At 55.5% G+C, this 115,343-nt stretch carries 106 protein-coding genes, 1 tRNA gene and 1 riboswitch (2 of these 108 cut by a window edge); of the genes, 44 read left to right on the forward strand and 63 right to left on the reverse strand.

Features of this window, described 5'->3' with window-relative positions; genetic code table 11:
* Positions 1-374 carry the final stretch of a sugar porter family MFS transporter gene (locus HZZ01_RS15640; RefSeq protein WP_179898507.1) on the forward strand. It extends 1,024 nt beyond the left edge of the window, so 374 of the gene's 1,398 nt are visible here — the last part of the coding sequence; its start codon lies off the left edge, out of view; the stop codon is at positions 372-374.
* Positions 375-444: 70 nt separating this feature from the next.
* Here HZZ01_RS15640 and HZZ01_RS15645 read toward each other — a convergent pair whose 3' ends face one another.
* Together HZZ01_RS15645 and HZZ01_RS15650 are read right to left on the reverse strand one after the other, a co-directional pair.
* Positions 445-1,680, reverse strand: a complete 1,236-nt coding sequence (locus HZZ01_RS15645; RefSeq protein ID WP_179898508.1) for an O-antigen ligase — start codon at positions 1,678-1,680, stop codon at positions 445-447.
* A gap of 25 nt (positions 1,681-1,705) precedes the next feature.
* Positions 1,706-2,854, reverse strand: a complete 1,149-nt coding sequence (locus HZZ01_RS15650) for a glycosyltransferase (RefSeq protein WP_179898509.1) — start codon at positions 2,852-2,854, stop codon at positions 1,706-1,708.
* A 141-nt stretch (positions 2,855-2,995) separates the two neighbouring features.
* Between HZZ01_RS15650 and HZZ01_RS15655 the strand changes: the two genes are divergently transcribed.
* From HZZ01_RS15655 to ruvX, 6 genes are all read left to right on the forward strand, one after another.
* Positions 2,996-3,508 carry a SprT family zinc-dependent metalloprotease gene (locus tag HZZ01_RS15655; RefSeq protein WP_179898510.1) on the forward strand — a complete coding sequence of 171 codons (513 nt, stop codon included), beginning with the start codon at positions 2,996-2,998 and terminating at the stop codon, positions 3,506-3,508.
* A 75-nt stretch (positions 3,509-3,583) separates the two neighbouring features.
* Positions 3,584-4,288, forward strand: coding sequence for a deoxyribonuclease I (gene endA, locus HZZ01_RS15660; protein WP_179898511.1), 705 nt, complete (start codon positions 3,584-3,586; stop codon positions 4,286-4,288).
* 67 nt (positions 4,289-4,355) lie between these two features.
* The gene (gene rsmE, locus HZZ01_RS15665; protein WP_179898512.1) at positions 4,356-5,087 is read left to right on the forward strand and encodes a 16S rRNA (uracil(1498)-N(3))-methyltransferase; all 732 of its coding nucleotides are present in this window, start codon (positions 4,356-4,358) and stop codon (positions 5,085-5,087) included.
* A gap of 106 nt (positions 5,088-5,193) precedes the next feature.
* On the forward strand, positions 5,194-6,138 hold the full coding sequence (gene gshB / locus HZZ01_RS15670) for a glutathione synthase (RefSeq protein WP_179898513.1): 945 nt from the start codon (positions 5,194-5,196) through the stop codon (positions 6,136-6,138).
* 87 nt (positions 6,139-6,225) lie between these two features.
* Positions 6,226-6,789: a YqgE/AlgH family protein gene (locus HZZ01_RS15675; RefSeq protein WP_179898514.1), complete on the forward strand. Its 564-nt coding sequence runs from the start codon at positions 6,226-6,228 to the stop codon at positions 6,787-6,789.
* Complete coding sequence (ruvX, locus tag HZZ01_RS15680) at positions 6,789-7,208, forward strand: Holliday junction resolvase RuvX (RefSeq protein WP_179898515.1); 420 nt, start codon at positions 6,789-6,791, stop codon at positions 7,206-7,208. The genes HZZ01_RS15675 and ruvX overlap by 1 nt, the downstream gene beginning before the upstream one ends.
* Positions 7,209-7,213: 5 nt before the next feature.
* On the opposite strand, the gene HZZ01_RS15685 is transcribed toward ruvX, so the two are convergent.
* Positions 7,214-8,209: a type IV pilus twitching motility protein PilT gene (locus HZZ01_RS15685; RefSeq protein ID WP_179898516.1), complete on the reverse strand. Its 996-nt coding sequence runs from the start codon at positions 8,207-8,209 to the stop codon at positions 7,214-7,216.
* A 14-nt stretch (positions 8,210-8,223) separates the two neighbouring features.
* Between HZZ01_RS15685 and HZZ01_RS15690 the strand changes: the two genes are divergently transcribed.
* From HZZ01_RS15690 to hemW, 4 genes are read left to right on the forward strand one after another with little or no spacing between them, the layout of a single operon-like run.
* Positions 8,224-8,931 carry a YggS family pyridoxal phosphate-dependent enzyme gene (locus HZZ01_RS15690; protein WP_179898517.1) on the forward strand — a complete coding sequence of 236 codons (708 nt, stop codon included), beginning with the start codon at positions 8,224-8,226 and terminating at the stop codon, positions 8,929-8,931.
* Between the two features lie 12 nt (positions 8,932-8,943).
* Positions 8,944-9,498: a YggT family protein gene (locus HZZ01_RS15695; protein ID WP_013358979.1), complete on the forward strand. Its 555-nt coding sequence runs from the start codon at positions 8,944-8,946 to the stop codon at positions 9,496-9,498.
* 21 nt (positions 9,499-9,519) lie between these two features.
* Complete coding sequence (locus HZZ01_RS15700; RefSeq protein ID WP_179898518.1) at positions 9,520-10,113, forward strand: XTP/dITP diphosphatase; 594 nt, start codon at positions 9,520-9,522, stop codon at positions 10,111-10,113.
* The gene (hemW, locus tag HZZ01_RS15705) at positions 10,106-11,245 is read left to right on the forward strand and encodes a radical SAM family heme chaperone HemW (RefSeq protein WP_179898519.1); all 1,140 of its coding nucleotides are present in this window, start codon (positions 10,106-10,108) and stop codon (positions 11,243-11,245) included. Before HZZ01_RS15700 ends, hemW begins: the two co-directional genes overlap by 8 nt.
* A 50-nt stretch (positions 11,246-11,295) precedes the next feature.
* On the opposite strand, the gene HZZ01_RS15710 is transcribed toward hemW, so the two are convergent.
* The 3 genes from HZZ01_RS15710 to trmB form a co-directional block, all read right to left on the reverse strand.
* Positions 11,296-12,012, reverse strand: coding sequence for a DUF2884 domain-containing protein (locus HZZ01_RS15710; RefSeq protein ID WP_179898520.1), 717 nt, complete (start codon positions 12,010-12,012; stop codon positions 11,296-11,298).
* Between the two features lie 65 nt (positions 12,013-12,077).
* Positions 12,078-12,404, reverse strand: coding sequence for a YggL family protein (locus tag HZZ01_RS15715; RefSeq protein WP_003853403.1), 327 nt, complete (start codon positions 12,402-12,404; stop codon positions 12,078-12,080).
* A complete protein-coding gene (gene trmB / locus HZZ01_RS15720) occupies positions 12,404-13,123 on the reverse strand; it encodes a tRNA (guanosine(46)-N7)-methyltransferase TrmB (protein ID WP_179898521.1) in 720 nt (239 codons plus the stop codon). The genes HZZ01_RS15715 and trmB overlap by 1 nt, the downstream gene beginning before the upstream one ends.
* Positions 13,124-13,277: 154 nt before the next feature.
* On the opposite strand from trmB, the gene mutY reads away from it, so the two are divergent.
* Genes mutY through mltC form a run of 3 tightly spaced genes read left to right on the forward strand, consistent with a single transcriptional unit; the run spans position 13,278 to position 15,769 of the window.
* A complete protein-coding gene (mutY, locus tag HZZ01_RS15725; RefSeq protein WP_179898522.1) occupies positions 13,278-14,363 on the forward strand; it encodes an A/G-specific adenine glycosylase in 1,086 nt (361 codons plus the stop codon).
* A complete protein-coding gene (locus HZZ01_RS15730; RefSeq protein WP_090965909.1) occupies positions 14,363-14,635 on the forward strand; it encodes an oxidative damage protection protein in 273 nt (90 codons plus the stop codon). The genes mutY and HZZ01_RS15730 overlap by 1 nt, the downstream gene beginning before the upstream one ends.
* A 54-nt stretch (positions 14,636-14,689) precedes the next feature.
* Positions 14,690-15,769, forward strand: a complete 1,080-nt coding sequence (gene mltC / locus HZZ01_RS15735; protein ID WP_179898523.1) for a membrane-bound lytic murein transglycosylase MltC — start codon at positions 14,690-14,692, stop codon at positions 15,767-15,769.
* An 801-nt stretch (positions 15,770-16,570) separates the two neighbouring features.
* Here the strand turns inward: mltC and HZZ01_RS15740 are convergent.
* Positions 16,571-18,724 carry an ornithine decarboxylase gene (locus HZZ01_RS15740; protein ID WP_179898524.1) on the reverse strand — a complete coding sequence of 718 codons (2,154 nt, stop codon included), beginning with the start codon at positions 18,722-18,724 and terminating at the stop codon, positions 16,571-16,573.
* A 554-nt stretch (positions 18,725-19,278) separates the two neighbouring features.
* On the opposite strand from HZZ01_RS15740, the gene HZZ01_RS15745 reads away from it, so the two are divergent.
* Positions 19,279-20,262 carry an MDR family oxidoreductase gene (locus HZZ01_RS15745; protein ID WP_179898525.1) on the forward strand — a complete coding sequence of 328 codons (984 nt, stop codon included), beginning with the start codon at positions 19,279-19,281 and terminating at the stop codon, positions 20,260-20,262.
* A gap of 30 nt (positions 20,263-20,292) precedes the next feature.
* Here the strand turns inward: HZZ01_RS15745 and HZZ01_RS15750 are convergent, their stop codons facing one another.
* A complete protein-coding gene (locus HZZ01_RS15750) occupies positions 20,293-20,790 on the reverse strand; it encodes a CinA family protein (protein WP_179898526.1) in 498 nt (165 codons plus the stop codon).
* Between the two features lie 492 nt (positions 20,791-21,282).
* Here HZZ01_RS15750 and HZZ01_RS15755 point away from each other — a divergent pair, with 492 nt between their 5' ends.
* The gene (locus tag HZZ01_RS15755) at positions 21,283-21,579 is read left to right on the forward strand and encodes a SelT/SelW/SelH family protein (RefSeq protein WP_179898527.1); all 297 of its coding nucleotides are present in this window, start codon (positions 21,283-21,285) and stop codon (positions 21,577-21,579) included.
* Here the strand turns inward: HZZ01_RS15755 and HZZ01_RS15760 are convergent, their stop codons facing one another.
* The 8 genes from HZZ01_RS15760 to HZZ01_RS15795 form a co-directional block, all read right to left on the reverse strand.
* Positions 21,580-22,119: a PadR family transcriptional regulator gene (locus HZZ01_RS15760; protein WP_179898528.1), complete on the reverse strand. Its 540-nt coding sequence runs from the start codon at positions 22,117-22,119 to the stop codon at positions 21,580-21,582.
* Between the two features lie 72 nt (positions 22,120-22,191).
* Positions 22,192-22,974 (reverse strand): siderophore-interacting protein, encoded by a 783-nt coding sequence (locus tag HZZ01_RS15765; protein ID WP_179898529.1) that lies wholly within the window; start codon positions 22,972-22,974, stop codon positions 22,192-22,194.
* Between the two features lie 331 nt (positions 22,975-23,305).
* Positions 23,306-23,500: a hypothetical protein gene (locus HZZ01_RS15770; RefSeq protein WP_179898530.1), complete on the reverse strand. Its 195-nt coding sequence runs from the start codon at positions 23,498-23,500 to the stop codon at positions 23,306-23,308.
* Positions 23,501-23,708: 208 nt separating this feature from the next.
* Positions 23,709-24,578 carry a helix-turn-helix domain-containing protein gene (locus HZZ01_RS15775; RefSeq protein ID WP_179898531.1) on the reverse strand — a complete coding sequence of 290 codons (870 nt, stop codon included), beginning with the start codon at positions 24,576-24,578 and terminating at the stop codon, positions 23,709-23,711.
* 217 nt (positions 24,579-24,795) lie between these two features.
* Positions 24,796-24,969 carry a DUF2474 domain-containing protein gene (locus tag HZZ01_RS15780; protein WP_136196607.1) on the reverse strand — a complete coding sequence of 58 codons (174 nt, stop codon included), beginning with the start codon at positions 24,967-24,969 and terminating at the stop codon, positions 24,796-24,798.
* 1 nt (position 24,970) lies between these two features.
* A complete protein-coding gene (gene cydB / locus HZZ01_RS15785; protein WP_090965936.1) occupies positions 24,971-25,975 on the reverse strand; it encodes a cytochrome d ubiquinol oxidase subunit II in 1,005 nt (334 codons plus the stop codon).
* 1 nt (position 25,976) lies between these two features.
* Positions 25,977-27,389 carry a cytochrome ubiquinol oxidase subunit I gene (locus HZZ01_RS15790; RefSeq protein ID WP_090965940.1) on the reverse strand — a complete coding sequence of 471 codons (1,413 nt, stop codon included), beginning with the start codon at positions 27,387-27,389 and terminating at the stop codon, positions 25,977-25,979.
* Positions 27,390-28,138: 749 nt separating this feature from the next.
* Complete coding sequence (locus tag HZZ01_RS15795) at positions 28,139-28,549, reverse strand: helix-turn-helix domain-containing protein (protein WP_179898532.1); 411 nt, start codon at positions 28,547-28,549, stop codon at positions 28,139-28,141.
* A 98-nt stretch (positions 28,550-28,647) separates the two neighbouring features.
* Here HZZ01_RS15795 and HZZ01_RS15800 point away from each other — a divergent pair, with 98 nt between their 5' ends.
* A complete protein-coding gene (locus HZZ01_RS15800) occupies positions 28,648-29,505 on the forward strand; it encodes an SDR family oxidoreductase (protein WP_179898533.1) in 858 nt (285 codons plus the stop codon).
* A gap of 349 nt (positions 29,506-29,854) precedes the next feature.
* Positions 29,855-31,513, forward strand: a complete 1,659-nt coding sequence (gene treF / locus HZZ01_RS15805) for an alpha,alpha-trehalase TreF (RefSeq protein ID WP_179898693.1) — start codon at positions 29,855-29,857, stop codon at positions 31,511-31,513.
* A gap of 73 nt (positions 31,514-31,586) precedes the next feature.
* Here treF and HZZ01_RS15810 read toward each other — a convergent pair whose 3' ends face one another.
* The 5 genes from HZZ01_RS15810 to HZZ01_RS15830 form a co-directional block, all read right to left on the reverse strand.
* Positions 31,587-32,093: a ferritin-like domain-containing protein gene (locus tag HZZ01_RS15810; RefSeq protein ID WP_179898534.1), complete on the reverse strand. Its 507-nt coding sequence runs from the start codon at positions 32,091-32,093 to the stop codon at positions 31,587-31,589.
* 10 nt (positions 32,094-32,103) lie between these two features.
* Entirely contained in the window at positions 32,104-32,586 is a 483-nt protein-coding gene (locus tag HZZ01_RS15815; protein ID WP_179898535.1) for a ferritin-like domain-containing protein, read from the reverse strand.
* A 502-nt stretch (positions 32,587-33,088) separates the two neighbouring features.
* Positions 33,089-33,253, reverse strand: a complete 165-nt coding sequence (locus tag HZZ01_RS15820) for a general stress protein (RefSeq protein WP_004571242.1) — start codon at positions 33,251-33,253, stop codon at positions 33,089-33,091.
* 749 nt (positions 33,254-34,002) lie between these two features.
* Positions 34,003-34,968: a sensor domain-containing diguanylate cyclase gene (locus HZZ01_RS15825; protein ID WP_179898536.1), complete on the reverse strand. Its 966-nt coding sequence runs from the start codon at positions 34,966-34,968 to the stop codon at positions 34,003-34,005.
* Positions 34,969-35,281: 313 nt separating this feature from the next.
* A tRNA-Phe gene (locus HZZ01_RS15830) sits at positions 35,282-35,357 on the reverse strand.
* Positions 35,358-35,579: 222 nt separating this feature from the next.
* On the opposite strand from HZZ01_RS15830, the gene HZZ01_RS15835 reads away from it, so the two are divergent.
* On the forward strand, positions 35,580-36,899 hold the full coding sequence (locus HZZ01_RS15835) for a PAS domain-containing methyl-accepting chemotaxis protein (protein WP_179898537.1): 1,320 nt from the start codon (positions 35,580-35,582) through the stop codon (positions 36,897-36,899).
* Positions 36,900-36,927: 28 nt separating this feature from the next.
* Here HZZ01_RS15835 and mrdA read toward each other — a convergent pair whose 3' ends face one another.
* The 13 genes from mrdA to HZZ01_RS15900 form a co-directional block, all read right to left on the reverse strand.
* A complete protein-coding gene (mrdA, locus tag HZZ01_RS15840; protein ID WP_179898538.1) occupies positions 36,928-38,799 on the reverse strand; it encodes a penicillin-binding protein 2 in 1,872 nt (623 codons plus the stop codon).
* Positions 38,800-39,020: 221 nt separating this feature from the next.
* Complete coding sequence (gene deoD / locus HZZ01_RS15845; protein WP_179898539.1) at positions 39,021-39,734, reverse strand: purine-nucleoside phosphorylase; 714 nt, start codon at positions 39,732-39,734, stop codon at positions 39,021-39,023.
* Positions 39,735-39,760: 26 nt separating this feature from the next.
* Positions 39,761-40,984, reverse strand: coding sequence for a phosphopentomutase (gene deoB / locus HZZ01_RS15850; protein WP_179898540.1), 1,224 nt, complete (start codon positions 40,982-40,984; stop codon positions 39,761-39,763).
* 95 nt (positions 40,985-41,079) lie between these two features.
* Positions 41,080-42,408, reverse strand: coding sequence for a thymidine phosphorylase (gene deoA / locus HZZ01_RS15855; RefSeq protein ID WP_179898541.1), 1,329 nt, complete (start codon positions 42,406-42,408; stop codon positions 41,080-41,082).
* 62 nt (positions 42,409-42,470) lie between these two features.
* Entirely contained in the window at positions 42,471-43,250 is a 780-nt protein-coding gene (gene deoC, locus HZZ01_RS15860) for a deoxyribose-phosphate aldolase (RefSeq protein ID WP_179898542.1), read from the reverse strand.
* A 248-nt stretch (positions 43,251-43,498) separates the two neighbouring features.
* Positions 43,499-44,296, reverse strand: a complete 798-nt coding sequence (locus HZZ01_RS15865; RefSeq protein ID WP_179898543.1) for a TatD family hydrolase — start codon at positions 44,294-44,296, stop codon at positions 43,499-43,501.
* Positions 44,293-45,345: a patatin family protein gene (locus HZZ01_RS15870; protein WP_179898544.1), complete on the reverse strand. Its 1,053-nt coding sequence runs from the start codon at positions 45,343-45,345 to the stop codon at positions 44,293-44,295. Before HZZ01_RS15870 ends, HZZ01_RS15865 begins: the two co-directional genes overlap by 4 nt.
* A 220-nt stretch (positions 45,346-45,565) precedes the next feature.
* Complete coding sequence (locus HZZ01_RS15875) at positions 45,566-45,727, reverse strand: DUF1328 domain-containing protein (protein ID WP_003848537.1); 162 nt, start codon at positions 45,725-45,727, stop codon at positions 45,566-45,568.
* 96 nt (positions 45,728-45,823) lie between these two features.
* Positions 45,824-46,438 carry a molecular chaperone OsmY gene (osmY, locus tag HZZ01_RS15880; RefSeq protein ID WP_179898545.1) on the reverse strand — a complete coding sequence of 205 codons (615 nt, stop codon included), beginning with the start codon at positions 46,436-46,438 and terminating at the stop codon, positions 45,824-45,826.
* A 259-nt stretch (positions 46,439-46,697) separates the two neighbouring features.
* Positions 46,698-48,284, reverse strand: a complete 1,587-nt coding sequence (gene prfC, locus HZZ01_RS15885) for a peptide chain release factor 3 (protein ID WP_179898546.1) — start codon at positions 48,282-48,284, stop codon at positions 46,698-46,700.
* A gap of 293 nt (positions 48,285-48,577) precedes the next feature.
* The gene (locus tag HZZ01_RS15890; RefSeq protein WP_179898547.1) at positions 48,578-49,681 is read right to left on the reverse strand and encodes an amidohydrolase; all 1,104 of its coding nucleotides are present in this window, start codon (positions 49,679-49,681) and stop codon (positions 48,578-48,580) included.
* Positions 49,682-49,685: 4 nt separating this feature from the next.
* Entirely contained in the window at positions 49,686-50,159 is a 474-nt protein-coding gene (locus HZZ01_RS15895) for a YjiG family protein (protein ID WP_010248980.1), read from the reverse strand.
* Positions 50,149-50,817: a nucleoside recognition domain-containing protein gene (locus tag HZZ01_RS15900; RefSeq protein WP_179898548.1), complete on the reverse strand. Its 669-nt coding sequence runs from the start codon at positions 50,815-50,817 to the stop codon at positions 50,149-50,151. Before HZZ01_RS15900 ends, HZZ01_RS15895 begins: the two co-directional genes overlap by 11 nt.
* A 489-nt stretch (positions 50,818-51,306) precedes the next feature.
* Here HZZ01_RS15900 and ftnA point away from each other — a divergent pair, with 489 nt between their 5' ends.
* Positions 51,307-51,813: a non-heme ferritin gene (ftnA, locus tag HZZ01_RS15905; RefSeq protein ID WP_179898549.1), complete on the forward strand. Its 507-nt coding sequence runs from the start codon at positions 51,307-51,309 to the stop codon at positions 51,811-51,813.
* A 60-nt stretch (positions 51,814-51,873) separates the two neighbouring features.
* On the opposite strand, the gene HZZ01_RS15910 is transcribed toward ftnA, so the two are convergent.
* Positions 51,874-54,237, reverse strand: a complete 2,364-nt coding sequence (locus HZZ01_RS15910; protein WP_179898550.1) for a TIM-barrel domain-containing protein — start codon at positions 54,235-54,237, stop codon at positions 51,874-51,876.
* Between the two features lie 10 nt (positions 54,238-54,247).
* On the reverse strand, positions 54,248-55,558 hold the full coding sequence (locus tag HZZ01_RS15915) for an MFS transporter (protein WP_179898551.1): 1,311 nt from the start codon (positions 55,556-55,558) through the stop codon (positions 54,248-54,250).
* Between the two features lie 223 nt (positions 55,559-55,781).
* Between HZZ01_RS15915 and HZZ01_RS15920 the strand changes: the two genes are divergently transcribed.
* Entirely contained in the window at positions 55,782-56,846 is a 1,065-nt protein-coding gene (locus tag HZZ01_RS15920) for a LacI family DNA-binding transcriptional regulator (RefSeq protein ID WP_179898552.1), read from the forward strand.
* Positions 56,847-56,856: 10 nt separating this feature from the next.
* Here the strand turns inward: HZZ01_RS15920 and HZZ01_RS15925 are convergent, their stop codons facing one another.
* Positions 56,857-59,706: a bifunctional diguanylate cyclase/phosphodiesterase gene (locus HZZ01_RS15925; protein WP_179898553.1), complete on the reverse strand. Its 2,850-nt coding sequence runs from the start codon at positions 59,704-59,706 to the stop codon at positions 56,857-56,859.
* Positions 59,707-59,979: 273 nt separating this feature from the next.
* Positions 59,980-60,591 carry a cupin domain-containing protein gene (locus HZZ01_RS15930; protein WP_179898554.1) on the reverse strand — a complete coding sequence of 204 codons (612 nt, stop codon included), beginning with the start codon at positions 60,589-60,591 and terminating at the stop codon, positions 59,980-59,982.
* 328 nt (positions 60,592-60,919) lie between these two features.
* On the opposite strand from HZZ01_RS15930, the gene HZZ01_RS15935 reads away from it, so the two are divergent.
* Entirely contained in the window at positions 60,920-61,402 is a 483-nt protein-coding gene (locus HZZ01_RS15935) for a YlaC family protein (RefSeq protein ID WP_136197976.1), read from the forward strand.
* Here HZZ01_RS15935 and HZZ01_RS15940 read toward each other — a convergent pair.
* The 3 genes from HZZ01_RS15940 to HZZ01_RS15950 form a co-directional block, all read right to left on the reverse strand.
* A complete protein-coding gene (locus HZZ01_RS15940; RefSeq protein WP_179898555.1) occupies positions 61,399-62,802 on the reverse strand; it encodes a PLP-dependent aminotransferase family protein in 1,404 nt (467 codons plus the stop codon). The genes HZZ01_RS15935 and HZZ01_RS15940 overlap by 4 nt on opposite strands.
* A gap of 141 nt (positions 62,803-62,943) precedes the next feature.
* Positions 62,944-65,091 (reverse strand): bifunctional diguanylate cyclase/phosphodiesterase, encoded by a 2,148-nt coding sequence (locus tag HZZ01_RS15945; RefSeq protein ID WP_179898556.1) that lies wholly within the window; start codon positions 65,089-65,091, stop codon positions 62,944-62,946.
* A gap of 147 nt (positions 65,092-65,238) precedes the next feature.
* The gene (locus HZZ01_RS15950; protein ID WP_179898557.1) at positions 65,239-67,323 is read right to left on the reverse strand and encodes a bifunctional diguanylate cyclase/phosphodiesterase; all 2,085 of its coding nucleotides are present in this window, start codon (positions 67,321-67,323) and stop codon (positions 65,239-65,241) included.
* 543 nt (positions 67,324-67,866) lie between these two features.
* On the opposite strand from HZZ01_RS15950, the gene HZZ01_RS15955 reads away from it, so the two are divergent.
* Genes HZZ01_RS15955 through HZZ01_RS15975 form a run of 5 tightly spaced genes read left to right on the forward strand, consistent with a single transcriptional unit; the run spans position 67,867 to position 73,124 of the window.
* A complete protein-coding gene (locus tag HZZ01_RS15955) occupies positions 67,867-68,436 on the forward strand; it encodes a spore coat protein U domain-containing protein (protein ID WP_179898558.1) in 570 nt (189 codons plus the stop codon).
* A gap of 46 nt (positions 68,437-68,482) precedes the next feature.
* A complete protein-coding gene (locus HZZ01_RS15960) occupies positions 68,483-68,974 on the forward strand; it encodes a spore coat U domain-containing protein (protein WP_179898559.1) in 492 nt (163 codons plus the stop codon).
* Positions 68,975-68,999: 25 nt separating this feature from the next.
* Entirely contained in the window at positions 69,000-69,695 is a 696-nt protein-coding gene (locus tag HZZ01_RS15965) for a molecular chaperone (RefSeq protein WP_179898560.1), read from the forward strand.
* 7 nt (positions 69,696-69,702) lie between these two features.
* The gene (locus tag HZZ01_RS15970) at positions 69,703-72,150 is read left to right on the forward strand and encodes a fimbria/pilus outer membrane usher protein (protein WP_179898561.1); all 2,448 of its coding nucleotides are present in this window, start codon (positions 69,703-69,705) and stop codon (positions 72,148-72,150) included.
* Positions 72,147-73,124 (forward strand): spore coat U domain-containing protein, encoded by a 978-nt coding sequence (locus HZZ01_RS15975; RefSeq protein WP_179898562.1) that lies wholly within the window; start codon positions 72,147-72,149, stop codon positions 73,122-73,124. Before HZZ01_RS15970 ends, HZZ01_RS15975 begins: the two co-directional genes overlap by 4 nt.
* Here HZZ01_RS15975 and HZZ01_RS15980 read toward each other — a convergent pair.
* The 3 genes from HZZ01_RS15980 to exbB all read right to left on the reverse strand — a co-directional run bounded on the left by HZZ01_RS15980 (position 73,121) and on the right by exbB (position 75,834).
* A complete protein-coding gene (locus tag HZZ01_RS15980) occupies positions 73,121-74,446 on the reverse strand; it encodes an MFS transporter (RefSeq protein ID WP_179898563.1) in 1,326 nt (441 codons plus the stop codon). The two genes, HZZ01_RS15975 and HZZ01_RS15980, sit on opposite strands and share 4 nt — an antisense overlap.
* Before the next feature lie 236 nt (positions 74,447-74,682).
* A complete protein-coding gene (exbD, locus tag HZZ01_RS15985; protein WP_013359036.1) occupies positions 74,683-75,105 on the reverse strand; it encodes a TonB system transport protein ExbD in 423 nt (140 codons plus the stop codon).
* Positions 75,106-75,111: 6 nt separating this feature from the next.
* Positions 75,112-75,834 (reverse strand): tol-pal system-associated acyl-CoA thioesterase, encoded by a 723-nt coding sequence (gene exbB, locus HZZ01_RS15990; RefSeq protein ID WP_179898564.1) that lies wholly within the window; start codon positions 75,832-75,834, stop codon positions 75,112-75,114.
* A gap of 349 nt (positions 75,835-76,183) precedes the next feature.
* Here exbB and HZZ01_RS15995 point away from each other — a divergent pair, with 349 nt between their 5' ends.
* The 5 genes from HZZ01_RS15995 to HZZ01_RS16015 all read left to right on the forward strand — a co-directional run bounded on the left by HZZ01_RS15995 (position 76,184) and on the right by HZZ01_RS16015 (position 81,168).
* On the forward strand, positions 76,184-77,155 hold the full coding sequence (locus HZZ01_RS15995; RefSeq protein ID WP_179898565.1) for a TRAP transporter substrate-binding protein: 972 nt from the start codon (positions 76,184-76,186) through the stop codon (positions 77,153-77,155).
* Positions 77,156-77,201: 46 nt separating this feature from the next.
* Positions 77,202-77,708, forward strand: coding sequence for a TRAP transporter small permease (locus tag HZZ01_RS16000; RefSeq protein WP_136197353.1), 507 nt, complete (start codon positions 77,202-77,204; stop codon positions 77,706-77,708).
* 13 nt (positions 77,709-77,721) lie between these two features.
* A complete protein-coding gene (locus tag HZZ01_RS16005; protein WP_179898566.1) occupies positions 77,722-79,008 on the forward strand; it encodes a TRAP transporter large permease in 1,287 nt (428 codons plus the stop codon).
* A gap of 131 nt (positions 79,009-79,139) precedes the next feature.
* Complete coding sequence (metC, locus tag HZZ01_RS16010; protein WP_179898567.1) at positions 79,140-80,330, forward strand: cystathionine beta-lyase; 1,191 nt, start codon at positions 79,140-79,142, stop codon at positions 80,328-80,330.
* Between the two features lie 175 nt (positions 80,331-80,505).
* Positions 80,506-81,168, forward strand: a complete 663-nt coding sequence (locus tag HZZ01_RS16015; RefSeq protein WP_179898568.1) for a DedA family protein — start codon at positions 80,506-80,508, stop codon at positions 81,166-81,168.
* A gap of 28 nt (positions 81,169-81,196) precedes the next feature.
* Here the strand turns inward: HZZ01_RS16015 and HZZ01_RS16020 are convergent, their stop codons facing one another.
* On the reverse strand, positions 81,197-82,105 hold the full coding sequence (locus tag HZZ01_RS16020; RefSeq protein WP_136197350.1) for an AraC family transcriptional regulator: 909 nt from the start codon (positions 82,103-82,105) through the stop codon (positions 81,197-81,199).
* Positions 82,106-82,309: 204 nt separating this feature from the next.
* On the opposite strand from HZZ01_RS16020, the gene dkgA reads away from it, so the two are divergent.
* Positions 82,310-83,134 (forward strand): 2,5-didehydrogluconate reductase DkgA, encoded by an 825-nt coding sequence (gene dkgA, locus HZZ01_RS16025; RefSeq protein ID WP_179898569.1) that lies wholly within the window; start codon positions 82,310-82,312, stop codon positions 83,132-83,134.
* 91 nt (positions 83,135-83,225) lie between these two features.
* Here dkgA and ftsP read toward each other — a convergent pair whose 3' ends face one another.
* The 4 genes from ftsP to HZZ01_RS16045 form a co-directional block, all read right to left on the reverse strand.
* On the reverse strand, positions 83,226-84,656 hold the full coding sequence (gene ftsP, locus HZZ01_RS16030; protein WP_179898570.1) for a cell division protein FtsP: 1,431 nt from the start codon (positions 84,654-84,656) through the stop codon (positions 83,226-83,228).
* Between the two features lie 141 nt (positions 84,657-84,797).
* Positions 84,798-85,535: a 1-acylglycerol-3-phosphate O-acyltransferase gene (locus tag HZZ01_RS16035; protein ID WP_136196741.1), complete on the reverse strand. Its 738-nt coding sequence runs from the start codon at positions 85,533-85,535 to the stop codon at positions 84,798-84,800.
* A 45-nt stretch (positions 85,536-85,580) separates the two neighbouring features.
* Positions 85,581-87,854, reverse strand: a complete 2,274-nt coding sequence (gene parC, locus HZZ01_RS16040) for a DNA topoisomerase IV subunit A (RefSeq protein ID WP_179898571.1) — start codon at positions 87,852-87,854, stop codon at positions 85,581-85,583.
* A 192-nt stretch (positions 87,855-88,046) separates the two neighbouring features.
* A complete protein-coding gene (locus tag HZZ01_RS16045; RefSeq protein WP_255434279.1) occupies positions 88,047-88,811 on the reverse strand; it encodes a transporter substrate-binding domain-containing protein in 765 nt (254 codons plus the stop codon).
* A gap of 168 nt (positions 88,812-88,979) precedes the next feature.
* Between HZZ01_RS16045 and HZZ01_RS16050 the strand changes: the two genes are divergently transcribed.
* Both HZZ01_RS16050 and HZZ01_RS16055 read left to right on the forward strand, forming a co-directional pair.
* Positions 88,980-89,561, forward strand: a complete 582-nt coding sequence (locus HZZ01_RS16050) for an NAD(P)H-dependent oxidoreductase (protein ID WP_179898572.1) — start codon at positions 88,980-88,982, stop codon at positions 89,559-89,561.
* 50 nt (positions 89,562-89,611) lie between these two features.
* Positions 89,612-89,920: a putative quinol monooxygenase gene (locus tag HZZ01_RS16055; RefSeq protein WP_031590861.1), complete on the forward strand. Its 309-nt coding sequence runs from the start codon at positions 89,612-89,614 to the stop codon at positions 89,918-89,920.
* A 299-nt stretch (positions 89,921-90,219) separates the two neighbouring features.
* On the opposite strand, the gene HZZ01_RS16060 is transcribed toward HZZ01_RS16055, so the two are convergent.
* The 6 genes from HZZ01_RS16060 to nudF form a co-directional block, all read right to left on the reverse strand.
* Complete coding sequence (locus HZZ01_RS16060; protein WP_179898573.1) at positions 90,220-91,119, reverse strand: LysR substrate-binding domain-containing protein; 900 nt, start codon at positions 91,117-91,119, stop codon at positions 90,220-90,222.
* Positions 91,120-91,212: 93 nt separating this feature from the next.
* Positions 91,213-93,108 (reverse strand): DNA topoisomerase IV subunit B, encoded by a 1,896-nt coding sequence (parE, locus tag HZZ01_RS16065; RefSeq protein WP_179898574.1) that lies wholly within the window; start codon positions 93,106-93,108, stop codon positions 91,213-91,215.
* Positions 93,109-93,157: 49 nt separating this feature from the next.
* Positions 93,158-93,739: an esterase YqiA gene (gene yqiA / locus HZZ01_RS16070; protein WP_179898575.1), complete on the reverse strand. Its 582-nt coding sequence runs from the start codon at positions 93,737-93,739 to the stop codon at positions 93,158-93,160.
* A gap of 3 nt (positions 93,740-93,742) precedes the next feature.
* A complete protein-coding gene (gene cpdA, locus HZZ01_RS16075) occupies positions 93,743-94,570 on the reverse strand; it encodes a 3',5'-cyclic-AMP phosphodiesterase (protein WP_179898576.1) in 828 nt (275 codons plus the stop codon).
* Between the two features lie 42 nt (positions 94,571-94,612).
* Positions 94,613-95,038: a DUF1249 family protein gene (locus HZZ01_RS16080; protein WP_008925735.1), complete on the reverse strand. Its 426-nt coding sequence runs from the start codon at positions 95,036-95,038 to the stop codon at positions 94,613-94,615.
* The gene (gene nudF / locus HZZ01_RS16085; RefSeq protein WP_179898695.1) at positions 95,035-95,670 is read right to left on the reverse strand and encodes an ADP-ribose diphosphatase; all 636 of its coding nucleotides are present in this window, start codon (positions 95,668-95,670) and stop codon (positions 95,035-95,037) included. Before nudF ends, HZZ01_RS16080 begins: the two co-directional genes overlap by 4 nt.
* A gap of 214 nt (positions 95,671-95,884) precedes the next feature.
* Between nudF and tolC the strand changes: the two genes are divergently transcribed.
* The 3 genes from tolC (at position 95,885) to HZZ01_RS16100 (ending at position 99,333) form a co-directional block, all read left to right on the forward strand.
* Positions 95,885-97,351 (forward strand): outer membrane channel protein TolC, encoded by a 1,467-nt coding sequence (gene tolC, locus HZZ01_RS16090; RefSeq protein ID WP_179898577.1) that lies wholly within the window; start codon positions 95,885-95,887, stop codon positions 97,349-97,351.
* Positions 97,352-97,493: 142 nt separating this feature from the next.
* Entirely contained in the window at positions 97,494-98,165 is a 672-nt protein-coding gene (locus HZZ01_RS16095; protein WP_179898578.1) for a DUF1190 family protein, read from the forward strand.
* A 7-nt stretch (positions 98,166-98,172) separates the two neighbouring features.
* Positions 98,173-99,333, forward strand: a complete 1,161-nt coding sequence (locus HZZ01_RS16100) for a glutathionylspermidine synthase family protein (protein WP_179898579.1) — start codon at positions 98,173-98,175, stop codon at positions 99,331-99,333.
* Between the two features lie 52 nt (positions 99,334-99,385).
* Here HZZ01_RS16100 and ygiD read toward each other — a convergent pair whose 3' ends face one another.
* Together ygiD and ribB are read right to left on the reverse strand one after the other, a co-directional pair.
* Positions 99,386-100,171, reverse strand: coding sequence for a 4,5-DOPA dioxygenase extradiol (gene ygiD, locus HZZ01_RS16105; protein WP_179898580.1), 786 nt, complete (start codon positions 100,169-100,171; stop codon positions 99,386-99,388).
* Between the two features lie 227 nt (positions 100,172-100,398).
* Positions 100,399-101,055 (reverse strand): 3,4-dihydroxy-2-butanone-4-phosphate synthase, encoded by a 657-nt coding sequence (ribB, locus tag HZZ01_RS16110; protein ID WP_179898581.1) that lies wholly within the window; start codon positions 101,053-101,055, stop codon positions 100,399-100,401.
* 110 nt (positions 101,056-101,165) lie between these two features.
* Positions 101,166-101,323, reverse strand: a riboswitch (FMN riboswitch).
* Positions 101,324-101,494: 171 nt separating this feature from the next.
* On the opposite strand from ribB, the gene HZZ01_RS16115 reads away from it, so the two are divergent.
* Positions 101,495-101,884 (forward strand): accessory factor UbiK family protein, encoded by a 390-nt coding sequence (locus tag HZZ01_RS16115; RefSeq protein ID WP_179898582.1) that lies wholly within the window; start codon positions 101,495-101,497, stop codon positions 101,882-101,884.
* A 38-nt stretch (positions 101,885-101,922) separates the two neighbouring features.
* Here HZZ01_RS16115 and hldE read toward each other — a convergent pair whose 3' ends face one another.
* The 3 genes from hldE to HZZ01_RS16130 form a co-directional block, all read right to left on the reverse strand.
* Entirely contained in the window at positions 101,923-103,347 is a 1,425-nt protein-coding gene (gene hldE, locus HZZ01_RS16120; RefSeq protein ID WP_179898583.1) for a bifunctional D-glycero-beta-D-manno-heptose-7-phosphate kinase/D-glycero-beta-D-manno-heptose 1-phosphate adenylyltransferase HldE, read from the reverse strand.
* Between the two features lie 70 nt (positions 103,348-103,417).
* Entirely contained in the window at positions 103,418-106,270 is a 2,853-nt protein-coding gene (gene glnE, locus HZZ01_RS16125) for a bifunctional [glutamate--ammonia ligase]-adenylyl-L-tyrosine phosphorylase/[glutamate--ammonia-ligase] adenylyltransferase (protein WP_179898584.1), read from the reverse strand.
* Positions 106,271-106,303: 33 nt separating this feature from the next.
* Positions 106,304-107,614, reverse strand: a complete 1,311-nt coding sequence (locus HZZ01_RS16130; protein WP_179898585.1) for an inorganic triphosphatase — start codon at positions 107,612-107,614, stop codon at positions 106,304-106,306.
* A 272-nt stretch (positions 107,615-107,886) separates the two neighbouring features.
* On the opposite strand from HZZ01_RS16130, the gene HZZ01_RS16135 reads away from it, so the two are divergent.
* Entirely contained in the window at positions 107,887-108,507 is a 621-nt protein-coding gene (locus tag HZZ01_RS16135; RefSeq protein ID WP_179898586.1) for a TIGR04211 family SH3 domain-containing protein, read from the forward strand.
* Positions 108,508-108,665: 158 nt separating this feature from the next.
* The gene (locus tag HZZ01_RS16140) at positions 108,666-109,898 is read left to right on the forward strand and encodes a multifunctional CCA addition/repair protein (RefSeq protein ID WP_179898587.1); all 1,233 of its coding nucleotides are present in this window, start codon (positions 108,666-108,668) and stop codon (positions 109,896-109,898) included.
* Positions 109,899-109,913: 15 nt separating this feature from the next.
* Here HZZ01_RS16140 and bacA read toward each other — a convergent pair whose 3' ends face one another.
* Together bacA and folB are read right to left on the reverse strand one after the other, a co-directional pair.
* Complete coding sequence (gene bacA / locus HZZ01_RS16145; RefSeq protein WP_179898588.1) at positions 109,914-110,732, reverse strand: undecaprenyl-diphosphate phosphatase; 819 nt, start codon at positions 110,730-110,732, stop codon at positions 109,914-109,916.
* A 192-nt stretch (positions 110,733-110,924) separates the two neighbouring features.
* On the reverse strand, positions 110,925-111,284 hold the full coding sequence (gene folB, locus HZZ01_RS16150; RefSeq protein WP_179898589.1) for a bifunctional dihydroneopterin aldolase/7,8-dihydroneopterin epimerase: 360 nt from the start codon (positions 111,282-111,284) through the stop codon (positions 110,925-110,927).
* A 108-nt stretch (positions 111,285-111,392) separates the two neighbouring features.
* On the opposite strand from folB, the gene plsY reads away from it, so the two are divergent.
* On the forward strand, positions 111,393-111,998 hold the full coding sequence (gene plsY, locus HZZ01_RS16155) for a glycerol-3-phosphate 1-O-acyltransferase PlsY (protein WP_179898590.1): 606 nt from the start codon (positions 111,393-111,395) through the stop codon (positions 111,996-111,998).
* Positions 111,999-112,027: 29 nt separating this feature from the next.
* Here the strand turns inward: plsY and tsaD are convergent, their stop codons facing one another.
* The gene (gene tsaD, locus HZZ01_RS16160; protein ID WP_179898591.1) at positions 112,028-113,041 is read right to left on the reverse strand and encodes a tRNA (adenosine(37)-N6)-threonylcarbamoyltransferase complex transferase subunit TsaD; all 1,014 of its coding nucleotides are present in this window, start codon (positions 113,039-113,041) and stop codon (positions 112,028-112,030) included.
* A gap of 277 nt (positions 113,042-113,318) precedes the next feature.
* On the opposite strand from tsaD, the gene rpsU reads away from it, so the two are divergent.
* Complete coding sequence (gene rpsU / locus HZZ01_RS16165) at positions 113,319-113,534, forward strand: 30S ribosomal protein S21 (protein WP_001144069.1); 216 nt, start codon at positions 113,319-113,321, stop codon at positions 113,532-113,534.
* Positions 113,535-113,652: 118 nt separating this feature from the next.
* On the forward strand, positions 113,653-115,343 hold the 5' portion of the coding sequence (dnaG, locus tag HZZ01_RS16170; protein WP_179898592.1) for a DNA primase. The gene runs 55 nt beyond the window's last position; 1,691 of the gene's 1,746 nt are visible here — the first part of the coding sequence; it begins with the start codon at positions 113,653-113,655; its stop codon lies beyond the right edge, outside the window.

Consider the following 115,343-nt stretch of genomic DNA (forward strand, 5'->3'; position numbering starts at 1 on the left):
GCATTCACTCAGCGGGTGCACAGTACTTCGCGGTCGGTATGCTGCTGATGTTCATCGTCGGTTTTGCCATGTCAGCCGGTCCGTTGATCTGGGTACTCTGTTCCGAAATTCAGCCGCTGAAAGGCCGCGATTTCGGTATCACTGTCTCCACGACCACCAACTGGATCGCGAACATGATCGTGGGTGCGACCTTCCTGACCATGCTGAATACGCTGGGCAACGCGAACACCTTCTGGGTCTACGGACTGCTTAACCTGTTCTTCATCCTGCTGACTGTGATGCTGATTCCTGAGACCAAAAACGTCTCGCTGGAACACATCGAACGTAACCTGATGGCAGGTAAGAAACTGCGCGACATCGGTTCACGCGACTAACATTACGCGGTAAAAAAAAACGGCGGGGTTTCTCTGGAAACCCCGCCGTTTTTATTGGTTCAGACCAACACTATGCAGACGTCACCCGCGTCACCGGCAGCGGCCGCCGTATGCAGCAGAGCGCCAGCGCCATCATGAAGATGGTCGCAGTCTGATTATAAGGCAGCACTGAATCGGTCAATCCGGCGATAAACAGCCCTAGCATCGGCAGCGCTACGCCGCGCAGATCGCACTTCTTCAGCACGCCTGTCAGCACCGTCAGATAGATCAGCGCCAGCGACAGCGTGCCCAGCCAGCCCTGCAGCGTGGTCACTTCCAGAAACTCGTTATGCATGTTGTATTTGACGTTGGTGTAGCCTTCAACGTTGAGGGGATAGTGCGCCATGATGAACTGACGCGCCTCGGTGGTGCGTGCATCCGGTGTCGCAAAGCCGCCGCCATGATGCTCAATAAAGTTAACCGCCCCGCCCCAGATAGCCACACGTGCGCCCAGCGAGGTCGAGCTGTTTGAGCCGTAGTTCTCAATATCCTGCATCCCTTCCACCCAGCGGTTGCTGGTCATCAGAATCAGCACCGCCAGCACGCCCACCAGCAGAGCGCTGATCCGCCAGTTAGTCAGCAGCGACAGCCGATAAGTCTGCACCAGGAACAGCAGCCCCACAACAATCATCGCAATCAGGGTCACGCGGGTACCGCAGAGGTAAAGCAAGGCAAAGGTCACGGCCAGCACAACGACATCGGCCACCTTCCAGTATGCATGTGTCTCAAAGCGGCTCAGCCACAGCCAGGCACAGTAGATAAACAGAATCATATACGAGGACATCGAGGCCGCTTCGGTGGTGAGTTTGATGCGGATATTCTCGGTGTAGAGATGCTCGTGGATACCAAAGCCCAGCGTAATCAGCAGTCCGACAAGGATTAACCCTCTTCCGATGCGGAGCGTGGTTGTGGAGACCCGATGCCCATAAATTGCCAGACTGAGCAGCACAAAAGCTCCGAGTAGCAGCCGCTTCGCCCCCAACAGATAATTGCCGATATTGGTCATGGCATCGGTTGAGGGCGCAGTGTCGATTCCTTTCACATGTATCGCCCAGAAGAGACGGATCAGGGCGAAAATAATCAGCACAGCAAACAGGGCGAGATAAAAACCATTTTCTTTAAAGTCACCTCGCCTGCGCGCTACGCCATACAGGATGGATGCGACGGAGAGATAAGAGACCAGATAGAATATTTTTTGCGGCAGGCCGGTGACAAACATATTCAGTGACAGCGCCAGACAGAGCGCAATGACTGAAAAATTAACCATTAACGTTAATCCATTGCGACTGATTTTATTCGTCATGCTTAACCTCAGTAAGGCGGTTAAACACACTCATCAGGTGCTTCATATAATTTTCCTCATAAAAACCGGTGATGCTCGCTTTAATAACCTGATGGTCGGGGAAGTGAAAATCCCCGCTCATGGCATTGAGAATAGCGGCCAGCGCCATGCTGTCATTGGTGGGATAGAGCTGACCATTGATTCCGTTCTGAATAATTTCTGACGGGCCGCTGATGCAGTCGGATGACACGCAATAAACGCCACGCGACATCGCCTCCAGCAGGATCAGCGGGAAGCCTTCAAAGTTGGAGGTCATAAGCAGACAGGTAACCTGTTTAATATGGTGGCGGACATACTCCCAGGCGTTCTCCTGCCAGCCATGCCAGGTAATGCGCTCCTGAATCCCAAGTTGCGCCACGTAGTGCTGACACTGCTTCAGGTCTTCCCCGTCACCCACAATCTCCAGCGTCCACGGCGCATCCAGATGCTTTAACGCATCAAAAAGATCTTTAAGCTGTTTCTGCCGCTGAAAATGGACGCGACCGATATAGAGAAACTTCAGCCCCTGCGGTCTGCCGATAACGACATCATTGCGCCTGATGGGGTTGTAGATGACGTCAACGTCATTGGCGCGTGCGCCTAACTCCACCAGTTGCTCTTTGATCTGATTACTGATGGCAAAATGGTGCTCGGCCCGCAGCAGATAATGGGGGCGATACCGTTCACGCGGCGGCAGGTGCATCCAGCTCGACAGGACGATTTTACGCCCTGAAAGCGTAATGGCCCGGCGCGTCATCAGACAGGGAATGGTGTTAAGCGTCAGGACATGATCGGGCTGATAGCGACGAAAGAAGGCGGCCATTCTCAGCGTGTGAATAAGATTTTTTATCTTCTTATTCCGCAGCGTGCAGAGGCTCTCTGCCAGAACGGCATTGGCGGTCCAGGCGCGGGACTGGCTCTCCTCTCCGCTGTTAATAATAAACAGCCCCGCTTCGGTGCCGGGCTCCGCATTCAGAGCCGTGATCAATTGACCGGTGACATTTTCCATTCCCCCCCGACCGGCCATCAGATCCGTCACCAGCACAATCCGTTGTTTCCTGACGTTATCATTATTTTTCATTGCCTTATCCCTGCTCTGTGCCGTTCGCTTCTCATTCATCCACTCTGCGGTGAATATTATCAATAGGATATTCTAAAAAACGCCATAACCATATTTAAACCAGAATTTTCCTCCCCGCCAGAACCGCGCCGGAGGTTGCCAGCGTTGAGTTCCTGCACGGCGGCGATTATTCTGAGCACCATGAAAACTTCTCGTCTCCCCATTGCTCTGCAGCAGGCTGTGATGCGTTCACTGCGCCAGTCGCTTGAGCGTGCAAATCAGGCACTGAAAACTGCCTACCCGGAACCGAAACTGCTCTACCAGCAGCGTGGGACGGCGGCAGGTACCGCCTGGCTGGCGTCCTGGGAGATCCGCATCAATCCGGTGCTGCTGCTGGAAAACCAGCAGGCATTTATCGATGAAGTAGTGCCGCACGAGCTGGCGCATCTGCTGGTCTGGAAGCAGTTCGGTCGCGTCGCCCCCCACGGTAAAGAGTGGAAGTGGATGATGGAGACTGTGCTGGGTGTTCCGGCACGACGCACCCATCAGTTTGAGATAGCCTCCGTGCGCAGCAAGACCTTTGCTTACCGCTGTCAGTGTCAGCAACATCAGCTGACGGTGCGCCGCCACAATCGGGTGCTGCGCAAAGAGAGTGAATATCGCTGTGTGCACTGTGGCAGCCTGCTGATCGCAGGGGAGTTTATCGCCTCCTGAGAACACTCCCCATTCCGCACTATTCCACATTCTGTTAACCTGCCGCCCTTTTTCATATTAGGTAGAAGCTGGAATATGTCTCGCATAATAAGTCTGGCGGTTGCGCTGCTGTTCGCACCCGCCGCTGACGCCCTGAACCTGAATAACTATCATCAAAATAATTTTCAGCAGGCAAAAACCTTTGCTGCGGCGATTAACGCCGATGCGCCGGGTTCGTTCTACTGTGGCTGTAAGATTCAGTGGCAGGGGAAAAAAGGCATTCCCGATCTCAACAGCTGTGGCTATCAGCCGCGTAAAAACGCGAATCGCGCCGCACGCATTGAGTGGGAACATGTGATGCCGGCCTGGGAGTTTGGTCATCAGCGCCAGTGCTGGCAGGACGGTGGCCGCAAAAACTGCAGCAAAGATCCCGACTATCGCCGCATCGAAAGTGACCTGCACAATCTGGAACCGGCGGTGGGTGAAGTGAATGGCGACCGTGGGAACTTCGCCTACAGTCAATGGAACGGCAGCGAGAAGCAGTATGGCCAGTGTGAGATGAAGATCGACTTTAAACTCAAACAGGCAGAGCCACCTGCACGGGCGCGTGGCGCCATTGCCCGCACCTATTTCTATATGCGCGACCAGTATAATCTGCGTATTTCGCGCCAGCAGACGCAGCTATTTACCGCCTGGGACAAGCTCTATCCCGTCACCCAATGGGAGTGTGAACGCGATCAGCGCATTGCAAAGGTTCAGGGCAATCACAATCCTTATGTGCAGCAGGCTTGCCAGCGCTAAAATCCCTGCCCTACACTAGCTCTTTTTCCCATGACGCCGCTGCGCGGCGTCCGGTCTCAGGAACCTTATGCGCATACCTCGCATCTATCACGCCGGGCCATTAGACATCGGCAGTGAAATTACCCTGGATGAAGATGCATCCAATCATGTGGGCCGGGTACTCCGGATGACGGCAGGTCAGCGTCTGGAACTCTTTGATGGCACTAATCTGACTTTTGCAGCAGAGATCACGCATGTTGATAAAAAGCGTGTAAAAGTATCGGTCACAGAGAGCCAGCCGGACGATCGCGAGTCGCCTTTACATCTGCATTTAGGTCAGGTGATGTCGCGCGGTGAAAAAATGGAATTCACTATCCAGAAATCGATCGAACTGGGCGTAAATGTCATTACACCCTTGTTTTCCGAGCGCTGTGGCGTAAAGCTTGATGCTGAGCGTCTGGCGAAAAAGATCCAGCAGTGGCAGAAAATTGCTATTGCCGCCTGCGAGCAGTGCGGCCGTAATCGCGTGCCGGAGATTCGTGAAGCGATGACGCTGGAAGCGTGGTGTGCAGAAGCGGATAGCGGTCTGAAGCTCAACCTGCATCCGCGTGCCAGCCACAGCATCAACACGCTGCCACAGCCTGTTGAGCGTGTAAGACTGCTGATTGGCCCTGAAGGCGGTTTGTCTGCGGACGAAATTGCGATGACGGCGCAGCACGATTTTACTGACATTCTGCTTGGCCCACGGGTATTACGCACCGAAACTACCGCACTGACCGCCATTACGGCACTTCAGGTGAGGTTTGGCGACCTGGGTTAAGCGATACTTTCAGCGGACAGAGAGCAGGCATGATGTCCTGACCGATCGGCCCACTGCAGACAGAACCAGACGAGACGGTAAATACCGCCTCACCGAGGAGATAATAATGATTAAACTTGGCATCGTGATGGACCCTATTTCGTCCATCAATATTAAAAAAGACTCCAGCTTCGCTATGCTGCTGGAAGCACAGCACCGTGGTTATGAAATTCACTACATGGAGATGCACGATCTCTCCCTGCGCGGTGGCGTGGCGTCTGCCCGCACCCGCCTGCTGACCGTTGAGCAGAACCCTGAGAACTGGTACCAGTTCGGCAGCGAGCAGGTGATCCCGCTGGCTGATCTGAACGTGGTGCTGATGCGTAAAGATCCGCCATTCGATACCGAGTTCATCTATGCGACTTACATTCTGGAGCGCGCTGAAGAGCTGGGTACGCTGATCGTGAATAAACCGCAGAGCCTGCGTGACTGTAACGAAAAACTCTATACCGCCTGGTTTGCGGAATTTACGCCTGACACCCTGGTAACCCGCAGCAAAGCACAGCTGCGTGACTTCTGGCAGGAGCATGGTGACATCATCATGAAGCCGCTGGATGGCATGGGTGGCGCGTCGATTTTCCGCGTGAAGAAAGATGATCCTAACTTTGGCGTGATTACCGAAACCCTGACCGAGCATGAGAGCCGTTTCTGCATGGCGCAGAACTACATCGCGGCGATCACCGAGGGTGACAAACGCGTGCTGGTCGTGGATGGTGAGCCGGTGCCTTACTGCCTGGCACGTATCCCGCAGGGCGGTGAAACGCGCGGCAACCTTGCCGCCGGTGGTCGTGGTGAAGCACGTCCGCTGAGCGAAAGCGATTGGGAAATTGCGCGCCGTGTTGGCCCGACACTAAAAGCAAAAGGGCTGATTTTTGTCGGTCTGGACATCATCGGTGATAAACTGACTGAAGTTAACGTAACCAGCCCAACCTGCATTCGTGAAATTGAGGCTGCGTTCCCCATCTCCATCACCGGCATGTTGATGGATGCCATTGAGAAGCGCCTGGGCTGAGCATGACGCCGGGGCGTGGCTCCGTGATCAACCCAATACCGGTGCGGCAGTCGCGTGCCGGTTATTTTTTTGGTACATCGTGTGAGAATGAATTTACAACATCACTTTTTGATTGCCATGCCTTCATTGCAGGATCCTTTCTTCAAACGTTCCGTAGTTTATCTCTGCGAACATAACGAAGAGGGTGCAATGGGACTGATCATCAATAAACCCATGGAAAACCTGACGGTTGAAGGCATTCTGAAGAAGCTGAAAATATCTGCTGACGATCGCGATCCGTCGATCAAGCTGGATAAACCGGTGTTTACCGGCGGCCCGCTGGCAGAGGATCGTGGCTTTATCCTGCACTCAGCACAACGTACCTTTACCTCCAGTATTCGTGTCTCCGATAACACGATTATCACCACGTCCCGTGATGTGCTGGAGTCAATCGGCACCGCCACTCAGCCCACCAATGTCCTGGTGGCACTGGGTTACTGCGCCTGGGAAAAAGATCAGCTGGAAAATGAGCTGATGGAAAATGCCTGGCTGACTACGCCCGCTAACAGCAACATCCTGTTCCAGACGCCGATTTCAGAGCGCTGGCGCGAAGCGGCGCGCAGTATTGGCGTCGATATTCACAACATGGCCAGCGACGCAGGACACGCCTGATGTCAACTCAGACTCTTTTAGGTTTCGATTTCGGCACCAAAAGCATTGGTGTCGCCGTAGGTCAGGAGCTTACTGGCAGCGCCCGTCCGTTGACCGCGATCAAAGCGCAGGATGGCATCCCGGACTGGCAGGTGATTGAAAAACTGCTGAAAGAATGGCAGCCCGATTTCGTGGTCGTCGGCCTGCCGCTGAATATGGATGGCACCGAGCAGCCACTGACTGAGCGCGCGCGTAAATTTGCCAACCGTCTGCACGGTCGCTTCGGCATCCGGGTAGAGTTGCAGGATGAACGGCTCAGCACGGTAGAAGCGCGTGCTGGCCTGTTTGAGCGCGGCGGCTATCGCGCGCTTAATAAAGGGTCGGTTGATTCACAGTCTGCCGCCATCATTTTGCAGGACTGGTTCGAAAACCATTACTGATCTACTTATTCTAATAGTCCGGCCGCCTGGCGTGCCAGCCGGCTCTGCTCAAACGTCTGCATACCGGCCTGCGCGCCGGTCTGCAGCAGCGCGGGGATCTGGTGCATCTTGCCTTCCCGGATCAGATTCGTGATGCCGGGTGTGGCGATCAGTACTTCAAACAGTCCGATGCGCGATCCAGCAACAGAGGGTACCAGCCGCTGCGCAATCACGGCTTTCAGGCTGCCCGCCAGCTGAGTACGCACCAGCTGCTTCTCCTCCGCCGGAAAGACATCCACCAGCCGATCTACCGCCTGCGCCGCGCCACGCGTGTGCAGCGTTGCCAGCACCAGATGGCCGGTTTCTGCCGCCGTGAGCGCCTGACGGATGGTATCGCTGTCGCGCAGTTCACCCAGCAGAATGACGTCAGGATCTTCACGCAGTGCCCCCTTTATCCCTAGCGAGAACGAACCGCAGTGCAGGCCGATTTCGCGCTGCTGAATCAGCGACTGCTGGCTGTGATGAATAAATTCAATCGGGTCTTCCAGCGTGATGATATGACGCGCCTGCTGGCGGTTCAGCGCATCGACCAGCGCCGCCAGCGTGGTCGATTTCCCGCTGCCGGTCGCCCCCGTCACCAGAATCAGCCCATCCTGCTGTTCCAGCAGCGTCGGCACAATCGCGGGCAGTTGCAGACTCTCCATCGTCGGGCACGTCGTGGCGATAATGCGCAAGGCCAGAGACAGGCCGTTACGCTGCATAAACAGATTCGCCCTCAGACGCTGGCCGCTGGCCAGGCTCAGGGCGAAATCAAGCTGCCCTGCGCGCTCCAGCGCCTGCCGTTGCGGGTCACTCAGCCAGCGGGCCATAAACTGCTCCATCCAGGCGGCAGAGAGCCTGGCCTGCTGCGGAATCACTTCCAGCTTTCCCTCCCGCCGCCAGTAGGGCAAATGTCCGCTGCAAAGGTGCAGATCGGCGGCATTATGCTTTACACTAAGCCCCACCATTTCATCCAGATTCATAATTTCTCCTGACTATGACCTCAATCCAGCAGAACCTACAGCAAGTGCGGCAGCGAATCGCCGCCGCTGCCGCGCGTTGCGGCCGCGCACCAGAAGAAATTACCCTGCTTGCAGTCAGTAAAACCAAACCTGCGAGCGCGGTCGAAGAAGCCTTTGCCGCTGGCCAGATGACCTTCGGTGAAAATTACGTTCAGGAAGGGGTTGAAAAGGTTCAGGCACTGGCCTCACATCCTGAGCTGGAGTGGCACTTCATCGGCCCGTTACAGTCCAATAAAAGCCGTCTGGTGGCAGAAAATTTCGCCTGGTGTCACACCATTGACCGCCAGCGTATTGCGCAGCGGCTCAACGATCAGCGGCCCGCGTCGCTGCCACCGCTGAATGTGTTAATTCAGGTAAATATCAGTGACGAAAACAGCAAATCTGGCATCATGCTGGAGGCTGTTTCCGGGCTGGCGGAGCAGATCGCTGCCCTGCCGCAACTGCGGCTGCGGGGATTGATGGCCATTCCGGCAGCGGAAAGTGATTACCCGCGGCAGCTGGCGGTATGTCAGCAGATGGCGGAAGCCTTCAGGCAACTGCAACAGCAGTATGCTGACATTGACACGCTTTCACTGGGAATGAGCGATGACATGGAGGCGGCTATCGCCGCAGGCAGTACGATGGTGCGTATCGGCACCGCCATTTTTGGCGCACGAGATTATGCGCACAACTCACAACAATAATAGAGGAACTTCATGTTAACACTGACGTTTTTAGTAAAAACGCTGATCGATCTCTACGTCATGGTGCTGCTGTTACGCATCTGGATGCAGTGGTCCCGCTGCGATTTTTACAATCCAGTGGCACAGTTTGTCGTTAAAGTTACCCAGCCAATTGTTAAGCCGCTGCGCCGCATACTCCCGGCTCTGGGGCCGATTGATACTGCCTCGCTGCTGCTGGCCTTTGTGCTGACCACGCTGAAATACCCGATTTTATTGCTGATCCAGGTAGGTGTATTCTCAGTCGATCCGACTAATCTGCTGGTCGGCCTGTTGTCGCTGGTCAAATCCGCTGGCTACCTGGTCTTCTGGGTCATCATCGTACGCTCTCTGATGAGCTGGATCAGCCAGGGACGTGGCCCGGTTGATTATCTGCTGGTTCAGTTAACCGAGCCGATGATGGCACCGATTCGCCGTATTCTGCCTGCGATGGGCGGCATCGATTTCTCAGCGATGATCGTTATCCTGGTGCTGTATGCCCTGAACTTTCTCGGCATGGACCTGTTCCCGGGTCTCTGGTATTTGCTGTAAATGAATCAAACTGGAACTGTTATGCAAAAAGTTGTCCTCGCAACCGGCAATCCCGGCAAAGTGCGTGAGCTGGCGGAGTTACTCTCCGCCTTTGGTCTGGATATCGTCGCACAGACTGACCTTGGGGTTGAATCGGCGGAAGAGACCGGCCTGACCTTTATTGAGAACGCGATTCTCAAGGCGCGTCACGCGGCACAGATTACCGGATTACCGGCCATTGCCGATGACTCCGGTCTGGCTGTAGATGCACTGGGCGGCGCGCCTGGCATCTACTCAGCCCGCTACGCCGGTGAAGATGCCAGTGATCAACAGAATCTGGAGAAGCTGCTGCAGGCGCTGGAAAACGTGCCTGACGGTCAGCGTCAGGCGCAGTTTCACTGTGTGCTGGTCTATCTGCGTCATGCGGAAGACCCCACTCCACTGGTGTTCCACGGCAGCTGGGAGGGTGAGATCACCCGCTCCGCCTCTGGCACCGGTGGCTTTGGTTACGACCCGATTTTCTTTGTCCCGGCGCTGGGAAAAACAGCCGCCGAGCTGAGTAAAGCGGAAAAAGGTGCAGTTTCTCACCGGGGTAAAGCATTGACGCTGTTGCTGGAAGCGATGCGTAATGCCTAATCTGCCGCCGTTAAGTCTCTACATCCACATTCCGTGGTGCGTACAGAAATGTCCCTACTGTGATTTCAACTCCCACGCGCTGAAAGATGAGGTGCCGCACGTTGAATACGTGCAGCACCTCCTGCGCGACCTGGAGATCGACTTACCCCTGATCGGGGACCGGGAAGTGCGCACTATCTTCATTGGTGGCGGCACGCCCAGCCTGCTGAGCAGCAGTGCGATGCAGATGCTGATGGATGGGGTTCGGGCGCGTCTGACGCTCTCTCCTGATGCTGAAGTAACCATGGAAGCTAATCCAGGCACCGTGGAAGCGGACCGGTTCAGCGCCTATCAGCGCGCCGGTATCAACCGTATTTCGATTGGTGTGCAAAGTTTCAGTCCGCAAAAGCTGCAGCGTCTTGGCCGCATTCATGGCCCGGAAGAGGCCGTCCGTGCCGCTGAACTGGCGGAGTCGTTGTCGCTGCGCAGCTTTAACCTCGACCTGATGCATGGCCTGCCCGATCAGTCGCTGGAAGAGGCGCTCGACGATCTTCGTCAGGCGATTGCGCTAAATCCGCCGCATCTCTCCTGGTATCAGCTCACTATCGAACCCAACACTCTGTTTGGCTCACGCCCGCCGGTGCTGCCGGATGATGATGCGCTGTGGGATATTTTCGAACAGGGCGATCAGCTGCTGCAGGCTGCCGGTTATCAGCAGTATGAGACCTCCGCCTACGCGAAGCCGGGATATCGCTGTGAACACAATCTCAACTACTGGCGCTTCGGCGACTATCTGGGGATTGGGTGTGGCGCGCACGGCAAGCTGACGCAGCCGGATGGCCGCATTGTCCGCACGGTGAAAACCCGTCATCCGCGTGGATTCATGCAGGGAAACTACCGCGAAAAGCAGTATGACGTTGCCGATAGCGACAAGCCGTTCGAATATTTCATGAACCGCTTTCGCCTGCTGGAAGCCGCACCACGCGATGAGTTCAGCCGCTACACTGGTTTATCAGAGCAGGTGATCCGTCCGCAGATGGATGCCGCGATTGCCGCCGGTTACGTGAATGAAACCCCGCAGCAGTGGCAGATTACGGAAAAAGGAAAGTTGTTCCTGAATTCACTGCTGGAGCTATTTTTAGCGGAAGAGTAAAAAGCGGAAGAGAAAAAAAGCGCCTCAGCCCGGCAGGCTGAGGCGCTTTTTTATTTTTTCAGTGCGCCGGTAAGCTGTTTACGCTGATCTTCCAGCGAAATAACGCGATTACACACCTCATGACCGAAGTTCTGGAAATCCTGCTCCTGCTTGCTCCACTCAGCCTGAATTGACTGCTGCAGACCGCCCAGATTTCCCATAATCGCCTGCAGCGGATTACTGCCGCCGCTGCCCTGCTTACTGCCCATTTCATTCAGGCTATCCTGCATCACGCCGCCCAGCGTTGACTGCACCAGTCTTTCGCCTTCGGCGCGCACCTGATCGATCGCCTGGTGGTGGAACGTCAGCCCATCTTCACGGTGTTCAATGATGCGGTTCATCTGCTGTTTCAGCTGGCCATTCAGCGTGGTCAGGCGGTTACGTACGTTGCTGTCGGTGCCCAGTTTCTCAACGATGACCCGATCCAGCGCCGCGCGCCCCTTCTCCAGACGTGACGTCGCCCCGCTGTCGATCCACGGCAGATCGCGACGGAGCGCGTTCTGATAGTCGATCGCTTTCTGACGTTCAGCGTTATCCAGCGTGACCTTCTGTCCATTGAACTGCACGTCACCCTGCGGCGAGATTTCCATATTACCGTTAGCACCGACCACCTGCACACTCTGCGGCCTGATGACCACATCGTCCTGTGGCTTAACGCTGCATTCATAGGCTGCCTGAGCCTGAGTTGCTGCTACCAGCAGCACAGCAAGAAGCGCTTTACGCATCATATCTACTCCCTAAGATCGGATCTGAAACCCTCTGATCGGGCATGGGCCCGATACGTTGTGACGGCTTAGTCCCACCAGACGTCAAAGAGTTCAGTCATCTGCACGTCCTGCAGTTTGCGGTCTTCCAGCCATTTGCGGACCAGCGCACGATGCTCATCGGTACATTTGCCGGTTTTCTGCAGGCAAACCAGACCTTCCCACACCAGGTAACCGCTGCCATCGAAAGCCAGACCGTTAGGATCGATCGCTTCATTGATGAACTGGTTCAGCGTCTCATCAATTTCGCTTTCGCTGGTGCCTTCCGGGAAGCGCCAGGCAACCGAGAAGCCCAGTTCCTGAAACTCGTCGATGTGCAGTTTTTTACGTAAACGGCGGCTGCGTTGTGTGGCCATTATTTCACCCTCTCAAACATTAAATCCCATACGCCGTGGCCTAAACGCTGCCCGCGCTGCTCAAACTTGGTCAGTGGACGCGTCTCAGGACGCGGCACGTAATTCTGTTGTTCTGACTGGTTGCGGTAGCCATCAATGCTGTTCATCACTTCAAGCATATGCTCCGCGTAGGCTTCCCAGTCGGTCGCCATGTGGAAAACGCCGCCCAGTTTCAGTTTACGCATCACCAGCTCAGCGAAGGGTACCTGAACGATACGGCGTTTGTTGTGGCGTGCTTTATGCCACGGATCGGGGAAGAAGAGCTGTACCATGCGCAGCGAGTTATCCGGAATCATCTTCTCCAGCACTTCCACGGCATCGTGACACATCACCCGCAGGTTCTGTAAATCGGCTTCTTTGGCGGCGGCGAGACAGGCACCCACGCCCGGTGCGTGCACTTCAATACCCAGGAAGTCCTGATGCGGCGTGTTCTGCGCCATGGTCACCAGCGATGCGCCCATGCCAAAGCCAATCTCCAGCGTCACCGGGGCTTCACGGCCAAATAGCGCGGGCAGATCGACAGGCGTCGGCTGATATTCCACCCCCATGACCGGCCACAGGGTATCCAGCGCCTGCTGCTGGCCTTTCGTTAAGCGACCCTGGCGGCGCACAAAACTGCGGATCCGGCGCAATGGCCGCCCGTTCTCATCAAATTCTGGGGTGATGACGTCATTAATCATGTAAAAGCCTGCTGGTTAGCCTGTTCCGGGAAACGGGCATTATGCAAAGTTCATAAGCAGAAGCAAGCCTTTGCAATCTTCCGGTTTACACCCAGGTGCGCATGTGCTGGAATTCCTGCCTGAGTGTAGAGTAAACACGGAAAATTTCCTTCTTATGATGCAAGCGCCGCAGTTCGCGCAACAGGTGCTGGACTGGTATCAGCGCTTTGGTCGCAAAACCCTGCCGTGGCAGCTGGAGAAAACGCCTTATAAGGTGTGGCTCTCCGAAGTGATGCTACAGCAAACCCAGGTTGCCACGGTAATCCCCTATTTTGAACGCTTTATGGCGCGCTTCCCCACGGTCACCGATCTGGCTGCGGCTCCGCTGGATGAGGTGCTGCATCTCTGGACCGGCCTTGGCTATTACGCCCGTGCGCGTAATCTGCATAAAGCCGCAAAGCAGATTGTCGAGGTGCATGAGGGCACGTTCCCGCGTAATTTCGACGATGTCTCTGCTCTGCCCGGTGTCGGCCGCTCAACGGCGGGCGCGATTCTGTCGCTGTCGCTGGGGCAGCATTTCCCCATTCTGGATGGCAACGTTAAGCGCGTGCTGGCTCGCTGCTATGCCGTCAGCGGCTGGCCGGGTAAGAAAGAGGTTGAAAAGCGGCTCTGGCAGATTAGCGAGGAGGTCACGCCTGCCGAGGGCGTCAGCCAGTTTAATCAGGCGATGATGGATCTGGGGGCTATCGTCTGTACCCGTTCGAAGCCGAAGTGCGAAATCTGTCCGCTGAACAGCGGGTGTGAGGCCTATGCCACCAGCAGCTGGGCGAGCTATCCCGGTAAGAAGCCTAAGCAGGTGCTGCCAGAGCGCAGCGGCTGGTTCCTGATGATGCAGGATGGTGATGATGTCTGGCTGGAGCAGCGGCCGCCTGTGGGCCTGTGGGGCGGTCTGTTCTGCTTCCCGCAGTTTACTACGGAAGCGGCGCTGACCGACTGGCTGGCGACGCGCGGCATCCATGCAAAACCTCAGCAGCTCACCGCATTTCGTCACACCTTCAGCCATTTCCATCTTGATATCGTACCCATGTGGCTGGCATGGCCTGTTGCCGGGTCGGCGATGGATGAAGCAGGCGGTCTCTGGTATAACTTAGCGCTGCCACCATCTGTGGGACTAGCCGCACCCGTTGAGCGCCTGTTAAACGAGCTACGCCATCCCCGACAACTGGCTTTAAGCCGTTGTGAGATCAATGAGGAAGAATAATGAGCCGCACCATTTTTTGTACTTTTTTACAGCGCGACGCCGAAGGACAGGATTTTCAGCTCTATCCAGGCGATCTGGGTAAGCGCATTTACAATGATATTTCTAAAGAAGCCTGGCAGAAGTGGATGGCGAAACAAACCATGTTGATTAACGAGAAGAAGCTCAACATGATGAATCCCGACGATCGTAAAGTGCTGGAGAAGGAGATGATCAATTTCCTGTTCGAAGGTAAAGACGTTCATATCGAAGGCTATACACCGCCAGAAGCGTAAACATTCCGGGCCTCATCGCTGAGGCCGGTTATCCAGGTCAGGCTTGCACTCCCAATGAATAAAAAATTAATCGCCCTGCTGGTGATAGCACCACTTTTGGTTTCCTGCTCCGGGTCAAAGAAGCCGCAGTCCCACGAGGAGTGGGTAAAAGATACTAACGCCTTTGATATTCTGATGGGGCAGTTTGCTCACAATATTGAGAATATCTGGGGTATCAACGAGGTCCTGATCGCCGGACCTAAAGATTACGTCAAATATAGCGACAACTATTACACCCGCAGCCACATCAACTTTGAAAGCGGTAAGCTGACCATCGAGACGATTTCCGGTACCGATCCGATGGCAAGTCTGCGTCAGGCGATCGTGACCACGCTGTTGATTGGTGAAGATCCGGGTAATGTCGATCTCTATTCTGATGCCAACGACATTGAAATCAGTAAAGAGCCGCTGCTGTATGGGCAGGTGCTGGATAATACTGGTCAGCCGATTCGCTGGCAGGGCCGCGCGGAAGCTTTTGCTGACTATCTGATTCAGAATAAATTGATGCGCCGCACCTCGGGTCTGCATGTGATTTACAGCATTTCGATTCCGATGGTGCCGAACCACCTGGACAAGCGTGCGCATAAATACCTGCCAATGGTGCGTAAAGCTGCCGAACAGTATGGTGTTGATGCCTCGTTGATCCTGGCGATTATGCAGACCGAGTCGAGCTTCAACCCCTACGCCGTGAGTCATTCAGATGCGCTGGGTCTGATGCAGGTGGTGCAGCATACCGCCGGTGTTGACGTATTCCGCATGAAGGGGAAATGGGGCAAGCCGAGCCGCAGCTATCTGCTGGATCCGGAGAACAATATCGATGCCGGTACGGCTTATCTGTCGCTGTTGCAGCGTAGCTATCTGGGCGGCATTCAGGATCCGGTCTCACGCCGCTATGCGGTGATCACCGCCTATAACGGTGGTGCAGGCAGCGTGTTGCGCGTCTTCTCCAGCGATAAAGATCGGGCGTTCTCGATGATCAACGGTATGTCATCCAGCAAGGTTTACTCGACCCTGGCAAACCAGCACCCGTCTGCGGAGTCGCGTCGTTATCTGTATAAGGTGAGTACTGCGCAGAAGAGCTATCGGGGATTCTGATCGGCGCCGCTGCAGCGGGGATTATTGTTCGCTGCGCGAACGGGCTATGAGAAGGTTTCGTTCGCCTGGCAGGCTGGACAGTTTCAGACACGCCTCTGCAGGCGACCCACAAGGGGGCGCCAGTCGCCGCGCCCCCTTGACCCCGCGCTCCGGCCTGCTTCACCGCCGCTTCGCGGTCCCTTCGCCTCTTCCGGATTTCTCACGGACCGCCGGGACGCGCCATCCCTGGCACGAACCCGCCTCTTCGCGACATCCCTGTCGCTCGTCCTGAAATCCCTCATCCGCTCAGCGGTTCTGACGGCCTTCCTCCCCCGCTTTTATCTCTTCTTTTTGTGTTGAGTACTTTATCGCTTTACGTTTCCGGAGCTGTCTTTATCCGGCAGATAACGCAGCATCAAAATACATAAAAAATTCACAGGCGAGGGTTTGTGAGAGGCATCCGAAGCGCTGAGGAACAACCGGAGGCCAGGATGAGCCGACAGGACGTCGGCGAAAGGACGGTTCGCGCCAGGGATGGCGCGTCCGGACGGTCCGTCGGCCGCAGAGCGTGACGAGGGCACCCCGCAAAGCGGGGCGCGCAGGCAGCCGGACGCCGGGATTGTTAAGGGGCGGGCGTACGCCCCTTAACGCGTCCGCCTGCACGGGCGACCTGAAACTCCCTGCCGCCTGGCGGGCGTAACCTTCTCATAGCCTCATTCGCGCAGCGAACCATAGGCCTGACGGGCGTAACCTGCTCATAGCCCGTTCGCGCAGCGAACAAAAAGGCCCGGCGGGCCGCTAGCCGCCTCTGCCCCGCTCAGATCAGTGCCCCACCATCATATTCGCCACCAGATACTTCTGTCCCTGCTCATCCTCTTCGGTGTAAACGCCCTGCAGCTCCGGTGAGAAGCCCGGCAGCAGATTAAGTCCCTCTTCCAGCGCCAGGAAGTAACGCTGCACCGCGCCGCCCCAGACTTCCCCTGGCACGACGCACAGCACGCCTGGAGGGTAAGGCAGCGCGCCTTCAGCAGCGACACGACCGGCTGCATCAGCGATGGGGACTAGCTCCACTTCGCCGCGAATATAAGCCTGATGCGCATCCTGCGGATTGACCCTGACCGGGGGGAACTCCGCAGCGCGGAACATCAGTCGCTGCAGATCTTTAACGTTGTGACTGACGTAAAGATCGTGCATCTCCTGACAGAGGCGACGCAGGGTATAACCGGCATAGCGTTGCGCGTTTTTGCGATAAATCGTCGGCAGCACTTCGGCCAGCGGCGCATCCTCTTTAACGTGCTGCTCAAACTGCGCCAGCATCGCCACCAGATTCGCCATCTTCTCCGGACTCTCAGCCGGGGTCAGCAGGAACAGGATCGAGTTGAGATCGCACTTCTCCGGCACAATGCCGTTCTCACGCAGGTAGTTCGCCAGAATGGTCGCAGGGATCCCAAAATCACTGTACTCCCCGCTGGCCGCGTCAATGCCCGGCGTAGTCAGCAGCAGCTTGCAGGGATCGACCCGATACTGATCGCGCGCGTAACCTGCAAAGCCGTGCCATTTCGCCTGTGGTTCAAAGCTGAAATAGCGCAGATCGCGGGCGATCGTCTCCGTGGGTGCATCCTGCCAGCGCTGACCCTCTACCGTCTCCGGCACAAACGGCAGGATCATTTCACAGCGATCAAGTATCGCTTTACGCGCTTCAATACCCAGCACGACGCACTCATCCCACATGCGACGCCCCGCTTCGCCCTGATGCATTCTGGCGTTGATATCCAGCGCGGCAAACAGCGGATAAAACGGACTGGTTGAGGCGTGCAGCATAAAAGCGTTATTCAGTCGCTTGTGCGGGCAAAAGCGCCGCTGTCCACGAATGTGATTATCTTTTTTATGGATCTGCGAGGTCTGCGAAAAGCCTGCCAGCTGCTTATGCACGGACTGCGTGACAAAGATGCCGGGATCGTTCTCATTCAGCTCCAGGGTCAACGGTGAACAACCTTCCATCAGCGGAATGAACTGCTCATAGCCGAGCCACGCGGAATCAAACAGGATGTAATCACACAGATGACCGATGCGATCCACCACCTGACGTGCGTTGTAGACCGTGCCGTCGTAGGTACCCAGCTGAATAATTGCCAGACGGAAAGGCCGCGCCTCTTCCGCGCGCTGCGGATCCACTGCCGCGATCTGCTCGCGCAGATAAGCCTCATCAAAACAGTGCGCGTCAATACCGCCAATAAAGCCGAAGGGGTTGCGTGCTGCTTCCAGATAAATCGGGGTCGCCCCCGCCTGAATCAATGCGCCGTGATGGTTCGACTTGTGATTGTTGCGGTCAAACAGGACTAAATCGCCACGGGTCAGCAGCGCATTAGTCACCACTTTATTGGCGCTGGAGGTGCCGTTAAGCACAAAGTAGGTTTTGTCAGCGTTAAACACTTTTGCCGCATACTTCTGCGCATCTTTGGCTGAACCTTCGTGGATCAGAAGATCGCCCAGTTTGACGTCGGCGTTGCACATATCAGAGCGGAAAACATTCTCGCCGTAGAAGTCATAAAACTGTTTGCCCGCCGGATGTTTTTTAAAGAACGCGCCGCCCTGATGTCCGGGACAGGCAAAGGTGCTGTTCTGCATATCGACATAGCGGGTCAGCGTCTCGAAGAAAGGTGGCAGCAGCTCAGCTTCATATGCCTGCGCAGCCGCTTCCAGGGCAATCCACTCCTGCGGCTCGCCATTCAGTTCACCGCTGACGCCCGGCAGGTGCATCACCTCTTCTTCAAACGCATTCGCGACAAACACCGGCAGATTAAAGCCGGTGTGACGCAGCAGCGCCAGCACACCGCTACGGGTATCCGCCAGCGAGACGACAACCGCCGCCACATCCGTAAAGTCGGTGTTATCCAGTGTCACTACGTCACGCGCGGTGTTCAGGGTCAGACTGGGCGCGACAGCGGCGCTGGCAGCAATTTTCAGTGGAGTCATAACAGAATCCCCAACGTCAGGGAGGAAGTGCCTGAGGCACAATCATGGGGACAACGCCCCGGCGAATTATTAGCAGTCAGGAGGCATTACGCAGTCTGTGGAGCAAAAACCCCCAGCCGCGGCCTGGCTGGCCTCACCGGATGAGGAATAACGCAGAGTCCGGAAATGAGGAAAACCCGGTGAGCGCCGGAAAAAGCGAACGGTAATCCGGGCTAGTGCGCGGTGAACCGGACATGGCGACGTCCTCTGTGGTGGTGAAGCAGGGTCAAAAAGTGGCGGTCATAATGTCATCTTTTTTACGCATGAACAACCCAGGCCGGGCAATTACTCAATCACACCTGTAAACGTAACGACATGATTTATATAGTCTATTTATCATATAAGATTCATAATACGACTAATCAGATGAATTATATGCAGATTTATGCAAATAGCTTGCTGCGCGATTTTTGGGGCCGGCCGCTGCTTTAACGTCCAGAAGTGGCCATTGCCCTACCGCATTCCTTTTGCCAGGCGTAAACTTATCCCCTCTTTCCCACTCTGCCGGAGGCTGCATGTTCAAGGCACTGGTCATTGAAAATGACGAACAAGGTTACCGTTCCCTGCTGAAAGATCTCCCCGAATCCCAACTGCCCGATCATGATGTCACGCTCGACGTCAGCTACTCATCTCTGAACTACAAAGATGCCCTGGCTATCTGCAACAAAGGCCCGATTGTGCGCCAGTTCCCGATGGTGCCGGGTATCGATTTTGTGGGCCGGGTGACAGCAAGCCGCCATCCCGACTGGAAAGAGGATGATGTGGCGCTGCTGACCGGCTGGGGTGTGGGCGAAAAACAGTGGGGCGGACTGGCGCAGAAAGCCAGCGTCAGCGGCGACTGGCTGGTGCGGCCGCCCGCCACGCTGAGCCCGCTGCAAACTATGGCCATCGGTACGGCGGGGCTGACCGCGATGCTCTGCGTGATGGCGCTGGAAAAACAGGGCATCACACCTGACCGCGGGCCGGTGCTGGTGACCGGTGCCAGTGGCGGCGTCGGTAGCTACAGCGTCAGCATGCTGGCACGCCTCGGTTATGAGGTGATCGCGTCGAGCGGACGCGCCAGCGACCATACGTATCTGATCGAGAAGCTGGGCGCAGCATCGGTGATTGACCGTGAAGCGCTCTCCCAGCCTGGCAAGCCGCTGGCTAAAGAGCACTGGGCTGCCGCGATAGACAGCGTCGGGAGCCACACGCTGGCGAATGTGCTGGCCGCTACACAGCGGGACGGCGTGGTTGCCGCCTGCGGGATGGCGCAGGGACTCGATCTGCCAGCCAGCGTCGCACCCTTTATTTTGCGTGGCGTTACGCTGGCTGGTGTCGATAGCGTAATGTGTCCGAAGCCGCTTCGTGAACAGGCGTGGCAGCGACTCGGTGAGCTGATGGATAGCGAACGGCTTAATCAGTTGAGCCGGGTCATTCCGCTGAGTGAAGCCAGAGAGGGTGCGCAGGCACTGCTGGATGGCAAAGTGCAGGGCCGTCTGATTGTCGACTGTCGCTAACCGGATTTAAAAGGCGCGTACACCGCGCCTTTATCGATCGGCCCGCTGCAGCCGTTTAATCAGCCCTTCCAGCGCAAACTGCGTGCCCTGCTCCATCACCGATTTGGGATCGCCACTGAACTGGTGGCACTCCGCCTCGTCACTGCCATCGGGCAGTACCCAGCCAAACCATATAGTGCCTGGTGGTGTGCCATCTTCGCCGCCACCCGGCCCCGCATAGCCGGTGATCGATAATCCCACCGGTTCACCAGAACGGGCGCAGGCTCCCTGCACCATCTCCCGCGCCGTCTGCTCACTCACCGCCGTATGCTGTTTCAGGGTTTCGGGCTTTACGCCCAGCAGACGGATTTTGGCATTTTCGCTGTAGGTTACGAAGCCGCTGGTGTAGAAGTCACCGCTATTTTCCACGGCGGCCAGCGTCATGCTGATCAGCCCGGCGGTACAGGATTCGGCGGTCGCCAGTTGAAGTCCGGAGGAGAGTAAAATATTCCCCAGTTGCTCAGCGGTTTGATCTAATGATTTTGCCATTATGGTCTCCTTAAGACGGTCCGGAACTCCAGGTATAGCGCAAAATCATCGAATAAAACTCCGCAAGGCAATGTTTTTAAAGCGAAACGGTCGAATTCCTCAGCTGAATGCCGGGCGATTTACGCCTCACCGAACTCCCCTTAACATCTGAGGCGGAGAGCTGTGAGTCGCTACTTTATGAGTCTGAGAGGGTCGCGAAAAACGTCTGCTAAAACCGACGCGGTTTAGTCAATCTCCTAAAACAAGGTGGCACAGGCGCGAATCCCCTGATTAGTTGTTAGTATTCACTCCCTTGCTTGCTGGAATAACAAAAATGGCGCTGCATAAAAGCCATAAAAAAGTTCATCAGCATGCTGATGAAGCAAGGTTCGTACCCGACAGGATGCAATTCAGAACTGTTTTAAAAGCTTTATAAATTCATAAATAAACCACAGCGCACACTTTTTTAACCCGAATGCACTGGCATTTATCAACACGTAAAGGAATAGAGTTATGGCGCAAAAACCTGTGGTTGTTATTCACTACTGTATGCAATGCAACTGGCTGATGCGGTCAGCGTGGATGGCACAGGAACTCCTGCATACTTTCGCTGAGGATCTGTCAGAGGTGACGCTGAAACCGGGCACTGGCGGTATCTTTGAAATTACGCTGGATGAGCATCTGCTGTGGGAACGTAAGCGCGATGGTGGCTTCCCGGATGCGACTACGCTCAAACAGCGCGTACGCGACATCTGTTTCCCGGATCGTACCCTGGGCCACATCGACAAAAACAAAGCTGAAATCAGCTGATTAACTGTGAGTGATTTTTTCAGCCGCGTCGTGCAGCGCCTTAATCAGCGTCTGCAGCGCGGCTTCTGAGATATCTTCCTGCGCCAGTCGCCGGTTCAATGCTGTTTTGAGCCCGTGAATCGCCTCTTCAACAGCAGGAATACTGCGGTTATTGACCAGGATCGCCAGCGTAGAAAGCCGCGTAATCAGGCTGGAGACCGTTTCACGGTTATCAGCCAGCTGGCCCTCTCCCGCTGTCGTCAGGCGGTAGGCTTTGCGGGTTGCTTTCGTATCCACCACCTCAATTGCCTCCATCTCTTCCAGCAGCGTCAGATTGGGATAGATGATACCCGGACTGGGTGAATACTCGCCCTTGGAAAGCTCCTCAACAGACTTGATCAGCTCATAGCCGTGCGCCGCATTTTGCGCCAGGAAATGGAGCATCAGCAGGCGAATCTCACTCGCCTCCAGCATTTTTTCACGTCGTTTGCGTCGTCCGCCGCAGCCACCTGCGTGCCCGGACTGACCGTCAGAAGATGTGGAATTCGGATGCTGTTTCATGGCCTGCCCTGCGGGAAAAAAGTCGGATTGATGGTAGTCCGCTACCTGACAAAACTCAATTACCAGAGCCGCTTACTTCTGGTGCCAGTAAGCAACTGCCCGAACAAACTCACTGTTGAGGCCGCGCTGTACGGTGAAGTAGTCAGACAGCGCTTTGACGAACTCACCTTCCCCGGTCAGCCAGATAAAGTAATCTTCCGCAGGGAGCGTGAGCTGATCCAGTCGGGCAATCAGCTGGCTGAGCTGCGCTTTCTGCATCTGACCGCTGCCCATCCAGTTTGTCGTTATGCCCGCCGTATCGGATAAATAGTCCAGACCCGTCGCTTCATCGGTAAAGGCGTAGAGATGCAATGCCTGCGCATTTGCGTCACGCTGACGACGTGCGAAGGCGGGCAACCCGGTTTCATCGCAGACGTAAAGCTGGAATGCATAATCGGCCGGCACCACCAGCGAACCCCGTGGCCCGCCGACAATTAACTTATCGCCCACTTTCGCCTGCGTTGCCCAGTGACTCGCTACGCCCTGCTGATGAATATAGAAATCGAGGGTCAGTGAAGAGACACCATCGAATTCCAGCGGCGTGTAGTCGCGCGCCTGCGGACGTAAACCTTCGGGCCAGACAATGCCCGCGTCGGTGATCTGTGGCAGAGCCAGTGTTTCACCTTCAGCGGAAGGGAAAAATACCTTGATGTGGTCATCAAAGCCCTGAGACGTAAAGCCCGCCAGATCGCTGCCAGTGAACCGGATACGCCAGAATTTACCGGCAATATTAGTTTTACTGGCGACCTGGATGTGACGGAAACGCAGTTCATTACGGATGCGCTGGGGTAAACGCTGATTAGCTGATGCAGTCAAAATGTTTCTCCTCAATCGGGATCACTGCCCCTGATTCAGGGGCATGCTCACTATCATAAAACTGACATGTAATAACAATCATTCTCATTACAAGCGGGCAGATTAGCTATGATATATCTTGAGAACAAGAACGAAAAATGCGATTCAGCAAGTTAAGATATATTTTATGAAGATGCAGCTGTGCGCATAACAGGCGTGAAGCGGCCCTGACAAAAGCGTTCACGGAAAGGTGACTGATGGGTTTAGTGAGGGAGGCTAATCAGGTTAAGGCTTGCCGGCTCCAGATGAGCCGGTCATGTTGCACCGCCGGGATTTGGCAGCGCAACAGCACTTACAGCGTGTCGTTGAATCCGGAGAGGGAAGCATTGCTGCTGGTGTGTTCCGGCAGCTCACCGTCACCCAGAATTTCATGCTGAGAGGTGTGAGAGTGCGGATGCAGTCCAGCGGGCGGTGAGAAAGGCTCAGCCTGCTGTGCCATTGCCATAACAGGCAATGCCAGAACCAGTGAAATCATTAAGCGTCGCATAGTTTTCTTCGTTTGTCGTTTTGGCCGGAAAAGGCCTGAAATGCAGATGAATGTTCCAGCCCCATCACGGATGAACGATGATTCAGGTATGACGGGGTTTCAGTGGAGGATTTTACGCCAGACTGGCGAGTTATTTTATAAAATCGTGCGGTTTGTCACGGTTTACCGCACGAATTATGCATTTGAGCCTCTCTCCCTGCCCTGCAGGCTATGCCTGCATGACCGGAACAGAAAAAACGCCGCTTAACCAATCGGGCTTACATTGTGCAAAATCGAGACGCAGCAGATCTTTGCCAGGACGGCGGGACATTCCCAGCGCTGGCAGATGCTGATAGTAGATATCCTCGATAAAGCGCGTCAGCTGCTCCGGTCTGCCGCTCCAGTGAAGCGACGCATAGAGGCCCGGCACTTCACTCCAGTTGTCGGTGTGGTCACCCAGCAAACCGGCATATTGCGGCTCCAGCGCCTGAAACAGGCTGATATTCTGCTGGTCAGCAGAGCTATGACCGGGACTATACTGAAAGCCTAACCAGCCCTGCGCAACATGACTGCCCGCCAGCGCAACCAGTTGCCGCGCCTGCTCAGCCACCCGGTGATCGCGATCGGCAATGTAATCACCGAACTTACATTCCCACTCCTGCGTCTCTCCGCGCAGATGCAGCTCCTCCTTGCGTTCCACCAGCGTGGCACGTTCTGCCAGCGAACGCGCCAGAATGCGTCCATGGAAATTTTTCACCGGCAAATGGGGAATACGGCGAAACGCGCCAGGCGTCAGCGAAAAGTGACCTTTGAACACTCGGGTGAAGTTCTGCTGGTTATCAAAACCAAAACGCACGGCGATATCGATCAGCGTCATGTGCGTCAGACGCAGCGCCATGGCTGCCATCGTCAGACGCCGTTTACGGGTATAGGCCGCCAGCGTCTGTCCGGTCATCTCCTTGAACATGCGCTGCATGTGCCATTTCGAGTAACCTGATTTAAGGGTAATTTGATCGATATTGAGATCATCGGTGAGATTGGCTTCTATCCACTCGACCAGATCGGTAATGTGCTGTTTTTTAATGGCCTGACTGAGCATGATGGCGATTTACGACGCGGATGAGGACTGGGATTTTCGTCACAAAAGGATAACAAAAATCGCGAATCGGTGTAAGGAAAGGGTAAGGCACATGCGCCTGTTCGGGGCGATTCCGCATTAATTGCTTAGGTTACTAACTAAAAAGGCTGACCAATGTCAGCCTTCTGATTATTGATAAAAACTGCGCCGGATAGCGGTGAGACGCAGTCTGCGACAATTAATGACTACGCATACCCGCGGCAGTCATCATCATGCGGAACAGCGAGGCGACGACGCCCAGTGCCAGCACGCTGGCGGCATAGATAAACACCAGCCACATCACGCGCTTCCACCAGGGTGCTTTCGTCTCTTCATGGTGATTGTGGTCTTTCATGCTGCTGAGGCTTTTCATATCAATGATATCCTTCATCTGCTTTGATTTTTCCACGGAATACATAGTAGCTCCAGAAGGTGTAGCCCAGGATCATCGGGATAATCAACAGGCTACCCACCAGCATAAACGCCTGGCTCTGCGGCGGCGACGCGGCGTCCCAGATGGTCACGGATGGCGGAATAATGTTTGGCCATACACTGATACCCAGCCCGGAGAAGCCCAGGAAGACCAGTGCCAGCGTCAGCAGGAACGGTGAATAGTGCGCCTCACGCTTAATGGCGCGCACAATGCCCCACGAACAGAGCAACACCAGCACCGGAACCGGCAGGAACAGGAACAGATTCGGCTTGCTGAACCAGCGATGCGCGATATCTGCATGCGCAAACGGTGTCCACAGACTGACGATGCCGATAATCACTAACAGTGCGATCACCAGCGGCGTCGCCAGCGCAGACATCTTACGGTGCAGCTCGTTCTCGGTCTTCATGATGAGCCAGGTACAGCCCAGCAGCGCATACGCCACAACCAGACCTACGCCGCAGAACAGCGGGAACGGTGCCAGCCAGTCCAGCGCGGAACCGGCGAAACGGCGTCCCTCAACCGGAATGCCATCCAGGAACGCACCCACCGCGACACCCTGACTGAAGGTGGCGATAACGGACCCGGCAATAAATGATTTGTCCCAGAATGCCCGATGACCTTCAACTGCCTTGAAGCGGAACTCAAAGGCGACACCACGGAAAATCAGGCCAATCAGCATGGCAGTCAGCGGAATCGACAGCGCATCGGTAATCACTGCATAAGCCAGCGGGAACGCACCGAACAGGCCTGCGCCACCCAGAACCAGCCAGGTTTCATTACCATCCCAGACCGGCGCAACGGTGTTCACCATCATGTCACGCTCGCCAGCATCTTTATTGAACGGGAACAGCAGACCAATACCCAGGTCAAAACCATCCATCACGATATACATCAGGGTTGCGAAGACGATAATCACAAACCAGATAACGGAATAATCGATCATCTTAGTGGTCTCCATCCTTAAAGGTGGCAGCGGAAAGCGGACGCGCTGGCGTTTTTTTCTGACCCGGTCCACCCTCTTCAGTGATGTGACCTTCGCCGACAACCGGTCCCTGCTTAATCAGACGCATCATGTAGTGATACCCCACACCGAACACCGAGCTGTAGACCAGAATAAAGGCCAGCAGGCTGATGCTCATGTGCATATCACCATGTGCCGAGACCGCATCAATGGTGCGCTGCACGCCATACACCACCCACGGCTGACGACCGATTTCAGTGGTAAACCAGCCCGCCAGAATCGCAATCAGACCCGATGGCCCCATCAACAGCGCAAACCACAGGAAAGGACGCGACTCATAGAGACGGCCTTTGAAACGCAGCCACAGACTGACCACGCCCAGCGTAATCATCAGCAGGCCCAGCGCCACCATCACGCGGAACGACCAGAAGATCACCGTGGAATTAGGCCGGTCCTCTTTCGGGAACGACTTCAGCGCCGGAACCTGCTTGTCCAGGCTGTGCGTCAGAATCAGGCTGCCGAGGTAAGGCACTTCCAGTGCATATTTGGTGCGCTCCTGCTCCATATCAGGAATACCAAACAGGATAAGCGGTGTGGCTTCACCCGGCGGGTTTTCCCAGTGTCCTTCAATTGCCGCGATTTTGGCAGGCTGATGCTCCAGGGTATTCAGACCGTGTGCATCACCAATCATCGCCTGAATCGGCGCGACAATCAGCGCCATCCACAGCGCCATGGAGAACATTTTACGGATAGCGGGATTGTTATTCCCCTTCAGCAAATGCCAGGCCGCCGACGACCCCACAAAGAAGGCACTCGCCAGGAATGCCGCCACCGACATATGGAACAGGCGGTAAGGGAAAGAGGGGTTAAAGACAATTTTGAACCAGTCCTGCGGAACCACAATGCCGTTTTCGATGATGAAGCCCTGAGGCGTCTGCATCCAGCTGTTAGAGGCAAGGATCCAGAAGGTTGAAATCAGCGTTCCCAGGGCCACCATGCAGGTAGCAAAGAAGTGCAGGCCCGGACCTACGCGATTCCAGCCAAACAGCATCACGCCCAGGAAGCCCGCTTCCAGGAAGAACGCTGTCAGCACTTCATAGGTCAGCAGCGGACCGGTAATACTGCCCGCAAACGCCGAGAAGCCGCTCCAGTTAGTGCCGAACTGATAAGCCATGACCAGTCCTGAGACCACACCCATACCGAAGTTAACGGCAAAGATTTTCGACCAGAAATGGTAGAGATCGCGATAGGTTTGATCGCGGGTTTTAAGCCACATACCTTCGAGTACGGCCAGAAAGCTGGCGAGACCGATGGTGATGGCGGGAAAGATAATATGGAAGGAAACAGTAAATGCGAACTGAATCCTGGCCAGATGAAAGGCATCTAATCCGAACATTGCTTACCTCTTTGCCACATAGAAAACCACGTGTTTACTTATAATTAACAACTTAAGCCTGATGCGCTGACTTCTCTGCGCTTATTGAAATTCCCGACGCAAATTTAGAGCTATTTGCGTCGGGGAAACAGAAACAGTGGGGTTAATGAAAACTATAACAGTCTTTATTGATTTTGATCATTGTTTTTAGCGTGAAATATTTATTTAAAAATAAGGCGTAAAGGTTAATCAGAGGGGTTTTATGTATCTTTAATGTTACGGTATTTCTTACATTAAAAACTGAAGAGTTAAAGCAAAGCCTGCCTGTAAAATATGTCCAACGGCCTGTTTTCAGGCGATTTTTTTCAAAAAAACTGTATATAACTCGGCTAAAAATGAGGATGGGTAATTTAAAATAAGCTTAATTTTTAACAAGTTAAACCCATAAACATCTGCATCTGACGCTTTGTATTATTTTTTGTTATATCCATTCTAATCACGCAATCAGCTTTGATAAAACAAAGTGGAAATGGCACAGTTAAACGCCAGCGTAAATGTTAAATAAATGAGTCAAAAATCCAGCCTGAATTAACAGCGCACCCTATGCAGTCAATTATTCCAGCGCGGCCCCTGGTAAAACGATTTAATAATGATCAACCGTGCTGAACGCCCGCCAGAATTATTTCCCTGCTGCGGCGTTGTTGCTGTTTTGAAGGGTGAGATCACAGACGAGCGAAAACAGACATTTTCCGGAAAGGATAGTCATGCCGTCACATTCTGGCGGATAAGTCGGGATGATTTTGCGCTGCTGCGGATTTTTCGCGCTGTGCCAGAATCCGGCTAAGGTTCAGCTCCAGCCAGTCTGCCAGACCGACTACCTGTTCACCGACTTCACGTCCGAGCGGCGTCAGGCGATATTCCACGTGCGGCGGCACCACATCGTAAGCGATGCGCTGCACAAAGCCATCTTCCTCAAGGTAACGCAGATTCTGCGCCAGCATCCGTTCGCTGACGCCACCGACCGCCCGGCGCAATGCACTGAAGCGCAGCGTCTGGTCCTGCAGGGCCAGCAGAATCAGTACGCTCCAGCGGCTGGTTACGCGTTTCAGCACATCACGCGACGGACAGTTAACATTAAGCAACTCGCCACGACTAAATTTTTCACTCAATTTTTCAGTCATTTAACCTGCACACCTTAAGCTAACAATTCTGTAAGTACTTACTAAAAATTAGTTTATATCTTAGTCTGAATTTCACCAACAGCCACAGGAGCAACAACATGATTGCAGTAACAGGTGCCACCGGCCAGCTGGGCCGTTTTGTGATTGATGCATTACTGAAAAAAATGCCGGCGGGAGAGATCGTCGCCGCAGTGCGTACGCCCGCCAAAGCGGCCGATCTTGCCGTGCTGGGCGTCGTTGTCCGCCAGGCCGATTATGGTCAGCCAGAAACGCTCAGGGCCGCTTTTGCAGGCGTCGATAAGCTGCTGCTGATCTCCGGCAGTGAAGTCGGCCAGCGTGAAGCGCAGCACAAAGCTGTCATTGAAGCGGCTCAGGCGGCAGGCGTGGGCTTTATCGCCTATACCAGCCTGCTGCACGCGGATACCTCACCCCTGGCCTTAGGCGTGGAACACCGCGCAACAGAAGCGCTGCTGAAAACCTCTGGCATTCCGTTCGCACTGCTGCGTAACGGCTGGTACACCGAGAACTATGCCGCCAGCATTCCACCGGCGCTGGCGCATCACGCCTTTATCGGCGCAGCAGGTGAAGGCCGCATCGCTTCAGCTGCCCGCCGGGATTATGCAGAAGCCGCAGCTGAAGTGATGACCCGCGATGATCAGGCGGGTAAAGTGTATGAACTGTCGGGCGACGATAATTATACGCTGGCGCAGTTTGCTGCGGAGATTGCCGCACAGAGTGGGGAGAAGGTCGATTACGTCAATCTGTCTCAGGCTGACTTTGCCGCCGCGCTGAAAGACGCAGGTCTGCCCGCGGGTCTCGCAGAGATGCTGGCAGATTCCGATGCCGGTGCAGAAAAAGGGGGGCTGTTTGATGATTCACGACAACTCAGCAAACTGATTGGTCGCCCGACCACGAGCTGGCAGGCGGTGATTCGCGCGGCACTGGCGAACCCATAATTTGACAGCCGCTGAGCGGGCAACCTGGCTCGCTCACTTCTCTATCACCCGGATTTCCGTTGCGTATGCCACTTTCTGCACCCTTTGCGGGTGCGGTTTCTTTTACAAAATGTGAATAAATGCCAGTTTTCTTCAGCTTAAATTTTTTTATTCATGCCGCTAAGAGATTCATCCGAAATGTGTTTTTTGTGAACACCGTTATATTTGGTTGAATTGTCTGGGATTTATTAAAAAAGCTCGATTAATCGACAATTTTTATTACGCTCATAGATATTCTGCGTTGTTGTTCCGCTCGATGAGAGGTCTATAATTTGTCTTTTGTGCAACCACGACCGCTCAGGAGGCCGTTATTAATACCCATCGCCAGCAACAAAATGCACTTGAAGAGGTTCGTGCCGGGGCGGAAGTTGAGTATCAATACGATCCCCATGAACTGAAACTGGATCGCATGCAGGATTCTGAACCGGAACCGGAGCTGATTGAAGGCTTACCGGCTCCGGATGCGCTGACGCCTGCCGATCGTTATCTGGAACTGTTCGAACATGTCCAGATGTCGCGGATTTTCGAGGACAGCAAAACCTTCCCCGACTGTTCGCCTAAGTACGATCCGCTGGATGTACTGATGCGCTATCGTCGACAGAAACGCAGCAGTGATTTCGACCTGTCACGTTTTGTCGCCGATCACTTTTATCTGCCTGGCGTAAACGAAAGCTTTTATGTCTCCAACCCGGATAAAACGCTCAACGAGCATATTGATGACCTGTGGCCGGTTCTGACCAAAATGCCGCAGCAGCATATGCCGCATTCATCACTGCTGCCGTTACCAAAACCCTATGTCGTGCCCGGCGGACGCTTTGGCGAAACGTACTACTGGGACTCCTACTTCACTATGCTCGGGCTGGCAGAATCGGGCCGTGATGATTTGCTACGTCACATGGCGGATAACTTTGCCTGGCTGATCGATAACTACGGTCATGTGCCTAACGGCAACCGTACCTACTATCTCAGCCGTTCTCAGCCGCCCGTGTTTGCACTGATGGTGGAACTGTTCGAAGAAGATGGCGTGCGCGGTGCGAAACGTTATCAGGAACAGCTGATGAAGGAATATCAGTTCTGGATGGATGGTGCCGGTTCTCTGATGCCAAACCAGGCCTATCGTCACGTGGTGCGGATGCCGAACGGCTCACTGCTGAACCGCTACTGGGATGACCGCGATACGCCGCGTGATGAGTCGTGGATGGAAGATGTCGAAACTGCCCGCGAATCTAAACGTCCGGCCAGTGAAGTCTATCGTGACCTGCGAGCGGGTGCGGAATCGGGCTGGGATTACTCCTCGCGCTGGCTGCGTAACCCGAAACGGCTATCGAGTATCCGTACTACACAGTTTATCCCAATCGATCTGAACTCGTTCCTGTACAAGCTGGAGCTGATGATCGCGACTCTGTCGCACGCGAAAGGTGAAGAGCTGACGGCGCTGGCATGGCAGAAAAAGGCGGAAGCGCGTAAACGTGCTATTACCCGCTATCTGTGGGACAGCACCGCCGGTGTGTTCCGCGACTATGACTGGCGTCGTGAGCGTTTTGGTGCCTTTACCGTGGCCTCGGTCGTGCCACTTTTCGTGGGCCTGGCGACGCCGCATCAGGCGCACCTGCAGGCGATCTCATTACGTCATCTGCTGTTGAGCAACGGCGGTCTGCTGACCTCGATGGTGGAAAGCGGTGAGCAGTGGGATAGACCTAACGGCTGGGCACCGATGCAGTGGATGGCGATTGTTGGCCTGAATAACTACGGTGAAGAGACGCTGGCTACTGAAGTGGCGGTGAACTGGCTCAATACGGTCAGTAACTTCTATCAGTTGCACCACAAGCTGGTCGAGAAGTATGACATCAGCGGCGATCGCGCCCGTCCAGGCGGCGGCGGTGAATATCCGTTACAGGATGGCTTCGGCTGGACTAACGGCGTTACCCGCAAGCTGATGACAATGTACGGGCATTTAATGGCTGACTAAACATCGCAGACTGATTAGCATTAACGTAAAAAAGCCGGGAATTCCCGGCTTTTTTTATGCACGTATCTAAGCGCTATTTTTTCGCTTCAGTGCCTGGCTGTGACGCACGCTGCAGGAATTGCTGCGTGACGTCAGGCAGGTTCTGCAACAGCCACTCCGCCATTGCCACTTCCTGATCACGGATTTCATTCAGTACACGTACGCCCTGTGTATCGCCTACCTGCTCAGCCGCGGCAATCAGGCTGGTGTAGCTGGCAATCTCGGCATTCTCGAATACATAGCCACTGATGGCACCCTTCACCACTTCATCCGAGTTAAACATACCGCCAACAGCCTGGCCTGTAGCCGCCATTTTACCCATCGCATCTTTCATCACAGAGTGGTCGATACCATGGCTGTCGAGCAGCTGTTCCAGCAGCGTCAGCTGATGTTTGGTCTCTTCCAGATGTTGTGCCAGACGCTGTTCCAGTGCCGGATAGTGTTCAAGACGGCCTGACATCTTGCTCAGCATGCTTTCTGCTTGTTTTTCCATTGCATGCGCATCGCGCAGCCAGTCGTGATAATGTTCAATCGCAGTCATGTGTTACTCCTTAAGAGACAGTAATGGACTCAGCTACCTGGGTAAGCTTCTCATCCGTTTGCTTCTCTTCATTCAGGGTTGCTTCCAGCAGTTGCGCGGCTTTCGTGTAACCCAGCTTTAGCGCCAGCGCATGCAGGGTGCCGTACGTAGCAATCTCATAGTGTTCGACTTTCTGCGCCGCACCAATCAGCCCCTGATCGCGAATTTCGCCCTTCTCGACCGAGTCGATAATTTCCTGCGCTTCTTCAACCAGACCTTCCAGCGCATGGCATTTCATTCTTTTGATTTTGACTTCGGGCGTCACTTCCACCAGTTCGTCAAGTCGTTCAATCTGAGCCCGGGTCTCTTCCAGATGCTGATGAAACGCAGCGATAAGATTTTCGTCACTGGCTGCACGCGCCATTTTAGGCAATGCTCGGGTTATCTGCTTCTCAGCGCTGTATACATCGGATAAGTCATGGATGAACAGATCGTTTAACGTTTTCACTGTCATAAGATAGCCTCATTTATTAGAAAGCCGCGTCAATAATAACGCAGCGCCAGTCATATCGTTGGCACCTGAAAAGTCTAGTGGAGATTTTTAATATCGCACGCCACATCAGTATGAATTCAACACAAAAGTGGCATGTAAAATGCATTTTCCTTTTTACAGCAAACATTTAGCTGGAAAAATGTTTTTACCTTTGCGGCTTCGCTTGCTTAACCAGAATTGTACAAAGCTATAAATCGCTGTATACATTTTATCAGATTAAGCGCATAAAAAAGTACCAGCCAATTCTCACCTGTACAAAGTTGAATTAAACCGTATAACTTCAATCTATCGGAAATAAAAAACCGGAAGGGAAAACCCTTCCGGCTTAATTAAAATGTCCGGCCATTGCCAATGATTCAGCACCGACATAATTCAGGACGTAATTATATTGCAGAATAACTAAATAGCGTCAAAATGCCCGGCTGACAGAGTAACCCTGCTGTCACAGCAGTGTTAAAGACGTTCAGCTCCGGCGGCTAACCTTACCTCCCTTGCGCCCCGCTTCAATGGCACGTTCAGGATCGTTCTTAAAGTTACCGCCGCTTTTCTGGCCACCTTTGCGTCCTGCTTCAGCAGCACGCTCTTTATCGGCCGCAAAATTCCCGGCCCCACCGCGATATTGAGTCATATGCGTCCTCTTTGAATTTTAAAAATCAGAACTTGCACACTTAACGCTTCATCAGGCCGATTCAGCAACATAAATGTAGACAAAAAATCGGACCGTTAAAGTGAGATAAATAAAAAACCCGTCACAGTTCTGGTTTATTGCTTGTACCAGGCTTAACCGTATTGATAACGGATTTCAACCATCGCTCTTTTCTTTTCATAAAAGAGTCGCGGCGTGAAAAACCTTTATACCGGAAGTCGCCGCGCCCTATTAATCGATCATTTTCAAAAAAAGTCCAATTGAAAAAAACATAAGCGAAGCGGCATAGTGATAACTTCACTAATACCAGGTAGTGAAGATGATCAACAAACGATCAATTTACCCAAGCGAAGCGCTAAATAAAAATCAGGCATTCTGCTTTTACGTTAAAAATAAGCGAAGCGTAATGCAGTGATTGCACCTGATTAAAATAACCAATATCGATCAATAAACAATCAATTATGCTGATTTAATGAATGTTTTCTCTAAAAGGGACGTCAGATCTCTCACTGACACGTGAATCCAGACGAAGCGGCAGAATTTACGCTTTCTAAAAGCAAAAATCAGGTTTTCGGATTAGTACTAAAAAGGGTTTTCTACAGGAGTATGCATACATCCTGGCCACCTGCAAAAAGGGGAGCTGAAAAGTTATGGCGTAAGACAGGTGCTATGCCAGAAGGGGGGATAACGCGTGACTCTCGCCTGCAAGGCAAATGCCCGACTCAGCGGAGTCAGAGGGGCCCCGAAAAACTGGAATCAAAAGCAACACCGCGCTTGCCGTTTTTCTTAATGCGGTACATCGCTTCATCAGCCCGTGCCAGAGCGGTATCAAAGTCATCTTTCAACTGCGCCTGAGAAACGCCCACTGAAGCGCCTATAAGCGCATGGCCGTTGGCCATATCAAATGGGGTAAGCACGGCATCAAGACAGGCGTGTGCCAGCTGTCTGACCTGAGGATGATCAATCGCAAACGGCAATAACAGGACGAATTCATCGCCGCCGAGCCGGCCAATCATAACCTCTGCCGGAGCGAGTTCAGTTAACCGATGGCTTAACTGGATTAACACTTCATCACCGCTGCGATGCCCCAGGGTGTCGTTGACGTGTTTGAAGTTATCCAGGTCGATAAAGACAACGCAGAGGGGGCCCTGCGCTTTCAGTTCACAGAAATAGGTCTGCAGGGCATGGCGATTGTTGAGCAGCGTAAGAGGATCGTGCAGCGCCAGCAGAGCAAGCTGCTCTTCATATTGCTTCTCTTTGGTCATGTCGATGTGCGTGCCGATGACTTTTACTGGCTCTCCGTGTGCATTCCACTCGCTTACCCGGCCCCGATCCAGCACCCACGTGATGCTGCCATTTTTGGCAATCATGCGGTGAAGCGCTTCGTAGTAAGGCGCTTTCCCGGCAATGTGATCATTGAATGCCTGCAAAACTTCGTCAGCATCATCGGGATGCAGACTCTCTTTCCAGGACTCGAAGTTGGCGTCGGTCTCTTTAGGCTGGAAGCCCAGCATCGCCCCCCAGCGCCGGTTGAAGATCACCAGTTTGCCGCTGGGAATATCGAGCTGCCACAGGAACAATCCGGTGCCATCGAGCGCAGCATTGAGTTTTGTGCGGGCGTCATGCGCTATACGCTTCAGACGCGCATTATGCTTTTTCAGGTTCTGTATCTGCAGACGCAACGTTTCTTCTGACATGACCGTGACAGAGCTGGAAAAAGGGCTATTGTGCCTGTCAGGTTGATTCTGTAAAGGGTGGCTTATAAAACACGATTAGCCCCGGTCAATTGCAGGCTGGACAGGATATCAGGCGGTGACGCTCTGGCAACGCAGCACAGAGCCGGGACGGCAAAGTGGTTTCGACGTGAAATCTATTTGTGTTGCTACAGGATTGAGGGGGATATATGGCCAGAAGGCGTTGAAATTCGGAATGTTCGGGGATAGAGGGGAGTCTGGCTAACCAGGTTCGCCCTGGAACGCAAAAACCCGCCAGAGGCGGGTTCTTTAAAGATGGTGCCCGAACCCGGAATCGAACCAGGGACACGGGGATTTTCAATCCCCTGCTCTACCGACTGAGCTATTCGGGCAACGGGGCGCATTAAACCAAAGCGGCCCGGCAGCGTCAAACGCTTTTCGCCAAAACCCACCCGACTGACCGCTTTTCCATCAACTCAAATACCGTCTTTGACGTGGCACCTGAATTTCCCGGCTGCCCGGATAAATTTCAATCAGAAGCCAGCCTCAACCTCCATTGTGCCGCGATTTTGCCGATATAGCATGCGAGACCAACACTAATAATAAGGATCGCCATGTTTTCCACCATTACATCAGGCATCGCTTCGCGCCATAGCTGGCAGAAGCGCTCACACTCAGCCGCGACGCTAAGCTCCCTCAACGGCTCCATTGCCATGATTGAATTCTCCCCCGATGGCGCCATTCTTAGCGCCAATGCGCTGTTTCTGGCGCGCATGGGTTACACGCTGGCGGAGATCGAAGGCCAGCACCACAGCCTGTTTTGTACCCCAGAGCAGCTTCAGTCGCGGGCGTATCAGGATTTCTGGCAGCGACTCAACCGGGGTGAAAGCTTCAGCGATAAGTTTCTGCGTATGGCGAAAAACAGCCGCCCGATCTGGCTTGAAGCCAATTATGTGCCGGTACAGAACCGCCATGGCCGCGTGATTAAAATCGTCAAACTGGCCACCGATATTACCGAGCATATTAACGATGCGCATGAACAGCGCGCCATCACCACCGCCATTGAGCGGTCAATGGCGGTGATCGCCTTTAACCTTAAAGGTGAAGTGCTTAAAGCCAATGACAACTTCCTGAAAACGATGGGATACCGTCGTGAGGAAGTCGAAGGCATTCATCACAGTCATTTCTGCTCGCAGGCGCTGCGCGACAGCCGCGAATATAGCGCGTTCTGGCAGCAGCTGAATCGGGGTGAATTTGTCTCGGGCCAGTTTCCCCGGGTGAATAAACGGGGCGAGACGGTCTGGCTGCGCGCCACCTACAATCCGGTGTTTGACGAACAGGGCAGACTCTACAAGATCGTGAAATTCGCAACGGATGTCACCGCACAGGTGGAAAAGAATCAGCAGGAGCATGACGCGGCACAGCAGGCTTATCATACCGCACTGCAAACGGATCAAAGTACAAAGCTGGGTGCCGATGTTATCGCCAGCAGCGTGCAGACCATGAATGCCCTGGCGGGTGAACTCCAGGGGATCTCCGGTGATATTACCGGCCTGAGTGAATCCTCAGATCGTATCGGCGAGATTGTGGAAGGTATTCGTCGGATCGCCGATCAGACTAACCTGCTGGCGCTGAATGCGGCTATTGAAGCGGCACGGGCCGGAACCCATGGCCGCAGCTTTGCGGTGGTGGCTAACGAAGTCCGCACACTGGCGGCGAACATCAACCGCGCCACTACCGATATTGAAAATCGGGTACAGCAAAACCATCTTCTGGCGAGCCGGGCACTGAAAGGGATTGAATCAAACCTGAAGCGCGCCGATCAGGGCGTACAACTGGCCCAGGAAGCGGGCGGCGTGATTGCAGAAATCCGTGAAGGTGCAACGGACGTCGTGCGCGCCATTGGCCATGTGACCAAGACGCTTAAAATCTGACGCTCTGTGGGGGAGCAGTTGTCCCTCTTTACGGTGTTGCCTGAACCGGCGCTTCTGGCGTCGGCGGAATAAAGATGTGGTCCAGAATCGCCCGCATCACGGGTGCCGCCGTAATCCCTTCATTGCCGCCGTTCTCCAGAATTAACGCCACCGCCACTTTCGGGTCGTTAAACGGCGCGAAGGCAGTGTAGAAGATATGGTCTCGCAGCCGTACCGGGATCATCTTCGCGTTATAGGTCTGGTTCTGGCGCAGGCTGAACACCTGCGACGTCCCACTCTTCGCGGCGATGCCATAAGGTGCCGTGTGGAAATATTTATAGCCGGTGCCGTTTGGCGCGTTAGCCATGCCAAACATCGCGTGGCGAACCAGCGACCAGTAGGGTGAGTGAGGATCGCCAATCTGCGCCTCGCGCTGCCCGGGATGGTAATTCTCCACCCGCGTGCCACGCTGGGTTTTCTCCAGCAGATGCGGTGCGATGACCCGACCATTGTTAATCAGCGCCACCATCGCTTTCACCATCTGAATCGGTGTCGCAACCCAGTAGCCCTGCCCGATGCCAACGGAAACCGTATCGCCCTGATACCATGTCTTTTTATGCACCTTCTGCTTCCATTCACGGCTCGGCAGTAAGCCGTTGTACTCTTCATTGAGGTCGATGCCGGTCGATTTACCGTAACCAAACTGGCTAAGCATGGTGTGAATCCGGTCAATGCCCATCATAAATGCCACCTGATAGAAGAAGGTGTCGGCGGACTCTTCAATCGCACGGGTGACATCCAGCATGCCGTGCCCGGTTTTTTTCCAGTCCCGATAACGCCGGTCCGTGCCTGGCAGCGTCCAGGTGGGCGCACCAAAGAACTGCGTTTGTGGCGTAATCACATGGGTCAGCAGCGCCGACATCGCCATATAGGGTTTCACCGTGGAGGCGGGCGGATAAAGGCCCTGCGTGACGCGGTTAATCAGCGGCAGGTCTTTATCCTGCAGCAGCTTTTTGTAAGCCTGATAGCTGATGCCTTTCACAAACGGATTAGGATCGTAGCTGGGACTGGAGACCATGGCCAGCACGGAGCCGTCGTGCGGATCTTCAACCAGCAGCGCCGCACGCTGTCCTGCCAGCAGACTCTCAATATATTGTTGCAGATGCAGATCAAGCGTCAGTGTCAGGTTTTTGCCCGCCACAGGCGGCACCTCTTTCAGCACCCGCACAATGCGGCCGTGGTTATCCACTTCCACTTCCTGATAACCCGGCTTGCCGTGCAGCAGCGCTTCATAATAGCCCTCAATTCCCTGCTTACCGATGTTATGGTCAGCGGCATAGTTTTCGGCGATGCCCTCTGCATTCAGTCGTTTGTAGTCGTTATCGTTGATTTTCGATACATAACCGATCACATGTGCCAGATCCGCGCCATAGGGATACTGGCGATCCTGATAGGTTTCAAGACTGGCACCGGTAAAGCGAAACTGATTCACCGCAAAGCGCGCGACCTGCTCTTCAGTCAGCTCCTCCTTCAGCACCACCGGCTTGTAACGACTGGTCTGTTTCAGGGCGTGGCGGAACGTATCAATCTCATCGGGCGTCAGATTAATTAATGGTGTCAACGCCCGCAGTGTGGCATCCATATCGGTGATTTTGTAAGGGGTCAGCGTAATGGCGTACCAGCTGACGTTGCGCACCAGCGGAATACCGTTGCGGTCATATATCAGCCCGCGCGTCGGGGCAATGGGGATCATCTTGATGTCGTTCTGGTTGGATCGCGTCTGGTAGTAGCTATGATCGCGCACCTGCAGACGATAAAGGTTTACGCCAAGAATAGTGAAGCAGATACAGACCAGAGCAAAGGCTATTGCGGCACGACGGGCAAACAGCTTCTCTTCAGCGTCGAAGTTACGAAAGTTCATCAGGAGGCATATCAGGCGATTAATTTTTATCTGTTATTGCGCACTATGATAAAGCGGGATCACAGCGGTGCCAGCGCGAAGATGCACAAGCCTCAGCAAAAGTGTGTCATTTGATGTGAATGTTACCAGGACGGCGAGGCGGGAAAATCAGATCCTCCGGCAGAGGAGGATCTGAACAGGCGAATCAGGCAGCAGGCATCAACAGGTACCCGCCGCGCCGATTAATCACCCAGCAGGACAGACTCCAGCGCAATAGTGATCATATCGTTGAAGGTGGTCTGACGCTCAGCAGCGGTGGTCTGCTCGCCGGTACGGATGTGGTCTGACACTGTGCAGATGGTCAGCGCTTTGGCACCGAACTCAGCGGCTACACCGTAGATACCTGCGGCTTCCATCTCAACGCCGAGGATGCCATATTTTTCCATAACGTCGAACATCTGCGGATCCGGCGTGTAGAAAAGATCGGCAGAGAAGATGTTACCTACGCGCGCTTCAACGCCCAGGTTTTTCGCTGCATCAACTGCGTTACGCACCATGTCGAAGTCAGCAATCGCAGCGAAGTCGTGATCTTTGAAACGCATACGGTTTACTTTGGAATCGGTGCTGGCACCCATACCAATCACGATGTCACGCAGTTTTACGTCGGCACGTACGGCACCACAGGAGCCAACACGGATGATCTTTTTAACGCCGAAGTCCGTGATCAGCTCTTTGGTGTAGATGGAGCAGGAAGGAATACCCATGCCGTGACCCATTACAGAGACTTTGCGGCCTTTGTAAGTGCCGGTGTAGCCCAGCATGCCGCGCACGTTGTTCACTTCAACCGCGTTTTCCAGGAAGGTTTCTGCGATGTGTTTTGCACGCAGTGGATCGCCAGGCATCAGCACGACGTCTGCGAAATCACCCATTTCAGCATTAATATGAGGGGTTGCCATTGTTTAATCCTTATTAAATTGCTGATTTACAGCATGTTCTTGCCATAGTCCATCTCGGACAGGCCAAAGTAATGTGCAATTGTCTGACCTATATCGGCGAACGTTTCACGGTATCCCAGAGAACCCGGCTCCACATTCGGTCCGTAGATCAGAATCGGAATGTGCTCACGTGTATGTTCAGTGCCCTGCCAGGTCGGGTCACAGCCGTGGTCAGCGGTCAGGATCAGGATGTCATCTTCGCCAACCAGCTTCATCAGCTCAGGCAGACGACGGTCAAACAGCTCCAGCCCGCCCGCATAACCGGCTACATCGCGACGATGTCCCCAGGTTGAGTCGAAATCAACAAAGTTGGTGAACACAATCGACTGATCCGGCGCGATTTTCATCTCCTGAATCGTCGCATCAAACAGCGCATCCAGACCGGTCGCTTTGACCTTTTTGGTAATGCCCTGCTCAGCATAGATATCCGCGATTTTACCCACGGAAATCACGTGACCACCCTTCTCGTCCACCAGCTTTTTCAGCATGGTGGCGGATGGCGGCTCGACCGCCAGGTCGTGACGGTTACCGGTACGCTCGAACTGACCCGCTTTGTCACCCACAAACGGACGGGCGATGACGCGACCAATGTTATAGCCACCTTCAGTCAGCTCTTCACGGGCGATTTCGCACAGTGCATAGAGACGATCCAGACCAAAGGTCTCTTCGTGACAGGCGATCTGGAACACGGAGTCCGCAGAGGTATAGAAAATCGGCTTGCCGGTTTTCATGTGCTCTTCGCCCAGCTGGTCGAGGATCACCGTACCTGACGAATGGCAGTTACCGAGATAGCCCGGCAGGTCTGCACGCTCAACCAGCTTGTCCAGCAGTTCCTGCGGGAAGCTGTTCTCTTTGTCGCTGAAGTAGCCCCAGTCAAACAGCACCGGCACGCCGGCGATCTCCCAGTGGCCTGATGGCGTATCTTTACCTGACGAAAGCTCGCTGGCGTAAGCATACGCGCCGGTGATCTTCGCTTCAGGATCAAGACCCAGTGGGAAGCGACCCGTCGACAGCTCAGCGGCTTTGCCCAGCCCCAGGGCGGTGAGATTAGGCAGATGCAATGGACCTTTACGGCCCTTGTCTGCTTCACCTTTAAAACAGGCTTCGGCAATATGACCTAAGGTATCTGAACCCACGTCACCGAATTTGTCGGCATCTTTACTGGAGCCAATTCCAAAGGAATCGAGCACCATAATAAAAGCACGTTTCATGCAAGTCTCCTGCGCATTGGCGCGTGACAAGTCAAAAAAAAGCGATCAGATCAGTATACCCGAATGCATCACAGCTGGCACCGGTTACTGCTCAGTTAGCTGATATCGCTCACACGGCGATAAACAACCGGCGTCTCCGCCGGGGCAGAATCCCCGAGCACCAGCGCGGCTTTGACCGCTGCGGCGGCCTGCTGCCATTTGTCTTCGCTGCTGGCATGAATCATCGCCAGCGGACGCTGCGCATCGGCACGTTCGCCCAGGGTGATCATCTCACTGAAGCCGACGCTGTAATCGATGCTGTCGCTGGCGCGCTGACGTCCGCCGCCCATTGCCACGACAGCCAGACCCAGCGCACGGGTATCCATGCTGCTGACGATGCCAGGATTGTCGGCATAAACCGGTTTGCTCAGCATTGGCGCGGGCAGATAAGTGTCGTAGCGTTCGACGAAATCAGCCGGTCCCTGCTGGGCAGCCACCATGCGACCAAACACCTCGGCGGCTTTGCCGTTATCCAGCACCGTCATCAGCTTCTGACGCGCTTCGGTGTCGCTGGCGGCCAGTTTGCCGGAGATCAGCATTTCGCTGCAAAGCGCCAGCGTCACTTCCAGCAGGCGTGGATTGCGCTGTTCACCGGTCAGGAAGCGAACCGCTTCACGCACTTCCAGCGCATTACCGGCTGAGGAGGCAAGAACCTGATTCATGTCCGTCAGCAGCGCGGTGGTCTGACAGCCTGCGCCGTTAGCGACGCCCACAATCGACTGCGCCAGACTTTCTGAGGCTTCATAGGTGGGCATAAACGCACCGGAACCCACTTTGACATCCATCACCAGCGCATCCAGCCCTTCTGCCAGCTTCTTCGCCAGAATCGAGGCGGTGATCAGCGGAATAGAATCGACGGTGGCGGTGATGTCACGCGTGGCGTAGAAACGCTTATCCGCCGGTGCCAGCGAACTGGTCTGGCCGATAATGGCGACACCGACCTGCTTAATGATTTCGCGGAAGCGGTCATCGCTGGGGAAGATATCGAAGCCCGGAATCGCTTCCAGTTTATCCAGCGTGCCGCCGGTATGGCCGAGGCCACGACCGGAGATCATCGGTACATATCCACCACAGGCGGCGACCATCGGCCCTAACATCAGCGATGTCACATCGCCGACGCCGCCGGTCGAGTGCTTATCCACCACTGGCCCGTTAAGGTTAAGGGATTTCCAGTTAAGCACCGTACCGGAATCACGCATCGCCATCGTCAGCGCGACCCGTTCTGGCAGCGTCATGTCGTGGAAGTAGATGGTCATCGCCAGCGCGGCAATCTGACCTTCTGAGACGGTGTTATCACGCACGCCATTAATGAAGAAGCGAATCTCCTCTTCAGTCAGCGCATGGCCGTCACGTTTTTTGCGAATAATTTCTTGTGGCAGGAACAAGGTAGCCCCCTGGTTCAGGGAAAACAGAATGGAGAACAGGCGGTCAGAGACCGCCTGAAGAATCAGTAACCCGCTTTGCTGGTGTCGCTGTCATGACCCAGTGTGTTGAGCAGGCTCGCCAGCAGGCTTGATGCACCAAAGCGGAAATGGCGCGCATCAGCCCAGTCGGCACCCAGCGTATCTTCTGCCATTTGCAGATAGATCGCGGCATCTTCCGCGGTGCGTACGCCGCCCGCAGGCTTAAAGCCAACGTCCTTGCTGACGCCTTTATCACGGATCACATTCATCATGATCTGCGCCACTTCTGGCGTGGCGTTAACCGGCACTTTACCGGTGGAGGTTTTGATGAAGTCGGCACCCGCATCAATGGCAATTTCAGAGGCCTGACGGATCAGCGCGTCCTCCTTCAGCTCACCGGTTTCGATGATCACTTTCAGCAGCACGTCCGCTTCAGCACAGGCGGCTTTACAGGCTTTCACCAGATCGAAACCGACCTGACTGTTACCGGCGATTAGCGCGCGGTACGGGAACACTACATCCACTTCATCAGCACCGTAAGCGATAGCGGCGCGGGTTTCTGCCAGTGCAATGTCGATGTCGTCATTGCCGTGCGGGAAGTTGGTCACCGTGGCGATGCGGATCTCCGGGGTACCCTGCTCGCGCAGCGTTTTGCGCGCAATGGGAATAAAACGCGGATAGATACAGATTGCCGCGGTGTTGCCTGCCGGGGATTTAGCCTGATGGCACAGGGCAATCACTTTTGCGTCGGTGTCGTCGTCATTCAGGGTGGTTAAATCCATCAGTTTCAGGGCGCGCAGGGCAAGGTGTTTGATATCGGTCATGAGGCTCTCCAAAGAATCGGGGTGCAACCCACCGGCTTGCCGGCGGAATGTTATAATAATAACACTCTGAAGCGGCCTGATATGTGCCAGCAGTCACATAGAAATAAGAAAATGGTGCAATCACATCACGTAAAACGTGACTAAAATCGCAGATTACACTACCTGATGGTGATTATACGTCAGCCGGAGCAATGTTACTATTATCACATTTTAGCGCAAGGGGTGTCGTTCAGGCGAAAGACGGACAGTCAGTTACGCAACGCCGGGAAAGCGGGATCGAGCTGAAACAGCTGCTGACTGTTGTGCCACAGTGCATCAGCAATGTCTTCAGGTGACTCTTCCCGCAGGCTGCAGAGCACTTCCCACACCTGACGTGCCCGCTCCGGACGGTTTGGCTGGCCCTGAAAACCCTGCAGCGGCATATCGGGTGCATCGGTTTCCAGCAGCAGTGAAGAGAGCGGCAGATGTGCCACGGTCTGACGGGTCTTGCTGGCACGTTCATAGGTAATGGTCCCGCCAATGCCAATCGCATAACCCAGCTTAATAAAGGCCTGCGCCTGTTGCAGGCTGCCAGCGAAACCGTGCACCACGCCACGGCGCGGCAAATCGTGACGACGCAGAATCTGCGCCAGCTTGTCATGGGTCCGGCGCGAATGCAGGATCACCGGCAACGCATAACGCTTCGCCAGCTTAAGCTGCGCGTCAAGAAAGCGCTGCTGCTTATCAAACTGCGGATCGTCGCGGTAGAGATCCAGTCCGATCTCGCCGATCGCCACCAGCTTACGCGGCCGCTGTTGCAGAAAGTTTTCCAGCTGATCGAGATGGACATCCTGATGATGTTCGATGGCAATCGGATGCAGGCCCAGCGCGGCATAGAGCGGTGGATGCACCGCGGCCAGCGCGCAGACCCGCTCAAAGCGGCTGGCATCGACCGCCGGAATAATAATCTTCTCCACCCCCGCTTCAGCGGCGCGTGCCAGGCTGGCGGCAATATCCCCTTCGAACGGCGGAAAGTCGAAGTGACAGTGCGTGTCGATAAACTTCATGCCAGCGATCCTTTGTCGTAATCCGCATCATTGTCCGCCAGGGGCGGTGTGACGATCAGTCGGGTATCCGGCGCATTGGCGACCGGCGCAGGCGGCGTAACGATACGCGCTGAGATCATGGGTTCTGCATCGCTCAGCCACTGGCCCAGCGTGGCGAGGAAATAGCGACCGCAGCGTCGTCCCAGATGATAATCCTGATTCAGCGCCGCGATGCTGCTACCCAGCGCACTGCTCGCCAGCACGTGCGGCGGGAAGATTTCAATGATGCGCAAATCATCGGGTGGATTCTCAATAAACTGCTGAATTTCCTGATAGCTCTGCTCATGCTTATTCAGCACGTTAATCATCGGCTGCAGCGCGCCGGTGCTGAGCCAGCGCTCCATCCGCTTAAACCATTTCGGGGTATAGAACATCTGCGACGGCACGGTGCGGATCACCACAATGGTATCGGCGCCGCGCCGCGCGGCTTCACGCACCGGAATCGCATCGCTGATGCCGCCATCGTGATAGCTGATCCCTTCCAGATTGACGCCCAGCCGGTAAAAACCGGGAATGGCACTGGAGGCTTTAATCAGATCCAGCCAGTTATCGGCGTTGGGATTGAAGTAGCCGGGCGTGTAGTCATCGCTGCGGCAGGCGCACATATAGAATTCGCGACCGCTGGAGAACAGCTGTTCCGCACTGCTCATCGCCAGCGGAAATTCACTGCGGGTGATATCGATCAGCCAGTCGAGGTCAATCAGATTGCCTCCACGCACAAAGCGCAGCGGATCAAAAAAGAGTTTACTGGTGGTATAGCGGGTAATGACACGACGGGCATAGCCGGGCTGAGCACAGACAAAGGCAGAGAGATTTTGCGCACCGGCAGAAGTGCCGAGCATCAGCTGAAAAGGGTTAAATCGGGCGCGCTGAAATTCGTCGAGTACGCCTGCGGTGAAAATGCCACGCTGACCGCCGCCTTCACATACCAGGGCTATTTTCTGAGATTTAAACGGTGTCAGGGCCAGAGGTTCAATGGCGCCGAGTGTGACGGGAATGCGTATACCCACTGTGCGAACCTCAAAAAGGGGTTCCGGGTATGCTGGAGGGTTAATCCATTTATTACGGCAGCATTCCGGAGAACCAGTCATCTAATCCTTTAACCGGCAGGCCAGCTGGGCTGGCTTACCTTGTAGCGATGTGAAGGTGTTCCTCTCTTCACGTCAGTCGCTACAGATGACTGGTCTCCGCTCTATGCTTTACGTTGCATTAGACTGCAGAACTCATCGGCTAAAGCTTTTTACGGCCGGTAAACAGGCTGATGAGGAACAGGATAATACCAACGACGAAGACAACTTTAGCTGCCCATGCTGCTGTGCCCGCTAAACCACCAAAACCTAACGCTGCAGCGATCAGTGCGATCACCAGAAAAATAATGCCCCAACGAAACATAAGCCTCTCCTTACCCAATTTAAAATCGAACTGGTTATTTCATCCCCGGATGGGTGTCTTTTATTCGTGCGGCCACCTGGGTGACCGCACATAAGCTTAAGATTTAACCGTCAGGTCATTCTTAACGCTTTTCACGCCTTCAATGGCTTTAGCGATGCTTTCTGCACGATCTGACTGTGCCTGATTAGCAACATGCCCTGAAAGCTGAACAACACCGTCGGTGGTCTCAACTTTAACGTTGCGCGACGGAACAATGTCGTCTGCTAATAGCTTAGCTTTAATTTCGCTGGTCGTAGCGGCATCGCCGGCATAACCTTTCATTGAAGATGATTTGCTGTCTCTGACGTGTAGTTTATCGCTGACGGATTTAACACCTTCGATTTTCTGCACCACAGCCACAGCCTTTTCAGCCTGATCCTGTGAGGTGACGAAACCGCTTAAGGTTACGACGCCGCTATGCGTTTTTACCGAGATATCCGTACTTTTAATTGCGTCGTCATCTACCAGTGCCGCTTTGGCTTTGGCAGTGATGCCGCTGTCATCCATATAACCATCGACTTTTTTCATAGAACTATCGATTTTTGAACCCGCGCTGTCGGCTGTCTGTGACGCTTTCTGCGACATTGATTCGTCAGCCAGTGCGCTGCCGCTGATCAGTGCTGAGCCAATCATGGCGGCCATCAGGGTTTTAGCAATCTTAGTCTTGTTCATCGATATCTTCCTTCTATCAGTTAACTCACCCAAAAACTGTGGGCGCAACAGAGGCAACCAGGGCCTCTGCGTTACAGGACGTAAGGACAAGAGAAGTCTCTTCCGCCGTCCGATAGGATAATCATAGACGGCATTTTGCAATTTGCCTGGCTAACTGGTTGATCACACGTCAAAACAGAAGAAATATGAAGTTTTTAGGAGGAGTCTGTAGCGGGGAAAACAGGGCCATTCCCAGCTGGAATGGCCCGGAAACAGGGGATTAGTGCTCGCGCGTTTTGCGGAAACGGACGTCAGGATAACGTTCCTGCGTAATATTCAGATTTACCATGGTCGGCGCGATATAAGCCAAATTATTACCGCCATCGAGCGCCAGGTTAACTTCATTTTTACGCTGGAAGTCTTCAAACTTTTTCGCATCGTCGCATTCAACCCAGCGTGCGGTAGAGACGTTAATCGCTTCGTAGATGGCTTCGACGTTATATTCGCTTTTCAGACGTGCGACCACCACATCGAACTGCAGCACCCCGACCGCGCCCACGATCAGATCGTTGTTATGCACCGGACGGAACACCTGCACAGCCCCCTCTTCCGACAGCTGAACCAGCCCTTTCAGTAGCTGTTTCTGCTTCAGCGGATCGCGCAGACGAATACGGCGGAACAGTTCCGGCGCGAAGTTCGGAATACCGGTGAACTTCATGTTTTCACCCTGCGTAAAGGTGTCGCCAATCTGAATGGTGCCGTGGTTATGCAGACCGATGATATCGCCAGGATAAGCTTCTTCAACGTGCGAACGGTCACCCGCCATAAAGGTCAGCGCGTCGGAGATCACCACATCTTTGCCGGTACGAACCTGACGCAGCTTCATCCCTTTTTCATATTTACCGGACACCACGCGCATAAAGGCTACGCGGTCGCGGTGTTTCGGGTCCATGTTCGCCTGGATCTTAAACACAAAGCCGGTGAACTTCTCCTCTTTCGCTTCTACGGTACGGGTGTCGGTATCACGTGGCATCGGACGTGGCGCCCACGCAACCAGGCCATCCAGCATATGATCAACGCCAAAGTTACCCAGCGCGGTACCGAAGAAGACAGGCGACAGTTTGCCGCTCAGGAAGGCCTCCTGCTCAAACTCGTGCGATGCGCCCTGCACCAGCTCCAGTTCTTCGCGCAGTTGGGCCGCCAGATCTTCACCCACTGCGGTGTCGAGATCCGGGTTGTCCAGCCCCTTCACGATGCGGACATCCTGAATAGTATGGCCTTTACCGGTCTGGTAGAGGTAAGTCTCATCTTTGTAGAGGTGATAAACCCCTTTGAACAGCTTGCCGCAGCCGATAGGCCAGGTGATAGGAGCGCAGGCGATTTTCAGCTCGCTTTCCACCTCATCCAGCACTTCCATCGGGTCACGGATGTCACGGTCAAGTTTGTTCATAAAGGTCAGGATCGGCGTATCGCGCAGACGGGTCACTTCCATCAGCTTGCGGGTACGATCCTCGACGCCTTTCGCGGCATCGATCACCATCAGACAGCAGTCGACTGCAGTCAGCGTACGGTAGGTATCTTCCGAGAAGTCTTCGTGACCTGGGGTATCCAGCAGGTTAACCAGGCTATCACGATAAGGGAACTGCATCACCGAGGTCGTAATGGAGATACCACGCTGTTTCTCCATCTCCATCCAGTCCGACTTGGCGTGCTGGTTAGAGCCACGGCCTTTTACCGTACCGGCGGTCTGGATAGCCTGTCCGAACAGCAACACTTTTTCGGTAATGGTGGTTTTACCGGCATCCGGGTGCGAAATGATCGCGAAGGTGCGGCGGCGTGCCACCTCTTCTAAAAAGGGATTAGACATGGAATTCTTCTCAATAGGCAGCGCAACGTACTGGCGCTGCTGATAAATCACGGTGGCCGGCAGAACCTTACCGGCGGGTAAACGGTGCCAAAAACGATCTGTGATCGCTGGCGGGTCAGCGCGAAGTTACATTGGCGTGAAGTCCGGTTACCTGGTCAGCTTTAAGGCGGCATAGCATACAATATTTTGCGCGCGCGGCCTACAGGGAAGGGGGCAGGATTTCATGGGCAGGAAATCGGGGAACAGTGGATGCCACAACAGGGCGGGACGGATCGGCATCCGCCCCGCCGCCATTATCCCAGCACCTTTCTGACGCAGGCTTTGAAGATCTGCACACCGATCTCAAGCGAGCTGAGATCAAAATGCATATCGGGATGATGCAGTCCTGGCGTCAGGTTGGTGCCCAGCCCCCAGAAGCCCGCTTTCACACCCGGACGCTTAACCGGATAGTAAAAAAAGTCCTCGCTGCCTGGCGTGGTCCGGGTCGACAGTGCGCCCTCTTCGCCCAGCACCTCGACGATGGCGGCGCGGATCACCGCCGTCGCCTCATCATCAATCTCTGCGGCGGGCATCTCTTTCAGCACCCGGACCTCCGCAGTGGCACCCAGTGCCGCCACGCTGTGGGTAATGGCGCGCGTGACCTGCTCTTTCAGCAGCGTCATCGGCCCGTTCTCCTGCGAACGCAGATCCCACACCACGCGGGCTTCATCCGGCACCGAGTTGGTGACACCGGCATCACACAGGAAGCGGGTCGCTTTGACGCTCCAGGTGAGGCCAGGCGAAAGATGGATGGCATTAACCGCCTGGACCGCTTGCGCGGCGGCATCCAGCGCGTTTACGCCAAGATGCGGACGCGCCGCATGGGCGGGCTGGCCTTTGATGGTCGCTTCCAGCGTGCTGCAGGCGGAGTAGAGCACCGCAGGCACCGCCTGACCCACTACGCACTCTTCAAGCGGCCGCAGATGGAAGCCCAGAATCATCTCCACATCGTCCAGAGCGCCCCCTTCGATCATTGAGAGCGCCCCGGCACCCAGCTCCTCGGCGGGCTGGAACAGGATCTTCAGCCGGCCCCGTTTCACTGTGCCCTCCGCAAGCAGCGCTGTCGCCGCCGTCAGCACCACAGAAGAATGACCGTCGTGCCCACAGGTGTGACGCGCACATGGCACACCATCAATGATGTGGCCCAGCGCATCCATATCCGCACGCAGCGCCAGCACCGGCCCCGGCACCCCACTGTCGATCTCCGCCACGATGCCGGTGGTGTTATTGATATTACGTGTCACCTTCAGGCCCGCTTTCTCCAGCTGGTCTGCGATGTAAGCCGAGGTTTTCACCTCCTGAAAACCCAGCTCCGGAATTTCGTGCAGATAGTGGTAATGCTCTAATACCTTAGACACAGCGTTACTCCTGAATAAACAGACGCATAACAGACATCGCGATCAGCGCGTTAATGATGCTCACCAGCATCAGTAGCGGCCAGTATTTTTTGGGCACATCAGCCACGCCCAGCAGCCGTCCCATATATTGCAGCTGCGATCCCATCAGGAAAATCGCCGGGGCCAGAATAGTGATATCCGCGCCAGTCAGTAGCCCTTTGGTCAGCAGGCTTACCGCTACGCCGGTGCCCGCCGACGATGAGAGCCAGGCGGTGAGCAACACGGTAATCGCCTCGCCCGGCAGGCCGAACAGTCCCATCACCGGCGCAAAGACATGCCCGAGAAACTGCATGATACCGAGCAGATTCAGCACTTCTGCCAGCACATAGGCCATCACCACATTCGGCATCAGGTTGTGAATGGCGATGTGGAAGCCTTTACGCGCACCGGTCACAAACACATCAAATGGATTACTGCTGGTCGTGATCTTATTTTCCATCGGTGAAATCCTTCTTATACACACTGTTTAACACAGCGCGCGTTATCGCCGCACCGACAAATTTAAGGACGAACATTAATAACAGCGGAATAATAATTGGCAGCGTCATTGAAGCGAACAGCGCTGAACCAATGGCGAAATAATTATTAATTAATCCGGCACCCGAATATTGCCAGGCGCTCATCACCACCACCTCTTTTTTACCGATCTGTTTCTGATCAGCCATCTCTTTGGTTAATGCCGCGCCCGCATCGGTACTTTGCAGGTCGGTGATTAACGCCAGACCGCAATGGCCAGGCAGCCCCATCAGGGGTTTTAGCAGCGGGGTCAGCAACCGGTGTGCCGCGCGAATGGCGCCGTAATGGGTGAAGATTTCCAGTACGCCCAGCGCCAGCATTACCGTGGGCGTCAGCGACAGCGCAAACAGGAAACCTGCTTTGGCGCTGAGTCCGCCTGCGCCCAGAAAGGTGTTACTGGCGGGATCTTTCATTGTGCCAAAACGGCCACCCAGGGTGGTGAAGTCAAAGGCACCCAGCCATGCAAGCCCCTCAACGTGATAAAACAGCCCTGAAAAAAACAGAATGGCAAAAATTAACGCGACATAACTGCCTTTGGTCGCCGTCATATTTACCGGATTAACCACACTCTCTTCTGACATTTCTTTCTCCTGATAAGCTGCTTTGCCGCAAATTCCCTGGCGTAGCAAATTTCAATTTAGGGAAATGATTCTTAAGCAGGATTTATGCCAGAGCCGACCAGAGCGCGATGATTACTATCGCGCCTGTCGCTTCCGGACGTTTAATCCCTGCCAGCCGTCATTCGCTTTCCGAAATAACGTTTTCCGACCGCGAGGTAATATTTTCGGTTCGTCATCAGATGACGGCTATTTCGCCTGCGTTTGTGATGGTTGCACCAGCAGATCCACACCCGCCCGCACTATCATGGTGCTGATTACCCTGGCGTTATTGCCCGATAACCTGTGATACCCAATGAGAATTGGTCGCATTCAATTTCCGAAATAATTCTATTTAAATCAATCAGATAAATTAGCTTATTTTGCCGAAAAGGCTTCACTTTACTAACATGTTTGATGCATAATTCACCGACTATATATCTGTATTTAACATCTTCTTAAAAGGACTCGGCCATGCTGACTGCTGAAATGACTGGGCGTTTAAACGACCAGCTGAACCTGGAATTTTTCTCTGCCAATCTTTATCTGCAAATGAGCGCCTGGTGCAGCGACAAAGGATTTGAGGGTGCCGCTTCCTTCCTGAAGATGCATTCACGCGAAGAGATGCAGCATATGCAGCGTCTGTTTGATTACCTGAGCGATACCGGCGGCATGCCAGTGCTGGGCACCATCGCTGCGCCGCCCGTCTCTTTCACCTCACTGAATGAGATTCTGCAGCAGGCGCTGGAGCATGAGCAGCTGATCACCAGCAAAATCAATGAACTGGCCCATGCTGCGATGACCTCACAGGATTACTCTACCTTCAACTTCCTGCAGTGGTATGTTGCCGAGCAGCACGAAGAAGAGAAACTGTTCAAAACCGTGCTGGATAAACTGGCGCTGGTCAGCAACAGCGGCAACGGTCTGTTCCTGGTCGATAAAGATCTGGGCCGCATGAGCACCGAGAGCCACGCAGAATAAGCGTTATCGGCCCCTTTTCGGGGCCGATCTTATTTCCGTCTTGCTGACACCACTGCACCGCTATTCCAGCCGGTAACTCGCCGCTTGCTCGCCATTCACCCACAGTTCACGACGTTCACCTTCAGGCAGTAACAGTGCGATCTCTCGCCAGGCAGGCTGGTAATCACCACGTTTTTCCACCGTCAGGTCGATGCGGTCAGCGCTGCTGCACAATGTCCAGCTCAGCCACAGTGCATTACCCTGCTGCCAGCCGTGGCTCTCGCCATCGTCATCAAACATTTCGCCCTGAGTCGTTATGCCTTCTGGTGCTGGCCATAGCTGCCATTGCCGCACCGTATCGCGCCGTGCATCGGTGGTGCTTTCGCACTCGCCCAGCGGGATCACTGCACCAGCCCGCACCAGCAATGGCAGCCGATCCAGCGGTGCATCCAGCGTGATGGTCTCGCCACCTGCAAACGCCTTACCGCTGTGCCAGTCATACCAGCCGTCACGGTTACGTGGCAGATAGACTTCACGGCTGCGCGCCCCCTGCTCTACGACGCTGGCGACCAGCAAATCGCGTCCCAGCATAAAGTCATCGCACTCCTGATACGTCTGCGGATCCTGCTCGTGATCGAGGAAGGTCGGACGCAGCATCGGCTCATCTTCCACACTGGCCTGCCACGCCAGATTATAGAGGTAAGGCATCAGACGATAACGCAGCCGGATCGCCTTGCGGATCATCGGTGTGACTGCCGGGTACATCCACGGCTCGTTCACCGTGTGATCGTCATTCCACGAATGGATAGTAAAGCGCGGATGCATTACGCCATTCTGAACCCAGCGCACAAACAGCTCGGCATCCGGTTTATCACCAGAGAAGCCGCCGACATCGTGTCCGACATTAAACAGCCCGGACAGGCTCATTCCCAGCCCCATGCGGATGTTGTAACGCAGGGTCTGCCAGCTGGTGCGGTTATCGCCGCTCCAGGTCTGCACATAGCGCTGCATCCCGGCACAGCCGGAACGGGAGATCAGATAAGGACGTTTCTCTGGAGCAAACTGCTGCTGCGCTTCCATTGAGGCGCGCATCATCAGCAGCGGCATCACCGGCCGGATATGCTTGATGGCAATGGGCTGACCAAAACCGTGACAGCGCGCTTCGCCATCCCACACCTCATATTCATTGTTATCGTTCCAGGTGGAATCGATGCCTTTTTCCAGCAACTGCTGAGTAACATTCTCCTGCCACCAGCGCACCGCCTGCGGATGGGTGAAATCCAGGTGCGATCCCTCATCATCCCAGAACACCGAACGCTCAGGACGATCCTGCTCAGAATCACGAATAAACAGCCCCTGTGATGCGACTTCCTGATAGCGAGGATGATCCTGCAGCAGACAGGGCTTGATGTTGGCCGCCAGCTTCATTCCGGCACGATGAAACGCGTCGCTCAGCGCATTGGGATTCGGGACTTTGTCGTAGTTCCAGTTGAAGACGTAGCGCTTGTTATTAATCGAGGTATAACCGGATGAGAGCTGGAACGAGTCGCAGGGAATCTCATGCTCACAACACAGGCGGATAAAGGATTGCAGCTGCTGCTGTGCGTCCGGCGCGTCGGTGTAATGCATGGTAGAACCGCTGTAACCCAGGCTCCACTTCGGCTGAAACAGCGTGCGTCCGGTCAGGCGTACAAAGGCTTTGGTCACGTCGAGCAGCGTCGGGCCAAGCATCATGTAGTAATCAAGATCACCCGCCTCGGCGCGGTAACGGCGATAAGGCAGATGGTAGTTATCCAGCTCATTTCCCAGATCGAGCCAGCTGCTGCTGAGGTTGTCATAGAACAGGCCAAAGCTGACGCCATCGCGCTGCGTCAGGGTAAACGGAATATGTTTGTAGAGCGGATCGGTACTGGCGGCGTTGTAGCCCATGGCGTCGAGATTACGCATCTCAAAACGGCGGTTAACGCGGTTCAGGTCGCCACTCTTCTCACCCAGACCATACACCCGATCCTGCGGCTGACGACGCTGATAGTGCTCGACACCGTCGCCGTGCGCATTCAGCAGATAAGCGCCGGTGTGGCGATCGGCCGTCAGTGGCTGCCAGTTCTCGCCATCGAACTGCTCCCAGCTCAGGCAGAGCGGCTGATGCACGGTGACGCGCAGCTGTTGGGTGCTGAGACGCAGTTGCTGCGCATCGTGTTCCACCTGAAACGTCGGCAACGTAAAACCATCCAGCGCCTCGCGGTCACGTCCCTCCCAGGGCACATCCTGACCGGGCGCAATACTCCAGGTGCGGTTCAGCGCCAGCTCACCGTCGCGTTTCAGCAGCACGCGCATCAGCTTTTCTTCCAGCACATAAAGCCGCAGGAAATGACGTTGTTCGACTTTGAGCTCAACAAAGTGATCCGCCTGCTGATGCAGCGTCCAGTTCTTCAGGGTTTTCATCGCGATATCCTTATGGGTTAGCAGGGCGCTGGCGGCGTTCGGCGATCAGCATCACCAGGAAAACGGCACCAATCAGGTCAAAAAAGCCCATCGCCACAAACAGCGGATTGAAGCCGATGGTATCGGCGGTGACACCGATAATCAGCGAGAAGATAAAGCTGGCGATCCAGGCGCAGGAGCCGCGCATGCCGTTGACCGTGGCCATCTGGCGGCGATCAAAACGCTCTACCACCAGCGCGCTCAGCATGCAGGAGATCACCTGATGACCGAAGCCACCGACGGAGATCAGGGCGATAGCCAGCCAGGGATCTTTCACCAGCGTCATCAGCGCCAGCGAGACCATCAACAGAGCGCCGGTCACCGAACTGGCGACAATGGAGTTGACGCGGGTAAGTCCAAACCAGCGCACGTAGATTTTGGTCAGATAGCCGCTGGCGACGCTGCCAAGGTCGGCGGCCAGGAATGGCAGCCAGGCGAACATCACAATCTGCTTGAGATCCATGCCGCGCTCATTGGCAAGATAGAGTGGCACCCAGAAGCTCAGCACCGCCCAGGCCGGTTCAGCCAGAAACGCAGGAATAGCGATGCCGTAGAATTTCTTCTCTTTACCAATCACTTTCAGCGCGGTGAAAAACGGCAATTTTTCACCGATCGTTTCGTTGTCCTGATTAATAAAGTTGCGCTCTTCATCAGAGAGACGAGGATGGGTTTCCGGCGAGTGATAGCCCCACCACCAGAGTCCCACCCACAGCAGGCCCAGGCCGCCGGTCAGCAGAAAGGCGCCCTGCCAGCCAAAAGTAATATGCGCGACATAGATAATCGGGGGAGCCAGCATGGCACCAATTGAAAAGCCGACGCCCGCCCAGCCCGCAGCAACCGGACGCTCCTTTTTGGGAAACCAGTCACCGATCGCTTTGGCGTTAGCCGGTGTGGCCGCCGCTTCTGACGCCCCCATGACGAAACGCAGCAGCGCCAGATGCAGCCAGCTTCCCGCGCCAGCGTGCAGCAGGCAGGTCACCGACCAGATGAGCGCGCAAATCAGGAACCCCATCTTCAGTCCGATCACATCGATCAGCCAGCCGCAGATGGGCTGAAACAGGGTATAGGCCAACTGAAACGCGGCGACCACCCAGGAGTACTGTTCGGTACTCATATGCAGGCTGTTTTTCAGTTCCGGTGCCAGAATGCCGAGTGAGTTGCGGGTGATGTAATTGACGGTGACACCCAGCAGGAACATGCCCAGCATCCACCAGCGTAAATTTTTAATCACGCGCACCGTGCGTGACGCACTGATGGGTTTCGTTGTTGATTCGAGGCTCATTGTGCCACTCCTGATTACCATTGATGACGCACACCGCCAGCAGGCGTACCGCGTGTCCTTTTCACGAACTTAGAAAAGTGCGAAACGTGGGTACAGCCCCTTTTTTGCAACGATTTTCATGGCAGGCTTAATACCAACAGGAAATAGCACTGAAACGCTTATCTGACACGATTCAGCACACTATGAAAAATTTTTCATTAGCAGATTTGAAGGCGATCACAGAATGAAACAAAGGCTGAAAGTAGGCGAAATTGCAGCACTGAGCGGCGTCTCGATCAGCACGGTATCGCGCGTGCTGGCGGGTAAAGCGAATACCCGGCCCGCTACCCGGGACAAAGTGCTGGCCGTGGCGCAGCAGCAGGGCGTGCTTAACAACCTGCATAGTGGTCGCCTGCTGCTGAATAACCTGATGGTCTTTGCCCCACCCCGCGCCTTCGACGTGCGCAGTGACATCTTCTACTACAAGGTCATTCAGGGGATTAGCCAGGCGGTGGAGCCTCACGAGGTACGGCTGCGCTACTGCCCGCTGGAAGAGGTGGAAAGTGATGCCGCGCTGTTTATCGATAAGATGCAGCAGACCGAAGCGGCGTTGCTGATTGGCATTGATGATGAGCATATCCATCAGCTGGCGGCGGAGATGAACAAACCCTGCGTGCTGATTAACGCCCGCGATCGTCGTATGCGCCTGCCGTCGGTCTCGCCGCATCATCAGCTGATCGGCGAGTTTTCAGCGCGTTATCTGTTTGAGCAGGGACACCGGCAGATCCTGTCGCTGCACTGCCTGCGCCGTTACACCATGGAGCAACGACTTCAGGGCGTGCGCGACGCCTGGCATGCCATGAACCTGCGCTTTGACAGCCGCCAGCATCTGCTGACCCTGAATAGCTTCAGCAGCAATGAGGCGGCGGAACGATTAGGGGAATATCTGCGCCACTGCCCGGATGCGCTGCGCCCAACGGCGATTCTCGCGAGCGGAGATTACATTGCCGCTGGCGCCGTCACTGCGCTTGAGCAAGCAGGCCTGCGGGTGCCGCAGGATATTTCAGTGATGAGTATGGATGGGTTTAACCTGGCCGCTATTCACGATATTCCGCTGACGTCGGTGCAGGTGCCGCGTGATGAGCTGGGCGCTGCAGCAGTGAGAATGCTACAGGAGATGCGACTGAATCCCGGCACACCCACCGGTAGCCTGCTGCTGAATGGCAGGCTGGTGGTGCGGGAGTCTGTGCGTCGCATCCGCGACAATCTCAGCCATGCGCCGGTCCAGCAGCATGGCCTTTATGATTAATGCGGGAGGATTAACTCAGCGTCTTCAGTCGCAATTCTGACGGCTGAGGCCGTCCAAACAGAAAGCCCTGAAACAGCGTGCAGCCCTCATCGCGCAGCTTAGCGAACTGCTCATCGCTCTCTACCCCTTCGGCGGTAATCTGGATATCCAGACTGCGGCTCATGCCCGTAATGGCACGGATGATTGCCAGCGCCTCGCGGCTGTCGCCCATATCGTTGATAAAGGATTTGTCGATTTTGATTTTGTCGAACGGGAAAGAGCGCAGGTAGCTCAGCGACGAATAGCCGGTGCCGAAATCATCCAGCGCAATCTGCACGCCCAGCGCCTTGAGGTTTTGCAGGGTACGGATATTCCCCAGTGAATCATCCAGCAGCACCGATTCAGTGATCTCAACTTCCAGCCGCGCCGGATCGAGACCCGACTCCTTCAGCGCGCCTTCGACCACCGGCACCAGCGAGCTGTTTTTGAACTGCAATGGTGAGAGGTTGACCGAGACCGACTGCACCCCTTCCCAGCTCGCCGCTTCACGACAGGCTTCGTAAAGCGCAAACGCTCCCAGCATATGGATCAGGCCGGTCTCTTCCGCAATCGGGATAAAGTCGTTTGGCATGATCAAGCCACGGATCGGATGATGCCAGCGCATCAGCGCCTCATACCCAATAATTGTGTGGTGATCGCCATTGGTGATGGGCTGATAGTAGAGCCGCAGATGCCCGCCACTGATCGCATCACGCAGATCGTTTTCAATCAGACGCCGGCTGCGCGCCACATCGTCCATCTCCAGCGTAAAATGCTCATAGCGGTTACGGCCGTTGCGTTTGGCTTCATACAGCGCCATGTCCGCACAGCGCAGCAGCTGCTCTGGCGTATTGGTAATAGTGGTGCTGAGTGCAATACCTACGCTCAGCCCAACCGTCAGATTATGACCTTCCACATTAACCGGCGAACGAATCGCCTCGATCAGGCGCTGCGCTACCGCGCTTGCCTCATCACTGTTCGCCACCGAAGGCAGCACGATGGCGAACTCATCGCCACCGATACGCGCCAGCGTATCCTGGTCGCGCAGCACGTTGCGCAGACGCTTTGCCACGCTGCGCAGCAGCTCATCGCCAATCTGGTGACCCAGTGCATCGTTTACATTTTTAAAGTTATCGAGGTCAAGGCAGAGCGCGGCGGTCTGACGCTGTGCCTGACCAGCGCTGCGTAAGGCTTCACTCAGACGCTGGCGGAACAGCATGCGGTTCGGCAGGCTGGTAAGGTTATCGTGGTGCGCCATATGGTGAATACGGGCATCGGCGGCGCGCTGGTCGGTGACATCTTCTACCAGCAGCATCAGATAGTTACGACGCGCATCCTGGCCATTAATCGCGGTAGCGCGGGTATGCAGAATGCGTTCGCCGCTGGCGGTCATCAGCAACTGCTCGCGCTCATGCATGCCTTCACTGCGCAGCGCAACATCGGCCAGATTATTAAAGTAGTCACTGAGTTCAGGCGACATGCATTCGTGCGGACGCTTGTTGACGATCAGTGATTTGGACAGGCCGAACAGCTGCTGTGTGCGGTCATTAACCAGCAGGATTTCACGTGTGATCGCATCTTCCACAATCACGCAGGAGGGGATGTTGGCGATGATGTTATCGAGGAATCTGGAGAGCGCCGTTTTCTGGGTGCTCTGAGCTTCGGCCAGATCGCGGGCGCGCAGGATCTGCTGCTCCTGTTCACGGCGTTCCGTGCGGTCGCGGGTGATCTTGGCGAAGCCGACCAGTTTACCGTCATCATCATGGATGGCGTCGATCACCACATGCGCCCAGAAAGCGCTGCCATCTTTGCGGTAACGCCAGCCCTCATCTTCAAAGCGGCCGGTTTTCAGCGCGATACCGAGGTTGGCTTCCGGCGTCCGGTTCAGCCGCTCCTGGGAACTGTAGAACAGTGAGAAGTGCTGACCGACCACTTCTTCCGCTGTGTAACCTTTGGCGCGCTGTGCGCCGGCATTCCAGTTCACCACCACGCCCTCGACGTCGAGCATATAGATAGCGTAATCGGTAACGCCTTCTACCAGCAGACGGAAACGCTGCTCCTGCTCCCGTTGCTCACTGCGGATGCGCTGCTGTTCGGTGCAGTCGCGGGTGATTTTGGCATAGCCCAGCAGCTTGCCCTGATCGTCGCGGATCGTGTCGATCACCACATTCGCCCAGAAGGCGCTGCCATCTTTGCGATAGCGCCAGCCTTCATCTTCAAAACGGCCGGTGCGATACGCGGTTTGCAGGTTCTGCTCAGGAACATGATTCAGCCGATCCTGCGCGCTGTAGAAGCGGGAAAAATGCTGACCGACGATCTCTTCTGCCACATAACCTTTGGCCCGCTGCGCGCCAGCATTCCAGTTCACCACGTTGCCGTCGTGATCGAGCATGTAGATGGCGTAATCGGTGACGCCTTCCACCAGCAGACGGAAGCGCGACTCCTGCTCCCGCTCTTTGTGCTGCTGTTCCTGTTGCCGGGTACAGTCACGGCAGATAGCAGCAAATCCGACCAGCTGGGCCACTTCATTGCGGATCGGATAGATCACCACGTGAGCCCAGAACGTACTGCCATCTTTACGACAGCGCCAGCCTTCGGTTTCAAACCGTCCGGTGGTCGCTGCCGTATCGAGTTCGCGCTGAAGCTGACCGCGACGGCGATCCTCTTCGTTGTAAAACAGAGCGGCATGCTGACCAATAATTTCGTCTGGCCTGTAACCCAGGACGTGCAGCCCCCCGCCGTTCCAGCTGGCGACGGTTCCATCCGGTTTAAGCATGGTGATCGCATAATCGATCACGCTTTGTACCAGCATGCGATAGATGACATCAGAGTTATTATCCATTGTTATTTGCCTGCTGCTCGGGAGCCGGTTAATGGCTTAAGAATGTTCTTAATAAACTGGCCGAGACTAAAGCGGAAAAGGTCTGCAAACACAAGCGTATCAAGAAGAATAACTAATCTTAGCAGGTGATATATCGGCAGCGGTGGCCAAATATTCAATGGTATGACAACAGGATTACGCGCATGGCATTGGCGTTTAAAACAGATTTCAGGGCAAAAAAGCAGAAGCGCGAGACGTGCTCGCGCTTAATTATTTCGTGACGGGCGCAGATATTTACAGATCCATCTGTTGCTGTAAATGCAGTGCGGCAATGGGCTGCCAGATCTCGGTTAAGGCGCCCTCTTTGCCGGTAAAAGGATCCTGCGTCGGCAAGGGCACTTTTTTCACCTGCTCGTGGGCCACTTTCAGCTTCGCAGGCTCATCGCGCATCGTCTCTGGCGACATGCCCTGCGGATAGGCACCCACCACCATAAAATCTTCGCTGGCGCTGACCTGACGATGGCCGACACCTGCAGGAATCAGCACCGCATCGCCTGCGCGCAGGGTGACCATCCGGCCACTGTCGCCGCCAAACAGCACTTCCGCCCAGCCTTCCGCCACGCCCAGCAGTTCATGGGTGTTGGGATGATAATGGGTATAGGGGAAAATCGGATAACGCCAGGCAGGCGGCCAGCCGTTTTCTTCGAAGGTTTTTTCAAACCACGTCGCGATCTCCTCATCTTCCGGCACCACGCGCGGCCAGATAATCAGAGGTAACGGGTTATTAGGCACGCCGCCCGAGGGGATACCGAACATAAGATGCTGAGGATTATCAGAGGCCCCGGCCGAGAAGGTTCCCGCAGCAAAGGACATCATTAACATCAGACTGGAGGATGTGGCACGCATACAGGTTCTCCGTTTTTTCTAAGTGTGGCAAACCTCCAGCACAATGCAATGTGCGCCAGAGAACACAATTGAGATAATTGACTGATATTGCTGACTAAAGCCAAATGTGTCGTTAACAATATTGCAACGAGGTCGTTGCGGGACGGCGGGAAGCGGTTCTTACTGCGGCAAAGTGTTGCAAAATGTCACATGTACAGACCCCCGCCGCTTCAGCCGGTTTTTCTGGCACGCATTTTCTCAACTGTTATAGAAAAATCGAACAAATCTGTTTCTGATATGCTTGACTGTTATCTGTTGTAATAGCTAACAGATGACAGTGAGGTAACCAATGGACGCTATTAAACAAATTCTGATTGACGAGATCGCCACGCTGAACCGCGAAGAACGTCGCGACAATTTGCCGCGCTTTAGCCTCTCGTTTCTGAAAAACCATCCTGGCCTCTGGGCAGTCATGTACCTCTGCTATGGGCTGTGCGTGGCGCTGATTTTCACCACCGAGATGCTCGGCTGGCCCGCTTTCTGGTTTGCCACCGTGTTTGTGCTGGTGATGAGCGTGCTGATGCTGCTGGATATCAACCCGAAATATCGCTTCGAAGATATCGATGCGCTCGATTTGCGCGTCTGCTACAACGGCGAGTGGTATTACGTCCAGCCGGTGCGCGAACAGGCTATTTCCCGCATTCTGTCGCTGCCTGAGACGCCGGAGCGGGTAAAAACCGGCATCCAGCGTCTGCTGACACAAAAAGGGGAAGTGGACTTCTATGATGTCTACTACCTGACCTGGGGCCATCAGGAAGCGGCACGGGTTTAATCGCTCTGCGGCTCCGCCATCAACTGACCCAGCGTTGCTATTGCCGCCTCGGCCCGGCTATCCCACGGCCAGGCGGTATTCAGCCGAAAACAGTGACTGAACTGCTCCCCTGCCGAAAATAACTGCCCCGGTGCAATACTGATCCCCCGCGCCAGCGCCTGCTGATAGAGCCGGGTAGTATTGATGCGATCCGGCAGCGTCACCCAGAGAAAATAGCCGCCGCGCGCTTCGCTGACCATGGCCTGTGGTGGCAGCACCTTCAGCAACGCCTGCCGCACCATCTGCTGCCGCTTCGCCAGAATCTGCCGCAGCCGCTTCAGATGAGTGTCGTAACGCCGCGTGGCAAGAAAATCGGCCAGCGCCAGCTGCATCGGGGCGCTGGTCGAGAGCGTGCTCATCAGCTGTAGCCGCTGAATACGCTGCGCATGTTGTCCTGCCGCAACCCAGCCAACGCGAAATCCCGCCACCAGCGACTTTGAAAACGACCCGCAGTGCAGCACGTTACCCTGGCGATCCCAGGCTTTCGCCGGCAATGGCGCCACATTCCCCGCCCAGAGTTCGGCATAGACGTCATCTTCGATCATCGGTACCTGATAGCGTGCAAGCAGCGCCACCAGCGCTTGTTTGCGTTCCGGGGTTAACGTCACGCTCAGTGGATTCTGCAGGGTTGTCATTAGCCAGCAGGCCTTTACCGGCCAGCGTTGCAGAGCCTCCTCCAGCTGAACAAGGTCGATGCCCTGGTTTGCATCGACCGGAATCGCCAGCGCTTTGAGCTTCAGTCGCTCTATCGCCTGCAGCGCGCCATAAAAACCCGGATGTTCAATCACTACATAGTCGCCGGGTTCGGTCAGGGATTGCAGGCTGAGGTTCAGCGCCTCCAGCGCCCCGCTGGTAATAACAATCTCATCCGGCGACAGAGTGATGCCCTGACGCGCATAACGCTGCGCGAGGAGCTGTCGCAGCGTGGCGTTGCCGGGTGGAAGATTGTGCAGCGCATCGGTTGGCGTCAGATGATGAGAGACGTTCGCCAGTGATCGCATCAGCTGGCGCTGTGGAAAGAGCGCGGGATCGGGAAAAGCGGAACCAAATGGCACGATAGCGGGATCGCGCGTGGCCTGCAGCACATCAAACACAAAATCGTTGATATCCACCTGTTCGCTGATTGCCACACTCAGCGGTGCGGGGGCTAAGGCTCGCGGTGCCACGTAGTAACCTGACTGTGGGCGGGAGACGATCCAGCCCTGACTCTCCAGCAATTCATAGGCATGCAGCACCGTCATCAGACTGACGCCCTGCTGCGCCACCTGCTGACGCAGAGAGGGTAAACGGGTGCCCGGCAGCCAGATGCCGGCCTCAATCTGCTGCTGAATCTCATCCATCAATCGCTGGTATTTCGCCACGGGTCGCCTCTCCCTGTTTAACCGTGAATAGTTAAACCGCAAGTAGTTTAAGCGCGAGACTTTACCACGGCAGGCGACCAATGGCAGGCGGCTATCGCTTAGCGCATGCGACCGCGCGGATTATGAGCGGCGTCAGGCGTCTCAGACCGCCGCCACTTGCGGCGTCAACAGTGGATCGACTTCAGGGCTCAGGCTGACATCCGCCAACGCCTCATCGGTTTCCGCCAGCACAAAATTAGCCAGGTCTGGCACCCGATCCGGGGGAACCGGCTTGCCCAGCAGATAGCCCTGAAGCGTGTTACACCCCAGGCGGGTCAGGAAAGCCTGCTGTTCGGCGGTTTCAACCCCCTCAGCCACCACTTTCAGTTGCAGCGACTGCGCCAGTGCCACAATCGCCGACACAATGGTGGCATCTTCTTTCTGATGCTGGAGTTCATTCACAAAGGCCCGGTCGATCTTCAGCTCGCTGGCCGGCAGACGTTTCAGATAGAGCAGGCTGGAGTAGCCCGTGCCGAAGTCATCAATTGAGGCTTTTACGCCGAGCTGGGTCAGCTCGGTGAGAATACGTACGCTCTCATCAGGATCGCGCATCGCGGTCGTTTCCGTCACTTCCAGGGTCAGCAGTTCAGCCGGAATCTGATGTTTTTCCAGCGCATCCACCACCGTCTCTACCAGATTCGACTGCTCAAACTGCAGCGCTGAAAGGTTCACCGCCACCGACCAGTCCGGATGGCCCTGCAGATGCCACTGGCGCAGCTGGCGACAGGCTTCATGGATCACCCAGTTGCCGATGTTGACAATCATGCCGGTCTTTTCCGCCATCGGCAGGAATTTATCCGGCGACAGCAGGCCGCGCTTCGGATGCTCCCAGCGCAGCAGCGCCTCGAAACCGAGAATCGGGCCACACGGGGCGCAATATTTTGGCTGATAGAACAGGCGCAATTCATCGTTATCCAGCGCCTGCCAGAGATCGTTATTCAGCTGAAGCTGGCTCTGCGCCTGAATGTTCATTGAGGGCTGGAAGAAGGTATAGCCGTTGCGGCCATTATTTTTGGTGTGGTACATCGCCGCATCGGCGTTAAACATCAGTTCGCGCTCATCCATGCCATCGCCAGGATAAACCGCGATGCCAAGACTCAACGAGACCACCAGTTCATAGCGTGAGATATCAAACGAACGCCCCACCGCTTTAACCAGCTTATCGGCAATGGCCGCCGCATCGTTGGGATCATCAATCTCCACCAGCAGCACGAACTCGTCACCTCCGAGCCGCGCCAGCGTGTGGTAACCGTTCATCTGCTGGCTCATCCGCTCGGTCACGCCGACCAGCAGACTGTCGCCAATGTGGTGCCCGAACGCGTCGTTAACTGCCTTAAACCTATCGAGATCCATAAACATCAGGGCAAACTGCGTCTGCTCACGGTTCGCTTTATTGATCGCCTGCTCCAGCCGGTCTTCCAGCAGAATACGGTTTGGCAGGCGCGTCAGGTTATCGTGCAGCGCCAGCTGTGCCAGCTCGCGGTTCGCTTCAGCCAGTGAGCTGGCAAGAATCGACGTACGCGCCTGCATCCGCGCATCCAGCATCGAGACCAGCAGCGTTATGCCCAGAATCGAGATCGTGACCACCGTGACCAGAATCGCCAGCCAGTTGCTGTTAACACCCTGACCGACCGGATGACTGTGGACAGGAAACTCTGCCGCCATCATGCCGGTATAGTGCATGCCCGCAATCGCACAGCCCATCACCACCGAGGCACCAATGCGCAGCAGAGTGATCCGGCTGGTCTGCCCTTCCCGAAGATTAAACGCCAGCCACAGCGCTGCACCAGAGGCGGCCAGGGCGATCACGACTGAAAGCCCTACCCAGCCCCACTTCCAGACAATGCCGGGCGAGAACATCAGCGCCGCCATGCCGGTGTAGTGCATCGCCACCACGCCACTGCCGAGGATCAGTGCCCCCCCCACCAGACGCGATAAGGGCAGATCGGCACTGCTGCAGACCAGCCACAGCGCAAATATTGATGCACAGACCGCGATGGCGGCGGAGAAGGCCGTCAGTCCGGCGTTGTAGCTCATGACCATCTCCATGCTCATCGACAGCATGCCGATAAAGTGCATCGCCCAGATGCCAATGCCCATGGAAAACCCGCCGCCGAATAGCCAGACCAGCGCGACTTTGCCGGTGGAATGCACCACTCTTCCCGCCATATCTAAGGCAGTAAACGAAGCCAGCATCGCCACAAGAACGGAGACGATAACGATAAAAGAGTCGTATGAGGTTGCTAACATAGTGCATTCCCGCAAAAAGCCATGCTGATGGTCAGGCAGAGGTATTTTAAATTTATACTCTTTGTTATCGGCACGGCCCGGCGGTAAATAAGCCGTGAACCCTGCGCCCTTTCCACTCATTCTGAGTGATGAAATCTATCGCCAGCGTCAGACCGGCACTGAGGCTGTCGGCGTTCGCAGCAGGGGAAAATTAAACGCATCAACCCGGTCCGCTGGCGTCGGCTTGCCCAGCAGATACCCCTGCAGCGCATCAAAGCCCAGGCTGGTGAGCAACTGCTGCTGCTCTTCCGTCTCAACACCTTCCGCCACCATGCGCAGGTTAAGGCTCTGCGCCAGCGTCAGCATCGCGCTGACCACGGTCGCATCTTCACTGCCAGGGCGCAGACAGTTGATAAAGCTGCGATCGATTTTGAGTTCACTGGCATCCAGATCCTTAAGATGCAGCAGGTTGGCATAGCCGATGCCGAAATTATCAATGGCCACGCTGACGCCCGCCTGCTGCAGTTCACGAATACGCTGCTGGCTGAAAACGGGATCGCGCATAGCTATCACTTCCGTGATCTCCAGCATCAGCGCACTCCCGGGCAACTGATACCGCGCCAGCGTCTGCGTCAGGGTGTTCAGCAAATCACGCTGGTGAAACTGCAACGCGGAAAGATTCACCGAGACCGTCCAGTCGCTGTGGCCCTGACTGTGCCAGATTCTCAGCTGACGGCACGCCTCATCGATTACCCAGTTGCCGAGCGCGACAATCTGGCCGGTTTTTTCGGCACGCGGCAGAAACAGTTCCGGCGTCAGAATACCGCGCTGCGGATGCTGCCAGCGCAGCAGTGCTTCGAACCCCATGAGTCGTGTGCCACCGGAACGGAATTTAGGCTGATAGAACAGGCGCATCTGCTGGCGATCGATCGCCTCCCAAAGATCGTTTGCCAGCTCCAGCTGATGCTGTGTCGCAATTCTCATCTCCGCTTCAAACAGGCACCAGCCGTTTCGTCCGCTGTGTTTGGTGTGGTACATCGCTGCATCGGCGTTCAGCAGCAGCTCCTGCCGGTTGAGGCCGTGCAGCGGAAATATTGCGATGCCCGCGCTGAGTGAAACGTGCAGCACGTAGCGATCCAGCTCGAACGGCGTACTGATTACTTTAACCAGTTTTTGCGCCAGCTGACAGGACGGGCTAATGTCGCACGCCTCTGCCATCAGCACAAATTCATCGCCGCCCAGACGCACCAGCAGCATCGTGTTACTGAGCTGGCTGCGCAACCGCTCCGCTACTGCCACCAGCAAGCGATCACCGACGTGGTGCCCCCAGGTGTCATTCACCGCTTTGAAGCCATCGAGATCCATGTAGATCACGGCAAAGCGATGCTCATGGAGCATCGCCTGTTTAATGGCCAGATCGAGCTGCTGCTCCAGCATCACCCGATTGGGCAGCGTGGTCAGGTTGTCATGCAGCGCCAGCTGACGCAGCTCCTGGTTAGCGCGCCGGAGTCGGGTCGCCAGCCGCGCGGCGCGCAGCTGCGCATCCAGCATGGAGCTCAGCAGCGTGACACCCAGAATGATCAACGTAATCAGCGTCACCCACAACGCCAGCCCCGGATTACTGACGCCGCCCGGCTGCATTGTGCTGCTCTCACTGAAGTGGGCTGCAGACATGCCAACATAGTGCATACCGGCGATGGCGATGCCCATTACCAGCGAGGCAAGGCCCCGCCTCATCAGCAGAGGATGGTCGGCCTGACGCAGATGAAACGCCAGCCACAGCGCCAGACCTGAGGCCGCTAAGGCAATCAGTATGGAGAGCGCGATCCGCAGTGCATCCCACTCCGGTCGCGGATCAATCAACAGTGCATACATGCCGAGATAGTGCATCACTACGACCCCAGCGCTGAGGATTAGCGCGCCGCGCAGCAGCCGCGGACGCGTGAGATGCAGACCGCCCACCGTCTGACCAAAGGCGAGCATAGACGCCAGAATAGCCACCAGCAACGAGAGGATCGTCAGCCGTGTGTCAAAACGCATCGTCATCGGCATCATCATCGCCAGCATCCCGATAAAGTGCATCGCCCAGATGCCAATGCCCATGGCGGTGCCGCTCACCAGCAGCCATAACCGGGCGCTCCAGCCACGGGATACTGCCACCCGTCCGGCGGTATCCAGGGCTGTAAAAGAAGCAATAAACGCCACGATCAGCGAAACGCCGATCAGAACGTTATCCCAGGTGACAGGCAACATCTGTAGCTCCTCACCACCCGCGCAGAAACGGATGCTGTGTGTAGTCTGATAAATGATCTAAAAACACCTGATGGGTGAAGGTGTTTAAATTTCGGTATGTTGTGAACCCGAAGGCCCGGCAAAACATGTCCGCAGACGCAGGCCCTTAAAGGCCTGCGTCTTATTACCCGTCTGCTTTGCCAGCGGGTAAATCGTTATTATGTCTGATTGGTAAAGGAACATATCACCGAAGCAGAAAGCCTGTCAGATGCCAAAAAAACCCGGGATTTTGCTTTCCCGTTTTGCTTATACGCCTTGCTGTAACTGGGTTATCGGCCAGAGAAGTCATTTGATTAATGGAAAATAAATGGCAGGACTTCGCGTAATGCATTAAGTGATCTATAGTAAGTAAAATTGATATAAATCATCATTCTTAAGTCTAAGATTTATCTTAAGACAGCGGCACTGCCCGCCTTGCTACTTTTATTTCCTTACTTTGGGTTGAATCGTTAAGAAACACCGGGTGAAAAAGCACTGACTCTCGATAATCCGTAAGGAAATATTATGAAACTCAAGCTTTTTCTGTGTGCCATTGCAGGTTTTACTGTCGCAATTCCCGCATTAACCCAGGCGGCGACGACCTCGGGAACCATCAATGCTACGTTAACGCTGACCACCGGGTGCCTGGTGAACGGTCAGTCAGCCACGGCGGGTGTCAACTTCGGTACCCTGAACTTTGGTAGCAGCGCCGCCACCTTTGATACTCTGAACGCCACACTGGTTGGTGCGGCAGGTAACGGTATTTTTGTCCGCTGCACCACGGGTCAGGACTACAGCGTGGTGGTGACCAGCAGTAATGCTGCGCCGGCGACCATCTATGGCACTGCCTCGACATCGCCGCGTTATCTGATTCTCGGATCGAATAATGCGCAGGGCATCGCCTATACCCTTTACAGTGACGCCTCCTTCACCACGGCGATCGCCAACAATACACCTATCGCGGCCAGTGGAACCACTGACCCGACGCGGGGAACCAACTACGCCATTTATGGCCGGGTGGTTGGCGGTGGTTTTAATCCCCTGATTCCTGCCGGAACCTATACCGATACGATTAACGTTGCCGTGAACTATTAACTGCTGTCGCAGGTAAATAAGGGTGGTTCTCTGGCGATCCTGCCTGATGATCGCATGCGGTCTGCCTCTGCTGATAGTGAGCATCAGCGCCTGGAGTCTGCCCACCAGCACCTTCCAGGTTACCGCTTCGGTGGTGGCAGGCTGCGTGATATCTGGTACCAATACCGGCGTTTTTGGCACGCTTAATTTCGGTTCGCAGTCTGGCGTGGCGGCCACAACCGTCAGCGCCAGCTTTCTGCAAAGCACCTCTATAAATCTTGCCTGTACACCGGGCACCACACTAAGTATGAGCATTAATCAGGGCAGCAATTTCACCACCACCCGCAACCTGAAGCTGCCCAATTTCAGCAATACCGTTCCCTATACGCTCTTTAGTAACGCCAGCCACACCACGGTGATCCCGGTCAACCAGGCGGTGCCGCTGAGCTACAGCAATGCCAGTAATATTACGCTGCCGATCTATGGCCAGCTACAACTCCCCGGCACCGCGCGCGCCGGCGTTTATACCGATACGCTGACCGTCACCCTGAGCTGGTGAGGCAATAGAAAACAAGGATATGAACATGAAGTCACTGCGCGCCCTGCTGCTGCTGAGTCCCACCCTGATCTCTCCGGTCTTTGCCGCTAATTCGGTGATGATCTGGCCTATTGATCCCGCGATTAATCCTGAAGAGAAAGCCAGTGAGCTCTGGCTGGAGAATCGCGGTAGCAGCACCACCATGATGCAGATCCGCGTCTTCAACTGGCAGCAAATCAACGGCCAGGAGCAGTATCAGACCCAGCAGCAGGTGGTCGCCAGCCCGCCGATGGTGCGGATGGAACCGGGCCAGAAACAGCTGGTCAGGCTGATTAAACAGACGCCGCCCGCGGCCGGTAAAGAGCTGGCCTACCGGGTGTTGCTGGATGAGATCCCGACACCGCGCACGCCTGGCGAGAATCAGGCCGGACTGACTTTCCAGATGCGCTATTCGGTGCCGCTGTTTGTTTATGGCGCCGGGCTCTCCACCGACACCGCCCGCCCGGCTCTGCGCTGGCAACAGGTCAGCGAGGGCGGCAAACGCTGGCTGCAACTGACTAACAGCGGCAACGGCCATGCCCGGCTGAGCAATGTCGCGATTGGGGGTCGCAAACTGGGTGAAGGTTTATATGGCTATGTGCTGGCGGACAGCGCTTACCGCTGGCCGCTCACTTCGCCGGTCAGCGGCGAGCTTACCGCAGAGGTCAACAAGAGCCCGTGGCGCAGCGCTGCCCAGAAGTAAGCGCTGAATGAGACCTTTTTCCCTGCATCCCTGCGCGCTGGCGGTGGCCAGCGTCATCTACGCTTTTACGCCGGAGCCTGCGCTGGCGGAGACTTACTCATCCCTGCCACCGCCACCCAGCCTGCAGACCAGCAACAGCGGTCAGCAATATATGCTGGAGCTGGTGATCAACCAGCAGGAGAACGGCAATATTGTGCCGGTCGAACAGCGCGACGGTCATTTCTGGCTACGCAGCGGCGATCTTCAGCGTGCCGGTCTGCCACCGGATAAGCTGGGTCAGCAGGAACAGGTGGATATCAGCAGCCTGCAACCCGTCAGGGTGGAGTATGACGCTGCGCGGCAGCGACTGCTGCTCACCGTGCCGCCTGAGTGGCTGCCCGGTCAGGTGATTGGCGAGGCGAAGAACGGGCCGCGCTATCCGGGGCGCACCAGCAGCGGTGCGCTGATCAACTACGACCTCTACGCCAGCCGCACCGATACCACCGGCACCCGACTTGCTGCCGGAAACGAACTGCGGCTGTTTGGTGATGCCGGACACTTCTCCACCAACGGCGTCTGGCAGCAGCAGCTGGAAGGCCGAACGACGTCTCAGGACAACGGCTATATCCGCTACGACAGCTGGTGGAGTAACGAAGATGAGAACACGGCGGTGAGCTGGCGGGTCGGCGATCTGGTGACTGACTCGCTCGCCTGGAGCAGCAGCGTGCGGCTCGGCGGTATCCGCGTCGGTCGCGACTTCAGCGTCCGTCCCGATCTGGTGACTTATCCGCTGCCCGCCTTTTCCGGCCAGGCCGCCGTTCCCTCCACTGTCGATCTTTTTATCAACGGCTATCGTTCCAGCCAGGCAAACGTGCAGCCAGGCCCCTGGTCGATGACCAATGTGCCGTTCGTTAACGGCGCAGGTGACGCGGTGATTACCACTACCGACGCGGTGGGCCGACGCGTCACCACCACCATGCCGTTTTACGTCTCCAGTAACCTGCTGAAATCGGGGTTGTCGGACTATGCCTTCTCTGCCGGAGCAATACGCGAGAACTACGGCCTTAAAAACTTCGATTACGGTGCGGCTGCCGCCAGCGGCTCATATCGCTACGGCATGACCGACTGGCTGACGCTGGAGAGTCATGCCGAAGGCAGCGAAACTCTGGCGATGGGTGGGCTGGGGGGACAGCTGCGTGTCGGCAGCTGGGGTGTGGTTAACGGCGCAGTGGCGCAAAGTCAGCTCGATGGTGAAAGCGGCAGGCAATATAGCTGGGGTTATCAGTACAACAATCGCTGGTTCAACATCGGCACGCAGCAGACCCAGCGCAGCAGCGACTTTGGCAACCTGGCTCTGGTCGGCAGCCGTGCCGGTAGCCAGGCGGATAGCCGTTACGCGCTGTCGCGCCGCAGTGCCCAGTACAGCGCCAGCGTCTCACTGAACCGCTTTGGCAGCATCGGTGCCGCCTTCATCGATATCACCGACGGCCAGGGCGATCGTACCCGCTTGTGGAACCTCTCCTGGAGTAAAAATCTGTGGGGCAACAGCAGCCTCTATGTCTCAGCCAGCCGTGATCAGGAGGAGAAGCGCTGGACCGGCGCCCTCTCGCTGGTGATTCCGTTTGGCGAACAGGGCAGCGCGGCAATCAGCACCGAACGCGATCAGCGCGGCCGCGACAGCCAGCGTATCTATGCTTCCAGCGCCATGCCCAGCGACGGCGGGTTCGCCTGGGATGCCTCATGGGCGAATCAGAGCGGTGACAGCGGTGATTACCGTCAGGGTAGTCTGCGCTATCGCAACAACCAGATCGACACCTCCGGCGGCTTCTACGGCGATAATGACAACCTGACGCAGTGGGCTGATCTCTCTGGCGCGCTGGTGTTAATGGACAACAGCGTCTTTGCCGCAAACGCCATCAACGACGCCTTTGTGCTGGTGAAAACCCGCTATCCCGACGTGAACGTGCGCTATGAAAATCAGTCGATGGGACGCACCAATCAGCAGGGCTATCTGCTGGTGCCCGCCATCAGCAGTTACTACCCGGCCAAATATGATATCGACACGCTCGACCTGCCCGCCGATATGACTACGCCTCATGTTGAGCAGCGTTTTGCGGTGAAACGTCAGAGCGGCTACCTGCTTAACTTCCCGGTGGAGAAACTGCGTTCAGCCAGCGTGATCCTGGTCGATGCGCAGGGCGAGCCGCTGCCGGTCTCAAGCCTGGTGCAGCGTCCTGACCACCCCACCGAGTATGTTGGCTGGGATGGCATCGTCTGGATGGAAAATCTCACTGCTCGTAATCCGGTGAAGGTGGTGACGCCCGATGGCCGCCACTGTGAAACCGAACTGCGCATCGCCAGCGGTCAGCCGCAGGCGCTGAAAACTTACGGCCCCCTGACCTGTGCGCTGCCCGCGCCCGCCGCTGGCAGCGCCGCCTCTCCCGCTGAATCTTTTACGTCCGGAACCCAACCATGATGAAATCGCTGTTACTGGCTGGCCTGCTGCTGATACTGCCTTCACTGGGTTACGCTGCCTGCACCCTGCCCGCCTCCACCGCCAGCTTTGGATCGGTTACTACCTTTGTAGCGAACACTGCCGTCAGTTCGGTCACCACCAACGCCAACGTCAACTGTGGGTCAGGCTCGGCGGTGTCGCTGCTCGGCAATAACCAGATCACATTTCAGCTGACCAGTGCGACCAATATCAGCGGCACGCGCGGCGTCCTGAAGCGCAGCGGAGATACCGGCAGCGATAATGTGCCGGTACGGCTCTGCACCGACAGCGCCTGTGCCGGTGAACTGACCATTGGCGGCACGCCGTTTGTTTATAGCTCCCAGACCCTGGCTAATCTGGCCGGTCTGCTGGGCAGCCTTAACTTCGCGATTCCGGTTTATCTGCGTACCGTGCCCGGTCAGGTGGTGGCCGCGGGTACCTATACCGTCACGCTGAATATGGCGGTGACTTACCGCATCTGCACCAGTGTCAATGTCGTCAATTTCTGTTTAAACGAGCAGAATGGCAGCGGCGTGATCCCGATTAACATCACCGTTATCCTCACCAATGATTGCACCACGATTACGGCGCCCAATATCAGCTTTGGCAGCGCGCCGCTGGTGGGCAGCTTCTCTGCCGTATCGCAGACCATCAATGTGCTGTGCAGTAAAGGCAGCACCTATACCGTCGGGCTGAGCAATGGCAGCTATCCGGTGGGCAGCGTCAGAAATATGGCGAGCGGGACGAATCGTCTGAGCTATGAAATTTACCAGGGCACCACCAGCAATCGCTGGGGACCAACGGGCACGGAACGCTGGAGCAGCACCACCTCGACGGCGGTATCCACAGATGGACTGACGCGCGGCTTTAATTACACCGCGCGCATCCTGACCACTCAGAACACGCCGCCTGCGGGAAACTACAGCGACAGCGTGGTGGTCGATTTGTCATTTTAAAGTGAGGCGCTGACCGCCGTCGTGCCGTTATGACGCAACCGATACTGCTTCACCATCCGGCCAATCAGCAGCGTACCAATCAGCCCGCAGACGGCAGCAAAGGTCAGCCAGACGCCAGGCATCGCTTTATCGCCCGTGGCGTGGATCAGATAGCTGGAGATAGCTGGCGTGAAGCCGCCAAACAGTGCCGTCGCCAGGCTATAGGCCATGGAGAAACCGGCTGCGCGCACCTCGGCAGGCATAATCTCCGCCAGATAAACCACCATCGCACCGTTGTAACTGGCATAGAGGAACGACAGCCACAGCTCCGCTTCCAGCAGGTGGGCGAAGCTGGCCGACCCCACCATCCAGTGCAGCACCGGCCAGGTGGTGACAATCATCAGCAGGGTAAAGCCAATCAGCAACGGACGGCGTCCGACGCGGTCCGACAGCGCGCCCATCAGCGGCAGCCAGAAGAGATTGGAAACACCTACACAGAGCGTCACCAGAAACGCCTGCTTGTCACTCATCATCAACACGGTTTTGCCAAAGGTCGGCGTAAAAGCGGTGATCATGTAGAACATGACCGTGGTGGTGACCACCATCAGCATTCCTGCCAGCACCAGCGCCCAGTTGCTGGCGACTGAGCGCATGATTTCCGTCATGCTCGGATGATGTTTACGTTTGCTGAACGCTTCAGTCTCTTCCAGCATCCGGCGGATATAGAACAGGAACGGCACAATCAGGCAGCCGACCACAAACGGGATACGCCAGCCCCACTCCGTCACCGCCTCTTTCGCCAGCAGATGATTCAGCATCAGACCCAGCAGCGCAGCAAAGATCACCGCAATCTGCTGACTGCCCGACTGCCAGCTGACGAAGAAGCCTTTGCGTCCTTCGGGCGCGACTTCGGCCAGATAGACCGACACCCCGCCCAGCTCAACGCCCGCCGAGAAGCCCTGCAGCAGTCGTCCCAGCAGGATCAGAATGGGCGCTGCCACGCCCAGCGTGGCATAGCCTGGCACCACCGCAATGGTCAGGGTACCTATCGCCATCAGGCCCAGCGTCAGTAACAGGCCTTTACGACGACCATGATGGTCGATGTAAGCCCCCAGAATGATCGCCCCCAATGGGCGCATAAGAAAGCCAGCACCAAAGGTCATCAGGGTCAGCATCAGGGAGGCAAACGGGTCATCACCAGGGAAGAAGGTTTTTGAAATGGCGGTCGCGTAGTAGCCGAACACCATGAAATCGTACATCTCCAGGAAGTTACCACTGGTGACGGTGAAAATGGTTCGGGCGGCACTTTTCGGTGGGTTTTGTAAAGACGGGGTGTGACTCATAACGGCTTCCTGTTGTTTTTTAGCCGTTTTAGCCTGCCTGAAGCAGGATTAATGTGACCAGAGTCACCATTGCACTTTACAAATCTATGTACATAAGTAACAACCAATTAACAATTCAGATCGGGCAGCATAAGTGATCAGTCTGGCCGACGATCTTCCTGATTTTATCTGGCTGGCGCGCGAGTATAAAAAAAGGCGACCTGAGCAGTCGCCTTTTATTCGTGCCGGATAACACGCTATTTCTTCACGGTTTCCATGCCCATCAGACCAATTTTCAGATAGCCCGCTGTCCGCAGCTTGTCCATCACGCTCATCAGCGTTTCATAATCCACCGACTTATCCGCCTGGAAGAAAATGGTGGTCTCTTTGTTGCCCTGAGTCTGGCTGGTCAGCACGTTCACCAGCGAATCCGGCGTGACCTGATCGTTACCGACGTAAAGCTGCTTATCCGCTTTAATCGACAGGTATACCGGCTTCTCTGGTCGCGGCTGCGGGGCGCTGGTTGAGGCGGGCAGATTGACACGTACGTCGACCGTAGCCAGCGGCGCGGCCACCATAAAAATGATCAGCAGCACCAGCATGACGTCGATAAACGGCGTCACGTTGATTTCATGCATTTCACCGTCGGTTTCCAGATCGTCGTTTAATCGCATTGCCATAACAACTTACCCTAAACGCAGTTTCTGAGCGGTCGCAGGACGCGGAACGTCGGTGGCGACGGTGCCCAGGTCGATATCACGACTCTGCAGCAGCATCACCTGAGCGGCGACATCACCCAGCGAGGCTTTATAGTTAGCGATCATGCGGGCAAAGATGTTGTAGATCACGACGGCCGGGATGGCGGCCACCAGGCCCACCGCCGTCGCCAGCAGCGCTTCGGCGATACCCGGAGCCACTACCGCAAGGTTGGTGGTCTGGGTTTTCGCGATGCCGATAAAGCTGTTCATAATGCCCCAGACGGTGCCGAACAGGCCGATAAACGGGGCGACAGAACCGATGGTTGCCAGGAAGCCATTGCCACGGCCTGCATGACGGCTGAAAGCAGCAACGCGACGCTCAAGACGGAAACTGGTGCGATCTTTAATGCCGTTGGTGTCTTCCACGCCCGCCGAAAGTTCAAGCTCATTCTGCGCATCGTTCAGCAGCACGATGCTGTGGCTGTGGCCGGTAAACGACTGAGCAATGCGGGCGGCGTCATTGAGACTGCGGGCTTCGCCCAGTGCCAGTTGCTCACGCTTCAGACGGCGTTTAGCGGCGCTGAGTTCGGCATATTTGCCGAAGAAGATCGCCCAGGTCACCACTGAGGCCAACAACAGGCCAATCATGACCACCTTTACCACGATATCGGCATGTTGATACATGCCCCAAACGGAGAGGTCCGTTTGCATCAAATCACTGGCTACCACGCTGCTTCTCCAACTTCTGATTCAGGGATGCGAAACAAGCGCGAATAATAGCAAAATAGCGGCGAATTGATAGTAGTTCTCATTAGTATTTACAAACCCAATCGCCGTTATTGACCTCCCATTGACCTTGTTTAAACACTTTTTTCAGGGATGTTTCGAAAATGTGAAGTTGCATGAAAATTTATTAAAACAACGTTTCAAAATGTGACGTGATTCATTCAATCAGCATTGCTGCATTTTACTCAGACGCGTTTTCACTATGCTGGCTGCACACGGCCCTGTGCGGTTAGCCCAGACTCCAGGCCGTCCTACCTCTGCGGGAGACAATATAATGAGAATGACGAAAACATGCCTGGCCAGTGCCCTGGCGGCGATGATGATCAGCGCCACCGCCACGGCACAGGTGATTAAAGTGGCTGAAGTCCAGCCTGCCGGCTATCCCACTGTGGTCGCCCTGCAACACATGGGTGACAAACTGAAACAGGCCACCGATGGACGGCTGGAGATGAAGCTCTACGCCGGTGGCGTGCTGGGCGATGAAGATCAGACGCTGCAACAGGTGCAGCTGGGTGCCATTGATATGATCCGGGTCTCGCTGGCGCCGGTCACCTCGATTGCTCCGGAAACCAGCGTGCTCACCCTGCCCTACATTTTCCGCGACGTTGACCACATGCACAAAGTGCTGGATGGCGAGATAGGCCGCGACATTGCTGACAAGTTCGACAAAGATTCCAATGCCCGCATGGTGTTCCTGGGCTGGACCGATGCCGGTGAGCGTAACATGATTACCAAGAAGCCACTGGCAAAACCGGACGATCTCAAAGGCATGAAGATCCGGGTTCAGAACAGCGCTATCTCACTGGCGACGCTGAAAGCGATGGGCGCGAATCCGGTGGCGATGGGCGTCAGTGAAGTGTTCAGTGCGATGCAGACCGGCGTGGTTGATGGCACCGAGAACAACCCACCCACCTTTGTTGCTCATAACTACATGCCGGTCGCGAAGTACTACACCCTCACCGGCCACTTTATCCAGCCAGAGATGATCCTGTTTTCAAAGCGCGCCTGGGATCGTCTGAAGCCCGAGGATCAGGCACTGCTGAAGAAACTCGGCAAAGAGGCGCAGGATGAGGAGCGCCAGCTCTGGGCGACCTACACCGAACAGTCGATTGCCAAAATGAAGGCGGGCGGCGTGACCTTCCAGCAGACAGACCGCGACTACTTCGTTAAAGCGACCCAGCCAGTGCGCGATCAGTTTGGCGGCAAATATCAGGATCTGATGACCCGGATCGCTGAGGTGAAATAACCCAGACGCCACACTGTTGTGTGGCGTACTTAATCAGGGATCAACTATGTCTGCTTATACGCGTCTGATGGATGGGCTTTATCTGCTCTGTATGCTGGTGGCCGCCGTAGCGCTGTTGATCATGGTGACGGTAATCCCGATTGGGATCTTCGCCCGCTACGTGATGAACGGCGCGCTCTCCTGGCCTGAGCCGGTCGCCATTATCTGCATGATCATTTTTACCTTTATCGGTGCGCCGGTCGGCTTTCGTGCCGGAACCCATATATGCGTGTCAATGGTTACGGATCGTCTGTCACCTGCCCGGCAGCGTCTGATGCTAAGGGTCTGCGATCTGCTGATGATCATCACCTGTCTGGTGATCTTTCAGGCCAGCTACAGCCTGTGCGAAGCAATGTGGGTGCAGACGCTCGCTTCCCTTCCAGCGGTGACCTACGGCGAGATGTATCTGCCGATCCCGATTGGTGCCCTCTTCACCCTGCTGTTTGTCATTGAACGATTGCTGACCGGCGATCAAAGTCAGCGGCCTATTGTCACACTGGGCGGCACCCACTAATCCGGAGCAGAAGATGGATGCATTAATCTTGATAGGCAGTTTGCTGGTGTTGCTGTTAGTGGGTTTTCCGGTCGCCTTTGCGGTCGGCCTGAGCGCCTTTATCGGTGCCTGGTGGATCGATCTGCCGCTGGAAGCGGTGGTGATCCAGATTACCAATGGGATTAACAAATTTTCGCTGCTGACCATCCCGTTCTTTATCCTCGCAGGTGCGATCATGGCGGAAGGTGGCATTGCCCGGCGGCTGGTCAACTTCGCCTATATCTTTGTCGGCTTTATTCGCGGCGGCCTCTCGCTGGTTAACATCGTTGCCTCAACCTTCTTTGGCGCCATCTCCGGGTCGTCGGTGGCGGATACCGCCTCGATTGGATCGGTGATGATTCCGCAGATGGAGGAGAAAGGCTATCCACGCGATTTTGCCGCGGCGGTGACCGCCAGCGGCTCCGTGCAGGCGGTGCTGACGCCGCCCAGCCATAACTCGGTGATTTACTCGCTGGCGACTGGCGGTCTGGTCACCATCTCCTCACTGTTTGTCGCGGGTATCCTGCCGGGACTGATGCTGGGGGGCTGCCTGATGGTGATGTGTCTCGGTTTCGCGCACAAACGTGGCTACCCCAAAGGCGAGCGCATCCCGTTTCGTCAGGCGCTGAAGATTTTCTTCGACGCGTTCTGGGGCCTGTTCACCGTCGTCATCATTATGGGTGGGATCCTCTCCGGTATTTTCACCGCTTCAGAATCTGCGGCGATCGCCTGTATCTGGGCCTTCTTCGTTACCATGTTTATCTATCGCGACTTCAAATGGAATCAGCTGCATATCCTGCTGTTCCGTACCATTAAAACCGTCACCATCGTGATGGTGCTGATCGCCTTCGCGGCCGGGTTTGGCGCGGTGATGACGTTCATGCAACTGCCGACGATGATCACCGAAGCCTTTACTAGCCTCTCCAGTAATAAATATGTGATTCTGATGTGCATCAACATCCTGCTGCTGGTGGTGGGTACGCTGATGGACATGGCACCACTGATTCTGATTCTTACACCCGTATTGCTGCCGGTGGCGACCTCACTGGGCATCGATCCGGTGCACTTCGGCATGATCATGCTGACCAATCTCGGAATCGGTCTGATAACCCCGCCGGTCGGCACGGTGCTGTTTGTCGCCAGCGCCGTCAGTAAGCAGAAGATTGAACAGGTGGTGAGCGCGATGCTGCCCTTCTACGGCATGCTGTTTATTGTTTTGATGCTGATTACCTATATTCCCGCCATTTCGCTCTGGTTACCGCGCCTGATGGGCGTGATGTAAGACAATGAAAACGGGCCCGCTTGCGGGCCTTTTTTTCCTGCGGCGCACTCTGATAATCACCATTGAATCTCAACCCTGCTGGCTGTTTCGTGGTAACGTGAGGGCTTAGTCTGAAGCGGTAAAGGCGACTCATGACCACCAGAAAAATTGATACCACGCTCGTCAGTGCAGGACGCAGCAAGCGTTATACCCAGGGCTCGGTGAACAGCGTGATTCAACGGGCCTCCTCGCTGGTTTTTGATACGGTCGCGGAAAAAAAACGCGCCACCGCCGGTCGGGCAAAAGGTGAACTCTTTTATGGCCGTCGTGGCACCCTGACGCACTTCGCGTTGCAGGATGCGATGACCGAGCTGGAAGGCGGCGCAGGCTGCGTCCTCTACCCCTGCGGCGCGGCTGCCGTGGCGAACGCGATTCTGGCCTTTGTCGAAGCGGGCGACCACGTGCTGATGAGCGGTGCGGTCTATGAACCGACGCAGGACTTTTGCACGAAAATCCTGGCTAAGCTGCAGGTGACAACGGGCTGGTTCGATCACTGCATCGGCAGTGAAATTGGTGCACTGGTGCAGCCCAACACCCGGGTGGTTTTCCTGGAGTCGCCTGCCTCAATTACCATGGAAGTTCAGGATATTCCGGCCATTGTGGCGGCGGTTCGTGCCAAAGCGCCTGAAGCGATCATCATGATCGACAACACCTGGGCGGCCGGTATTCTGTTCAACGCGCTGGCGCACGGTATCGATATTTCTATTCAGGCCGGCACCAAATATCTGATTGGTCACAGCGATGCGATGATTGGCACCGCAGTCGCCAATGCACGCTGCATCGATCAGCTGCGCGAGAACTCCTATCTGATGGGCCAGATGGTCGATGCCGATAGCGCCTACATGGCGAGCCGGGGTCTGCGTACGCTGGGCACCCGTCTCCGTCAGCATGAAGAGAGCGCGATTCAGGTGGCTGAGTGGCTGGCGGCGCGTCCCGACGTGGCAAGGGTGAATCATCCGGCGCTGGCGCAAAGTAAAGGCCATGAATTCTGGCAGCGCGATTTTAACGGTAGCAGCGGCCTGTTCTCATTTATCCTGCAGGAAAAATTAGACGCGCCCAAGCTGGCGGAATATCTCGATCACTTCCATCATTTCAGCATGGCTTACTCCTGGGGCGGCTATGAATCGCTGATCCTGGCCAATCAGCCGGAAGAGCTGGCAGAGATTCGTCCGGCGGGCGGCGTGGATTTCACCGGCACGCTGGTGCGGCTGCATATTGGCCTGGAGCATGTTGATGACCTGCTGGCTGACCTGGAGGCCGGTTTTGAACGCCTGATGCGCTGAGTCAGCGCATCAGAAAGTAAACAAAAGATAAACCGGGTTGCGGTGGCCCGCAGAGTTTGCCGGGCAACGCCCTATTTATTGTTAAAATTTATCCCGCATCGTTCAGGTTGTCAGTGAGATCACTGAGCTGTCTGAACGCAGACGGAATGTTCCTTGTGACGTGATGGAATCGCTAATGGGTGTTTTACACGAGATTGTCCAGGCGCTCTGGCATCAGGATTTTGCTGCGCTGGCAAATCCGGATGTGGTGTGGGTGGTGTATGGCGTGATGTTTCTGACGCTGTTTCTGGAAAATGGTCTGTTACCCGCCTCTTTCCTGCCGGGCGACAGTCTGCTTCTGCTGGCAGGCGCGATGGTGGCTAAAGGGGTGATGGATTTTGTACCGACCATGGTGATCCTGACGACGGCCGCCAGCCTCGGCTGCTGGCTGAGCTATCTGCAGGGCCGCTGGCTGGGCAATACGCGACTGGTGAAGAGCTGGCTGATGCATCTGCCCGCGCAGTATCACCAGCGTGCCTGGAATATGTTTAATCGTCACGGTCTGATGGCGCTGCTGGTCGGCCGTTTCCTCGCTTTTATCCGCACCATCCTGCCGACTATGGCAGGCATTGCTGGTTTACAGAATGGTCGCTTCCAGCTGTTTAACTGGCTCAGCGGCATGTTGTGGGTCGGCATTGTCGTGACCTTTGGCTATGGCATTAGCCAGGTGCCGTTCATCAAGCGTCATGAAGATCAGGTGATGGCAATTCTGATGATACTGCCGATGGTGTTGCTGGTGCTCGGCCTGTTCGGCAGCATTCTGGTGATCTGGAAACAGCGTCGGCAGAAACGGGCCTGACGCGCTTAGCACACTGACCCGCCGCCACTCAGGCGGACGGGTCTGCTACTGTCTGTCTGACACGATTGACCTCTTCCCCCGGCGTTACGCCAAAGTAGCGTTTAAACTCCCGCGAAAACTGTGAAGGGCTTTCATAGCCAACCCGCACCGCCGCCGCACTCGCTTTCAGTCCATCGTGCAGCATCAGCAATCGCGCCTGATGCAGGCGATAGCGCTTGAGATACTGCAACGGCGAGGTCTGCGTTACCGTTTTGAAGTTATGGTGAAAGGCTGAAACGCTCATGTTCACTTCTGCCGCCAGCGTATCGACGCTGAGGTTCTCCGCATAGTGATTCTCGATTCGCCGCAGGGCACGCGCGATCAGGCTGAACTGCGTCTGTCGGCTCACGAGAGAGAGCAGCGCGCCGCCAATCGGGCCGGTCAGCACATAGTAGATAATCTCCCGCACGATGTGCGGCCCCAGTACACGCGCATCACGCGGCTGGGTCATCACATCCAGCAGCCGCTCAGCGGCACATAGCATCGGTTCCGTCAGCCATGCGGAATGAATGCCCGACGTCTGCGGCTGCGGCTGAAACTGATCGTCATCGCCGATTTCAATCAGCAGATCCTGCAGGCTGGCGGTATCGACGTTAAGGCACAGTCCGGCAATGGGTATCTCCGGTGAGGCCCAGGTTTCGCACTCCACCGGGAGTGGCACGGTGAGCATCAGATACTTGCTGGCGTCATACTGAAATACGGTGCTGCCGAGATAGCCGGTTTTGCTGCCCTGAAACAGGATCACAATGCCGGGCTGATACATCATTGGCGTGCGGGGACGATACTGATTCGCATAAATCAGTGACACATTTTCGACCGGACAAAGACGGTCGTGACCGTGGGTCATTAAGGTGACTACCTGCTGTGCCAGCCGGTGACACAGTGCATCATGCGCCATAGCGACTCCTGTTTCGGACAAAAAGCCAGTGTGCCCCGTGAATGCCTGAATCGCCAGCAATCTGGAGAATCAGGCAAGAAATTTACTGAATCGGGCATGCCTGCAGAACTGCTGTTGTGACAAGAGCTGAGCAGGCTGACAATTGTTGGCTAGACTTAAGCACAGTGAAATCTCACGGATTAACCGCAACGGAAAGGAGCAACTATGGCAGACCAACCCATTATCAAACTGCGCGATGGCAATATGATGCCGCAACTCGGACTCGGTGTGTGGCAGGCCAGCATTGAAGATGCGCGCCATGCGGTGCTGAAAGCGCTTGAGGTCGGCTATCGCTCAATCGATACCGCCGCCGCCTATAAGAATGAAGAGGCGATTGGTCAGGCACTGCAGGAAACCGACGTGCCGCGTGAAGAGATTTTCGTGACCACCAAACTGTGGAATGACGATCAACAGAACGTTCAGCAGGCGATGGAAACCAGCCTGGAGAAACTGAAGCTGGATCAGGTTGATCTCTATCTGATGCACTGGCCGTGCCCGGAGAAAGACAATTATGTTGATGCCTGGAAGAAGATGATCGAACTGCAGCAGCAGGGTCTGACCAAAAGCATCGGTGTCTGTAACTTCCATGAAGCGCACCTGAAGCGCCTGCTGGATGAAACAGGTGTGACGCCAGTCGTGAACCAGATCGAGCTGCACCCGATGCTGCAGCAGCGCACGCTGCACGCGTGGAACGCACTGCATCAGATCCAGACCGAATCATGGAGTCCGCTGGCACAGGGTGGTAAAGGCGTTTTCGATCAGGACATCATTAAGTCGCTGGCGCAGAAATATGGCAAGACACCGGCGCAGATCGTGATCCGCTGGCATCTGGATAGCGGCCTGGTAGTGATTCCGAAGTCGGTAACGCCAGCGCGTATCGAAGAAAACTTTAAGGTGTTCGACTTCCGTCTGGATAAGCATGAAGTGAGTGATATTGCGAAACTGGACAGCGGCAATCGTCTGGGGCCGGACCCGGAAACCTTTAACTAAAGTCAGAGTGATCTGACACGCTCTGCCCTGCTGCTGCAGGACAGAAAGCGATTAACGCGGTCAGTCGGGTTCTTTCCGCCTGACCGCGCTGCTATGCGGTGGGTTGCACCACCAGTTGGCCCGCTGTCCCGCGGTCGGCCAGTTCCAGCGTCTGACTGTAGTAGACGAACGGGAAGTGATCGGACGAACTTTGCGGGAAGGTAACCAGCAGTTCCACGCTGCCATCGACCCACACCGTATCTTTCCAGCCACGATCTTCACCCATCGGCTGAGCCCCATTGACACTTTTAATCAGGAACATCACGCCCTGAATATGCAGCGCCTGAGGCCGATCAGCGTGCAGAATCCAGCGCTCAAAGGTGCCCTGCTGCGTGGTGGTGTCGATGCGGTTCACATCCCAGAGCGCGCCGTTAATGCCCGGCATGCTGTCACCGATGCGGAATTCACGGGTGCGAACCGCCACGCCATCCAGAATCTGATCGGCCAGCAGTCGCATTGGCAGATTATCTGTCACCAGCGGCAGCAAGCCGGTAGGTCGCAGTGTCAGGATCAGGGTAGAGGTAAGAATTGAGGATGGCTCAAAGAAACCGCGCAGCCGATCCATAATGCCCGCCGCCGCCCCCGCAGTAATCGACACTTCATCGCCCTGCGACATATCTACCAGTACTTCACGGCGTTCGCCCGGCGCCAGTGACAGACGCTGCACCGCCACCGGTGCAGGCAGATAGCCCTGATCGCTGGCAATGACCATAAATGGACGGTTGTCGCTGAGCACCATCTCATAGCGGCGCGCATTTGACGCGTTCAGCAAGCGCAGACGCACCCAGCCGCGTGACACTTCCACAAACGGATTGCGCACGCCATTTACCAGCAGCGTGTCGCCCAGGAAGCCGCCATCCTGCGGCGGGTCATAGACCGGCGTGGCAAAGTTATCGAGCCGTTTGTCCTGAATGATAATCGGGAAGTCATCGACGCCGTAATGCTTCGGCAGCGGTAGCTGCCGGCCGATATCATCTTCCACCAGCCACATGCCCGCCAGACCGTTGTAGATGTGCGGAGCCATGCGGTTTGGGGTGTTGGCATGATACCAGCAGGTTGCAGCCGCCTGACGAATCGGCAGCACCGGCGACCAGTCGACACCGGCCGACATCATACGCGGCGCACCTCCCATCAGTGCACCCGGCAACTGCAGGCCGCTGATGGTCATTGAGACAGGCTCATTCAGACGGTTGCTGTAGATCAGTTTAACGTCGTCGCCGCTGTATACCCGAACGGTCGGGCCAAGGTAGAGGCCGTTGATGCCCCATACCGGCACTTTGTTATTGTCGCCATTAAAAGACCAGTGGCTGCGCTGCATCGTCAGAAACAACGGCTGGCCGCGACGGGATTCCAGCAACGGCGGAATCGGAAGTGGCGTATCGCCATTAGCTGAAGAAGCGGCGTGCGCCGCATGAGGTAGTACACTGGCGCTAAGCGCCGCTCCGGCAGAAAGCTGGATGAACTGACGTCTGCTGAAAGACATAAAACTTCTGACCCTTTACGCGTGGCGCTAAGCGCCGACCCTGTTTTTATTGCTCTGATTTGCTGTGCTGCGTTCACGGCGAGCCGGAGAAGGCCCGCCGTGCGGCATCCATGCAGGATAGTTCGGCGAGTGGTTCGCCGGTCAGATTTTTCCGTTTTTTTCGCGTTCTGCGACTTCGGCGTTCAGCTCTTCCAGCTTCGCCGCCATCTGTTCGCGACAGTGCGTGGCCAGCTTACGCACCGACGAGGACTCAAACGCTTTTACATCAACCGGTGGCAGCATCTCAACAATGACCAGGCCGTTGTTCCAGCGGTTGAGATTGATCTTGCCATGGGTGTTTGAGACCACGATCGGAATGATCGGTACGCCCGCCGCCACGGCTGCATGGAAAGCCCCGGTTTTAAACGGCAGCAAGCCACGACCACGACTGCGCGTTCCTTCCGGGAACATCCAGATCGAGATACGCTTACTGTTGAACTGATCCACCAGCTCACCAATGGTGCCGCGCGCTTTAGCACGGTCATCGCGGTCAATCAGCAGGTTACCGGTCAGCCAGTAGAGCAGGCCAAAAAACGGCACCCACAGCAGGCTCTTCTTGCCCACGGTGACCGTATAGGGCTGAACCATTTTGGCCGCCGTGACCATGTCATAATTGTTCTGATGGTTGGCGATGTAGATCGCATTACCATAATTCTCTGCGCCTTCCGGTCTGCGCAGCTCTACTTTAAGGCCAAATACCGTCGACAATTTGCCAAACAGACGACCAAAAGTCGCGACGTGGCGCGGATCACGTGGTGAAAAAAGACACCAGATACAGCCAAAGATACAGATTAGGATCGAATAAATGACGACGATAATGGCACGCAGAATCAGTAACATAGTTCCCTCATTGAGCCACGGCTGACGCAGGGTCAGCCGGGTAGTTTACGCTTCGCTATCCGGGCTCGCCGGACGCGCAGGCGCATCCAGTTCAACACGATCAATTTTTTGCAGGCCGCGCGGTAACAGCGTACCGCGACGTCCGCGATCGGCGCGGAATTTCTGTAGTTCTTCACTGCGCAGCAACATTTTACGCTTGCCCACGTGCAGTGTAATCGCGCTGCCTGGCGGCAGGATCATCAGCCAGGCCAGTTTATCCTGACCAGCCGCCGCTTCCGCTGACGGAATCGAGATGATTTTGTTGCCCTTGCCTTTCGACATCTGCGGCAGCTCGCCCACCGGGAACATCAGCATCCGGCCCGCCTGCGTAATCGCCAGCAGCATGTCATCTTCATGATGCACTGCCATCGGTGTCATCACGCGGGCATTTTCCGGCAGCGTCAGCAGCGCTTTACCGGCGCGGTTACGTGATACCAGATCGTTGAAAGTACAGATAAAGCCGTAGCCTGCATCAGAGGCCATGAGCAGACGCTGGTCATCCGGCTCCATCAGCACCTGTTCAACCACCGCACCTGGCGGTGGAGTCAGTTTGCCGGTTAGCGGCTCGCCCTGCCCACGCGCGGAAGGCAGCGACGTTGGATCCAGTGTGTAGCTGCGGCCGGTAGAGTCAATAAAGGCCACCGGCTGGTTGCTCTTACCGCGTGCCGCAGCCAGATAGCTGTCGCCCGCTTTATAGCTCAGGCCGGCCGGATCGATATCGTGACCTTTGGCGCTGCGCACCCAGCCCATCTGCGACAGCACAATAGTGACCGGTTCAGACGGCACCAGCTCGGTTTCGCTCAGGGCTTTGGCTTCTTCACGCTCACGCAGTGGCGAACGACGATCATCGCCGTAACTGGCGCTGTCAGCCTGTAACTCTTTTTTCAGCAGGGTATTCATCTTGCGTTCAGAGGCCAGCGTAGCCTGCAGCTGATCGCGCTCTTTTTCCAGATCCGCCTGCTCGCCACGAATCTTCATCTCTTCCAGTTTTGCCAGGTGGCGCAACTTCAGCTCGAGGATCGATTCGGCCTGAGTTTCGCTGATGCCAAAACGCGACATGAGAACCGGCTTAGGCTCATCCTCAGCACGGATGATCTCGATGACTTCATCAATGTTCAGGAACGCAACCAGCAAACCTTCAAGGATATGCAGGCGACGCAGCACCCGATCCAGTCGGTAGTTAAGACGGCGTTTGACCGTATCGCGACGGAACACCAGCCATTCGGTCAGGATCTCATGCAGGTTTTTCACCGCCGGACGGTTATCCAGCCCGATCATGTTGAGGTTAACGCGGTAGCTCTTCTCAAGATCGGTGGTGGCGAACAGATGATTCATCACCTGATCGAGATCGACGCGGTTGGAGCGCGGCACGATGACCAGGCGGGTCGGGTTCTCGTGATCCGATTCATCACGCAAATCCTCCACCATCGGCAGCTTTTTATTGCGCATCTGGTTAGCAATCTGCTCCAGCACGCGCGCGCCTGAAACCTGATGTGGCAGCGCGGTGATCACCGCCTCGCCCTCTTCCTTCTTCCATACCGCACGCTGGCGAATAGAGCCGCGACCGGTCTGATACATTTTGCGGATCTCGTCACGCGGCGTAATGATCTCCGCCTCGGTCGGGTAATCAGGCCCCTGGACAATATCCAGCAGCTGTTCCAGCGTGGTTTTCGGCGAATCGATCAGCGCAATAGCAGCCTGAGCCACTTCACGCAGGTTGTGTGGCGGAATATCAGTCGCCATGCCGACGGCAATACCGGTGGTGCCATTGAGCAGAATATTGGGCAGGCGCGCCGGCAGAATTTTCGGCTCCTGCAGCGTGCCGTCAAAATTCGGCTGATATTCCACCGTTCCCTGGCCTAACTCACCTAATAACAGCTCGGCATATTTGGATAGACGGGATTCGGTGTAACGCATCGCTGCAAACGACTTAGGGTCATCCGGTGCTCCCCAGTTACCCTGCCCATCCACCAGCGGATAACGGTAGGAGAACGGTTGCGCCATCAATACCATTGCTTCATAGCAGGCGCTGTCACCGTGTGGATGGTATTTACCCAGTACATCACCTACGGTACGCGCCGATTTTTTAAATTTGGCGTTGGCATTGAGACCCAGTTCTGACATCGCGTAGATAATGCGTCGCTGTACAGGCTTAAGCCCGTCGCCGATATAAGGCAACGCGCGGTCCATGATGACGTACATCGAATATTTTAAATACGCATCCTCGGTAAAGGTATGCAGGGCAAGACGCTCTGCACCATCCTGCGTCAGTTCACTCATGAATTTCTCATCCTCACATCGTGACCCACAACGGCGGGACACCCGGCGGTGGTTTGGCGAGGATAGTACCTTATTCGCTGGTGTTAGTCACAGGGGAAGCGCGGGACAAGGGGCGTCCCGCTACGCGATTTAAGGTGCCGGAGGGACGCCGGATTCAGACCGGCAAGTGCCTGACCTGTCTGTGGAAGTGAATCAGGACTTTGCGCCCATCCACTGGCGGGCAATGTCACCATATTCACCTGTGGCGGTGCTGAGATGCACCCACTGATCGACATAGAGCTTCCAGCTGATATCGTCACGCGGAATCATATAAGCCTTCTCGCCATACTGTAGCGGTTTGTCGGGATTGATCGCACAGAGCGTCGGGTAATGCTGCTGCTGAAAACGCGCTTCAGAGGCATCGGTGATCATCACATCCGCCTTGTTATCCACCAGTTGCTGGAAGATGGTGACGTTATCGTGAAACAGCGTCAGTGAGGCTTTCGGCAGATGGCTGTGTACAAAGGCTTCGTTGGTGCCGCCTGCCGGTTCAATCAGCCGCACGTCAGGCCGGTTAAGCTCTTCGATGGTCTGGAAGCGATCTTTATCCGTGCAGCGAACCAGCGGGATTTTGCCGTCTGCATCCAGTGGCCGGGCAAACCAGGCAGTCTGCTGGCGTTTTAGCGTGACAGAGACGCCACCCACGGCGATATCACACTGCTTTGCCAGAAAATCGGGCATCAGGGTTTTCCAGGTGGTCGGCACCCACTGCACTTTTGCACCAAGTGAAGTCGCCAGCGCGTTCGCCATGCTGATATCCAGCCCTTCATACTGACCATCGGATCGCAGATAGCTGTAAGGCTTGTAATCGCCGGTGGTGCAGACCTTAAGCGTTTTAGAACTGAGAATGGTGTCGAGATGAGATTGTGCCTGGACAGCACCACTGGCCAGCAACAATGCGAGGACGATTTTTTTCATTCTGGTTTTTTTCTTTGATGTTTTGATGATGAGTTTGCCAATCGATGGTGCCATAAACCGGCGTATTGTTGCTGCCACAGCAAAAGTCTTGTGATCAACCTCCCATTTTTCTGCGGTCCCGGCACGCGTAAGCTGAGCACCATATTCAGAAAGCGAGGCAACCTATTCATGAGCAAAATTTTAATTATCGATGGCGGCAAAACCTTTGCCCACTCCAAAGGCGAACTGAACCATACCCTGACCGATGTCGCAGCAAGCCAGTTGCGTGACATGGGGCATGAGGTGTCTGTAACTGTGGCTGACAGCAATTATGTGGTCGCCGGGGAAGTGCAGAAATATGTCGACAGCGATGTGGTGATTTATCAGATGCCAGGCTGGTGGATGGGCGAACCCTGGACCGTGAAGCGTTACATCGATGAAGTCTTTACCGAAGGCCACGGCTCGCTCTACGCCAGTGATGGTCGTACCCGCGCTGATGCGGCGAAGAAATATGGTTCAGGCGGTCTGCTGCAGGGCAAAAAATATATGCTGTCACTGACCTGGAATGCACCGCTGCAGGCCTTTACCGACCCGGAGCAGTTCTTTGAAGGCGTCGGCGTCGACGGCCTCTATCTGCACTTCCACAAAGCTAACCAGTTCCTGGGAATGGAAGCGCTGCCGACCTTTATCTGCAATGACGTGATTAAAGCGCCGGACGTGCCACGCGATATTGCTGCTTATCGGACCCATCTTAGCCGCGTTTTTGCGTAAGATGGTTGAGGGGCTATCCCCCTATTTTCCCACGAAAGAGGAATTCACGAATGTTAACAGTCGTTGCTGAAATTTGTGTTAAACCCGGTCGCCGTCAGGCCGTGCTGGATGCGGTGAAAAAGCTAATCCCGCTGGTCTTAGAAGAAGATGGCTGCCATCAGTATGACGCGCTGCTGGACCATCAGGCACAGGTGCCGTGGAAGCAGAATTCGCCAGACTCGATTTTCATGCTGGAACAGTGGGAAACGCTGCGCCATCTGGAGCAGCACCAGCAAATGCCACACATGGATGCGCATCGCGCCATCATTAAAGATGATGTGGTCGATGTGAAGATTCTGGTGCTGGAACCCAGCGCCTGATTATTGCTAAAGGCTTGATTCCGGTTGTGTCGCTGGGGTCAGGCTGGTGATAAATTCCGGCCACCGTCGCTGTGAGATCGAGCCGGCACAGGGATCAGGGTCAGATCGGAAAAACGCAAAAGCCGTCATCCATGACATGCTCGACCCGCGTCGTCCCTGACGCGTGACGTTTTCCTCCTCTGACTCTGGTCCCTGCGCGCTAAGCAAATGCATTGCGGTAAGATGCGCCCGAGTGCAGAATTATCACCCCTCTGAACCTCTGCTCTGTGACAGAGGTTTTTTGTTTCTGACAGACCGGTTTACAACAGTTGTCGCCGATCAATCTCGCTACGAAGAAAATCCAGAAAGCAGCCGATGCGCGAAGAGAGCGTGGTGTTACGGTAATAGACCGCATGCACAGGCAGCCGCAGTTCGCGGGTTTCAGCGGTTAAAACCTGCACCAGCCTGCCCGCAGCGCAATCTTCCCGACTGACAAAGTCCGAGAGCCGTGCAATTCCCTGTCCTGCCAGCGCCAGCTGCCGAATAGTTTCGCCGCTGGAAGCAGAGAGAGTTGGCTTGATACGCATGAAATCGCCATCTGACTGCCAGACTGGCCAGACGTTGAGGGTGTCAGGATAACTGAAGCCGATGGTTTGATGCTGGGCGAGATCGGCAACGCTCTGCGGCGTGCCCGCTTTCGCCAGATAAGCCGGACTGGCCATCAGCCGGATCGCACTGCTGCCGAGCAGCCGGGCGCGCAGCGTTGAGTCACGCAGTTCGCCGATGCGAATGGCAATGTCAGTCTGCTGCTCTAAGAGATCGATCAGGATATCGTCAGTATTCAGTTCAAGCTGGATCAGCGGATAGCGGGCGCGGAAATCGTCCACCAGCGGCACAATCACATGTAGCATAAAGGGCGTTGCAGCGTTTACCCGCAGCCGTCCTGACGGCATCTCGCGCCGCAGGGCAATCTGCTCCTCGGCCTGCTCAACCGAAGCCAGGATCTGGCGCGCATGCTCCAGAAAAACCTGTCCCTCTTCGGTCAGCGCCAGCCGTCGGGTGGTGCGATGCAACAGGGTAGTCTGCAGCTTGCTCTCCAGCCGGGACAATGCCCGGCTGATGCCGGAACTGGTCTGTGCCAGCTGGGATGCCGCTGCTGTAATGGAACCGCTGTCCACCACCGCCACCCAAGCGCGTAGCTCTTCCAGGGTAATCTTCACAATGGTTACTGTCTCTGCTCTGAATCTGCCGGGTTCTCTAAGGATGTGCCTGCTGAAGCACAAAGAGAACAGGACGCTTTCGCGTCCTGTTTTTTACACATCGATATCGGCCTTATCGCCTTTTTCCTGCAACCAGTTACGCCGGTCTTCGGAACGTTTCTTGGCCAGCAGCATATCCATCATGCGCAGCGTCTGGTCGATATCCTCTTCGCTGATGGTCAGCTGAACCAGGCGGCGGGTATTCGGATCCAGCGTTGTTTCGCGCAGCTGCAGTGGGTTCATCTCACCCAGCCCTTTAAAGCGCTGAACGTTAGGTTTGCCCTTTTTGCGTTTCAGCTGCTCCAGCACGCCCTCTTTCTCATCCTCGTCCAGCGCGTAGTAGACCTCTTTACCGAGATCGATACGGTAGAGCGGCGGCATGGCGACGTAGACGTGTCCGTTACTGACCAGTGAGCGGAAATGTTTCACAAACAGCGCACAGAGCAGTGTAGCGATGTGCAGACCATCGGAGTCCGCATCCGCCAGAATGCAGATCTTGCCATAGCGCAGCTGCGAAAGATCTTCGCTGTCAGGATCGATGCCGATCGCTACCGAAATATCATGCACTTCCTGCGACGCCAGTACCTCATCGGAAGAGACTTCCCAGGTGTTCAGGATCTTGCCTTTAAGCGGCATGATCGCCTGATATTCACGATCGCGTGCCTGCTTGGCCGATCCGCCTGCCGAGTCCCCTTCCACCAGGAAGAGTTCTGTTTTATTCAGATCCTGCGCGGTGCAGTCCGCCAGTTTGCCAGGCAGCGCCGGCCCGCTGGTGAGCTTTTTACGCACCACTTTTTTGGCGGCACGCATACGCCGCTGGGCGCTGGAGATTGCCAGTTCAGCCAGCTGTTCTGCCGTCTGAATATTCTGGTTCAGCCACAGGCTAAAGGCATCTTTGACGACGCCAGAGACAAAGGCTGCGCATTGGCGTGAAGAGAGACGCTCTTTAGTCTGCCCGGCGAACTGCGGATCCTGCATCTTGACCGACAGCACATAGGCGCAGCGATCCCAGATATCTTCCGCAGAGAGCTTCACGCCACGCGGCAGAATATTGCGGTATTCGCAGAACTCGCGCATCGCATCCAGCAGTCCCTGACGCAGACCGTTGACGTGCGTCCCGCCCTGCATGGTCGGGATCAGGTTAACGTAGCTTTCAGTTAACAGCTCACCGCCTTCCGGCAGCCACAATAGCGCCCAGTCCACCGCTTCCACATCACCGGAAAAGCTACCGACAAAGGGTTTTTCCGGCAGCGTCGGTAAGCCATTCACCGCTTCGCACAGGTAATCAGTCAGGCCATCTTCGTAGCACCATGTCTGCTCGGTATTATTCAGCTTGTCTTTAAAAACAATCTCAACGCCAGGACAGAGTACCGCTTTGGCTTTCAGCAGATGGGATAAGCGTGACACCGAAAAGCGTGGACTGTCGAAGAAGCTTTCATCGGGCCAGAAATGAACGCGCGTGCCGGTGTTGCGTTTCGCCACCGTACCCGTGACGGTCAGATCCTGAACCTTGTCGCCATTTTCAAACGCCATGTCATAGATTTCGCCATTACGGCGCACCGTGACTTCGACGCGTTTTGACAGGGCGTTAACCACAGAAATACCGACGCCGTGCAGACCGCCAGAGAACTGATAGTTTTTATTGGAGAACTTGCCGCCCGCGTGCAGACGACACAGGATCAGCTCGACAGCGGGCACGCCCTCTTCCGGGTGGATATCCACCGGCATGCCGCGACCATCATCAATAACTTCCAGCGACTGGTCAGCGTGCAGAATCACTTCAACCCGCTTCGCATGGCCGCCCAGCGCCTCATCGACGCTGTTATCAATCACTTCCTGACCCAAATGGTTGGGCCGCGTCGTATCGGTGTACATGCCCGGACGACGGCGAACAGGCTCAAGGCCAGTCAGGACCTCAATGGCATCCGCGTTATAGTTTGATTGACTCATCGTAAATGTCTGATTAGAAGGGTGAAATGGGGTGCGATTTCCGCATTACTTAGGAATGATTCAGACCGAGAAAGTTCAGAATCTGCGGGAAATGGCGCTCGAATCCAGTAAATGCATGATTGCCGCCCTCTTCTACCGTGTGACGGCACGCGCTGTAATAGTCGAGCGCCTGTCGGTAATCGAGAACTTCATCGCCAGTCTGTTGCAGCAGCCAGAGTAAATCGGGCGCTTCCAGCGGTTCAATCTGCATTACTTTGAGATCGTAAATGTGGCGTGACTCTAACACATATTGCTGGCCCGTGTAGGGATTCTGATTTTCGCCCAGGAAATCTGCCAGCAGCTCAAAAGGCCGTACCGCAGGGTTGACGACGACGGCCGGCAGCATAAAACATTGTGACAGCCAGGTGGCGTAATAACCGCCCAGCGAAGAGCCCACCAGCCCCAGCGTTTCGCCGCTCCGGCTCAACACCAGATCTTCCAGCAGGGCGGCAGCATCGGCTGGAAAGGTCGACAACTGTGGCACGATCATTTCGATCTCAGGATGCTGCGTCTCTAACCATTGCCGGAACTGAGTCGCCTTGGCCGACTGCGGCGAGCTGTTAAAACCGTGCAGATAGAGCAATGCCGCCACGCGTCAGTATCCTTCTGAGTCTAAGTCAGGACGAAAAGCATCGGTGTCGAGCCGGTTCACTTCGGTCTCAAGCCCGCCGTCCGGATGCAGGGTAAACCAGCGCCAGCCGGGGGCTACGGTGTCGATCGCAAAGCTGGTACAGTGCGGTTTGAACTGGACACAGGTTGACGGCGTGGCCAGTACCCGGCGACCATGCCACTCCATATCCAGCTCCTGGTGAATATGACCACAGACCAGCGTCCGGGCTAACGGGTAGCGCTGCAGCACGGCATCAAGCTGATGGGAATTGCGCAGGCTGTGCTGATCAAGCCAGGTACAGCCAGAGGCCAGCGGATGGTGATGCAGCATAACCAGCGTATGCCGTTGCGGAAAGCGCGCCAGGGCATTGTCGAGCCAATCCAGTTGATAGTCGCTCAGCATCCCATGCGGAACACCGTAGACCTGGCTGTCGAGCAACACAATCTGCCACTGCTCGCCCACCAGCACCTGCTTGTGGGCATTGATGTGGGATGCGGCCAGCGTGTCGACCATCGCGGGCTGAAAATCGTGATTACCAGGCAGCCAGACGCAGGGCCGTGGCAAACGTGAGATACCCTCAGCGAAATGCTGATAGGCTTCGATAGAGTGATCCTGGGCGAGATCGCCGGTGGCGATGATCAGGTCGTAGTCGCGATGTTGCGCAATAATCGCGTCCAGCACCGCTTTATAGCTCGACCAGGTATTCACCCCAAGCAACGATTCATGTTTTCCCGCGAACAGGTGGGTATCCGTGATTTGCAAAATCCTGATTTCGGAACCGTTCGCTGCAGGAAGAGTTAGCAGGCTATCCAAAGCGTTTCCTTCGTCTCCACGCCATTTACTGCATTATACGCATCAGCAGACCGGAACTGCCATCGCGCCATGTGCCAGGCAGTAGCGCAGCCAGTCTGCGAGGAACTGGTTTATCTGATGTTTTTCATCGCGCTGATGCAATTTTTTATTAGGATAATCATAGCGCGCTTTGAAACGATAGATCTGTTGAGTTGAACACACTTCAGCGACCATCGCATCGTGATAGAGCCTGACCGACATCGAGGGCAGACTCCAGTAACTCACGGCAGGCGCGACCTGGCGGATCTCCACCAGCGTGGTGTAGCGTGTCGACTCCTGGATCGTCAGCTGATAACGGGCGCCACTCACCTGATAGATCACCGATTCTCCCGCCTCATCGTTACGCGGCAGCAGGCGGCGTAACTGGGCGAAATTGGTTTCGCAGAGCCGCATCATTTCGGGAAAGTCAGGGGTATAGCGCTGTTTCATTTTTGTATCCACTCTTCGCGTAGTTTTTCATGGTGCAACGCCAGCCATTGCAGGGCGATGACAGACGCCGCATTATCGATTATCCCCTCTTCCACCCAGCGGTAAGCCTGTTCGCGGCTCACGACATGGACAAGAATATCCTCATTCTCTTCCTCCAGACCATGGCATCCCTCTGCCTGGCTGGCATCCACTTCCCCAATCAGCACCGACAGACGTTCGCTGGTGCCACCAGGGCTGGCCAGATAGCTAAGCATAGGCTTAACGCGGCCGACTTCTAATCCTGCTTCTTCAACGGCTTCGCGGCGCACAACCTGTTCGACTGTTTCACCCGGCTCGATAATGCCGGCGACCATCTCCAGCAGCCAGGGTGAAGCACTGCTGTCATAAGCCGGGATGCGGATCTGTTCAATCAGCACCACTTCATCGCGTAAGGGATCATAAGGTAGCAGCACGGCGGCATGTCCGCGCTCAAAAACTTCGCGCTGCACTTCTCCACTCATTTCGCCATTAAACTGGCGGTGGCGGAAGCGGTAACGTTCGACGGAAAAAAAACCATCATAGACGGTTTCGCGTGTAATAATTTCTACATCGTTTTTTGTGAAAGTCACAGGGGATTTTTTTTCTTCCGGCATCATCAGGTTCCTTGTGCAGATTGGGGTGGAGCGAAAAAAGCCTGTAACCGTGCTCCATGTAAGTAGTTCTTTCTGAATTATTTACGTAAATTAGGGGGAGAAGGCACGTTCAGCCAACTTATCTCACAGTTGCCCTCTGCTAGAATCGGCGATAATTTTTTGGCTTACCCGGCAGCGCACCCCACTGCAATTTGCTGCAACAAAAGGAATGCAAATGAAAAAACTGCTCCCATTTTTTATTGGGCTGAGCCTGGGCGGTTTCAGCTTCGCCAGCCAGGCCGAAGACCTGCTTCAGGTTTACCAACAAGCACGTCTGAGCAACCCGGATCTGCGCAGCGCCGCTGCCGATCGCGATTCTGCTTTTGAGAAAATTAACGAAGCGCGTAGCCCATTATTACCCCAGCTCGGTCTGGGTGCAGACTACACCTACACCAACGGCTATCGTGACAGCAGCGGTCTCCATTCCAACACGACCAGCGGCTCGCTGCAATTAACCCAGACTATTTTCGACATGTCGAAATGGCGCGCGCTGACCCTTCAGGAAAAAGCCGCCGGTATCCAGGATGTGACCTATCAGGTAGCGCAGCAGGATTTGATTCTGAACACCGCGACCGCCTACTTCAACGTGCTGAAAGCGATTGATACGCTTTCTTACACCGAAGCGCAGAAACAGTCGATCTACCGTGAACTGGACCAGACGACTCAGCGCTTTAACGTAGGCCTGGTTGCCATTACTGACGTTCAGAACGCCCGGGCGCAATATGACAGCGTGCTGGCTAACGAAGTGACCGCGCGTAACAATCTTGATAACAATGTTGAAACGCTGCGTCAGATCACTGGCATGGACTACATGTCGCTGGCTTCACTGAGCATCGATCGTTTCAGAACCGATAAGCCCGACGCGGTGAGCGCCCTGCTCAAGCAGGCGGAAGCCCGTAACCTGTCACTGCTCTCTGCGCGTCTGAACCAGGATTTAGCCCGCGAGCAGATCCGCTCCGCTGAAACTGGTCATATGCCGACGCTGGGTCTGACTGCCTCGACCGGCCTGTCAAACAGCAAATATGGCGGCAGCCGTGCGAACCAGAGCCAGGGTTCTACTGACTCCATTACCGGTTCTAACCAGGTTGGCCTCAGCTTCTCACTGCCACTCTATAGCGGCGGCAGCGTCACCTCTCAGGTGAAACAGGCGCAGTATAGCTTCGTCAGCGCCAGTGAATCGCTGGAAAGCGCACACCGCTCGGCAGTTCAGACGGTACGCTCATCGTTTAACAACGTGAATGCGTCTATCAGCAGTATCAACGCCTACAAACAGGCTGTGGTCTCTGCGCAAAGTTCTCTGGATGCGTCAGAAGCGGGCTATCAGGTCGGTACGCGTACCATCGTCGATGTGCTGGATGCGACGACCGTGCTCTACAATGCTAAGCAGCAACTCTCTGATGCGCGCTACAGTTACCTGATTAATCAGCTGAATATCAGCTATGCGCTGGGTACGCTCAATGAGCAGAGCCTGCAGAAACTGAACAGCCAGCTGGGTAAAGAGATCCCGACTTCACCGGAAACGGTGGCACCGGAAAACGCACAACAGACTGCGCGTGTGGATAGTGGCCCGGCGGCAACCGGCTCTTCTGAGGCAGCGCGTCCTGCAGCTCGCCACAGCAGTGCTAATCCTTTCGGTAATTAATCAGCGGGCGGGCTGCTTTGCGGCCCGTCTCTCTGTTGAACGTATAACTAAGTAAAGATCCCTGTTGTATCAGGCCTCCAGCTTCAATTTTACCCCCCCATCCCCTATTCTATGCGCTACCTTTGGGCACAGGATAATCATAATGAAACGCACAAAATCTATTCGCTATGCCGCTTTTCGCAAGAGCTGGCAGGCACGCCATTTAACGCCCGTTGCTATCGCCGTATCGGCAGTATTTATGCTGGCTGGCTGCGAGCAGAACGATGAAACTGTTTCGATGTACCAGAACGCGGATGACTGTTCGAAAGCCAATCCGGGTCAGAGTGCACAATGTACTACCGCATTCAATGACGCCAAAAAAGAGGCAGAGCGCACCGCGCCAAAATATGCCACCCGTGAAGATTGTGTTGCTGAATTTGGCGAAAACCAGTGTCAGCAGACACCGGCTCAGGCGGGCGTGGGCAACACCAATGCCGAATCGCAGCAGAGTGGCGGCAGCTTCTGGATGCCACTGATGGCCGGTTACATGATGGGCCGCATGATGGGCGGTGGTTCGGGCTTTGCGCAGCAACCGCTATTCTCACCGAAAAACGCCCGCAGCCCGGCCAATGGCCAGTTTGTTGATGCATCCGGCCGTAACTATGGTGCTGCCACCTCCGGCAAAACCATGACCGTGCCTAAAACGGCGATGGCACCAAAACCAGCGACCACCTCAACCATTACCCGTGGTGGCTTTGGTGAAACCGTCGCGAAACAGAACAGCATGCAGCGTAGCAGCGCCAGCGGCACATCCAGCCGCTCAATGGGAGGCTAACGCCCCAATGGAACGCATTGCCATTTCAGAACGCCCAGGCTGGCGCGAAAAAGCCACCGAGTTCGGTTTTCGTTTTCACACCATGCATGGGGAACCCTACTGGTGTGAAGATGCTTATTACCAGTTCACGCTGGCGCAAATCGAGCATCTGGAAGATGTGACCGCAGAGTTGCATCAGATGTGCCTGCAGGTGGTGGAAAAAGTGGTTAACAGCGAAGCGCTGCTGACTAAATTCCGTATTCCTAAACACACCTGGGATTTCGTGCGCGATTCATGGCATCAGCGTCAGCCGTCGCTTTACTCACGTCTCGATCTCGCCTGGGATGGCAAAGGCGATGTGAAGCTGCTGGAGAACAATGCCGATACGCCGACCTCGCTGTATGAAGCAGCGTTTTTCCAGTGGCTGTGGCTGGAAGACCAGCTCAACGCCGGTCAACTCCCTGCTGGCAGCGATCAGTTTAATAGCCTGCAGGAAAAGCTGATTGAACGCTTTGCCGCGCTACATCAACAGCATGGCTTTAACTGGCTGCACTTTGCCTGCTGCCGTGACACCGACGAAGATCGTGGTACCGTACAATATCTTCAGGATTGCGCCACCGAAGCGGGTCTTCCGAGTGAATTTCTTTATATGGATGAGATTGGTCTGGGCGAAAAAGGGGAATTTACCGACGCTCAGGATCAGGTGATTAGCAACCTGTTCAAGCTCTATCCATGGGAGTTTATGCTGCGTGAGATGTTCTCTACCAAACTGGGTGATGCTGGCGTACGCTGGCTTGAACCGGCATGGAAAAGCATTATCTCCAATAAAGCCTTGCTGCCACTGCTGTGGGAAATGTTCCCGAATCACCCTAACCTGCTGCCTGCCTGGTTCGCCGAAGATGACGTTCCGCATCTGGACAAATATGTGGTGAAGCCGCTGTTTTCACGTGAAGGAGCCAACATCCGGATCGTCGAAAATGGTCAGGAGATTGCCCGTGTTGATGGGCCGTACGGTGAAGAGGGAATGATCGTCCAGCAGTTCCATCCGCTGCCTAAATTTGGCGACAGCTATACGCTGATCGGCAGCTGGCTGATTGACGATCAACCCGCCGGCATTGGCCTGCGTGAAGATCGCGATTTGATCACTCAGGATCTCTCCCGTTTTTATCCGCACGCTTTTATCGGCTAATGCATCGTGAGAATACAGGCCAGCTTCTGGCCTGTATTCTCTCAGCCTCGCCCTAACCAACCTGTACCGACAACATGCTGATGGCACCCATCTCCATGCCGTCAATCGGAATACTGATTGCCTCGTCTGGCTGACGTGCGCCAAGCACATAGAGCAGCGGCAGATAGTGTTCAGGTGTCGGGTTAGAGAGCGCTGCACCTGGATGGTCCATAAAGTTAACCAGAGGATGAGAAGCGGCATCGCTCTGCACCGCCAGGTTATCGTGGACGAACTGTTCAAAACTGCTGGCCCAGGGATACACATCGCTGTTGCCATCCCAGCGTACTTTACGCAGGTTATGGACCACGTTGCCGCTGGCGACAATCATCACACCCTGATCGCGCAGCGCAGCCAGTTTCTGGCCCATCTCAAAGTGCCATGCCGCAGGTTTGGTACCATCAATACTTAGCTGCACTACCGGAATATCGGCATCCGGATACATCTTAATCAGGACGCCCCAGGAACCATGATCCAGTCCCCAATCATAATCCAGCCTGACTTCGACGGGTGCTAACTGCTCCACAAGCTGCTGCGCCAGTTCAGGCGATCCCGGAGCCGGATAGCGCGTATCAAACAGCGCCTGCGGAAAGCCGCCAAAATCATGAATGGTTTTTGGTTCTGCCATTGCTGTTACGGCGGTGCTACGCGTATACCAGTGCGCCGAAACCGCAATAATTGCGCGTGGACGTGGCAGAGTGTCGCCCGCATGACGCCACGCAGCGGTATAGCGGTTCTCTTCAAGGGCATTCATCGGGCTGCCATGACCTAAAAACAGCGCTGGCATTCGTAACTGGCTCATTCGTGATCCCCGGGATCGATTATTTGATAGCCACTACGATACGCGTATTGGCCGCTTTATCACGCTGATAAGCGTGATGGAGATCATCAGAAAATTTGAATGAAATTTAACGTGGCAGATTTAATGGGTGTTCAGGGATGAGTGGAAGCCAGAGTTCAGGTTGTGCCATTACGGTGCGGGGCGAAGAAAAACAGGCCCTGAAAAGAGCCTGTTTATCATCTGACAAATTAGCTGGCGTGGCGCGTCTCGTGCGCGCGACGCCAGGCAATCAAATCTTCAATGGTCACTACCGGCATGTTGTGCTGGCGAGCGAAGGTAATCGCTTCTGGCGCATGGGCCATAGTGCCGTCGTCATTGGTCAGTTCGCACAGGACACCGGCAGGCTTAAAACCAGCCAGTGTCACTAAATCGATGGTCGCTTCAGTATGTCCGCCACGTGCTAACACGCCGCCTTCGCTGGCACGCAACGGAAAAACATGGCCAGGTCGATGCAGGTCGGCAGGTTTAGCATTGTCGGCAATGGCAGTACGGATAGTGGTGATACGGTCCTGCGCGGAAACGCCGGTGGTGACGCCTTCTGCGGCCTCAATAGTCACGGTAAAGCCGGTACCAAAGGAGCTGGTGTTGTTTTCCACCATCATGGGCAGGTCGAGCTGCTGGCGACGCGCTTCGGTCAGGCAGAGGCAGACAATGCCGCTGCCGTGACGAATAGTCAGCGCCATCTGTTCAACGGTCATGGTTTCTGCGGCGAAGATCATATCGCCTTCGTTTTCGCGATTTTCATCGTCGAGTACCATCACACCGCGTCCCTCACGCAGGGCGGCGATAGCACGTTCTACACGCTGTTCAGGCGTGCCAAATTCAGAAAGTAGCGTCTGATTCATGGTAATAAAAACCTTAAAATGTATGGGTTACCAGAATCAGGGCGTGCTTAGGAGTGACGTCAAAAAGACGTGGCAATAACGTGAAGCAGACACAATTGTCCGACAGATGTCGTTACCCTCTCCCATCCGGACTGTAACCGTCGGCCCCGGAATTACACCGGATCTGCTGACCTTTATCTCTCTTTTCATCAAGATAAAGCGCTCGCGGGCTTTCAGCCGAGGCTGATTTACCGCCGGTGGGGAATTGCGCCCCGCCCTGAGAATAAGCCTTTCAACTATAACGCTGATCGTTTGAGGCGGCAATCATCAATAGCGCAATTGCTTTTGCATTTCCTGCGTTACCGATTTGAGGTTTATCCTTTTCATTTCTGGCATTACACTTAACACTTATTACGTTGGTAAACACGCTGACACAGCTCCCCGTAACCAGGAAATCATCATGATCGACACGAAAAAAATTGAACAACTTGCCCGTCAGGTTCACGAAGCGATGCCTAAAGGTGTTCGTGAGTTTGGTGATGATGTCGAAAAGAAAATTCGTCAGGTTCTTCAGGCGCAGCTGACCCGTATGGATCTGGTCAACCGTGAAGAGTTTGATGTGCAGACGCAGGTATTACTGCGGACGCGGGAGAAACTGGCGGCGCTGGAGCAACGTCTGGCCCAGCTGGAAAGCCAGGGATCATCAGCCGGTACGCCACCGACTGCCGCTGCACCAGTCACTCCTGTTGCAGCAGCTACACCCTCTTCTGCAGTCGCGAGTTCACCAGCGGCTTCACCGGCATCGGTTGCGGACGTGGTGAAACCTGTCGTGGACAACAAGCCAGAATAAGCGCTTAAGCGGGAGCGCGGCTCCCGCTTACCTCTGCTTCAGCTACCGCGAATGGTTTTGATAATGTTGGTGGTAGAGATACCATCTTCGAAGTTCAGCACCTGCACGTCACCGCCATTTGCCCAGACTTCTTTACTGCCCGCGATATCTTCTGGCTTATAATCGCCACCTTTGACCAGCAGGTCAGGCAGAATGCCCGCAATCAGCCGCTGCGGCGTATCCTCTTCAAATACCACCACCCAGTCGACCGCTTCCAGCGCGCCCAGCACGATCATCCGGTTTTCCTGCGGATTCACCGGACGACTTTCACCTTTCAGACGTTTAGTCGACGCATCGCTGTTTACCGCGACAATCAGTCGATCACCGAGCTTGCGGGCGTTTGCCAGGTAGGAGACATGACCCGCATGCAGGATGTCGAAGACGCCGTTGGTCATCACCACTTTTTCGCCACGACGGCGGGCCATCTCAACGGCGGCTTTTAACTGCGCTTCCGTCATGATGCCAAAACCCTGTTCCGGGCGGGCGTGAATCGCATTTTCCAGCTCAACGGTGCTGACGGTCGAGGTACCCAGTTTACCCACCACGACACCCGCCGCCGCATTAGCCAGGAAACAGGCTTCTTCCAGCGAGTCGCCAGCAGCCAGAGCGGCAGCCAGCACGCCGATCACCGTATCGCCTGCACCGGTCACGTCATAGACTTCCTGCGCCTGAGTCGGCAGATGCAGAGGCGCTTTGCCCGGCTGAAGCAGCGTCATGCCATTTTCTGAACGGGTCACCAGCAATGCAGAGAGATCAAAATCAGCGATCAGCTGCGTGCCGCGCGCCACGATCTCGTCTTCGTTTTTGCATTTGCCGACTACGGCTTCAAACTCTGAGAGATTCGGCGTCAGCAGCGTCGCGCCCCGGTAGCGCGTAAAATCGGTGCCTTTCGGATCGATTAATACCGGCACGCCTGCTTCGCGCGCCAGAGTAATCATGGTCTGGACGCTGGAGAGCGCGCCTTTGGCATAGTCGGACAGCACCAGCGCACCCGCTGCGGCCAGCGAATCACGCATTTTCTGGTGAATCGGCTCCGGATCAACCTGATCAAAGCCCTCTTCAAAATCGAGACGGATCAGCTGCTGATTGCGTGAAAGCACGCGCAGTTTGGTAATGGTCGGATGGCTTTTGACTGCCACAAAATCACAATGAACGTTGACGTCTTTCAGCGTGTTACTCAACACGCGCGCCGCATCATCTTCACCGGTCAGGCCGATCAGGCGGGACGCGGCACCGAGTGCTGCAATGTTCATCGCCACGTTTGCTGCGCCGCCAGGGCGCTCTTCAACCGTGTCCACTTTCACCACCGGAACCGGGGCTTCAGGGGAGATACGGCTGGTTGGGCCATACCAGTAACGATCCAACATTACATCGCCAACAACCAGCACTGAGGCTTGGCCGAACGCGGGCAGAGTCACTTTCATTCCAGACACTCCAGACTGCATTAAAAATAGTGCGCGGATGATAGCACAGTTGCGATTTGTGCTATCAGCATCACGCCAGGATAGACGCAGGCGTTATCAGCCAGCGCTGCCAGCTGTTCAGAACCGTCTGCCGCTCCGCTGCGTAAGCCTCGGGTTCAACGTGACCAGGCAGCTCCTGCAGGGCGCGATGGTGCAATGCGTCGCGCAGCGTCACATATGCCTGCGTCAGTGCCTGCGCTTCATCAGCAGGCATTTTATGGTACTTCGCCATCAGCTCAAAAATACGCACATTGTCAGACCAGCGCGTCAGTTCAGGCTGTTCAGCGGCGTAGCGTAAGACAAGATATTGTGCGATGAATTCAATATCGGTGATGCCGCCCGCATCGGCTTTGATATCCCAGCGCCCTTTATGTTTGTTGCTGAGGTGAGCACGCATCTTTTCACGCATCTCACGCACTTCAGTTTGCAGCGCGTCTGCGGCTCGTGACAGCGACAGAATGGCCTGACGGATCACGTTGAAACGCTCGCCAAGCGCCGCCTCGCCAAACACCACCCGCGCCCGGACAAGCGCCTGATGCTCCCAGGTCCAGGCTTCACTGCGCTGATACTCTTCAAAGGCCTCAAACGTACTGACCAGCATGCCCGCCGCACCCGAAGGACGCAGCCGCGCATCGACTTCATAAAGAATGCCGGAAGAGGTACGGGTACTGAAGAGATGCATAATCCGCTGGGCCAGGCGCAGATAGAACTGACGGCCATCAATGCTGCGCTCCCCTTCTGTCACCGCGTCAGCCGGACAGTCATGCAGGAAGACTAAATCGAGGTCGGAACTGTAACCCAGCTCCCAGCCCCCCAGCTTGCCGTAGCCCAGCACCGCAAAGCCACGCTCATGTTCATTACTCAGGTGAGAAGGACGACCATAACGTTGCACCATCATATTCCACGCCTGACGGACCACTGATTCGATAATCGCTTCCGCCAGCCAGGTGAGATGGTCGCTGACTTTCATCACAGGCAGCGTGCCAGCGATATCAGCAGCAGCAATGCGCAGATGCTGGGCCTGCTTAAACTGCCGTACCGCTTCCAGCTGCTGCTCTTCATCTTCAGTGGGGATGCGCAGCAGATACTGCCGCAGCTCATCACGATAGGCGTCAGTGGCAGTCGGCTGATAGAGCGTGGCGGGGTCGAGCAGTTCATCCAGCAATAAGGGGTGACGCGCCAGCTGGCTGGCTACCATCGGTGAGGCCGCACACAGACGAATCAGATGACGCAGGGCACCGTGATACTCGGTCAGCAACTCAAGATAGGTACTGCGTGTCAGCACGCCGATCAGCAGCGGTGTCAGGCGACTAAGCGTCACGGCCGCATCTTCACGCGGGCAGACTTCACTCAGCAGACGTGGCATCAGCTGATCCAGTGCCTGACGGCCACGTGGACCGATAGTGCGTCGGTTAATATCCTGACGAAACGCTTCCAGTGACTGATGCAATGTCAGTCGCTGATCGTCACTGAGCTGCGGTACCAGCGGCGCCAGTTCGCTATCTTCCAGCGGGTCCTGCCACAGCACCTGAAAATCTGCCAGCTCACGCTGATCGCCAATTTCAGGGGTATCTTCGCCAATCAGCTCGTCAAAGATGGCCCGCACCGCCGCCATCTGGCTGTCGAGCCGGGTCATCAGTTCAGCCCAGTCATAACAGTCCATTGCCCACGCAAGCCGGGCACGATGAAGTTCATCCTCTGGCAGCGTCTGAGTTTGCTCGTCACCCAGGCTTTGCAGCAGATTTTCCAGCCGCCGCAGGAACAGGTAGGCATCTCGCAGTGCATCAACCTGATCGGCTGGTAGCAGGGCCAGCGTTTTGATCGCCTCCAGTGTCGGCAGCAGTGATCGCAACTGCAGCGAGCGCTCACGCCCACCGCGGATCAGCTGAAAAACCTGCACGATAAACTCGGTTTCACGAATGCCGCCCGCGCCGAGTTTAATATTGTTCTTCAGCCCGCGCCGCCGCACTTCGCGGCTGATCATCCCTTTCATGTTACGCAGCGACTGAATCACGCTGAAGTCGATGTAGCGACGGTAGACGAATGGTCGCAGCATCTGTTGCAGCTCCAGGCTCCAGCGATCGTGGTCATCGACCATGAGTCGCGCCTTGACCATGGCGTAACGCTCCCAGTCGCGTCCCTGCTCCTGGTAGTAATCTTCCAGCGCGGCAAAGCTCATCACCAGCGGGCCACTGTCGCCAAACGGACGCAGTCGCATATCCACCCGATAGACAAAGCCATCCATGGTGGGTTGATCAAGCACTTTGATCAGCCGCTGCCCCATACGGGTAAAGAACTGGGCGTTGTCGAGCTCACGCCGTCCGCCGCGCGTGGTGCCGTTTTCCGGCCAGGCAAAAATCAGGTCGATATCAGAGGAGAAATTAAGTTCGCCGCCACCCAGCTTGCCCATACCCAGAATCAGTAGCGGCTGCGCGTCGCCGTCCGCATTACAGGGCGTACCAAAATCGCGACAGCAATCCTGATAAACCCAGTCACGTGCCCGGCTGATCAGCACTTCAGCTAATACGCTGAGCTGCTGCAGGCTCTGTTCGGTCGTCGCGTGTTGCAGAGCCTGCATCCAGGCGACACGCACCAGCATACGGCGTCGAAACAGCCGCAGTTCGCGCATCAGGCTCGCTTCACTGTCGACTGTGTCCAGCGCCTGATTCAGCCATGCAGCGTAGTGTTGCCACTCATCAGGCTGCGGCGGCTGGTCGAGCATCGACTGCCACCAGTCGGGATGTTGTTGCAGGTTTTCCAGCACAAAATCGCTGAAAGCCAGCCCGGCTACCTGCTCCGGACTGAGCGAAGCCAGCGGAACCCCAAGCTGTCGGGCGGCCGCTTCGGCCTGGTCGCGTAGCAACGCGGGAAGTGCTGACAACATAACTCCCTCCTTGATGGCGTGACGGAATATCCGTTAGCGGGCAGCGCCGCTGGTGAGCCAGAACGGCTGTTGTTTCAGCGCCTGCATCGCCAGCCAGGCTAATCCGGATGTCTGCTTTTCATGGATTGCCGACAGCAGTTGCTGCCAGGGGTCGAGCCAGGCCATCACCGTTTCGACGGGATAGGAACCCGCCAGCAGGTGAACGGTCAGAAGCTGACGCGCCAGGCGGGTGGCTTTATCCTGATACTCATTGGGCTGTTTTACCGTGATAAAAGTTTCTCTCAGATCGGCATTCACGCGGCTCAGCATGATATCGCTGAAGCGCTTAAACGAACCCTGCAGCTTGGTTTCGCCTTTGGCATCGATCCACTGACGCCACTGAGATTCGGCCAGCCAGTGGGTCAGCGCCAGTTGCGTTTCAACAGAGAGGGAAGAGAGGCAGAAATCAGCTGCTTGCTGCTCCTCATTCACCAGCGTTTCTTCCAGTGTGGTCAACTGCTGACGCAGGACACTGCTGGCTTTGCGTGGCACCAGCGCACCAAACAGGCTGAAGGCCTGACGCAGCAGATCCAGCGCTTCGCGCACCGCATCCTGCCCCGCCGCGTTACCGCGCAGCCAGACTTCTTCATGATATTGCCAGTGACGCAGGCCAGCCGACATTGCAGCAACCATGCCCTGCTCTACGGTCGCTTTAGTGCCGGCTTTCAGCAACGGGAAGGCCTCAATCTGGCGCGGCGGATTCTCCTGCGCCAGCTGATAGCCGCGAGCCGCTTTGCTCAGGCTGCCCATACGCAGACCGCCCATCGCCACCAGCTGCTGTGCAAAGGCCAGCAGATCCTGACGTTCGCCACGTTTCAGTTCCAGTTCGATCTCGCAAAGCGGTTCGCTGAGCTCACCCGCCGTGACCGCGCCCTGATCAAATGCCACTTCTATTTCACTGTTGCCGGTGGTGATCAGCCAGACTTCGCGCTGGAAATGCGTGGTGAACAGCGGCTGTAAGCGCGACTGCAGCGCCGGGATATCGGTGCCCTGCGGCCAGATCTCTGCGGGGAGACGAGCAATGTCCAGCACCGGCTCGCTGAGCTCAACGTTATATTCCGGACGCTGATGCAGGCCGCCGATCGTCTTCCCCGCCGCTTTCAGCGTCATTTCATAACGCCTGTCAACGCCCCGGATACGCAATCCCATGTCCCAGCGTCGCAGCTGGTTATCGTCGGTTTCGAAGTAGATGTTAGTCAGCTCGCGTGCAGCCTGATGCTGATGCGGCAGAGTGGAAAGCAGTTCAGCCAGTTTCCCGGCTGCCTGTGGAGTTGCAATGAACTTTAGTTCGATTTCGATGGTCATAATTTTTTATTCACTACGCCGCTGGCACTTAAGAGGGTTTTTCCTGCATATTTCAGGCGATTATCAGCAGGTTACTCACGCTGTCGCCTGGAGGGCAAGGGGTTATCAGGCGAAGATTAATGCACAGAAGCCGCGCTGTCTCTGCTTTCTTTGCTCTTTCGCAGACCTTTTCGCACTCTCATGAGACCAGGATAGTTCTCATTCAGATTTATGCGAGGCCTCTCCAGACTGTGCCGGTAAATTTTAAGTCAGACTAAGCCAAACGAAATCGAATGAAAAAAATCACACTCGCTGGACTCACTTTGCTGACCCTTAGCACCCTTGCACCTGCCCATGCCGACGAAAAACGCTATGTTTCTGATGAGCTTTCGACCTGGGTACGCAGCGGGCCAGGCGATCAGTTCCGCCTGCTCGGCAAGCTGAATGCCGGGGAAGAGGTGCAGCTATTACAGACTAACAATGATACGCATTATGGCCAGATCCGTGATTCGGAAGGCCGCACCACCTGGATCCCCCTGTCGCAGCTCAGCGCGAATCCGAGCCTGCGTACACGAGTTCCGCAGCTTGAGCAGCAGGTGAAAGATCTGACGGCCAAACTGGATAACATCGACAACAGCTGGAATCAGCGCACGGCGGAGATGCAGAACAAAGTCGCCAGCAGCGACGGCGTAATCAACGGGCTGAAAGACGAGAATCAGAAGCTGAAAAATGAGCTGATCGTCGCGCAGAAGAAAGTCAGCGCCGCCAACGTTCAGCTGGATGATAAACAGCGCACCATCATCATGCAGTGGTTTATGTATGGCGGCGGCGTGCTGGGCGTCGGCCTGCTGCTGGGTCTGTTACTGCCGCATATGCTGCCGCGTCGTAAGAAAAGCGATCGCTGGATGAACTGACACTATTCTGTCGAATTTAAGCAGGGGATCGCAGGATCCCCTTTTTGGCATGTCTGCAATCCGGGGAATTTGTGCAACAATAAAATGAAATGCACGGCTGATTTCAGGCGCGGGATGTGCCCGGCGTGCAGGTCATTTATTTTTCTCTGGAGTTTTGCGTGAAGACGTTTCTTGTTGGCGGTGCGGTGCGTGATGCGCTGCTGAATCTGCCGGTTACAGACAAAGATTGGGTAGTAACAGGTTCTACACCCAAAGCCATGCTTGAGCAGGGCTATCAACAGGTCGGTCGTGATTTTCCCGTTTTCCTGCACCCCGTCAGTCGCGAAGAATATGCGCTGGCACGGACCGAGCGGAAAAACGGGAAAGGCTACACCGGATTTGTCACCTGGTCTGCGCCCGACGTGACGCTGGAGCAGGACTTACAGCGCCGCGATCTGACCATCAATGCTATCGCACAGGATGAGAACGGCGCGCTGGTTGATCCTTATAACGGTCAGCGTGATATCGCCCAGCGCCTGCTGCGTCACGTCTCTGAAGCCTTCAGTGAAGATCCGTTACGGGTGTTGCGCGTCGCGCGCTTTGCTGCGCGTTTTGCCCATCTCAATTTCCGTATTGCTCCCGAGACGCAGCAGTTAATGCAGCAGATGGCCGAAAGCGGTGAGCTGTCGAATCTCACTGCTGAGCGGGTGTGGAAAGAGACCGAAAAGGCGCTGAGCTCCCGTAATCCGCAGGTCTATTTCCAGGTTCTGCGCGACTGTGGCGCATTGCAGGTGCTGTTTCCTGAGCTGGATAATCTTTTTGGTATTCCTGCGCCGATTAAGTGGCACCCGGAGATCGACACCGGCGTCCATACGCTGATGACACTGGCGATGGCCGCTGCCCTCTCCAGCGAGATCGATGTGCGTTTTGCCACGCTCGTTCATGACGTCGGCAAGGCGCTGACGCCGCCTGAGCTGTGGCCGAGCCATCACGGTCATGGACTGGCGGGCGTTCCGCTGGTCGAGGCCCTGTGTCAGCGGCTGCGCGTGCCCAATGCGACTCGCGATCTGGCACTGATCGTGACTGAATTTCACGACATTGTGCACACTATTGAACGGCAATCTGCAGCATCACTGGTGGCGCTGTTTGACCGGATCGATGCGTGGCGTAAGCCACAACGCGTTGAGCAGATGGCGCTGACCAGCGAAGCGGATGCCCGCGGACGTGCCGGACTGGAGAGCAGGCCTTATCCGCAGGGCGACTATCTGCGCCGTGCTTTTGCGCTGGCGCAGGCGGTGCCGACGAAAGCGGTGGTCGAAGCGGGATTCAAAGGAGCGGAAGTGCGGGAAGAGATGACGCGACGACGTATTGACGCCGTCGCGCAGGGTCTGGCGATCAGGCAGCCTGACTAGCAGGCTGCCCGGGGTTTACATGAAGATCATGTAAACCGCTGCCGCCACAATAAAGCGGTAAATGGCGAACGAGACAAAAGAGATGCGCTTGATGAGCTCAAGGAAGACTTTAATCGCAATCAGCGCCACAATAAACGCCGTCACAAAGCCGACTGCGAACATCGGGAAGTCCGCCATCGTCAGGAAGCCGATGCTCTTGTACATGTCCAGTACGGTCGCACCCATCATCATTGGCACCGCCAGGATGAAGGAGAACTCCGAGGCTGCATAGCGACTCACACCCATCAGCATGCCGCCTGAGATGGTTGCACCAGAACGCGAGAAGCCCGGCCACAGGGCTAAGCACTGGAAACAGCCAATCATAAATGCCTGACGATAGGTAATGTCATCGACGCCAACGGCTTTCGGCTGTTTTGGCTTGAGGTACTCAGCGACCAGCAGCAGCACACCACCCACAACCAGCGCGTACATCACGTTGATCGGATTAAACAGTGTTTTAATCTGATCGTGCAGCACCAGACCCACGACCACTGCCGGAACCATACCCAGCAGGATGTGGATCAGCGACAGACGCCCGGTGCCGACACCTTCATGCTTAACTTCGCCAAAGTGGATACCAATCAGGCCAAACAGACGGCGCCAGAACATGACAACCACAGCCAGAATCGATCCTAACTGGATCACAACTTCAAAGGTCTCGGCTTTTTCACCCTCAAAGCCCAGCAGGTGACCCACTATAATCATGTGCCCTGTGGAAGAGACCGGTAAGAATTCGGTCAGCCCTTCCACAATGCCCAGGATTGCAGCTACCCAAAGCTGATGAATATCTGCCATCAAATGTTCCCTCTATCCGTTTTCAAAACCATTAAAAAGGCGGTAGCGCGCTGCTATCGCCTGAAATTATGCCGCTATTAGCCTGAATTAAACCTTAAGGTCTACACCGTTTCGCCTGCTGTAACGAAACGGCACACGCTATGACAGACAGTAATTTGGTTTGGTTTCATTGTGATGGCAATCACATCGTATTTATTTAGGAATAGTCCCGCGCTCAATTCGCACGCCAACCTGCGCCGCCTGGGCTACAGCGCCCGGTTTGCTTACCTTTATGCGTACGCCAGGCGAATTGAAACGGTTCATCAACAGATCCGCGATTTCTTCAGCAACCCGCTCAACCAGGGCAAAACGGCTGCCGTTAAGATGCGTCATAATCGCGGAGGAGACGTCCGCATAGCTGAGACAATCGTTCACATCGTCGCTGCTCGCCGCCAGACGGTTATCCCAGGCCATATCGACATCGAGCACCAGCTTCTGCTGTATGCCCTGTTCCCAGTCGTAAACGCCAATGGTGGTGAACACCGTGAGTTGTTCTATAAATACGATATCCATGATGAGAGTCTCTGTTTTTGGCTAAGCCGGATACCACTTCCGGCGGATTATGCGTATTATCCACGGTTGATGAGATCAAAACGACCCTAAAGGGAACGGTACGGTGTTATGAGTGCTTTCGCGCTTGGTATGATTATTTTCGCGTATCTTTGCGGTTCGATTTCCAGTGCGATTCTGGTCTGCAAACTCGCTGGCCTGCCCGATCCCCGCACACACGGTTCAGGCAATCCAGGTGCCACTAACGTACTGCGTCTGGGCGGTAAAGCCGCAGCAGTAACCGTACTCGTGTTTGATGTGCTGAAGGGAATGGTGCCGGTCTGGCTGGCCTATCTGATGCACGTGACGCCGCTCTATCTCGGCCTGACTGCCATTGCCGCCTGTCTGGGGCATATCTACCCGGTGTTTTTCCACTTTCGGGGTGGAAAAGGTGTGGCAACGGCATTTGGCGCAATTGCGCCGATTGGCTGGGACTTAACCGGGCTGGTCACTGGCACCTGGCTGTTAACGGTTTTACTCAGCGGCTATTCATCGCTGGGTGCTATCGTCAGCGCGTTAATCGCGCCATTCTATGTCTGGTGGTTCAAACCGCAGTTCACCTTCCCGGTTTCCATGCTCTCCTGTCTCATCCTGCTGCGTCATCACGATAATATTCAGCGGCTGTGGCGGGGTCAGGAAGGCAAGATCTGGAAGCGCAAAAAGAAATCTCAGTCATAAAAAAAGCCGGCAAGCCGGCTTTTTTTACATCAGATGGCGGGCAGTTCCGCCAGCGGCCAGCGCGGTCGCACGCTGATGCTTAACTCTCCCCGTGTTCCGCCCTTTAAGCGCACCATGCCCGCATACGCGATCATCGCGCCATTATCGGTACAGAACTCCGGGCGGGCGTAGAACACGTCTCCGCCACGCTTTTGCATCATGACCGCCATTTGCTCGCGCAGTGTGCGATTGGCGCTGACGCCACCCGCAATGACCAGACGCGTAAAGCCGGTCTGATCCAGCGCACGCTTACATTTGATCGACAGCGTATCCACCACCGCATCTTCAAACGCGCGGGCGATGTCAGCACGCGTTTGCTCATCGTCAGGGTTCGCGCGAATGGTATTAGCCGCAAAGGTTTTCAGGCCGGAGAAACTGAAATCCAGCCCCGGGCGGTCGGTCATCGGACGCGGGAAGGTAAAGCGCCCCGCTGTGCCCTGCTGCGCCATCTTCGACAGCATAGGCCCGCCCGGATAATCCAGACCGAGCAGCTTGGCTGTCTTATCAAAGGCTTCGCCCGCAGCATCATCAATCGATTCACCCAGCAATTCATATTCACCAACGCCGGTGACGCTAATCAGCTGAGTATGTCCGCCCGACACCAGCAGGGCGACAAACGGAAATGCCGGTGGATTCTCTTCCAGCATCGGTGCCAGCAGATGGCCTTCCATATGATGAACCGGCACGGCAGGCACTTTCCAGGCAAACGCCAGGGCGCGGCCAATAGTCGCGCCGACCAGCAGCGCACCGACCAGTCCGGGACCGGCCGTGTAGGCCACTGCATCGATCTGCTGCGGCTCCAGACCCGCCTCTTTCAGCGCCGCCTGAATCAGCGGCACAGTTTTACGCACATGATCACGTGAGGCCAGTTCCGGGACCACACCGCCATAATCGGCATGCAGTTTTACCTGGCTGTAGAGTTGGTTAGCCAGTAATCCAGCCTCATCATCATAGATTGCGATGCCGGTTTCATCGCACGACGTTTCAATACCGAGAATTCGCATTGCATCACCTCATTCTTGCGGCGCGCAGTTTATCACAGCAATTGGATGTGCAGCGCGGTCACCCCAGGTAAAAAGTCATTTTCTGTCGGCTAAAGAGTGCGCTATACTCCCGCCCCTGGAAAAACCGGCAGCCGCACAGGCAAACGCTCCTGTTGGTTTCAAATTATCCATGGTGCTTTACAAACCAACTTGAGTTGGAGTAGAATGCTGCACCATTTTGAATTTGCTGACGCCGCAGTCAGCAGCAAAAACCGAATTTTATCGAGGTGAGAGTTACATGCCGGTAATTAAAGTACGTGAAAACGAGCCATTTGACGTAGCACTGCGTCGCTTCAAGCGTTCATGCGAGAAAGCAGGCGTTCTGGCTGAAGTTCGTCGTCGTGAGTTCTATGAAAAACCGACTACCGAACGTAAGCGCGCTAAAGCGTCAGCAGTTAAGCGTCACGCCAAGAAACTGGCTCGCGAAAACGCACGCCGCACTCGTCTGTACTAAGTCGTTCCGGAGGTTCGCCTCCACCGCGTGATTCACGCAGACAGAGTCAAGTAAAAGGCCGTGCTTTCCGAAAGGAAGCGCGGCTTGTTGCCGTTTATGAGCTGAAAATCTGGGGCGTATGGCTGGACGAATTCCACGCGTATTTATCAACGATTTACTTGCCCGCACGGATATCGTGGATCTTATCGATGCCCGCGTTAAGCTGAAAAAGCAGGGTAAGAATTTCCATGCGTGCTGTCCTTTCCATAATGAAAAAACGCCCTCTTTCACCGTAAACGGCGAAAAACAGTTCTATCACTGTTTCGGCTGTGGTGCACACGGCAACGCTATCGACTTTTTAATGAACTTTGATCGTCTGGAGTTTGTTGAAAGTATCGAAGAGTTAGCCACTTCCCACGGTTTAGACGTGCCTTACGAAGCAGGCAGCGGGCCCAGCCAGATGGAACGCCATCAGCGCCAGAGCCTGTATCAGCTGATGGAGAACCTGAACGGTTTTTATCAGCAGGGTCTGCAGCAATCCAATGCGCAGCCAGCACGCGACTATCTTGATCGTCGTGGTCTGAGCGCCGACATCATCAATCATTTCGCTATAGGTTACGCGCCAGCCGGCTGGGACAATGTTCTCAAGCGTTTTGGCAAGCAATCGGAAGACCGCGAGTCATTGATGGAAGCGGGCATGCTGGTCAGCAATGACAAAGGCCGTACCTATGACCGGTTTCGCGACCGCGTCATGTTTCCGATCCGCGATAAGCGTGGACGCGTCATTGGTTTTGGCGGACGCGTGCTGGGCAACGATACGCCGAAGTATCTGAACTCGCCGGAAACCCCTATTTTCCATAAAGGCCGCCAGCTCTATGGCCTGTATGAAGCCGTTAAGAACCATCCTGAACCCGCCCGCCTGTTAGTGGTTGAGGGATACATGGACGTGGTTGCGCTGGCGCAGTACGGCATCGATTATGCTGTCGCGTCATTAGGCACCTCCACCACAGCTGAACACATTCAGTTGCTGTTTCGTAGCACCGACACGGTGATCTGCTGTTACGACGGCGACAGGGCGGGTCGTGAAGCGGCATGGCGTGCGCTAGAGACCGCATTGCCTTACATGAATGATGGTCGTCAGCTACGCTTTATGTTTTTACCCGATGGTGAAGACCCGGATACGCTGGTACGCAAAGAGGGTAAAGCCGCCTTCGAAGCGAGGATGGAGCAGGCGATGCCGCTCTCTTCGTTTTTATTTGATAGCCTGCTGCCGCAGGTTGATCTGAGCTCACGCGACGGAAAAGCGCGCCTGAGCACGCTGGCTTTACCGTTGATTACGCAGATCCCCGGTGAGACCTTACGTATTTATATGCGTCAGGAGCTGGGAAATAAGCTGGGTATTCTTGATGACAATCAGCTGGAAAAGCTGATGCCAAAGCTGGCCGCAAGCGGAACGGCGCCGGTAGCGCCACCGCTGAAACGCACCACTATGCGCGTTCTGATTGCTTTGCTGATTCAGAACCCGCAACTGGCCACAATGGTGCCGTCGCTTGATGGGCTGTCTGAGTCAAAAATGCCGGGTTTACCGCTATTTATTGAATTAGTGGGTCGTTGTACTGAGAATCCTGGATTGACCACCGGACAGCTACTAGAGTTATATCGCGGGACAAATTTTAGTCAGACGCTTGAAACACTGGCGATCTGGAACCACATGATAGTAGATGAAGAAGCCGAAGCGGTGTTTCAGGACTCGCTGGCCAGCATTTATGATTCAGCTCTTGAAGAACGTCTGGAGTTTTTGATTGCGCGTGAGCGCACCCTGGGACTCAA

Source organism: Pantoea sp. WMus005, from assembly GCF_013415305.1.
GTDB classification, from domain to species: Bacteria; Pseudomonadota; Gammaproteobacteria; order Enterobacterales; family Enterobacteriaceae; genus Pantoea; species Pantoea rara.

Excerpts from the sequence above, each read along its gene's own strand:
- HZZ01_RS16080 (WP_008925735.1), bottom strand. The coding sequence starts at position 95,038 with ATGAAACAGCGCTATACCCCTGACTTTCCCGAAATGATGCGGCTCTGC.
- hldE (WP_179898583.1), bottom strand. The coding sequence starts at position 103,347 with ATGAAAGTGACTCTGCCCGCGTTCGGCCAAGCCTCAGTGCTGGTTGTT.
- HZZ01_RS15790 (WP_090965940.1), bottom strand. The coding sequence starts at position 27,389 with ATGTTCGGATTAGATGCCTTTCATCTGGCCAGGATTCAGTTCGCATTT.
- HZZ01_RS15750 (WP_179898526.1), bottom strand. The coding sequence starts at position 20,790 with ATGGCAAAATCATTAGATCAAACCGCTGAGCAACTGGGGAATATTTTA.
- HZZ01_RS15970 (WP_179898561.1), top strand. The coding sequence starts at position 69,703 with ATGAGACCTTTTTCCCTGCATCCCTGCGCGCTGGCGGTGGCCAGCGTC.
- mutY (WP_179898522.1), top strand. The coding sequence starts at position 13,278 with ATGATGCAAGCGCCGCAGTTCGCGCAACAGGTGCTGGACTGGTATCAG.
- HZZ01_RS15675 (WP_179898514.1), top strand. The coding sequence starts at position 6,226 with ATGAATTTACAACATCACTTTTTGATTGCCATGCCTTCATTGCAGGAT.
- HZZ01_RS15685 (WP_179898516.1), bottom strand. The coding sequence starts at position 8,209 with ATGAATCTGGATGAAATGGTGGGGCTTAGTGTAAAGCATAATGCCGCC.
- HZZ01_RS16115 (WP_179898582.1), top strand. The coding sequence starts at position 101,495 with ATGATCGACACGAAAAAAATTGAACAACTTGCCCGTCAGGTTCACGAA.
- folB (WP_179898589.1), bottom strand. The coding sequence starts at position 111,284 with ATGGATATCGTATTTATAGAACAACTCACGGTGTTCACCACCATTGGC.
- HZZ01_RS15700 (WP_179898518.1), top strand. The coding sequence starts at position 9,520 with ATGCAAAAAGTTGTCCTCGCAACCGGCAATCCCGGCAAAGTGCGTGAG.
- HZZ01_RS15925 (WP_179898553.1), bottom strand. The coding sequence starts at position 59,706 with ATGGATAATAACTCTGATGTCATCTATCGCATGCTGGTACAAAGCGTG.
- HZZ01_RS15935 (WP_136197976.1), top strand. The coding sequence starts at position 60,920 with ATGGACGCTATTAAACAAATTCTGATTGACGAGATCGCCACGCTGAAC.
- tsaD (WP_179898591.1), bottom strand. The coding sequence starts at position 113,041 with ATGCGAATTCTCGGTATTGAAACGTCGTGCGATGAAACCGGCATCGCA.
- HZZ01_RS15780 (WP_136196607.1), bottom strand. The coding sequence starts at position 24,969 with ATGAAAAGCCTCAGCAGCATGAAAGACCACAATCACCATGAAGAGACG.
- HZZ01_RS15865 (WP_179898543.1), bottom strand. The coding sequence starts at position 44,296 with ATGAAGTTTATCGACACGCACTGTCACTTCGACTTTCCGCCGTTCGAA.
- HZZ01_RS16005 (WP_179898566.1), top strand. The coding sequence starts at position 77,722 with ATGGATGCATTAATCTTGATAGGCAGTTTGCTGGTGTTGCTGTTAGTG.
- HZZ01_RS15980 (WP_179898563.1), bottom strand. The coding sequence starts at position 74,446 with ATGAGTCACACCCCGTCTTTACAAAACCCACCGAAAAGTGCCGCCCGA.
- plsY (WP_179898590.1), top strand. The coding sequence starts at position 111,393 with ATGAGTGCTTTCGCGCTTGGTATGATTATTTTCGCGTATCTTTGCGGT.
- HZZ01_RS15795 (WP_179898532.1), bottom strand. The coding sequence starts at position 28,549 with ATGACTGAAAAATTGAGTGAAAAATTTAGTCGTGGCGAGTTGCTTAAT.
- HZZ01_RS16020 (WP_136197350.1), bottom strand. The coding sequence starts at position 82,105 with ATGGCGCATGATGCACTGTGTCACCGGCTGGCACAGCAGGTAGTCACC.
- HZZ01_RS15955 (WP_179898558.1), top strand. The coding sequence starts at position 67,867 with ATGAAACTCAAGCTTTTTCTGTGTGCCATTGCAGGTTTTACTGTCGCA.
- HZZ01_RS15930 (WP_179898554.1), bottom strand. The coding sequence starts at position 60,591 with ATGCGTGCCACATCCTCCAGTCTGATGTTAATGATGTCCTTTGCTGCG.
- HZZ01_RS15825 (WP_179898536.1), bottom strand. The coding sequence starts at position 34,968 with ATGTCAGAAGAAACGTTGCGTCTGCAGATACAGAACCTGAAAAAGCAT.
- bacA (WP_179898588.1), bottom strand. The coding sequence starts at position 110,732 with ATGGCAGATATTCATCAGCTTTGGGTAGCTGCAATCCTGGGCATTGTG.
- ftsP (WP_179898570.1), bottom strand. The coding sequence starts at position 84,656 with ATGTCTTTCAGCAGACGTCAGTTCATCCAGCTTTCTGCCGGAGCGGCG.
- HZZ01_RS15760 (WP_179898528.1), bottom strand. The coding sequence starts at position 22,119 with ATGAAACAGCATCCGAATTCCACATCTTCTGACGGTCAGTCCGGGCAC.
- HZZ01_RS16130 (WP_179898585.1), bottom strand. The coding sequence starts at position 107,614 with ATGACCATCGAAATCGAACTAAAGTTCATTGCAACTCCACAGGCAGCC.
- tolC (WP_179898577.1), top strand. The coding sequence starts at position 95,885 with ATGAAAAAACTGCTCCCATTTTTTATTGGGCTGAGCCTGGGCGGTTTC.
- ribB (WP_179898581.1), bottom strand. The coding sequence starts at position 101,055 with ATGAATCAGACGCTACTTTCTGAATTTGGCACGCCTGAACAGCGTGTA.
- HZZ01_RS15690 (WP_179898517.1), top strand. The coding sequence starts at position 8,224 with ATGACCTCAATCCAGCAGAACCTACAGCAAGTGCGGCAGCGAATCGCC.
- rpsU (WP_001144069.1), top strand. The coding sequence starts at position 113,319 with ATGCCGGTAATTAAAGTACGTGAAAACGAGCCATTTGACGTAGCACTG.
- HZZ01_RS16050 (WP_179898572.1), top strand. The coding sequence starts at position 88,980 with ATGAGCAAAATTTTAATTATCGATGGCGGCAAAACCTTTGCCCACTCC.
- deoD (WP_179898539.1), bottom strand. The coding sequence starts at position 39,734 with ATGGCAACCCCTCATATTAATGCTGAAATGGGTGATTTCGCAGACGTC.
- exbB (WP_179898564.1), bottom strand. The coding sequence starts at position 75,834 with ATGCAAACGGACCTCTCCGTTTGGGGCATGTATCAACATGCCGATATC.
- mltC (WP_179898523.1), top strand. The coding sequence starts at position 14,690 with ATGAATAAAAAATTAATCGCCCTGCTGGTGATAGCACCACTTTTGGTT.
- metC (WP_179898567.1), top strand. The coding sequence starts at position 79,140 with ATGACCACCAGAAAAATTGATACCACGCTCGTCAGTGCAGGACGCAGC.
- HZZ01_RS15770 (WP_179898530.1), bottom strand. The coding sequence starts at position 23,500 with ATGCGACGCTTAATGATTTCACTGGTTCTGGCATTGCCTGTTATGGCA.
- HZZ01_RS15655 (WP_179898510.1), top strand. The coding sequence starts at position 2,996 with ATGAAAACTTCTCGTCTCCCCATTGCTCTGCAGCAGGCTGTGATGCGT.
- HZZ01_RS15910 (WP_179898550.1), bottom strand. The coding sequence starts at position 54,237 with ATGAAAACCCTGAAGAACTGGACGCTGCATCAGCAGGCGGATCACTTT.
- HZZ01_RS15645 (WP_179898508.1), bottom strand. The coding sequence starts at position 1,680 with ATGGTTAATTTTTCAGTCATTGCGCTCTGTCTGGCGCTGTCACTGAAT.
- parC (WP_179898571.1), bottom strand. The coding sequence starts at position 87,854 with ATGAGTGAACTGACGCAGGATGGTGCAGAGCGTCTTGCCCTGCATACC.
- nudF (WP_179898695.1), bottom strand. The coding sequence starts at position 95,670 with ATGCCGGAAGAAAAAAAATCCCCTGTGACTTTCACAAAAAACGATGTA.
- mrdA (WP_179898538.1), bottom strand. The coding sequence starts at position 38,799 with ATGAACTTTCGTAACTTCGACGCTGAAGAGAAGCTGTTTGCCCGTCGT.
- HZZ01_RS15730 (WP_090965909.1), top strand. The coding sequence starts at position 14,363 with ATGAGCCGCACCATTTTTTGTACTTTTTTACAGCGCGACGCCGAAGGA.
- HZZ01_RS15920 (WP_179898552.1), top strand. The coding sequence starts at position 55,782 with ATGAAACAAAGGCTGAAAGTAGGCGAAATTGCAGCACTGAGCGGCGTC.
- HZZ01_RS15775 (WP_179898531.1), bottom strand. The coding sequence starts at position 24,578 with ATGCTCAGTCAGGCCATTAAAAAACAGCACATTACCGATCTGGTCGAG.
- HZZ01_RS15960 (WP_179898559.1), top strand. The coding sequence starts at position 68,483 with ATGATCGCATGCGGTCTGCCTCTGCTGATAGTGAGCATCAGCGCCTGG.
- glnE (WP_179898584.1), bottom strand. The coding sequence starts at position 106,270 with ATGTTGTCAGCACTTCCCGCGTTGCTACGCGACCAGGCCGAAGCGGCC.
- osmY (WP_179898545.1), bottom strand. The coding sequence starts at position 46,438 with ATGAACAAGACTAAGATTGCTAAAACCCTGATGGCCGCCATGATTGGC.
- ftnA (WP_179898549.1), top strand. The coding sequence starts at position 51,307 with ATGCTGACTGCTGAAATGACTGGGCGTTTAAACGACCAGCTGAACCTG.
- HZZ01_RS15875 (WP_003848537.1), bottom strand. The coding sequence starts at position 45,727 with ATGTTTCGTTGGGGCATTATTTTTCTGGTGATCGCACTGATCGCTGCA.
- HZZ01_RS15810 (WP_179898534.1), bottom strand. The coding sequence starts at position 32,093 with ATGACTGCGATTGAACATTATCACGACTGGCTGCGCGATGCGCATGCA.
- HZZ01_RS15950 (WP_179898557.1), bottom strand. The coding sequence starts at position 67,323 with ATGTTGCCTGTCACCTGGGATAACGTTCTGATCGGCGTTTCGCTGATC.
- HZZ01_RS16015 (WP_179898568.1), top strand. The coding sequence starts at position 80,506 with ATGGGTGTTTTACACGAGATTGTCCAGGCGCTCTGGCATCAGGATTTT.
- HZZ01_RS15715 (WP_003853403.1), bottom strand. The coding sequence starts at position 12,404 with ATGGCCACACAACGCAGCCGCCGTTTACGTAAAAAACTGCACATCGAC.
- HZZ01_RS16045 (WP_255434279.1), bottom strand. The coding sequence starts at position 88,811 with ATGAAAAAAATCGTCCTCGCATTGTTGCTGGCCAGTGGTGCTGTCCAG.
- HZZ01_RS15915 (WP_179898551.1), bottom strand. The coding sequence starts at position 55,558 with ATGAGCCTCGAATCAACAACGAAACCCATCAGTGCGTCACGCACGGTG.
- ruvX (WP_179898515.1), top strand. The coding sequence starts at position 6,789 with ATGTCAACTCAGACTCTTTTAGGTTTCGATTTCGGCACCAAAAGCATT.
- HZZ01_RS15740 (WP_179898524.1), bottom strand. The coding sequence starts at position 18,724 with ATGACTCCACTGAAAATTGCTGCCAGCGCCGCTGTCGCGCCCAGTCTG.
- HZZ01_RS15835 (WP_179898537.1), top strand. The coding sequence starts at position 35,580 with ATGTTTTCCACCATTACATCAGGCATCGCTTCGCGCCATAGCTGGCAG.
- parE (WP_179898574.1), bottom strand. The coding sequence starts at position 93,108 with ATGAGTCAATCAAACTATAACGCGGATGCCATTGAGGTCCTGACTGGC.
- HZZ01_RS15820 (WP_004571242.1), bottom strand. The coding sequence starts at position 33,253 with ATGACTCAATATCGCGGTGGGGCCGGGAATTTTGCGGCCGATAAAGAG.
- trmB (WP_179898521.1), bottom strand. The coding sequence starts at position 13,123 with ATGATTAATGACGTCATCACCCCAGAATTTGATGAGAACGGGCGGCCA.
- HZZ01_RS15900 (WP_179898548.1), bottom strand. The coding sequence starts at position 50,817 with ATGTCAGAAGAGAGTGTGGTTAATCCGGTAAATATGACGGCGACCAAA.
- hemW (WP_179898519.1), top strand. The coding sequence starts at position 10,106 with ATGCCTAATCTGCCGCCGTTAAGTCTCTACATCCACATTCCGTGGTGC.
- HZZ01_RS15895 (WP_010248980.1), bottom strand. The coding sequence starts at position 50,159 with ATGGAAAATAAGATCACGACCAGCAGTAATCCATTTGATGTGTTTGTG.
- prfC (WP_179898546.1), bottom strand. The coding sequence starts at position 48,284 with ATGTCTAATCCCTTTTTAGAAGAGGTGGCACGCCGCCGCACCTTCGCG.
- HZZ01_RS15965 (WP_179898560.1), top strand. The coding sequence starts at position 69,000 with ATGAAGTCACTGCGCGCCCTGCTGCTGCTGAGTCCCACCCTGATCTCT.
- HZZ01_RS15650 (WP_179898509.1), bottom strand. The coding sequence starts at position 2,854 with ATGAATGAGAAGCGAACGGCACAGAGCAGGGATAAGGCAATGAAAAAT.
- HZZ01_RS15975 (WP_179898562.1), top strand. The coding sequence starts at position 72,147 with ATGATGAAATCGCTGTTACTGGCTGGCCTGCTGCTGATACTGCCTTCA.
- HZZ01_RS15815 (WP_179898535.1), bottom strand. The coding sequence starts at position 32,586 with ATGACAGTGAAAACGTTAAACGATCTGTTCATCCATGACTTATCCGAT.
- HZZ01_RS16095 (WP_179898578.1), top strand. The coding sequence starts at position 97,494 with ATGAAACGCACAAAATCTATTCGCTATGCCGCTTTTCGCAAGAGCTGG.
- HZZ01_RS16035 (WP_136196741.1), bottom strand. The coding sequence starts at position 85,535 with ATGTTACTGATTCTGCGTGCCATTATCGTCGTCATTTATTCGATCCTA.
- deoC (WP_179898542.1), bottom strand. The coding sequence starts at position 43,250 with ATGACCGATATCAAACACCTTGCCCTGCGCGCCCTGAAACTGATGGAT.
- deoB (WP_179898540.1), bottom strand. The coding sequence starts at position 40,984 with ATGAAACGTGCTTTTATTATGGTGCTCGATTCCTTTGGAATTGGCTCC.
- HZZ01_RS15945 (WP_179898556.1), bottom strand. The coding sequence starts at position 65,091 with ATGTTAGCAACCTCATACGACTCTTTTATCGTTATCGTCTCCGTTCTT.
- HZZ01_RS15755 (WP_179898527.1), top strand. The coding sequence starts at position 21,283 with ATGGCGCAAAAACCTGTGGTTGTTATTCACTACTGTATGCAATGCAAC.
- HZZ01_RS15695 (WP_013358979.1), top strand. The coding sequence starts at position 8,944 with ATGTTAACACTGACGTTTTTAGTAAAAACGCTGATCGATCTCTACGTC.
- gshB (WP_179898513.1), top strand. The coding sequence starts at position 5,194 with ATGATTAAACTTGGCATCGTGATGGACCCTATTTCGTCCATCAATATT.
- endA (WP_179898511.1), top strand. The coding sequence starts at position 3,584 with ATGTCTCGCATAATAAGTCTGGCGGTTGCGCTGCTGTTCGCACCCGCC.
- cydB (WP_090965936.1), bottom strand. The coding sequence starts at position 25,975 with ATGATCGATTATTCCGTTATCTGGTTTGTGATTATCGTCTTCGCAACC.
- HZZ01_RS15995 (WP_179898565.1), top strand. The coding sequence starts at position 76,184 with ATGAGAATGACGAAAACATGCCTGGCCAGTGCCCTGGCGGCGATGATG.
- exbD (WP_013359036.1), bottom strand. The coding sequence starts at position 75,105 with ATGGCAATGCGATTAAACGACGATCTGGAAACCGACGGTGAAATGCAT.
- HZZ01_RS16055 (WP_031590861.1), top strand. The coding sequence starts at position 89,612 with ATGTTAACAGTCGTTGCTGAAATTTGTGTTAAACCCGGTCGCCGTCAG.
- HZZ01_RS16135 (WP_179898586.1), top strand. The coding sequence starts at position 107,887 with ATGAAAAAAATCACACTCGCTGGACTCACTTTGCTGACCCTTAGCACC.
- HZZ01_RS16000 (WP_136197353.1), top strand. The coding sequence starts at position 77,202 with ATGTCTGCTTATACGCGTCTGATGGATGGGCTTTATCTGCTCTGTATG.
- rsmE (WP_179898512.1), top strand. The coding sequence starts at position 4,356 with ATGCGCATACCTCGCATCTATCACGCCGGGCCATTAGACATCGGCAGT.
- dkgA (WP_179898569.1), top strand. The coding sequence starts at position 82,310 with ATGGCAGACCAACCCATTATCAAACTGCGCGATGGCAATATGATGCCG.
- HZZ01_RS15710 (WP_179898520.1), bottom strand. The coding sequence starts at position 12,012 with ATGATGCGTAAAGCGCTTCTTGCTGTGCTGCTGGTAGCAGCAACTCAG.
- ygiD (WP_179898580.1), bottom strand. The coding sequence starts at position 100,171 with ATGAGCCAGTTACGAATGCCAGCGCTGTTTTTAGGTCATGGCAGCCCG.
- HZZ01_RS16100 (WP_179898579.1), top strand. The coding sequence starts at position 98,173 with ATGGAACGCATTGCCATTTCAGAACGCCCAGGCTGGCGCGAAAAAGCC.
- HZZ01_RS15800 (WP_179898533.1), top strand. The coding sequence starts at position 28,648 with ATGATTGCAGTAACAGGTGCCACCGGCCAGCTGGGCCGTTTTGTGATT.
- HZZ01_RS15745 (WP_179898525.1), top strand. The coding sequence starts at position 19,279 with ATGTTCAAGGCACTGGTCATTGAAAATGACGAACAAGGTTACCGTTCC.